The organism is Oceanisphaera sp. W20_SRM_FM3 (assembly GCF_052119705.1).
Classification (GTDB): Bacteria; Pseudomonadota; Gammaproteobacteria; order Enterobacterales; family Aeromonadaceae; genus Oceanimonas.
The window spans coordinates 171,863-265,873 of the sequence record NZ_JBGQOP010000002.1; the positions used below are offsets into that span (position 1 = coordinate 171,863).

Annotated in this window: 82 protein-coding genes and 2 tRNA genes (1 of these 84 running past the window's edge); 56 read left to right on the plus strand and 28 right to left on the minus strand. The window is 50.6% G+C overall.

What is annotated here, in order from left to right:
* Positions 1-53 carry the end of an alanine dehydrogenase gene (ald, locus tag ACEN2G_RS02125; RefSeq protein WP_442019812.1) on the plus strand. 1,069 nt of this gene lie to the left of the window's left edge, so the window shows 53 of its 1,122 coding nt (coding positions 1,070-1,122); its start codon lies off the left edge, out of view; it ends in the stop codon at positions 51-53.
* Between the two features lie 59 nt (positions 54-112).
* Here the strand turns inward: ald and ACEN2G_RS02130 are convergent, their stop codons facing one another.
* The 3 genes from ACEN2G_RS02130 to ACEN2G_RS02140 all read right to left on the minus strand — a co-directional run bounded on the left by ACEN2G_RS02130 (position 113) and on the right by ACEN2G_RS02140 (position 1,524).
* Positions 113-364 (minus strand): hypothetical protein, encoded by a 252-nt coding sequence (locus tag ACEN2G_RS02130; RefSeq protein ID WP_442019813.1) that lies wholly within the window; start codon positions 362-364, stop codon positions 113-115.
* 3 nt (positions 365-367) lie between these two features.
* Positions 368-1,087, minus strand: a complete 720-nt coding sequence (locus ACEN2G_RS02135) for a M15 family metallopeptidase (protein WP_442019814.1) — start codon at positions 1,085-1,087, stop codon at positions 368-370.
* Between the two features lie 71 nt (positions 1,088-1,158).
* A complete protein-coding gene (locus tag ACEN2G_RS02140) occupies positions 1,159-1,524 on the minus strand; it encodes an ArsC family reductase (protein WP_442019815.1) in 366 nt (121 codons plus the stop codon).
* 264 nt (positions 1,525-1,788) lie between these two features.
* Between ACEN2G_RS02140 and ACEN2G_RS02145 the strand changes: the two genes are divergently transcribed.
* From ACEN2G_RS02145 to ACEN2G_RS02235, 19 genes are all read left to right on the plus strand, one after another.
* Positions 1,789-2,919: a GGDEF domain-containing protein gene (locus tag ACEN2G_RS02145; protein WP_442019816.1), complete on the plus strand. Its 1,131-nt coding sequence runs from the start codon at positions 1,789-1,791 to the stop codon at positions 2,917-2,919.
* A 135-nt stretch (positions 2,920-3,054) separates the two neighbouring features.
* Positions 3,055-4,752: an NAD-dependent malic enzyme gene (locus ACEN2G_RS02150; RefSeq protein ID WP_442019817.1), complete on the plus strand. Its 1,698-nt coding sequence runs from the start codon at positions 3,055-3,057 to the stop codon at positions 4,750-4,752.
* A gap of 339 nt (positions 4,753-5,091) precedes the next feature.
* Positions 5,092-6,396 (plus strand): trigger factor, encoded by a 1,305-nt coding sequence (gene tig / locus ACEN2G_RS02155; protein ID WP_442019818.1) that lies wholly within the window; start codon positions 5,092-5,094, stop codon positions 6,394-6,396.
* 87 nt (positions 6,397-6,483) lie between these two features.
* Complete coding sequence (gene clpP / locus ACEN2G_RS02160) at positions 6,484-7,107, plus strand: ATP-dependent Clp endopeptidase proteolytic subunit ClpP (protein ID WP_442019819.1); 624 nt, start codon at positions 6,484-6,486, stop codon at positions 7,105-7,107.
* An 80-nt stretch (positions 7,108-7,187) separates the two neighbouring features.
* Complete coding sequence (clpX, locus tag ACEN2G_RS02165) at positions 7,188-8,468, plus strand: ATP-dependent protease ATP-binding subunit ClpX (protein WP_442019820.1); 1,281 nt, start codon at positions 7,188-7,190, stop codon at positions 8,466-8,468.
* A 262-nt stretch (positions 8,469-8,730) separates the two neighbouring features.
* On the plus strand, positions 8,731-11,082 hold the full coding sequence (gene lon, locus ACEN2G_RS02170; protein WP_442019821.1) for an endopeptidase La: 2,352 nt from the start codon (positions 8,731-8,733) through the stop codon (positions 11,080-11,082).
* 258 nt (positions 11,083-11,340) lie between these two features.
* Positions 11,341-11,616, plus strand: coding sequence for a nucleoid-associated protein HU-beta (hupB, locus tag ACEN2G_RS02175; protein ID WP_442019822.1), 276 nt, complete (start codon positions 11,341-11,343; stop codon positions 11,614-11,616).
* Between the two features lie 115 nt (positions 11,617-11,731).
* Positions 11,732-13,630: a SurA N-terminal domain-containing protein gene (locus ACEN2G_RS02180; protein WP_442019823.1), complete on the plus strand. Its 1,899-nt coding sequence runs from the start codon at positions 11,732-11,734 to the stop codon at positions 13,628-13,630.
* Positions 13,631-13,831: 201 nt separating this feature from the next.
* A complete protein-coding gene (gene uvrY / locus ACEN2G_RS02185; RefSeq protein WP_442019824.1) occupies positions 13,832-14,473 on the plus strand; it encodes a UvrY/SirA/GacA family response regulator transcription factor in 642 nt (213 codons plus the stop codon).
* A gap of 6 nt (positions 14,474-14,479) precedes the next feature.
* On the plus strand, positions 14,480-16,309 hold the full coding sequence (uvrC, locus tag ACEN2G_RS02190) for an excinuclease ABC subunit UvrC (RefSeq protein WP_442019825.1): 1,830 nt from the start codon (positions 14,480-14,482) through the stop codon (positions 16,307-16,309).
* Positions 16,310-16,356: 47 nt separating this feature from the next.
* Positions 16,357-16,905: a CDP-diacylglycerol--glycerol-3-phosphate 3-phosphatidyltransferase gene (gene pgsA, locus ACEN2G_RS02195; protein ID WP_442019826.1), complete on the plus strand. Its 549-nt coding sequence runs from the start codon at positions 16,357-16,359 to the stop codon at positions 16,903-16,905.
* 256 nt (positions 16,906-17,161) lie between these two features.
* Positions 17,162-17,235, plus strand: a tRNA-Cys gene (locus ACEN2G_RS02200).
* Positions 17,236-17,253: 18 nt separating this feature from the next.
* A tRNA-Leu gene (locus ACEN2G_RS02205) sits at positions 17,254-17,340 on the plus strand.
* 722 nt (positions 17,341-18,062) lie between these two features.
* Positions 18,063-18,350, plus strand: coding sequence for a LexA family protein (locus tag ACEN2G_RS02210; RefSeq protein WP_442019897.1), 288 nt, complete (start codon positions 18,063-18,065; stop codon positions 18,348-18,350).
* Between the two features lie 78 nt (positions 18,351-18,428).
* Entirely contained in the window at positions 18,429-19,322 is an 894-nt protein-coding gene (locus ACEN2G_RS02215) for an AbiTii domain-containing protein (RefSeq protein WP_442019827.1), read from the plus strand.
* 116 nt (positions 19,323-19,438) lie between these two features.
* Positions 19,439-20,275, plus strand: a complete 837-nt coding sequence (locus tag ACEN2G_RS02220) for a hypothetical protein (RefSeq protein ID WP_442019828.1) — start codon at positions 19,439-19,441, stop codon at positions 20,273-20,275.
* Positions 20,276-20,336: 61 nt separating this feature from the next.
* Complete coding sequence (locus tag ACEN2G_RS02225) at positions 20,337-20,726, plus strand: hypothetical protein (protein ID WP_442019829.1); 390 nt, start codon at positions 20,337-20,339, stop codon at positions 20,724-20,726.
* 34 nt (positions 20,727-20,760) lie between these two features.
* On the plus strand, positions 20,761-21,615 hold the full coding sequence (locus ACEN2G_RS02230; protein WP_442019830.1) for a hypothetical protein: 855 nt from the start codon (positions 20,761-20,763) through the stop codon (positions 21,613-21,615).
* On the plus strand, positions 21,612-22,268 hold the full coding sequence (locus ACEN2G_RS02235) for a YkgJ family cysteine cluster protein (RefSeq protein ID WP_442019831.1): 657 nt from the start codon (positions 21,612-21,614) through the stop codon (positions 22,266-22,268). Before ACEN2G_RS02230 ends, ACEN2G_RS02235 begins: the two co-directional genes overlap by 4 nt.
* Before the next feature lie 408 nt (positions 22,269-22,676).
* Here the strand turns inward: ACEN2G_RS02235 and ACEN2G_RS02240 are convergent, their stop codons facing one another.
* On the minus strand, positions 22,677-23,264 hold the full coding sequence (locus ACEN2G_RS02240) for a hypothetical protein (protein ID WP_442019832.1): 588 nt from the start codon (positions 23,262-23,264) through the stop codon (positions 22,677-22,679).
* Between the two features lie 170 nt (positions 23,265-23,434).
* Between ACEN2G_RS02240 and ACEN2G_RS02245 the strand changes: the two genes are divergently transcribed.
* Positions 23,435-24,136 (plus strand): L,D-transpeptidase family protein, encoded by a 702-nt coding sequence (locus tag ACEN2G_RS02245; protein WP_442019833.1) that lies wholly within the window; start codon positions 23,435-23,437, stop codon positions 24,134-24,136.
* A 372-nt stretch (positions 24,137-24,508) separates the two neighbouring features.
* On the plus strand, positions 24,509-25,660 hold the full coding sequence (yiaY, locus tag ACEN2G_RS02250) for an L-threonine dehydrogenase (protein WP_442019834.1): 1,152 nt from the start codon (positions 24,509-24,511) through the stop codon (positions 25,658-25,660).
* 164 nt (positions 25,661-25,824) lie between these two features.
* Here the strand turns inward: yiaY and ACEN2G_RS02255 are convergent, their stop codons facing one another.
* From ACEN2G_RS02255 to ACEN2G_RS02280, 6 genes are all read right to left on the minus strand, one after another.
* Positions 25,825-26,475, minus strand: a complete 651-nt coding sequence (locus ACEN2G_RS02255) for an HAD family hydrolase (RefSeq protein WP_442019835.1) — start codon at positions 26,473-26,475, stop codon at positions 25,825-25,827.
* Positions 26,475-27,539 carry an ABC transporter ATP-binding protein gene (locus ACEN2G_RS02260; protein ID WP_442019836.1) on the minus strand — a complete coding sequence of 355 codons (1,065 nt, stop codon included), beginning with the start codon at positions 27,537-27,539 and terminating at the stop codon, positions 26,475-26,477. Before ACEN2G_RS02260 ends, ACEN2G_RS02255 begins: the two co-directional genes overlap by 1 nt.
* Positions 27,539-28,330 (minus strand): ABC transporter permease, encoded by a 792-nt coding sequence (locus tag ACEN2G_RS02265; protein WP_442019837.1) that lies wholly within the window; start codon positions 28,328-28,330, stop codon positions 27,539-27,541. The genes ACEN2G_RS02260 and ACEN2G_RS02265 overlap by 1 nt, the downstream gene beginning before the upstream one ends.
* Positions 28,331-28,392: 62 nt before the next feature.
* Entirely contained in the window at positions 28,393-29,358 is a 966-nt protein-coding gene (locus tag ACEN2G_RS02270) for an ABC transporter permease (RefSeq protein WP_442019838.1), read from the minus strand.
* 179 nt (positions 29,359-29,537) lie between these two features.
* Positions 29,538-30,596, minus strand: a complete 1,059-nt coding sequence (locus ACEN2G_RS02275; protein WP_442019839.1) for an ABC transporter substrate-binding protein — start codon at positions 30,594-30,596, stop codon at positions 29,538-29,540.
* A 108-nt stretch (positions 30,597-30,704) separates the two neighbouring features.
* Entirely contained in the window at positions 30,705-31,652 is a 948-nt protein-coding gene (locus ACEN2G_RS02280; RefSeq protein ID WP_442019840.1) for a hypothetical protein, read from the minus strand.
* A 318-nt stretch (positions 31,653-31,970) separates the two neighbouring features.
* On the opposite strand from ACEN2G_RS02280, the gene rarD reads away from it, so the two are divergent.
* Entirely contained in the window at positions 31,971-32,891 is a 921-nt protein-coding gene (gene rarD, locus ACEN2G_RS02285; RefSeq protein WP_442019841.1) for an EamA family transporter RarD, read from the plus strand.
* Positions 32,892-32,943: 52 nt separating this feature from the next.
* Here the strand turns inward: rarD and ACEN2G_RS02290 are convergent, their stop codons facing one another.
* The 4 genes from ACEN2G_RS02290 to ACEN2G_RS02305 form a co-directional block, all read right to left on the minus strand.
* Positions 32,944-33,825 (minus strand): multidrug transporter, encoded by an 882-nt coding sequence (locus ACEN2G_RS02290; RefSeq protein ID WP_442019842.1) that lies wholly within the window; start codon positions 33,823-33,825, stop codon positions 32,944-32,946.
* A 190-nt stretch (positions 33,826-34,015) separates the two neighbouring features.
* Positions 34,016-34,999 carry an oxygen-dependent tRNA uridine(34) hydroxylase TrhO gene (gene trhO, locus ACEN2G_RS02295; protein ID WP_442019843.1) on the minus strand — a complete coding sequence of 328 codons (984 nt, stop codon included), beginning with the start codon at positions 34,997-34,999 and terminating at the stop codon, positions 34,016-34,018.
* A gap of 223 nt (positions 35,000-35,222) precedes the next feature.
* The gene (locus ACEN2G_RS02300; protein WP_442019844.1) at positions 35,223-36,620 is read right to left on the minus strand and encodes an L-cystine transporter; all 1,398 of its coding nucleotides are present in this window, start codon (positions 36,618-36,620) and stop codon (positions 35,223-35,225) included.
* A 213-nt stretch (positions 36,621-36,833) separates the two neighbouring features.
* Positions 36,834-38,156: a lytic murein transglycosylase gene (locus tag ACEN2G_RS02305; RefSeq protein ID WP_442019845.1), complete on the minus strand. Its 1,323-nt coding sequence runs from the start codon at positions 38,154-38,156 to the stop codon at positions 36,834-36,836.
* Between the two features lie 572 nt (positions 38,157-38,728).
* Here ACEN2G_RS02305 and ACEN2G_RS02310 point away from each other — a divergent pair.
* From ACEN2G_RS02310 to ACEN2G_RS02370, 13 genes are all read left to right on the plus strand, one after another.
* Positions 38,729-39,199 (plus strand): GNAT family N-acetyltransferase, encoded by a 471-nt coding sequence (locus tag ACEN2G_RS02310; protein ID WP_442019846.1) that lies wholly within the window; start codon positions 38,729-38,731, stop codon positions 39,197-39,199.
* Positions 39,200-39,286: 87 nt separating this feature from the next.
* On the plus strand, positions 39,287-40,156 hold the full coding sequence (purU, locus tag ACEN2G_RS02315; protein WP_442019847.1) for a formyltetrahydrofolate deformylase: 870 nt from the start codon (positions 39,287-39,289) through the stop codon (positions 40,154-40,156).
* Between the two features lie 83 nt (positions 40,157-40,239).
* The gene (locus tag ACEN2G_RS02320; RefSeq protein ID WP_442019848.1) at positions 40,240-42,183 is read left to right on the plus strand and encodes a bifunctional metallophosphatase/5'-nucleotidase; all 1,944 of its coding nucleotides are present in this window, start codon (positions 40,240-40,242) and stop codon (positions 42,181-42,183) included.
* 163 nt (positions 42,184-42,346) lie between these two features.
* Complete coding sequence (locus tag ACEN2G_RS02325) at positions 42,347-42,934, plus strand: hypothetical protein (RefSeq protein ID WP_442019849.1); 588 nt, start codon at positions 42,347-42,349, stop codon at positions 42,932-42,934.
* Positions 42,935-44,839: a putative bifunctional diguanylate cyclase/phosphodiesterase gene (locus tag ACEN2G_RS02330; protein ID WP_442019850.1), complete on the plus strand. Its 1,905-nt coding sequence runs from the start codon at positions 42,935-42,937 to the stop codon at positions 44,837-44,839.
* 239 nt (positions 44,840-45,078) lie between these two features.
* Entirely contained in the window at positions 45,079-45,951 is an 873-nt protein-coding gene (locus ACEN2G_RS02335; protein WP_442019851.1) for an urease accessory protein UreD, read from the plus strand.
* Between the two features lie 57 nt (positions 45,952-46,008).
* Positions 46,009-46,311 (plus strand): urease subunit gamma, encoded by a 303-nt coding sequence (ureA, locus tag ACEN2G_RS02340; RefSeq protein WP_442019852.1) that lies wholly within the window; start codon positions 46,009-46,011, stop codon positions 46,309-46,311.
* Between the two features lie 11 nt (positions 46,312-46,322).
* A complete protein-coding gene (locus tag ACEN2G_RS02345) occupies positions 46,323-46,643 on the plus strand; it encodes an urease subunit beta (RefSeq protein ID WP_442019853.1) in 321 nt (106 codons plus the stop codon).
* Positions 46,636-48,342 carry an urease subunit alpha gene (ureC, locus tag ACEN2G_RS02350; RefSeq protein ID WP_442019854.1) on the plus strand — a complete coding sequence of 569 codons (1,707 nt, stop codon included), beginning with the start codon at positions 46,636-46,638 and terminating at the stop codon, positions 48,340-48,342. Before ACEN2G_RS02345 ends, ureC begins: the two co-directional genes overlap by 8 nt.
* A gap of 84 nt (positions 48,343-48,426) precedes the next feature.
* Complete coding sequence (gene ureE / locus ACEN2G_RS02355; protein WP_442019855.1) at positions 48,427-48,993, plus strand: urease accessory protein UreE; 567 nt, start codon at positions 48,427-48,429, stop codon at positions 48,991-48,993.
* The gene (locus ACEN2G_RS02360) at positions 48,968-49,645 is read left to right on the plus strand and encodes an urease accessory protein UreF (protein ID WP_442019856.1); all 678 of its coding nucleotides are present in this window, start codon (positions 48,968-48,970) and stop codon (positions 49,643-49,645) included. The genes ureE and ACEN2G_RS02360 overlap by 26 nt, the downstream gene beginning before the upstream one ends.
* Before the next feature lie 162 nt (positions 49,646-49,807).
* Positions 49,808-50,452: an urease accessory protein UreG gene (ureG, locus tag ACEN2G_RS02365; RefSeq protein WP_442019857.1), complete on the plus strand. Its 645-nt coding sequence runs from the start codon at positions 49,808-49,810 to the stop codon at positions 50,450-50,452.
* 153 nt (positions 50,453-50,605) lie between these two features.
* Complete coding sequence (locus ACEN2G_RS02370) at positions 50,606-51,196, plus strand: HupE/UreJ family protein (RefSeq protein WP_442019858.1); 591 nt, start codon at positions 50,606-50,608, stop codon at positions 51,194-51,196.
* Between the two features lie 198 nt (positions 51,197-51,394).
* Here the strand turns inward: ACEN2G_RS02370 and asnS are convergent, their stop codons facing one another.
* Positions 51,395-52,795, minus strand: a complete 1,401-nt coding sequence (gene asnS, locus ACEN2G_RS02375; RefSeq protein ID WP_442019859.1) for an asparagine--tRNA ligase — start codon at positions 52,793-52,795, stop codon at positions 51,395-51,397.
* 118 nt (positions 52,796-52,913) lie between these two features.
* Here asnS and ACEN2G_RS02380 point away from each other — a divergent pair, with 118 nt between their 5' ends.
* The 5 genes from ACEN2G_RS02380 to hemH all read left to right on the plus strand — a co-directional run bounded on the left by ACEN2G_RS02380 (position 52,914) and on the right by hemH (position 59,744).
* Positions 52,914-53,258, plus strand: coding sequence for a hypothetical protein (locus ACEN2G_RS02380; RefSeq protein ID WP_442019860.1), 345 nt, complete (start codon positions 52,914-52,916; stop codon positions 53,256-53,258).
* Between the two features lie 92 nt (positions 53,259-53,350).
* Positions 53,351-55,372 carry a sensor domain-containing diguanylate cyclase gene (locus ACEN2G_RS02385; protein WP_442019861.1) on the plus strand — a complete coding sequence of 674 codons (2,022 nt, stop codon included), beginning with the start codon at positions 53,351-53,353 and terminating at the stop codon, positions 55,370-55,372.
* A 260-nt stretch (positions 55,373-55,632) separates the two neighbouring features.
* The gene (htpG, locus tag ACEN2G_RS02390) at positions 55,633-57,549 is read left to right on the plus strand and encodes a molecular chaperone HtpG (RefSeq protein WP_442019862.1); all 1,917 of its coding nucleotides are present in this window, start codon (positions 55,633-55,635) and stop codon (positions 57,547-57,549) included.
* A gap of 443 nt (positions 57,550-57,992) precedes the next feature.
* Positions 57,993-58,637 carry an adenylate kinase gene (gene adk, locus ACEN2G_RS02395; protein WP_442019863.1) on the plus strand — a complete coding sequence of 215 codons (645 nt, stop codon included), beginning with the start codon at positions 57,993-57,995 and terminating at the stop codon, positions 58,635-58,637.
* Between the two features lie 138 nt (positions 58,638-58,775).
* Positions 58,776-59,744, plus strand: a complete 969-nt coding sequence (hemH, locus tag ACEN2G_RS02400) for a ferrochelatase (RefSeq protein ID WP_442019864.1) — start codon at positions 58,776-58,778, stop codon at positions 59,742-59,744.
* 290 nt (positions 59,745-60,034) lie between these two features.
* Here the strand turns inward: hemH and ACEN2G_RS02405 are convergent, their stop codons facing one another.
* Positions 60,035-60,478 (minus strand): hypothetical protein, encoded by a 444-nt coding sequence (locus ACEN2G_RS02405; RefSeq protein ID WP_442019865.1) that lies wholly within the window; start codon positions 60,476-60,478, stop codon positions 60,035-60,037.
* Between the two features lie 179 nt (positions 60,479-60,657).
* On the opposite strand from ACEN2G_RS02405, the gene ACEN2G_RS02410 reads away from it, so the two are divergent.
* Together ACEN2G_RS02410 and ACEN2G_RS02415 are read left to right on the plus strand one after the other, a co-directional pair.
* Positions 60,658-60,867 (plus strand): DUF4250 domain-containing protein, encoded by a 210-nt coding sequence (locus ACEN2G_RS02410; protein ID WP_442019866.1) that lies wholly within the window; start codon positions 60,658-60,660, stop codon positions 60,865-60,867.
* 94 nt (positions 60,868-60,961) lie between these two features.
* On the plus strand, positions 60,962-61,639 hold the full coding sequence (locus ACEN2G_RS02415; protein ID WP_442019867.1) for a thiopurine S-methyltransferase: 678 nt from the start codon (positions 60,962-60,964) through the stop codon (positions 61,637-61,639).
* A gap of 112 nt (positions 61,640-61,751) precedes the next feature.
* On the opposite strand, the gene ACEN2G_RS02420 is transcribed toward ACEN2G_RS02415, so the two are convergent.
* Genes ACEN2G_RS02420 through ACEN2G_RS02430 form a run of 3 tightly spaced genes read right to left on the minus strand, consistent with a single transcriptional unit; the run spans position 61,752 to position 64,425 of the window.
* The gene (locus ACEN2G_RS02420; RefSeq protein WP_442019868.1) at positions 61,752-62,519 is read right to left on the minus strand and encodes a heme ABC transporter ATP-binding protein; all 768 of its coding nucleotides are present in this window, start codon (positions 62,517-62,519) and stop codon (positions 61,752-61,754) included.
* A complete protein-coding gene (locus ACEN2G_RS02425; protein ID WP_442019869.1) occupies positions 62,516-63,532 on the minus strand; it encodes a FecCD family ABC transporter permease in 1,017 nt (338 codons plus the stop codon). Before ACEN2G_RS02425 ends, ACEN2G_RS02420 begins: the two co-directional genes overlap by 4 nt.
* Positions 63,529-64,425, minus strand: coding sequence for a heme/hemin ABC transporter substrate-binding protein (locus tag ACEN2G_RS02430; protein ID WP_442019870.1), 897 nt, complete (start codon positions 64,423-64,425; stop codon positions 63,529-63,531). Before ACEN2G_RS02430 ends, ACEN2G_RS02425 begins: the two co-directional genes overlap by 4 nt.
* 252 nt (positions 64,426-64,677) lie before the next feature.
* Between ACEN2G_RS02430 and ACEN2G_RS02435 the strand changes: the two genes are divergently transcribed.
* The 3 genes from ACEN2G_RS02435 to hutZ are packed head-to-tail and all read left to right on the plus strand — an operon-like array spanning position 64,678 to position 67,735.
* Positions 64,678-66,681, plus strand: a complete 2,004-nt coding sequence (locus ACEN2G_RS02435; RefSeq protein ID WP_442019871.1) for a TonB-dependent hemoglobin/transferrin/lactoferrin family receptor — start codon at positions 64,678-64,680, stop codon at positions 66,679-66,681.
* Positions 66,682-66,726: 45 nt separating this feature from the next.
* Complete coding sequence (hutX, locus tag ACEN2G_RS02440; RefSeq protein WP_442019872.1) at positions 66,727-67,230, plus strand: heme utilization cystosolic carrier protein HutX; 504 nt, start codon at positions 66,727-66,729, stop codon at positions 67,228-67,230.
* A complete protein-coding gene (hutZ, locus tag ACEN2G_RS02445) occupies positions 67,223-67,735 on the plus strand; it encodes a heme utilization protein HutZ (RefSeq protein ID WP_442019873.1) in 513 nt (170 codons plus the stop codon). The genes hutX and hutZ overlap by 8 nt, the downstream gene beginning before the upstream one ends.
* A 435-nt stretch (positions 67,736-68,170) precedes the next feature.
* Here hutZ and ACEN2G_RS02450 read toward each other — a convergent pair whose 3' ends face one another.
* The 3 genes from ACEN2G_RS02450 to ttrB are packed head-to-tail and all read right to left on the minus strand — an operon-like array spanning position 68,171 to position 73,060.
* Positions 68,171-71,254, minus strand: a complete 3,084-nt coding sequence (locus ACEN2G_RS02450; protein ID WP_442019874.1) for a molybdopterin dinucleotide binding domain-containing protein — start codon at positions 71,252-71,254, stop codon at positions 68,171-68,173.
* Complete coding sequence (gene nrfD / locus ACEN2G_RS02455; RefSeq protein ID WP_442019875.1) at positions 71,247-72,311, minus strand: NrfD/PsrC family molybdoenzyme membrane anchor subunit; 1,065 nt, start codon at positions 72,309-72,311, stop codon at positions 71,247-71,249. The genes ACEN2G_RS02450 and nrfD overlap by 8 nt, the downstream gene beginning before the upstream one ends.
* A gap of 8 nt (positions 72,312-72,319) precedes the next feature.
* Positions 72,320-73,060 carry a tetrathionate reductase subunit TtrB gene (gene ttrB, locus ACEN2G_RS02460; protein WP_442019876.1) on the minus strand — a complete coding sequence of 247 codons (741 nt, stop codon included), beginning with the start codon at positions 73,058-73,060 and terminating at the stop codon, positions 72,320-72,322.
* Positions 73,061-73,147: 87 nt separating this feature from the next.
* Between ttrB and ACEN2G_RS02465 the strand changes: the two genes are divergently transcribed.
* Positions 73,148-74,881, plus strand: coding sequence for a PhnD/SsuA/transferrin family substrate-binding protein (locus tag ACEN2G_RS02465; protein WP_442019877.1), 1,734 nt, complete (start codon positions 73,148-73,150; stop codon positions 74,879-74,881).
* 321 nt (positions 74,882-75,202) lie between these two features.
* A complete protein-coding gene (locus ACEN2G_RS02470) occupies positions 75,203-75,793 on the plus strand; it encodes a response regulator transcription factor (protein WP_442019878.1) in 591 nt (196 codons plus the stop codon).
* Positions 75,794-75,824: 31 nt separating this feature from the next.
* On the opposite strand, the gene ansA is transcribed toward ACEN2G_RS02470, so the two are convergent.
* Positions 75,825-76,838, minus strand: a complete 1,014-nt coding sequence (gene ansA / locus ACEN2G_RS02475) for an asparaginase (RefSeq protein WP_442019879.1) — start codon at positions 76,836-76,838, stop codon at positions 75,825-75,827.
* A gap of 233 nt (positions 76,839-77,071) precedes the next feature.
* A complete protein-coding gene (gene sppA, locus ACEN2G_RS02480) occupies positions 77,072-78,922 on the minus strand; it encodes a signal peptide peptidase SppA (RefSeq protein ID WP_442019880.1) in 1,851 nt (616 codons plus the stop codon).
* Between the two features lie 304 nt (positions 78,923-79,226).
* Between sppA and ACEN2G_RS02485 the strand changes: the two genes are divergently transcribed.
* The gene (locus tag ACEN2G_RS02485; protein ID WP_442019881.1) at positions 79,227-79,781 is read left to right on the plus strand and encodes an NAD(P)H nitroreductase; all 555 of its coding nucleotides are present in this window, start codon (positions 79,227-79,229) and stop codon (positions 79,779-79,781) included.
* 283 nt (positions 79,782-80,064) lie between these two features.
* Here ACEN2G_RS02485 and ACEN2G_RS02490 read toward each other — a convergent pair whose 3' ends face one another.
* On the minus strand, positions 80,065-80,820 hold the full coding sequence (locus ACEN2G_RS02490) for a phosphatase PAP2 family protein (protein ID WP_442019882.1): 756 nt from the start codon (positions 80,818-80,820) through the stop codon (positions 80,065-80,067).
* A 120-nt stretch (positions 80,821-80,940) separates the two neighbouring features.
* Between ACEN2G_RS02490 and ACEN2G_RS02495 the strand changes: the two genes are divergently transcribed.
* The 6 genes from ACEN2G_RS02495 (at position 80,941) to ACEN2G_RS02520 (ending at position 89,044) form a co-directional block, all read left to right on the plus strand.
* Positions 80,941-82,131, plus strand: coding sequence for a 4-phosphoerythronate dehydrogenase (locus tag ACEN2G_RS02495; RefSeq protein WP_442019883.1), 1,191 nt, complete (start codon positions 80,941-80,943; stop codon positions 82,129-82,131).
* A gap of 204 nt (positions 82,132-82,335) precedes the next feature.
* Positions 82,336-84,678, plus strand: coding sequence for a FimV/HubP family polar landmark protein (locus ACEN2G_RS02500; RefSeq protein WP_442019884.1), 2,343 nt, complete (start codon positions 82,336-82,338; stop codon positions 84,676-84,678).
* 88 nt (positions 84,679-84,766) lie between these two features.
* The gene (gene truA / locus ACEN2G_RS02505; protein WP_442019885.1) at positions 84,767-85,561 is read left to right on the plus strand and encodes a tRNA pseudouridine(38-40) synthase TruA; all 795 of its coding nucleotides are present in this window, start codon (positions 84,767-84,769) and stop codon (positions 85,559-85,561) included.
* Positions 85,562-85,872: 311 nt separating this feature from the next.
* The gene (accD, locus tag ACEN2G_RS02510) at positions 85,873-86,766 is read left to right on the plus strand and encodes an acetyl-CoA carboxylase, carboxyltransferase subunit beta (protein WP_442019886.1); all 894 of its coding nucleotides are present in this window, start codon (positions 85,873-85,875) and stop codon (positions 86,764-86,766) included.
* Entirely contained in the window at positions 86,766-88,025 is a 1,260-nt protein-coding gene (gene folC, locus ACEN2G_RS02515) for a bifunctional tetrahydrofolate synthase/dihydrofolate synthase (RefSeq protein WP_442019887.1), read from the plus strand. The genes accD and folC overlap by 1 nt, the downstream gene beginning before the upstream one ends.
* Before the next feature lie 68 nt (positions 88,026-88,093).
* Positions 88,094-89,044 carry an SPOR domain-containing protein gene (locus tag ACEN2G_RS02520; protein WP_442019888.1) on the plus strand — a complete coding sequence of 317 codons (951 nt, stop codon included), beginning with the start codon at positions 88,094-88,096 and terminating at the stop codon, positions 89,042-89,044.
* 206 nt (positions 89,045-89,250) lie between these two features.
* On the opposite strand, the gene aguA is transcribed toward ACEN2G_RS02520, so the two are convergent.
* From aguA to ACEN2G_RS02535, 3 genes are all read right to left on the minus strand, one after another.
* A complete protein-coding gene (aguA, locus tag ACEN2G_RS02525) occupies positions 89,251-90,327 on the minus strand; it encodes an agmatine deiminase (protein WP_442019889.1) in 1,077 nt (358 codons plus the stop codon).
* A complete protein-coding gene (gene aguB, locus ACEN2G_RS02530; RefSeq protein ID WP_442019890.1) occupies positions 90,327-91,217 on the minus strand; it encodes an N-carbamoylputrescine amidase in 891 nt (296 codons plus the stop codon). Before aguB ends, aguA begins: the two co-directional genes overlap by 1 nt.
* A gap of 358 nt (positions 91,218-91,575) precedes the next feature.
* Positions 91,576-92,898: a Na+/H+ antiporter family protein gene (locus ACEN2G_RS02535; RefSeq protein WP_442019891.1), complete on the minus strand. Its 1,323-nt coding sequence runs from the start codon at positions 92,896-92,898 to the stop codon at positions 91,576-91,578.
* Positions 92,899-93,238: 340 nt separating this feature from the next.
* Here ACEN2G_RS02535 and ACEN2G_RS02540 point away from each other — a divergent pair, with 340 nt between their 5' ends.
* Positions 93,239-93,850, plus strand: a complete 612-nt coding sequence (locus ACEN2G_RS02540) for a peroxiredoxin C (RefSeq protein WP_442019892.1) — start codon at positions 93,239-93,241, stop codon at positions 93,848-93,850.
* Positions 93,851-94,011: the final 161 nt, after the last annotated feature.

Consider the following 94,011-nt stretch of genomic DNA (forward strand, 5'->3'; position numbering starts at 1 on the left):
AAGCACACGGCTTAAGCCATACGCCCTTGCAACAAGTGTTAGCAGCTGGCTAATGTGCTCAATTAAGAGGCTGATGGCGTTCAGCGCCCTCAGCCTCTTACAGCACGCGTTGTTACTTTTCCTGCTTATCGTATTTTTGTTTCTGCTCGTCTTCTGGGTGGTACTCACCGGGTGGGACGGGCGGTACGCCCCAGTTTTCTTCTTTGGCTTTTTCTTTGCGTTCTTCCTGATCCCAATCTTTTAATTGCATTTTGTCGCGGTCTTTTTTCACCTGACGTTCTACGTTTTTGGTGTCTTTGAGGGCACTGACAAACAGGCCCACTACAAATAACAGCGGTAATGCAATCCAAAGCCAAGTACTCATAGGTTACTCCTCAGGCGTTTTGATATTGATAGTGTGCACATTAGCGGCATGAGCCAATAATGAGGGAGCAATAAAACGACTAAATATCGCGTCTAGTTGCTCAAGGATATGTGTTTTTCCACTGATCTGCTGGGTGCTTAACGCGCTGGCCACCAACGCCGGTGTTAACTGGCCGGCACATATTTTCGCCACCGGCATATAGCTTAGATGCCACGGCTCTCTGGCTACGCCGCCGTTTGCCTCGGCAAAAGGCAGGTAAAAACCAAAGCGCGCCATATTGTCGGCCAGCCATAAGCTCAGTGGATAAAAATAGCCGCCGGTGTCGTATTCCCATGGCTCTAGGGCTAACTTAGTATCGCTTGGCAATAAAGTAGGATCATATACGTCTAAGTCGCTGCCCCAATGGTGGCGGCTGGTGCCGGGCAGGGCGCTCCAGTGCAAGATGGCGTTAATACGATCTTTGGGCGGTAAACTTAACGTATCGAGCGGCTGGCTTGTGCTATCTAATACGGGTCTTTGGCCATCATACTTGCCATTCCAAATCGCCAACTGACGGCCAAAATCCCGATAGCTAGAGGCGGGCTGTAGGTTAAACCCCGCTTTTTGGGCCGCCGCTTGCATGCTGATAAAGGCGGCTTTAGCGGCGGGATGTAGACGATGCCCGGCTTCATCTAAATCCACAACGTGACAGTTTTTGAGTCCGAGTAAACAATCTGAATCCATAGCGGTTCCTAAGTTAAGCGAGACTGGCGGACGAGTTAGACAGCCCTGTCGAAAAATCACTTCAAAAACAATTATTTTGAACGCTGATCTTTCAAGAATAAGTCGGTGTACAAGGCGTCATTGAAGCCTAACACTAGCCGGTCTTCTACTTGTAATAGTGGGCGTTTGATCATGGCCGGTTGCGCGAGCAATAACTCAAACGCACTTTCTGCATCCAAGTTATCTTTTTGTTCGGCGGTTAATGCACGATAGGTGGTGCCTCTTTTATTCAGTACCGCCTCCCAGCCGAGTTGTTCTAACCAATTTTTTAGCTGAGTGGCATCTAAGCCATCTGCTCTGTGGTCGATAAATTGATAGGTTATTTCATGCTTGGTGAGCCAATTGCGGGCTTTTTTAATGGTGTCACAATTTTTAATACCATAGAGTTTGATGCTCAAGGTAAACTCCTCCTGCTGGTAACAAGGGCTGAAAATGTTAGCTAAACAGCGTCATATCGTAAGACTTGCCCTAGAGCCAAGTAATAAAACCGCATCTAGCGCAATGATTTTTCGTGGTTGGCATTATACACTGCCGCACATTGTTGGCTGCTGCTAATGTGCGGCATGGCAACATGGTTAGCAAATGGCTCATTCGTGTGTGGGCGTTGAATTAGGCCGTGGATCTTTGGCGTGAACTCTTGCGGGTGAAGGGATGTCACCACAATGGAATTTAAAAAGGGGAAGGAGTTGGAGATAAAAGAATACTGGAGTGATCACGCTCACTCGCGCGATTTTAAGCTTATCCGCATTGGTTTTGTGGCGGTACGTTTTCGCTGGCTGGTGACCTTGTTGATTATCGGCATCGCCGGCTGGATAGCGGTGGATTGGTGGGTGCTGGACGCAGCGCACTTTAAACTATTGTGGAAGGTACGCCTGATCACGGGTGCCATGCTCACCCCGTTATTACCACTCAGCTATTTGTGCAAACTTAATCGGCGTTGGATGGTGCTGTCGCTGTTTGCGCTACTGGTCGTCTTGCTTGCTTTTAACGCCGTGAGCTTATGGAGCTTTCGCGATGTTGCCACCATGCCGGCGGGTTATGTCGCCTTCCCGTATTTCTTATTGGCGTTACTCGCTGTGTTGCCGCTGCCGATACGTTCTGGGCTTAGGGTGGCGATATTAATCATAGCCGCCGTGCTGGGTACCGATTATTGGCTAGACTCTCATACCTTGAGTAATGGCCAACTGGTAGACAGAGTTTGGTTGCTGCTGTGTTTTAGCTTGGCCATGATGTGGGTGCAAAGTGGTCAGCTGCGCATGTTGCTGGATCTTTATCGGGAGTCGACTCGTGACCCGCTAACGCGGTTAATGAACCGCCGCCTATTTATGCAGCAATTGAACGCGGTGCGGCAAGAGTGCACAGCAGGGCAAAACTACACGCTTATCTTATGTGATTTGGATAAGTTTAAGCGCATTAACGACGAGCACGGTCACCTAATGGGTGATGAAGTCTTAGTCAGTGTGTCTACTACCTTGGTCGATCTCTTTGGGGCTGATGCCATGATAGCCCGTTACGGCGGTGAAGAGTTTATTGTGCTGTTACCGAACACCACACTCGAACAGGGGGTTCGCCAAGCGCAAACCTTACGCTTGGCTGTGGAGTCTCAGCCCATCGAAAACCCCTTGGATGAGACAGAGGTGATGGTGACTTTGAGTGCGGGTGTGGTGAGTGGCGATAAGCACAGCGATCTCACTTTGCTTATCAGTGGCGCAGATGAGGCTTTATATGAAGCTAAAAGCCAAGGGCGCAATTGTGTGGTGGCACATCAGCCGTCGATAACGGTAGCTTCATAGCATAAGACGAGAATAAGCCAAGGATAAGCGACGCAAGGTGTGGTTTGCGAAGTGGCCTTGGCTTATACTGGCGTCCAGCCCCCAATAATTCGAATCATAACTCCCCTGCGGACTATAACTTAAGCGAGATGTCTTATGCCCAAAGAGCATCATGAAAAACGTGCCCTCTATGTACCTTTTGCCGGACCTGCCTTATTAGAAACGCCATTGTTGAACAAAGGTGGTGCTTTTTCTAAGGATGAGCGCATTGCGTTCAACCTTGATGGTCTGCTGCCGCATAATATCGAAACCATTGAAGAGCAAGCGGCACGTGCTTACCAGCAGTACACTTCTTTTCAAAGCGATCTCGATAAGCATATTTACCTGCGTAATATTCAAGATACTAACGAAACCTTGTTTTATCGTTTGGTAAGCGACCACTTGAGTCTGATGATGCCCACTATTTACACGCCGACTGTGGGTCAGGCCTGTGAAGAGTTCTCTAACATCTATCGCCGTGCCCGTGGTTTATTTATCTCCTATCCGGATCGCGACCGCATCGACGACATTTTACAAAACGCCACTAAGCGTAATGTAAAAGTGATCGTGGTGACCGATGGCGAGCGTATTTTGGGCTTGGGCGACCAAGGCATAGGCGGCATGGGCATCCCAATTGGTAAGTTGTCTTTGTACACGGCCTGTGGCGGTATTTCTCCTGCTTACACCTTGCCAGTGGTACTGGATGCCGGTACCAATAACCAGCAGCTGCTGAACGATCCTATGTACATGGGGTGGCGTAACCCCCGTGTAACGGGTGAAGAATACGAAGCATTTGTTGATGCCTTTATTAAAGCGGTGAAGCGTCGCTGGCCCAATGTGCTGTTGCAGTTTGAAGACTTCGCACAGAAAAACGCCATGCCACTGCTCAATCGTTATAAAGACGAACTGTGCTGCTTTAACGATGACATTCAAGGCACGGCAGCCGTGACCTTGGGTTCACTGTTGGCCGCGTGTCAGGCCAGTGGTAGCAAGTTGTCTGAGAAAAAAGTGGCCTTCTTGGGGTCAGGCTCAGCGGGTTGTGGTATCGCCGAACAAATCGTTGCACAAATGAAAGCCGAAGGCTTAAGCGACGAGAAAGCGCGCGAGCGCGTGTTCATGGTGGACCGTTTTGGTTTGATCACCGACAACATGCCAAATCTGGTGGACTTTCAGCGCCCATTAGCGCAAACCGTCGCAAGCGTTAGCGATTGGGATACAGCCGGCGAAAACATTTCGCTGTTGGAAGTGATGCATAATGCTAAGCCCGACATCTTAATTGGTGTGTCTGGTCAGCCAGGTTTGTTCACTAAAGAAGTGATCCAGACCATGCACTCCCATTGTGCGCGCCCAATTGTATTCCCGCTGTCTAACCCGACTTCGCGTGTTGAAGCCACCCCAGAAGACATTATCAACTGGACCGACGGCCAAGCACTGGTTGCGACCGGCAGCCCGTTTGCGGCTGTAGAATATAAGGGCAAGTTGTTTGACATAGTACAGTGCAACAACTCCTACATATTCCCTGGTATTGGCTTGGGCGTGTTGGCCTGTGGTGCTAATCGCGTGACTGATGCCATGCTGATGTCGGCTAGCCGCGCTTTAGCCGCATGCTCACCGATGGCAACTGACCCAGACGGCGCCTTATTGCCGCCGTTAAAAGACATCCAGCATGTGAGCCGTCAAATTGCTAAAACGGTGGCGAAAACCGCACAACTGCAAGGTCATGCCTTACAGATGTCGGATGCGGCACTGGATGCGGCCATAGAAGCTAACTTCTGGACCCCTGAATATCGCCAATACCGCCGTGTTTCTTTCTAAGAACACCCAGTGAGTTGTCGAACAGTGAGCGACTTTCGTTAACATAAAGTCGCAAAAAAGGCATGCTTAGGCATGCCTTTTTGTTAATAGTGAAAAATAAGCGTGTAAAAAGTATTTTTTGTTACGGTTAATGGCTTGAAATGCGGCGCTTAGCCCTCATATATCTTAACCTAGCTTAGATACGCTCGACGCTGCCAGTGTGCACCGTTATAATGCCGCGTCTTATTTGCCGTGAAAATGTGGTCTAACCTCGCTTTCATCAAAATTCAAGGAAGCAGCCCAGGCTGTTTTAAATCAATCACAGCGCTGTGACGCGCCGTAAAACATTGAGGTAGAAGAATGCAAGTTTCACTTGAAACGACTCAAGGCCTGGAACGCCGCCTGACCATTACCGTGCCTGCCGCTAAAGTAGATGGCGAAGTAAACGGCCGTCTGCGCCAACTGGCTAAAACTCGTCGCATCGACGGTTTCCGCCCTGGCAAAGCGCCACTGACTGTTATCCAAAAAATGTTTGGCGCCTCAGTGGAAGCCGATGTAGCTGGCGACTTAATGCAGCGTAATTTTTTTGAAGCTGTGATCAGTGAAAAACTGAACCCAGCCGGCATGCCGACCATGGAGCCTGCTCCAATTAAAGCCGGTCAAGATTTTACCTTTACCGCCACTTTTGAAGTGTACCCAGAAGTAGAAGTAAAAGGCTTAGACGCCATCAGCATCGAAAAGCCACAGTCTGCAGTACAAGATGCAGACTTGGATAAGATGGTTGTTACCCTGCAAAAGCAGCACGCCGATTGGGCCGATGTTGAGCGCGCAGCAGCCATTGATGACCGTGTAACCATGAACTTCGTGGGCTCCGTAGACGGTAGCGAATTTGACGGTGGCGCAGCCAACGACTTCGTACTGGTATTGGGCTCAGGCCGCATGATCCCAGGCTTCGAAGATGGTTTGCTGGGCAAGAAAGCCGGTGAAGAATTCACATTAGAAGTGAACTTCCCAGAAGATTACCATGCTGAAAACTTGAAAGGTAAACCGGCTCAGTTCGCGGTTACCGTGACTAAAGTTGAAGCTCAAGAGTTGCCAGAGCTGACTGAAGAGTTTGTTAAGCGTTTTGGCATTGCTGATGGTTCACTGGATGGCTTGAAAGCCGAAGTGCGTAAGAACATGGACCGTGAACTGGCCCAAGCACTGAAAGCCTCTGTTAAAGAGCAAGTGATCAACGGTTTACTGGAGCAAAACCCAGTTGACGTACCTCAGTCTTTGATCGACAACGAAATCGAAACCCTGCGCAAGCAAGCCATGCAGCGTTTTGGTGGTCTGGATCAGAAGAATGCGCCGCAGTTACCGGCAGAGCTGTTCCAAGAGCAAGCTGAGCGTCGCGTACGCGTTGGTTTGTTGTTGGGCGAAGTGATCAAGAAAAACGAGATCAAAGCCGACGACGCTAAAGTACAAGAAATCATCACCGGCATGTCTTCTGCTTATGAAGATCCGTCTGAAGTGGTTGCTTATTACAACGAAAACCCAGAATTGCTGGAAAACGTACGTAATTTAGCCATTGAAGATCAAGCCATTGAGCTGATTCTTAGCCAAGCTAAGGTTTCCGATAAGCAAGTAAGCTTCGACGAACTGATGAATAAGCAAGGCGCTTAAGAACAGTTGACTTAGGCGTTAAACTCTTGCGTATAATGGCCCTAGTGTAAGTGCACTTGGGCCATTTTGTTTTAGGGACTATATCTGATGTCAAATTTCCATGATCCAATGATGAGCCACCCGATGGCGGCGCTCATTCCTATGGTGGTTGAGCAAACTGCCAAAGGTGAGCGTTCTTACGATATCTATTCTCGCTTATTAAAAGAGCGCGTTATTTTTCTGACCGGCCAAGTAGAAGACCACATGGCCAACCTGATCTGTGCCCAATTGCTGTTTTTGGAATCAGAAAATCCAGAAAAAGATATTCATTTGTATATCAACTCACCGGGTGGCTCTGTGACTGCAGGCATGTCAATTTACGACACCATGCAGTTTATTAAGCCAAACGTCAGCACGCTGTGCATGGGGCAAGCGGCCTCTATGGGCGCGTTTTTATTAGCCGGTGGCGAAAAAGGTAAGCGCTTTGTGTTGCCTAACAGCCGAGTGATGATCCACCAGCCGTTAGGCGGTTTTCAGGGCCAGGCGTCGGATATTCAAATTCACGCCAAAGAAATTCTCTATATTAAAGAGAAGCTCAACCGCTTGCTGGCCGAGCACACGGGCCAAGACCTATCTATTATTGAACGCGATACTGACCGCGATAACTTTATGTCTGCGCAAACAGCTAAAGAATACGGCATAGTCGACGAAGTCCTGTTTAAGCGCGATTAAGCAAAGCGGGGAGGGGTGCGATACACTTTATCTAAGAGTGAGCGAGCGCTCCTCAGCCAGTACGCAAATGAGGTGACTGAATGACTGAAAAACGCAAGGGCGAAGGGGATGGCGGCAAACTGCTGTACTGTTCTTTTTGTGGAAAAAGCCAACACGAAGTGCGCAAACTTATAGCCGGCCCTTCCGTCTACATTTGTGACGAATGTGTCGAGCTCTGCGAAGACATCATTCAAGAAGAGATCAAAGACATATCTCCGAAATCTGAGGGTGATGCTCTGCCGACGCCCCACGAAATTCGCGCTAATTTAGATGACTATGTCATTGGTCAAGATCACGCGAAGAAAGTGTTAGCCGTGGCCGTGTATAACCACTACAAGCGACTGCGTAACGCGGGCGTGACTGATGGCGTAGAATTGGGTAAGTCCAATATCTTGCTGATCGGCCCGACCGGTTGCGGTAAAACCTTGCTTGCCGAGACCTTAGCCCGCTTATTGGATGTGCCGTTTACCATGGCCGATGCCACCACCTTAACCGAAGCCGGTTATGTGGGGGAAGACGTGGAAAACATCATCCAAAAGCTGCTGCAAAAATGTGACTACGACGTAGAAAAAGCCCAGCGCGGCATCGTCTATATCGATGAAATTGATAAAATTTCTCGTAAGTCAGACAACCCTTCTATTACCCGTGATGTGTCCGGTGAAGGCGTGCAGCAAGCGCTGTTGAAACTGATTGAAGGCACCATTGCCTCTGTGCCGCCCCAAGGCGGGCGCAAGCATCCTCAGCAAGAGTTTTTGCAGGTTGATACCTCAAAAATTCTGTTTATCTGTGGCGGCGCTTTTGCCGGTCTTGATAAGGTGATAGAGCAGCGTTTAGATAAAGGCACCGGCATTGGTTTTGGCGCCCAAGTGAAGAGCAAAGATAACCGCTCTTCCTTAAGCCAAACCTTTACTCAAGTGGAACCGGAAGATTTGGTGAAATACGGTCTGATCCCTGAGTTCATCGGTCGTTTGCCGGTAGTGGCAACCTTGACTGAACTAGACGAAGCGGCATTGGTGCAGATCTTGTCTGAGCCGAAGAACGCATTGACCAAGCAATATGGTGCGTTATTTGCTCTCGAAAACGTTGAACTGGAGTTTCGTGACGACGCCTTACGCGCCATTGCCCACAAGGCCATGGAGCGCAAGACGGGTGCACGAGGCCTACGCTCTATCGTTGAAGCGGTATTACTCGATACTATGTACGACCTGCCTGCACAAAGTGAGGTCGCCAAGGTAGTAATCGATGAAACCGTGATCAAGGGTGAGTCTACGCCATTACTGATTTATCAGAAAAGTGAGCCCCAAGCGGCATCGGGCGATTAAACTGTGCCTCTGGCGATGAATAAGAAAAACGCGGCTTAGGCCGCGTTTTTTGTTTTAAAAGCCTAATTGCGCGCGCCGGTCGTCGATTAGCTGATTATCTATAAATGACGTTTTAATCATCAATTGCGTCATTTTTAAGCGGTTTAAAGGGTCTTTATGGCCCTTTTTCCGTTTTTGGCTATTCAATGATTGAATCTTCTGATCTAGCCCCCATATACTGCCTCAAGCGCTTATTACATTGCATTCAAGCTGAGAGGACACTATGACCCTAGAGCGTTGTGAACGCATCGACACCCCCGTTTTGCCTCTCCGTGACGTGGTGGTATACCCACATATGGTGATCCCACTGTTTGTGGGCCGGGAAAAGTCCATTCGCTGCCTAGAAGCAGCCATGGAACAAGATAAAAAAGTATTGTTGATCGCCCAAAAAGACGCGGCGACCGATGATCCCAAGGCCGACGAGCTTTACGACGTGGGTACTGTGGCCAATATTCTACAACTGCTCAAGCTGCCAGACGGTACCGTAAAGGTGCTAGTGGAAGGTGGCCAGCGTGCGCGGTTGGAAAATTTACGTGAAGTAGATGGCTTTTATGTGGCCGAAGCGCAGTATTTAGAATCTGCGCCCATGGCCGAGCGTGAGCAAGAAGTGTTAGTACGCTCCGCCATCACCCAATTTGAAAGCTACATCAAGCTCAACAAGAAGATCCCACCTGAGGTATTAACCTCGCTGTCTGCCATCGAAGACGCCGCTCGTTTGGCTGACACCATGGCCGCGCACATGCCGCTTAAGCTTGAAGATAAGCAAAAAGTGCTAGAAATGACGGAAATAGGTGAGCGTCTAGAATATCTGATGGCCATGATGGAATCAGAAATGGACGTGCTGCAAGTGGAGCGTCGCATTCGCGCCCGCGTGAAAAAGCAGATGGAAAAGAGCCAGCGCGAGTATTACCTCAACGAGCAGATGAAGGCGATTCAAAAAGAATTGGGCGAGATGGACGATGTGCCCGACGAATTTGAAGCACTGCAACAGAAGATTGAAGATGCGGGCATGAGCGAAGAAGCCCGCACTAAAACGGACGCCGAGTTTGCCAAGCTGAAGATGATGTCACCTATGTCTGCGGAAGCGACAGTGGTGCGCAGCTACATCGACTGGATGGTGTCCGTGCCTTGGAAGAAAAAATCCAAGGTGAAGAAAGACTTAACTAAAGCCGAAGAGATGCTTAATGCGGATCACTACGGCCTAGAAAAGGTCAAAGAGCGCATTATTGAGTATCTGGCGGTGCAAAGCCGTATGGCTAAGCTAAAAGGCCCCATACTCTGTCTCGTTGGGCCTCCGGGCGTGGGTAAAACCTCACTGGGTCAGTCGATTGCTAAAGCCACGGGCCGTAAATACGTGCGTATGGCGCTGGGTGGTGTGCGTGACGAGGCGGAAATTCGCGGTCACCGTCGTACCTACATCGGCTCATTGCCGGGCAAGCTTATTCAGAAAATGGCCAAAGTCGGCGTGCGCAACCCGCTGTTCTTGCTTGATGAAATCGATAAGATGGCCTCCGATATGCGTGGCGATCCGGCTTCGGCCTTGTTAGAAGTGCTGGATCCTGAGCAAAACAACAGCTTTAACGATCACTATCTAGAAGTGGACTACGACTTATCCGATGTGATGTTTGTCGCCACCTCTAACTCCATGAATATTCCGGGTCCATTATTGGACCGCATGGAAGTGATCCGTTTGTCCGGTTACACGGAAGACGAAAAGCTCAATATTGCCAAAAATCACCTATTGGATAAGCAAATCGAGCGTAACGGCTTGAAGAGCAGTGAAATTACCATTGAAGACTCGGCAATCGTGGGCATTATTCGCTATTACACCCGTGAAGCGGGCGTACGTAGCCTAGAGCGTGAAATTTCTAAGCTGTGCCGCAAGGCGGTGAAAGAAATCATGCTCAATAAAGCCATTAAGCATGTGCAGATCAATCAAGAAAACCTAAAAGATTATCTGGGCGTGCAGCGCTTTGATTACGGCAAAGCCGAAGATCATAATCAAGTAGGCCAAGTGACCGGTTTAGCTTGGACTGAAGTGGGTGGCGAGCTGCTGACCATAGAAGTGGCTAACGTACCCGGCAAGGGCAAGCTCACCTATACGGGCTCCTTGGGCGATGTAATGAAAGAGTCGGTACAAGCCGCCATGACGGTGGTGCGTGCGCGCAGCGACAAGTGGCGCATCAATAGCGATTTCCATGAAAAGCGTGATATTCACGTGCACGTGCCAGAAGGCGCGACACCGAAAGACGGCCCCAGTGCCGGTGCGGCCATGTGTACGGCCTTGGTGTCGAGCTTAACCGGTAATCCGGTGCGCGCCGATGTGGCCATGACAGGTGAAATTACCTTACGTGGTGAAGTGCTGCCGATTGGTGGTTTAAAAGAGAAGCTGTTGGCGGCCCGTCGGGGTGGCATAAAAATGGTACTGATCCCCAAAGAAAACGAGCGTGATTTGGAAGATATTCCCGAAAACGTGAAGCAGGATTTGGAGATACGTCCGGTGCGCTGGATTGAAGAAGTACTGGAATTGGCTCTGGAACAACCACCAGAACGCTTTTCTGTGACCTCAGCATAAGGTTTTTCGCGTGTGGGAGTGGTTTCTGACTTGTCAGCAGCCCTCACACGCAGTAGCCTTGGGGCACTTTATTTAACTGGCGCTGCGTATGGATGGCAGCGTTTAGATGACGGAGACTGCCAGTTGTTAGGCCGTCGCTCAGGTTTGAGTGATGTTATCCGTATCGCAATGACCATCTCACAATAACCATCTTACAATAACAATGTTAACGTAACGTTTGCTCATAACAGCTGCGGATACACGACAAGGGGAATGACCGTGAATAAATCTCAACTGATCGATAAGATTGCCGAAGGCGCCGATATTACTAAAGCTGCGGCTGGCCGTGCTTTGGATGCATTTGTTGACTCTATTACCGAAACACTAAAAGAAGGCGACACCGTCTCTTTAGTAGGTTTTGGTACTTTCTCTGTGCGTGAGCGCGCAGCACGTACCGGTCGTAATCCACAAACCGGTGCCGCTATCGAGATTGCTGCTGCCAAAACCCCAGGTTTTAAAGCCGGTAAAACTCTGAAAGACGCCGTTAATAACTAAGACGGCGTTTAGATGAGACTTAGCCCAAGCTAAGGCATGACGAGAAGGCGCATCACACGGTGCGCTTTTTTTTCGATTATAAGAGACACCCCTTTAGCGGGAGTAACAATAGATTATGTTTTTTGACAAACTCAGAGCGGGCGCCCAGAGCACCGTTTCCAAGGTCATTTTAGGCCTGATTATTTTATCGTTTGCGCTGGCGGGCGTGGGTAGTTATGTGACTCAGCCTAAAGCCGAAGTGGCTGCTGTGGTCAATGGCGAAGATATTAGCGCTCAGGCGCTAGAAAACGCCTACCGCAATGAACGTGCGCGCTTAGAAAGTCAGTTAGGCCCGCAGTTTAGTGCCCTGTTATCTGATCCGCTTTATGTAGAGCAGCTACGTCGTTCTGTATTAGAGCAATTGATTGAACAGCGCTTAGTCGATCAAAAAGTGGCTGAGCTGGGCCTTTACGCCAGCGACAATCAAGTGCGTGATGCGATTCGTGCCTTACCCGAATTTCAAGTAGACGGACAGTTCAGCAATGAACGCTACCAGCAGTTGCTGTCTCGCAGTGGCATCAGCGCCGATCAACTGCGCGATAATATCCGCCAAGACTTGAGCCGTCAGCTGCTATTAACCTCGCTGGTTGACTCCAGCTTTGCCTTAACCGCCGAAACGGACTTATTAGATAAGCTCAGCCGCCAGCAGCGTGATGCCGAATGGGTGCGTATTCCGCTGAGCGATTTCGCCGCACAGGTCACTTTAAGTGAAGAGCAAGTTAAAGCCTATTACGATGCTAACTTGGCGCGTTTCCAGCGCCCCGAGCAAGTGAAGATCAACTATTTGTTGTTGGACACCCACAGCCAAGCCGCCGAGAAAGTGTCTGATCAGGCCATTGAAGAAGAATATCAAGCCAACCTTAAATCTTATCAACAGCCTGCAGAGCGCCAAGTGGCGCACATCATGATCAACAAGGGTAAGGATGGCAAAGCTAAGATAGACGCCATCGCCGCTAAATTGGCCGCCGGTGAGTCATTTGCCGAGTTAGCCAAAACAGAGTCCGATGATGCGTTTTCTGGCGAGCAGGGTGGCGACTTAGGTTGGATTGAGCAAGATACCTTAGACCCCGCTTTTGATCAGGCAGCCTTTGCTTTAACCGCAGTAGGTGAGGTGTCACCTGTGGTTGAAACGAATGATGGCTTTCATTTAATTAGCTTGTTAGCGCAAAAAGACGGTCAGACCAAACCCTTCTCTGAGGTGCGTGACGCCATAGCGACACGCCTCGCGAAAGAGCAAGCGGCCAGCGCCTTTTATGAGCAAGAGCAGCGTTTAGCCGAGCTTGCGTTTGAATTTCCTGACTCCTTAGACATGGCAGCACAAGAGCTGGGATTAAAAGTGATCTCTACTGACTTCTTCTCTGCCGAAGATGCGCCTTTACTGCTGAAAGATCCAAAAGTGATAACTCACGCATTTTCTGCCGAGCTGCGTGAGCAAGGTATGAACTCAGAAGTGATTGAGTTGGGTGATAACAAAGCCGTGGTTATTCATGTGGTTGAGCAGCGCCCAGCGGCACCGCTCGAGTTTGCTGATGTGGAGTCACAAGCCCGTGAACAAGCCACTGCGCTTAAAACTGCAGAACTAGCAGAGCAAGCTGCGGCTGAACTGGTGTCGGTTTGGTCTAAGGGGGAGCAAGGCCCTTGGTTGAGCGCACATCAGCTTTCTATCACTGAGCTATCAACCATTACGCGCGAAAGCGAGCAAGACCCAGCGCTGATTAGTGCCTTGTTTGCTATGCCTGCGCCCAAAGCCGATGCGGCCAGTGTGCAGCAGGTAACGCTGAATGACGGTGGCTTGGCGGTGGTGAAGTTGAATAAAGTGACGACACCGACCGACAGTTCTGAGTTGCAGACACAAATCCAAGCAGGGCAAAGCGCCATTCAAGGCCAAAGAGAATACCAGAGCTTGATCTTGGCATTGAAAAGCTCCGCCAAGATCAAGTATGGTGAAGTAGCGGCTTCGCCAGACGATTTCTAATAAATTCAATTTATTTCAATAATATAAGGCGCTACGGCGCCTTATATTATAATAAATTATTGTTATAAAAATCGATATGTAGCGTTTATTAATAAGCAATCAATGCCGAGCTTAAGCAGCGTTTTCTTTTCTCAGGTAACTTCGTTATGATGCGGTGTAGATATATTTTATATAACCAGTTAACGCAGTCGGGAGCATCTTTTGATTAACGTATTCTTGGTTGATGACCATGAGTTAGTGCGTACAGGGATCCGCCGCATACTTGAAGACGTCAAAGGAATGAAAGTGCTGGGCGAGGCTAAAAGCGGCGAAGAAGCCGTGCTTTGGTGTCGTGAGCAGCAGCCAGACGTGGTGTTGATGGACATGAATATGCCGGGCATTGGCGGTCTGGAAGCGACCCGTAAAATATTGCGAGCCAGTCCAGAAATTAAAATTATCGTGCTCACCATACATACCGAAAATCCTTTCCCCACTAAGGTGATGCAAGCCGGTGCCAGCGGTTACCTGACTAAGGGGGCGGCACCGGATGAAATGATCAACGCCATTCGCTTAGTGCATAGCGGCCAGCGTTATATTTCGCCGGAAATTGCCCAGCGCATGGCCTTGAGTCAATTCTCGAACGATGAAAATCCCTTTAAGCAGTTGTCTGAGCGAGAGCTGCAGATCATGTTAATGATCACCAAAGGGCAGCGGGTGCCCGATATCTCTGAACAGTTAAGTTTAAGCCCTAAAACCGTGAACAGTTACCGTTATCGGCTATTTAGTAAGCTGGATATTAACGGCGATGTGGAGCTCACTCATTTAGCGATTCGCTATGGCATGTTGGATGCGGAAAAAATTTAAGCGCTAATGAGTGCCCCCTTTGATGCGAAAGCCTTTCTTGCCGTTGTAACCGATCAGCCCGGCGTGTATCTGATGTTTGATGATGCCGGGGTGATTATTTATGTGGGCAAAGCCAAAAATCTAAAAAAGCGGCTGTCTTCTTATTTCCGTACTCAGGTGAGCGGCGAGAAGACACGTGCGCTGGTGCGCAATATTCGTGATGTGCAGGTCACGGTGACCCACACCGAGACCGAAGCCTTGATTTTAGAGCACAATCTGATCAAGCAGCATCTGCCGCGTTACAACGTCTTGTTGCGTGATGATAAATCTTATCCTTATATCTTGATCAGCGATCACCTCCATCCTCGCATTGGTCTGCACCGCGGTGCGCGTAAGAAAAAGGGCGAGTATTTTGGCCCTTATCCGAATGGGGCTGCGGTGCGTGAAAGCCTGCATCTGATGCAAAAGCTGTTTCCGGTGCGCCAATGCGAAGACAGCGTCTATGCCAATCGCTCGCGTCCCTGTTTATTGTATCAACTGAAGCGTTGCGCAGGCCCTTGTGTAAAAGGGCTGGTGAGCGAAGAAGAGTACGATCATCAATTGCAGTTGGCGCGCTTGTTCTTACAGGGTAAAAACCAGCAAGTGCTGCAAGATGTAGCCAACAGCATGGAGGTGGCCAGTCACGAGCTGCGTTTTGAAGACGCGGCCAAGTATCGGGATCAATTACAGGCGCTGCGCCGCGTGCAAGAGCAGCAGTTTGTGAGCGGCAATCTGCAAGATGACATGGACGTACTGGGCTTGGCGCTATCACAGCACCAAGCCTGTGTGCAGGTGTTGTTTATTCGCCAAGGCAAGATACTGGGCAGTCGCAGTTATTTCCCTAAGATGCCAGCGGACACCGACGCCGAAGAAATTCTGCAAAGCTTCGTGCTGCAGTTTTACTTGGCCGGCATTGGTGGGCGAGAAGCGCCGACCGAGATCTTACTCGAGCAAACCTTGACCGACGAAGACGTACTCAGTGACACCCTGAGTCAACATTATGGCCGGCGCATTAAGTTACGTAGCCGCACGCGTGCAGAGCGGGCGCGCTTTGTAAAGCTTGCCACCACCAATGCCCAAACCGCCTTGGCCAGTCGCTTGGCGCACAAGAGCACCCAACGCCAACGCTTATTACAACTAGAAGAAGTGCTGGCTTGCCCGCCGATTTTGCGCATGGAATGCTTCGATATCTCACACACCATGGGCGAAAAAACCGTGGCTTCTTGTGTGGTCTTCAATCAAGAAGGCCCACAAAAAAGTGAGTATCGGCGCTTTAATATCACCAATATTACCCCTGGCGACGATTATGCCGCCATGGAGCAAGCCTTGAGCCGACGCTTTCATCAAGCGGACATCGATAAACTACCAGATATCTTATTTATTGATGGCGGCTTAGGGCAGTTGGCCCGCGCCGAGGAAGTGATCGCCCGTGAGCTGGCCGACAGCCCGCGCCAGCCATTATTAATTGGCGTGGCAAAAGGCGTGACCCGCAAGGCGGGGCTAGAAACCTTAGTGATGGGGGGCAGTCATGAAGAGCGCCATTTACCGGCTGATTTACCTGCCTTGCACCTTATTCAACATATACGTGATGAATCTCATCGCTTTGCCATTACCGGCCACCGCGCCCAGCGTGGCAAGGCGAGAACCACCAGTACCTTAGAAACCATACCCGGCGTAGGCGCTAAGCGACGTCAGGCTTTGCTAAAGTATTTAGGTGGCATACAAGAAGTAAAGCGCGCCAGTATTGACGAGCTAGCCAAAGTACCCGGCATTAGTCAAGCTTTGGCAGAAAAAATCCACGATGCATTGCATCACTAAACCGCATCATGCACCATGGACGAGCATGAACTTATGGCGTTAAAACAATGATAAATATACCGAATTGTGTCACCTTTTTTCGATTACTGCTGATCCCTGTGTTCATCATACTGTTTTATATACAGTTTGATGGCGCAAATATGTGGGCGGCGGGTGTGTTTGCGCTGGCTGCCGGCACCGATTGGCTGGATGGCTTCTTAGCCCGCACCCTCAAGCAAACGACGCCCTTTGGTGCCTTTCTCGATCCGGTGGCCGACAAGGTGATGGTGGCGGCGGCGTTGATCATCATAGTGGAAGACTACAATACGGCCCTGGTGACCATACCGGCTCTTGTCATGATCGGGCGTGAAATCATTATATCGGCACTGCGCGAATGGATGGCGGAGATTGGTCAGCGTTCGCAAGTGGCGGTAAGTTGGATTGGTAAGTGGAAAACCACCATACAGATGGTGGCGCTCACCGGCCTGATTTGGCAGTACAACATGTACATGATTTGGGCCAGTTATATCTTGTTATACGTAGCGACCATCTTGACCCTGTATTCTGCGTACGATTATTTAAGAGCCGCTTGGGGTGATTTGACTCGACCCGCTTAAATAACAAGCAGTCAGTTCTAAAGGGGGCGCAGTGTGGCAGATAATCGCCAAGCGACAGAGGGTGTTTTTCATCCTCACTGCCTAGTTTTAGTGAGTCATATTTGTTGTTTAATGATTGAAAAGATTACTAAATATACAAAAAAAGCCATTAGCGTTTAAAAAGTGTGCGAACGAACTTTTAAGTATAAATTAGAGTTGCTTTAGGCGCGGGAATCATTAAAATGCCTAGCAAGTGAGTGAGGCAAGCAACTCAAACGGCGCGTTAGCAAAGCGGTTATGCAGCGGATTGCAAATCCGCGTAGTCCGGTTCGACTCCGGAACGCGCCTCCAGCCTCATGTATCTAGTCTGCCCGGATGGTGAAATCGGTAGACACAAGGGATTTAAAATCCCTCGCTCGAAAGGGCGTGCCGGTTCAATTCCGGCTCCGGGCACCAAAAGCAAAACAAGAGAGCCACTCGCAAGAGTGGCTTTTTTGTGTCTGAAATTTGGCAAAATTAAGCACCAAGCACCAAGCACCAAGCACCAAGCACCAAGCACCAATCCCAACAAAAACCACCTTACCCTGTAGCCGCCACGTTTGTTAATTTGTAGCCGCCAATTTATTCGGCGGGCCAGCGGAGCTGGATAGTTCTAAATTTTACTGGGGCGGGCTGCGAGCCTTTAGCTACTACGCAGTAAGTTGTGAGTACCGAGCAACGAGGCCGCAGGCTTGCCTCCGCCAACGCGCTAAGCTGCATCCATGCGACGCTCGGCAAATGCCGTCCATGGCATTCGACGGTTGGCTACGGCAACTCCTACCGCCTCTCCCTCCTATCACGAGTCATCTGCGGTAATACAGAGATAACTAGAGCCGCCGTTCCAGCAGCGAGACTGTAGATCAGACTGGTTTTAACCCTGAGTATTAAAATGCCATAACTGTTGTTCACGTGACGCCATAGACTTATTCCTGAGGGAGCGGGAAATGCAGGTCGACATATAACTGGCTTAAAAATGGATTTGCAATTGTTGCGGGGCAGGACAATTGATTTTAAACGCTTAAGTTATTTCCCCAAGCTTGGGAATGACATTCTTTAGGTTCCAAGGTAAGCTCTCTTGCATACGAATTATGGGCTCCACTTGGGCTGTATTTATTATGAGTGTTTTTGATCTAAGGCATATGGATGACAGCCGTACCTTTGCGATGTGCATTCAAGGTAGTTCAATGACGCCCGAATTTAATGAAGGCGATTTGATAATTGTTGATCCGGATGTAATGGCGTTAGCCGGTGATTTTGTGGTGGCCAAGAGCGGTGGCGAAGAGTGCACGTTTAAGAAGTACCGCCCACGCGGCCATAAAGCAGACGGCAGCGAGATATTCGAGTTAGTCCCGCTAAACGAAGACTACCCCAGGCTCCGTTCCGAAACCTGTCCGATACAAATCATCGGCACCATGATCGAACACTGAAAGTTTCGCAGAAGAAAAAGATAAAACCGTTCAACGAAGTGATATCAATAACTCAAAATTAGAACGCTAGGAGATAGCATGTCACTGTTGCGGGATATTCAAAGCTCAGCTGTAGATGCCAATGAGCCACTCGGAACCTTACTGAGAAAGTGCAAGATATTGGCAGCTCGCTTAGGTAATGCGGAATTTAAACATTGGGTTGAGAGTGAACTCAATGGTTACGATAACGTTGATTGTTTACCCGAATACAGAATCATTTCTGTAGCGTGTAAAGGACATTTTTCGGGCGCATTTGGTAGTGGGCTGAGATATGCTGATATACCTAGTCATTGTATACCTAAAGAAATTAGGGGGCAGTTATTTACATCAAATCTTACTATCCCAGTGTCATCGATTGAATCATTGATTCGTGAATGTAGTGATGGAGTCATTGCCCAGCCTTGGAATAGTAATTTAACTGTGATTCTTGGGAAAAAAATATATGAAGGTATGCATTGCCTAGAAGCATGGAGGTCTATTCCCGAAAATACGCTAGTTGGCCTGTTAGATAAGGTAAGAAATAAAATATTAGATTTTGTATTAGAAATTGAAGGGGAAAACCCCGCTGCAGGAGAAGCACCAGTGAACTCTAAGCCTGTGCCAGAAGAAAAAGTTTCTCAAATATTTAATACTTATATAACAGGTGACGTTCAGAATCTTGCGACAGCTAGCAATCATGTTACCCAACACGCAGTGAAAAACGACAACAACCAGTTGTTTAATGAGTTATTGCAAGCAATTAGTAAGGTGAATGATGTTCATGGCTCTCAAGAGCAGATAGTGAGTGTTGTTGAGGAAATGAGACATGCTCAAGGCTCAAAGTCATTTCTAGATAAGTACAATAGTTTTGTATCACTCTTAGCTGATCACATGCAGGTTTATGGCACTGCAGTTATGCCTTTTTTGCCTAAGCTTACCGCACTTATTTCTTGATTTTTTAAAATATAGTTATATTCGCATTGATTACTTAGTGGCTTATGTTTGGCTTTTTGGCTGTAGCTTAGCCAGAAATAATACTGAAATATTATTAATGATAAGGTGTATTGGTTATGTATCATGGCTTTCAGCTTAACGCTGATTCATTCAGCGAACTTAAGGTTTATGATCGTATATTTACTGGTAAATATACTGATGTACTTGAATGTGAACAAAAGGCGGTTTTTGAAAGTATTGAGTCGTTTTATGCCAATTCAGGTAATCTAGATGGTAAGAAAATTAAGGAAGCATGGTTTCCTGAACATAAAAAATTCCATGTTTTCATATCACATTCACACTCTGATCGCGACAAAGCTGAACGGTTGGCAAATTGGTTGTTTGAGAACTTTAAAATAGAATCATTCATTGATTCATATGTTTGGAGTTATGCAAATGATTTGTTGAGAAAAATAGACGATAGGCATGCGATGCAGCCTTCAGGCACCTATGATTATAATGTTCGTAATTACACTACAAGCCATGTTCATATGATGTTGAATAATGCTTTAGCAAACATGATCGATTCGTCTGAATGCTTGATTTTTATAAATACTAATAATGCAGTCTTGAAAGCAACTGTTTCAGATTCTTCATCGAAAGATCGTACATTATCACCTTGGATAATGTCAGAGTTGCAGCTTTCTAAATTAATAGAAAAGAAACAGGATCCTTGTGCCCAACGAGAAAGTTGGGCTTTTGAACATGCAGATGTCCATAAGGCTATGGACTCAGTTCCAGGAATGGAAAAACTAAACATAGAGCATCCTATAGACACCGAACATTTGAGTAAGATTAAAATTGATTCTCTAAATGATTGGGTAAAAAATTCTGGTATAGATAAAGGTTACGATGCTTTGACATATCTGTACCGTGTATATGGTGGTAAAAAAAACCTTTGGAATAAAGAATAATCTTCGTAGTTGATTTTTAATAACAAAGTAATATTAATCATGATTTATATAAGGTTTTGTCATGGAATGTAAGATTGCTCATTTAACTTTTATTCAAGGTGTTATTAATCGCATGGGGCAAAACTCCTTCTTTATTAAAGGGTGGAGTGTGACGATAGTAGTGGCGTTATTTGCGTTGGCAGCTCAAAACTCCAACAAGTTATTTGTGCTCGCTGCATTTTTACCTGTAGTTATGTTCTGGTCTCTTGACCGATTTTTTCTTTATCAGGAAAGGCTTTTTCGCAAGCTTTATGAAAAGGTCGCTAATGAAGAAATAGATAGTAATACCTTTACCTTGGATACAAGATTGGTTAGTGAAGACGTTGAACGTTGTGTCGCTTTCTCTAAAACCTTAATGAATTTCCACGGTTCCATTGTTGTAACTCTAATTTTAGTCTTGGTTTTTTTATAGTAGATATCTATTCATCTCCTGTGGTGAGGGCACTATGCGTCAAGGGTTTAATGTTAGTTTGGAAAATTACTGCTCACTTAATAGTGATGGTCAGTACAGTGATGAATTAAATGAGAACAAAAAAAATATTGAAAGCACACTTGATGATTTACTGTTGTCTGACGGTAAGATAGATGCTGAAAAGTTAATTGAGGAATGGTTTCCTCAAGGTGATTACCATGTTTTCATCTCTCACTCCCATAAAGATTTACACTTGGCTGAAATGCTTGCTAACTGGCTACATGAAAATTTTGGAATTAAATCATTTATTGACTCCCATGTGTGGGGGTATGCAGATGATTTATTGGAACGGTTAAATAAAGATTACGCGAAAATTAATGATTATACCTATAACTATGGACCTGTGATGTCTCATGCTGCACATGTGTACATAATGTTATCTACAGCATTAACGGAAGTCATTAATAAATCAGATGGTTTGTTTTTTATAAATACAAAAAATGCACTTTGTGGTGTTAATTTTAGTGATTATGATAACAGTAGAACATCATCACCTTGGATTATGCATGAACTAAAGGTGTCCTCGATTATTGCTGAAAACAGGAGAGCCCAAAGTGTTATTGGAACAGAAGCTTATAAGTCTGAGTCAGCTTCGGCAGAATTTTCTTATAAAGTATCTACTAAACATTTGAAAAGTTTGACTGAGAATGATCTTTTGAAATGGTTGAAGGATTGCGAGATACCTCCCAATAGGAAAACTAAGCCTTGGTTCCGGAAAAATTACGAAAAAGGCTACAGTGCGCTTGAAAAAATTGATGTTCGTAGTACTCGTAGTAATTTATCATCCGGTCAGTTGAAGTCTGCACTAACAGAGGTTGATAATAGATGATTTCTCAAAATCAGTTTAATGAACAGTGTAAAGTCTTTCATAAAAAATATGTAGCATCAAAAAAAGACATCTCTCTAATTGAAATAGTGAGCTCTCACCTAATTAAGCCAATTGAGGCGGTTGTTGCTAAGGTTGGGGTGGTTGCATGCCGGTCAGGTTGCTCTCATTGTTGCCACTTAAGAGTTGTGGCATTTCCACATGAGATTGTAGCTATTTATTTTCATCTCAATAGGACATTAAACAAAGAGCAGCTTGATGAAGTGAAGTCGAAAATAAAATCTCAATTTAACATTGTTGAGGGGTTATCAGAGAGCGAACATTTTACAACTAATGTTGAGTGCCCTTTATTAGTGTCTAATAAATGTTCTGTGTATAAAGTTAGGCCCATTGCATGTGCCGGATACCACTCCGCATCTGAAGCAGCTTGCCGGAAATCTAACGAAAATCCCGAAGTGGTTGGAATAGAAAGCGGTGGAATACCAATGGTCCAAATTATTCATGACGAAAAAGCTATACAGAACACAGTTGCTACACAGGTAATTAATGCAGAGCGCGATGATAATGAACAGTACGAACTAATTAGAGGGTTACATCAACTATTTAACAATCCCAGTCGTATACAAAAATGGAAAAATGGCAGGAAATTATTTTAATCTATAGCTAACAGATGAGTGCTAATTCATCTGTTATGTCTTTATTGGTTGCCAGCATAAACATAGACCTTACCACATCAGTGCTGTATAAAAAAACAGTGTTTGTGTGAGGCAATGTGGCATGGAGCTAATAGGCCTCCCATATTAGTTGGGTGGCTTTTGGTCTGAAATCTACACTCAAATAGTTCACATTTTGACTTTTTGAGGAGGTAGCGATGCCTAAGCCCCGTTTTACTCAAGTCAGCTTGTCAGATACGCCCTTTACCATCGCGTCAGTCGCACGGTAAGAAGGGCGTTTTTGCCACATCGGAAAACCGAATCAGAATTTGCCGGATCTGCGGCTGATAACCTAGACCACTCAGCTCTGCGGTCATCCTAAGGCCTGTTAACGCTAGGCGGTTAAGCCAGTTACTTGCTCTCTACCACACAGGCATCTAGCTTCTTAAACAGGGTTTCGAGGGTTTGGTAGACGCGTTTGCTGTCGCCGCTGTTGGCCAGTATGGGTCGTAAGTCGTGGTTGCTGATCTTGAGCTTATCTTGCTTGGCGAGGCGCAGTTGGCTAAAGCCGTAGTGGGTGCCGTTGTGCTGGCCGAGTAATGCCAGATTAAAATCGATTTGATGACCGCCGTATAAGATGCCTAAGGTACGGTCTTCACCTGAGGTTGAACCGCTGGTGGTGAGGGCGTCTCGGCCTAAGTACTTAATGGGGTTATCCTCTGCTGGTGCCGAAAGGTATGCTTGCACGCAGGTATCGGCGGCTTTAGCTGAAAATAAAGTATTAGTAAAAAAAGTGATGCTTTCTAACATCTCCGGTCGGGTTTGGGTGATGGCAACTCCCCGCTGGCCGTTCGCAGCACTTGTGGTGGCTGAATGAGCCACTGTCGTATTGGTGGTTGTGGCTTGTGCGTTTTTAAAATAGGGCAGCGTTGGTAGAGTACTACAGCCACTAAGCAGTAGGGTGGCCAGCGTCGCACTGGCAACAAAAGTAATCCGCATCTTAGACTCCAAATAGTGTGAGAAAGGCTGTTTCCTTATCCTAATACAAGTGTTGGCCAGTCTGGCGGGCTTTTCGGCGATTAAAAATTTGCTGCGACAGATTACAACCGAGCCATGCTCGCGCTATCATTGAGCAACTAACTTTATATTTATGGGATTTAGCCGTACATATGCGCCTTTTACGAGGATTTACCCTGCCAGCACTTGTTTTGGCCACTTTTGTTACGCCGGCAGCCATTGCCGCTTATTATCCGCACAACAGTGTGGACGCCGTGGTGTCTGAGTATGGCTATTTAGCCGAAGTGCGCATGAAGCCTTATTTTATGGGCGCCAACATCACTTATCCGCCACAGGACATAGTGTTGTTGGCCACCAAAGAAGAAAAATCCCTCGAGCTGTGGGCGCGTAACGATGGCGATTTCACTTTTATCCGCAGTTACCCTATCAGCAAAGCCAGCGGCGGCTCGGGTCCTAAGCTCAGAGAAGGTGATAGACAAGTACCCGAGGGCATTTATCGCATTACGCAGTTAAATCCGAACAGCAATTTTCATCTGTCGATGCGCCTCGATTACCCTAACTCTTACGATTTGATGCGTGCCGCAAAAGAAGGTCGCAGAAATCTCGGCGGTGACATTTATATTCACGGTAAGGCGCAGTCGACCGGTTGCTTAGCCGTAGGTGATATCGCCATTGAAGAGCTGTTTGTGCTGGTAAACAAAGTAGGCACTGCCCGTACTTCTGTGGTGATAGCGCCGCACGATCCGCGCCGCCAGCCGTTAAACGGTTTTGCTGATAACTTACCGCGTTGGGCCGTTGAATTATATGCGGATATTTCTCGTGAATTTACTAAATACCCTAAAGAGGATATTTAAGTCGCCTTGCCACATTACTCACTATATGTCGGCGTTTGATAGCGAACATCAAGTTACTGCGAACCGCTAAATAATCTCTTGCTCGCTCGTTAAAGCCATAACCTTACTCAATGGGGTTATGGCTTTTTTATTACCTGTTTTTCGGTTTTAAAGCGAGAAGACAAGGCTAATAACGGGCGAGCTAAAGGCGCATTGTGCTTAATTTCGCAAACTATGATCTGGGTTAACGCACTGCATTAAAATAAGCGCTAGAGTGCTTTCAGTAATAAAAAATCATAAAAATTAAATTCAGATTAGAAATACGTTTAGCTAGCAAGTCATCACGGATGCTGGCTATTGCTGACTTTTTGCATGGATAAGGACAATAATAATATGAGCACTGCCACTTTTTATATGCCCTCCGTTAATCTCATCGGCGCCGGTGCCGCAGAGCAGGCGGTAAGCAACCTCAGCCAACTGGGTTTTAAACATGCTTTGATTGTTACCGATAAGCCATTGGTGGATCTCGGTTATGCCGGTGACTTACAGCAAAAGTTGGCTAAGCAGGATATTCAGGCCAGTATTTTTTCTGAGGTACAGGCCAACCCCACCACGGGTAACGTGGAAGCGGGCTTGGTGCAGTTGCGCGCCCAGCAGTGTGACTTTGTGATTTCTCTCGGCGGCGGCTCACCCCATGATTGTGCCAAAGGCATAGCGCTGGTGGCCAGCAACGGCGGCGATATTCGTGATTACGAAGGCGTAGATAGATCCGCTAAACCGCAGTTGCCATTAGTGGCCATTAATACCACTGCGGGTACCGCCTCGGAAGTGACCCGTTTTTGTATCATCACCGATGAAAAAACCCACATTAAGATGGCCATCGTCGATAAAAACGTGACGCCGATTATGTCGGTGAACGATCCGTTATTGATGAAGAACATGCCTAAGTCATTAACCGCCGCGACTGGCATGGATGCGCTCACCCATGCGGTTGAAGCCTATGTGTCCACCGCCGCTAACCCCATTACCGATACCTGTGCTCTTAAGGCCGTGACCTTGATAAGCCAGTATTTAGTGCGTGCCGTGAATGATGGCACCGACATGGAAGCGCGAGAGCAAATGGCGTATGCCCAGCTGTTAGCGGGCATGGCATTTAATAATGCCTCGCTCGGCTATGTGCATGCCATGGCACATCAATTAGGCGGTTTTTATGATCTGCCACACGGTGTTTGTAATGCGATTTTATTGCCGCATGTGCAACGCTTTAATAGCAGTGTTGCCAGTGCGCGCCAAACCGATATCGCCGCGGCCATGGGCGTAGAGGTTAAGGATTTGAGTTTTGAGCAGGGCGCCAAGCAGTGCATCGAGGCCATCGTTAAGCTGTCTGAACAGGTCGGCATTCAGGTGGGCTTGGGCAGTTTAGGCGTTAAAGAGGCTGATTTTGCCACCTTGGCCAGTAACGCCATGAAGGATGCCTGCGCGATCACCAACCCCATTCAACCGGACCATCAAGAAGTCGTCGCCATGTTTAAGGCGGCAATGTAAGCGTTATTTAAGCCTGATTTAAATAAGCGCTAAACAAGGAGCCCCGCATTAGGTGGGGCTTTTTATTCATTCGATTGGCTAGTTGCGCCAAATCTAACATTCAACATTCAACATTCAACATTCAACATTCAACATTCAACATTCAACATTCAGCGAAGCGCTAATTAACGCCAAATAAGCAGCTCCCAGCCGCGTTCTACGCCCAGTCGATATAAATTGTTGTCGCCGTTCACTACGGCGGCCTGATCGACGTATTCCAAGAGCGGTAAATCATTGAGTGAGTCACTGTAGCCGTAACTTAGGCTAGGCGTTAAGCCTTGTTGGTGCAGCCATTCTTGTAAGCGGGTGAGCTTACCTTCTTGATAGCTGTATACGCCTCGGGTGAGACCGGTATAGGCGCCGTCACAGTAGTCGAGCAAAATCCCGATGGCGTGCTCCACACCCAGTGCGCGCGCTATGGGTTTAACCAGATGCTCGCCGGTGGCAGAAATAATCACCACCGTATGCCCCTGCGCTAAATGCCAATCTAATCGCGCCTTAGCGTCCGCATACACCAAAGGTAAGACGTTGTGGCGCACAAAGTCTTCTACCAAGGGCGCCAGTAACTCGGCAGGCCAATAACGAATGGGGGCTAAGGTGAGCGCCATGTAGGCATCCATATCCAGCTGGCCTTGGTAGTAGGCGGCCATCAGGCATTTTTCTTGTGCTAAAATATCGGGGCAAATCAGCTTACGATCCACTAAATATTCTAACCACAGGCTCGCCGAGTCACCGGCGATCAGCGTTTCGTCTAAATCAAAAATGGCTAATTTCATCAGGCAACCTCCTGTAGCTCTTTGTAGTCAAATAGCAGTTCTAGATGGCTGCCTACCGATAATACTGCGGTTGCGCCGCGATTTAGTTTATCTACCGTGAGCAGGCAGTTTAGCGCTTGGATTTGATAGCGGATCACATTGCCCAACAGTTGATGCCCCATCACTTTTCCCAGTATAGGCAAAGGCATAGCCGAACCATAGTCTCTACCTAGCTCTTGGCCTAGCTCTCTAGTGAGATCTCTCTTTAATTCACTATCTAACTTTCGAATATAAATGGACTCAGGGCGCACGGCCAGTCTGCCGCGTATCTTTAAGCCTAGCAAGGTGTAGGCTTGTGCGGCGGACAGCAAATTATAGTTGCCAATAAAGCCTGCTACAAAATCGTTGGCGGGCCGGGTGTAGATGGCCTCTGCGGTATCTGCCTGCACGATTTGGCCTTCATTCATCACAAATACGCGGTCTGACAAGGTTAATGCTTCTTCCTGATCATGGGTGACAAACACAGTGGTGAGATCGAGCTGGCGTTGTATGCTGCGGATCTGCTCTCGAAGATGTTTACGAATAGGCGCATCCAGCGCCGACAGGGGTTCATCTAGCAGCAAGATGCGCGGGCGTACCACCAAGGCGCGCGCCAACGCCACGCGCTGGCGCTGACCACCGGAGAGTTGGGCGGGATAATGATGCTCACGTTCGTTTAAACCCACTAACTCCAGTACTTCGCCTACGCGACGAGTAATCTCGGCTTTATTTAGGCGTTGCATGGTCAGACCAAAACCCACATTGCCCGCTACTGTGAGATTGGGAAACAGCGCATAGTGTTGAAAAACCATGCCGATGCCTCTGTGCTGGGCTTTGAGGTAAGTAATGTCTTCACCGGCGACCCGAATTTGCCCACAGTCTGGGGTTACCAATCCCGCTAGGCTGCGTAATAACGTCGACTTACCGCAACCTGAAGGACCCAGCAGGGTAATAAATTCGCCTTTACGGATATCGAAACTAATGCCTTTGAATACAGAGGTATCGGCGAAGGATTTGGCGAGGTTGGCAACTTCAAGATAATGCATCAGCGGCTCCGAGTTTGCAGGCGCAAGGCGAACCAGGTCGCGGCGCCAATAAAAATAAAATAAGACATCACCATGGCGCTGGTGAAGTGACCACTGTTGGTGCGTTGGCTATATAGGTACACCTGCAAGGTTTCAAAGCGGGTGCCAACCAGCATATTGGCGAACACAAACTCGCCGAATAAAAAAGAGAAAGATAAAAACAACGCCGCCAGCAAGCCATTGCGGATATTCGGTAATACCACCCGTAAAAAGGCACCCACAGTGCTGGCGCCCAATAAGTGCGCCGCGTCTATCAGGTCCGAAAGCGCAATGGCGTCCAGATTGTTGGCGAGTGCGCGATACATAAAGGGCAGGCTGATGGTGAAATAACACACAATCAAGATCCAAGGGCCACCCACCAAAGGTAAAGGGCCACCCGCATATAGCTGCAATAGCCCCACAGAGGACACCACGGGTGGCACGGCAAACGGCAGCAAGATCAGCAGGTTCATCAGGCCTTTTAGGCGTGGGAAGTAATAGAACACCACAAACAACGTCGGCAATATCAACAATAAGCTCAGTAGCAAGGCGGCCCCACACACCAAGAGGGAGCGACCAAAGGCCGCCAAGAAACGGCTGTCAGACCAGAGCGCTATATACCAGTCCAGCGTAAAGCCGCGGGGTAAAATATGTGCGCCCCATTGTGCGGATAAGGAATACACCAAGGTGATGATGATGGGGGCGGCCAGCAGCAGTAGCAGCCCGTAGACTATTAACCGAGCCAGTAAGGGGGCTTGGGCTGAGTTACTCATAGTGATTTATTCCTATCGGTTTACTCATAGCTGTTTACTCTTATCGACTTACGCATACCGGCTTACTTATATTGATAACGGCGAATGAGCCATTGATTGACCACAGTCACCAGCATCAGTAGCGCCATCAATAATAACGACAGCGCAGCGGCCAGCTGGGGTTCGAGAAAAATATCGCCGGCTACCAGCGCGGAAATTTGTATGGTGACCAAGTTATAGTTGCTGGTCATCAAAGCGAAGGTACTGGCATAGGCGCCCAGTGCATTGGCCAGCAATATGATAAAGGTGCCCAATAAAGCCGGTGCGAGCACGGGCAACACCACGCGCAGCCAATATTGCCAAGGGCGGGCACCTAACAGGGCGGCGGCGTCTCGCCAGTCGTCTTGCAGGCCATCGAACGCGGGGTAGAGCAATAAGATGGCCAATGGGATCTGAAAGTAGGTATAGAGCATAATGAGGCCATTACGCGAATACAGATTAACACCCTCGAGCACACCGGACTCTTGCAGCAATAAGGTTAAGGCACCGTTCATGCCCAGCAGCACGATAAAGGCAAACGCCAGCGGCACCCCTGAAAAATTGCTGGCCATGGTGGTGAAGGCCACCACAATATTTTGCAACTTACCGGGCACTTGGCGCAGCGCCGCCGTGCCGACCAACGCAATTAGCAAGCCGAGCAGGCTGGACCAGAGTGCTAAGTCGATGCTGTTAGTGAACGACTGCACATAAAAGGGTGAGTCGATAATTTCTTGAAAGTGACTCAAGCCCCACTGGCCATCAACCTGAAAGGCGTTGATCAGTATCCATAACATGGGCGCCAGTTGAAATAAGCCAAACAGCAGGGCAAAAGGCAGCAACCAGAGCAAAGGCAAGCCGCGTAGCCAACTCGCAGGCTGAACAGCCAAGGGCGTGGTAATCGGCGTGGTAATGGTCGTGGTATCAAGCTCGCTGCGGCTATCTTTGGCAGGAGAAAGTGTGCTGGGGGAAAGGTGCGTGTGGGCGCTCGGCAAGGTGAGGGGGTTAGTCATGACGTTTGCTCCTTACTGTTGAACACAGACTTCTGAACACCTACTTTTCAACCTAGCAACAGGCGTGACTGCGAGTGACGCTTTCGACATTAAATAACCAGTAACAGCGGCTTAAGATAGCCCACGACCATATCTTTTGACGGCATGGGCTGGGCTATCTGCTGGGCTATCTGTTTAAGTTATCTTTTTTGATGGATAAGCACGGCCGACTGCCATTGGCGAGATAGCGTACGCGTGCTCTTTTCCCATTCATCATGGTCGCTAATGGGGCGGGCGATGGCATACATATCTTCGGGCAGTAGCTTGGCTTTTACGTCTTCAGGTAAGGTTACCTGACTGCGGATGGGGCGAGCATAACCGCGCGCCAGATTGACCTGACCCGCATCACTTAATATGTATTCTCGGGCTAACTTAGCCGCATTAGGATGCTTGGCGTACTTGTTAATAATGGTGGTGTAGCCGGATATCAGAGATCCATCGCTTGGGATCAGCACGCTAAAGCGCTTAGGGTCTATTTGGTCACGATAATTAAGGGCGTTGAAATCCCATAAAATGGCCATTTCCACTTCCCCTTTCTCCAGATTGGCAATATTAGGGTCAACGGGAGACAGGCGGCCTTGTTTGGCTAGCTTGGCAAATAAATCCAAGGCCGGCTTGATATTGGACTCATCGCCGCCGAGCGCAAAGGCCGCCGCTAATACGGCGCTATTGGCCTGTGCTGCCACGCCGACGTCGCCCACCGTCACTTGGTAGTCACCGTCCAGCAAGTCTTGCCAAGAAGCAGGAGCCTTGTGGATCAGTTCGTTGTTCACGATAAAGGCGATAGTGCCTGTGTAGCCGAGCATCCAGTGGCCGTCTTGGTCTTTTGCCCAATCGGGGATTTGCTCCCAAGTGGTCGGTTTATAGGCTTGGGTGACGCCTTGGCGCAGCGCTATGGGACCAAACGCGGCACCTACGTCGCCGATATCGGCGGTGGCATTGTCTTTTTCGGCGGCAAATTTAGCGATCTCTTGTGCCGAGCTCATGTCGGTATCTTGATGCTTAAGGCCATACTGATTGCCAAGATCTTGCCAGGTATCTTTCCAATTCGCCCAACTGTCAGGCATACCTACGCTGTATAATTTCCCTTCATTGCGCGCCGCTTGTTCCAAGGCTGCGATATCGGCATCGGCGGCAAAGATGGCAGAGCTACTTAAGCTCAGCGTCAGTAAGCTGGAGATTTTTAGTATCTTGTGCATCGATTTCAATCCTCTGAGGTGCAGTGTGATCTCGGTCTGGTTCAAAGCCGATGCTAGGTGAGGCAGATGACAATTTGGCGGCGCTGGTATGGCTGTTTTGTGGCGGCCTTATTCAACGATGTTTATTTCAGGGCGTTTATTCAACAGAGAACATTCTGCTAATAATTTCTGCAATGTGTGGCGTGTGCGAAACAGATGAGTGTTCCAGCCTTCGCGGCTAACATAAATAAAGCCATCGTCTCCCAAACTAATGCCTTCAAACTGCCCTTTTTTATTGAGCATGAATTGGCGGCCTAAGTGTTCGAGTACTTGACCGTCTTGCACCGGATATAGCCAGATCCAAGCGTGGCGATTAAACCAATTTTTACTGTAACCAAGTAGCATTAGGGTATTGGTTTGCTCATCGAAGTCGGCGCCTGTGACCAAGATGTTGGGATTAAGTGTTTGCTGGGCATGCAGCGGCAGGGGCTGAGCGGCCTGCGAGAGCGGTACCTTATAAAGGGTCGTTTTTTGATCTAGCCAGCGCTTGGTAAACAGCCAGAGTTCGCCATTAACCCAAGTGAGCGCCTCAGCATCAAAGTTGTGTTGATAGTGGGCATACTGAAACTGTGTTTGCTCGGCATAGACCACCGACAAGCTTGCTTCTGGTTTGATAGTTTCTGGTTTAATGGCTTCTGGTTTAATGGCTTCGAGAGTGATTGCCGCAGGCCCAAGCGGCAGCACTAAGATATTCAGTCCGCGGCGTCGGCCGCCATTGTTGCCTGTGTCTGCCAGATACAGGGTATTACCGTGAATGCTGATGTCTTCCCAGTCGTGATTTTCTGCCGCTACAGATAAGCGCGAGATAAGTCTGCCCGTCTTATCTAGCACAAATAGCTCGGGCGCATTGCCGCTGTCGTTATGGCTGATAAATCCCTGTTGCCAACCAATGAGGCCTGAGGTTTCCGATAGGCTGCTGTCAAAGCGCGCCAGCGGCAATAACGCCAAGCTTGGGCCTTGAGCTGAGCTGCAACTGGGGAGTAATAAGAGCATCAATAATGAAAATACAAGGCGCATGCCGCAGTCCTATAACAAGTGGGTTCTTGTTATAGCGTGAATCTGCTTAACTGCAATGCATATCTCTCTTGAGCAGACCATTCTCGGCTCTGCGGACAGTGTGGCGCAGGAGCAGGGGGCAAACATTGGCTATGAGTCTTGTGCTCTCTTTCGTAAAAGCGAGCATGCTTGGTGTTATATGCTGTTTTTGAGCGGGCGAGCTAGGAGTGCCGGCTGATTTTATTTGCAAGCTCAGCCTAATATCTTCATGAAACTGTTAAACTGCCAGCAAAATACGTGAGTTACGCGCACGAATTACACATTTAAGAGGAGAGAGCCATGACCCGAGGTATTGGGCTGTCGGTGTTTGCATCTGTGTTATTTGCATTTTTGTATTATTACGCCAGTTTGCTGCACCCGCTGTCTGGGGAAGTGGTGTTTGGTTGGCGCATGCTGCTGACTATGCCGTGTGTCGCCTTATTTCTGCTTTACAGCCGCGATTGGCATTTGGTGACTACATTATTTTCCGAGGCAAAACGCCGGCCTTTATTGTGGGTTGGCTTGCCCATATCCGCAGCACTAATGGGCGTGCAATTGTGGATTTTCATGTGGGCGCCCATTAATGGCCGCGGGCTACCGGTTTCGCTCGGCTATTTTATGATGCCCTTGGTATTAGTGGTGATTGGCCGCTTTGTTTATCAAGAAAGGCCGAGTCGTTTGCAATGGACGGCGGTCGGGTTTGCCGCCATTGGCGTGGCGAATGAAGTCTGGCAGGCGGGCAGTATTTCTTGGGAAACCTTAGTGGTGGCGCTGGGTTATCCCATGTATTTTGTGTGGCGCCGGTATATGGGCACCGACAACCTAGGCGGACTCTGGTGTGATATGTTGTTGATGTTACCCGTGGCAGCTTGGTTTGTGTCATCGGTGGAACAACCGTTTTTTGCCTTCGACGTGCGTCCTTTATTGTGGCCGCTAGTGGTAGGCTTAGGTATGGTTAGCGCCTTAGCCTTGGTCTGCTACATAGTCGCCAGCCGCCTACTGCCCTTTAGCTTATTTGGCCTGCTCGGCTACGTAGAACCTGTTTTGCTGGTGGTGGTGTCATTAATCTTAGGCGAGAGTATTCAAGAGGGTGAATGGCTGACCTATATCGCTATTTGGCTAGCGGTAGGCTTATTAGTGTTAGAAGGCGTAAAGCGCTTACTGACTTTTAGGCGTTATCCGTTTGATGCTGCATCGGAAGCTGTGAGGAGTGATGAATGAGGTGGAATGCCAACCCAACGCCTTACTATTCACTATTCACTATTCACCGTTTTTACGCCCACATCACGCAAATAGCCGCGATAACAATAAGCGCTAATCCCCAATGGTCTTGTCGGGCCAGTTTAGTCTTAAAGTAATAGGCCGAAATTAATAGCGTAAATAACACTTCTACTTGGCCGAGCGTTTTCACCAAGGCCACGCTCTCCAGACTCATGGCGCTAAACCAACCGATGGAGCCCAAACAACTACTGATGCTGATCAGCGCCGTTAATTTAGGTCGCTTCGCCAAGCCCATTAAACTGGGCGGATCGCGAAGCCCCAACCAGCCTACTAACAATAGCGTTTGTAGGCCGATCACCAATAACAATACCCAAGCGGCGGAAAAGGGAAACGACAGCTCGAGTAATAAACTGGCCTCGCGCACCCACAGTGAGGTGAGGGCAAAGGTCAGGCCGCTGGCCACGCCCACTATTAAGGTCTTGGGCGAAACTACCCCAGCAATGCGGCGCAGGCCACTTAACAAGCCCACCGCAATGCCGCCGAGCAAGACGCCCAGCCAGCCTAAGGGCGTGAGTAGAGTACCAAAAAAAGCCACTCCTAAGATCGCCGCCCAAATGGCCTCACTCTTTGCTAGTCCCACACCCACCGCATAATTGCGCAGCTGAAATAGCCGCACCATTAAGGCGGTGGCGATAATTTGGCACAGCGCAGCTCCCACAATGTAGACGAAGAACAGTGCCGAAAACTGCGGCAGTGCCTCCTCGGGCTGCCAGCGATATAAGCCCCATAAATACAGTGCCGCCAACGGGCCCGCCAAGATAAAGCGCGCTAAGGTGACGCTGGTAGCGCCTAAGTCTTGGCTCAGCTGCTTTTGAAAGGCATTGCGCCACGCCTGCATAAAGGCGGCAAACAGCGTAAAGGGGATCCAGAGCATTGAATGACCGCGAAGTGTGAAGAGTGAAGAGTAAAGTGTGAAGATTAAAAGCCAGACCCGCAGGTGTGGTGTCTGAGATTTAACCTCACTCCTCATGATAGTTTTATTTGGCTCTGCCCTTTTTCTGAAAGCGGAGCATCGCGGAAAAAGTAGGTCTAGGTTGTTCTCTTCACTCTTTCCGCTTCACTCTTTACGATGTTTTGCTTTGTTGTTGTTGCTTGCGCGCCAGCTTATCGGCGCGTCTTTGCTCGGCATTGGCCACGGCATCGCTGCCGATGTGAGCCTCACCGCGCGCTTGGGCTAATTGCAGTTGGCGCTCACGCTCGGCGTATCTTTGCTGCTGCTCAGGCGTGTGGCTGTTATAACAGTGCTGGCAGCTCACGCCGTGCTGATAATGAGCATGCTGTAGCTCTTCTGGAGCCAGCGGCGCACGACAGGCTGAGCACAATTGGTATTGGCCGGGCTGCAGTTGATGATCCACCGTCACCCGATTGTCGAACACGAAACACTCACCTTCCCACAAAGATTCGGCGGCAGGCACTTCTTCTAAATATTTTAAGATGCCGCCATGCAGGTGGTAGACCTCATCAAAGCCTTGCTCTTTGAGATACGCAGTGCTTTTTTCACAGCGAATACCGCCGGTGCAAAACATGGCCACTTTCTTGTGCTTATTGGTATCTAAGTTATTTTTGACGTACTCGGGAAACTCGCGAAAGCTCTCGGTATTGGGGTTTAGCGCGCCCTTAAAGGTGCCGATTTCCACTTCGTAATCGTTGCGGGTATCGACCAAGACCACGTCTGGATCTGAGATCAGCGCGTTCCAATCTTTGGCCGCCACATAAGTGCCGACCACCCGCAGCGGATCTATGCCCTCGACCCCCATGGTGACGATTTCTTGCTTGAGTTTGACCTTAGTGCGGTAAAACGGCTGATCGCAGCTGACCGACTCTTTGTAATCGATACCGCTAAAACGCGCATCTTGCTCAAACCAGGTTTTTAACTGTGTGATGGCGTCCCGCGAGCCTGCAACCGTGCCGTTAATGCCTTCACTGGCCAGCAATAAAGTGCCGCGAATTTGCTGGCTTTCCAGCATCGCCTGTAGCGGCGCGCGCAGTGCTTCATGATTATCTAAGGTGACGAACTTATAGAGGGCACAGACCACAAACTGAGACATAACTTTTTTCCTTGAGCGCCCGCGCGGGCACCGTAGTAACAAATATTGATCGCCATGGAAACTGTACTGAACCCTTGTATTAAGGCATGGCGTGATGGGCGCATCATAACAAATTTTGCGCCCGCGCTGCAGTAAAAGCGAAAACGCCTAGCGCGGAAGCTAGGCGTTTTTAGTTAGTGCTATCGACATCGACATCGACATCGAGCCATGGGCCGGTTAAGGCTTACAAGGAATTGGCGGCAGTCTTACCCGTGCCTTGCAACTCTTCGTCTCTTAGAAAGGTCGCCTGATCGGTTTCGCCGAGCAGTTTGCTGGTAATGGTGCCTGCTGTCATGGCGCCGTTGACGTTTAAGGCGGTGCGCGCCATGTCGATTAACGGCTCAATGGAAATAAGCAAGGCGGCCAAGGCAACCGGCATGCCCATAATAGGCAATACGATTAATGCGGCAAAGGTAGCACCGCCGCCCACACCGGCCACACCAAAGGAGGCGAGGGTGATCACACCCACCAGCGTAGCCAGCCACAGCGGGTCTAACACATCAATGCCCATGGTCGGCGCTATCATAACGGCCAGCATGGCCGGATAAATACCGGCACAGCCGTTTTGGCCAATAGTGGCGCCAAAAGAGGCAGAAAAATTGGCGATGCTTTCGGGCACGCCCAGTTTTTGGGTTTGCGCCTGCACGTTCAAGGGAATGGTGGCCGCGCTGGAGCGACTGGTAAAGGCGAACGCCAATACCGGCCACACCTTCTTAAAGAAGCGCTTGGCGTTCACGCCCACCAGCGTGAGCAAGAGACCGTGGATGGCGAACATGATGGCAATCGCTACATAAGAGGCCAGCAAGAAGCCGCCTAGGCTAACCACATCTTGTAAGTTAGAGCCGGCGATCACCTTGGTCATCAACGCCATCACGCCGTAAGGGGTGAGCTTCATCACTAAGCGCACTAAGCGCATCACTAACGCTTGCAGCGCTTCTATGCCGCCCACTACGCGAGCGCCCAGCTCAGGTTCATCTTTTAATAAGGTGAGGGTGGCGAGGCCCAAGAACACGGCAAAGATCACTACGCCAATCACGGCGGTGGGGCTAGCACCCGTCATGTCGGCAAAGGGATTTTGGGGAATAAAGGACACCACTAATTGCGGCAGTGACAGGTTGGCTACGCTGGCGACTTGCGACTCTAATTGCTCGGCACGGGCTAACTCGCGTGCGCCCTGCACTAAGTCGGCGGCATTAAGGCCAAAACTGTGGGTGACAAATACGCCCACTAAGGCGGCAATGGCGGTGGTGCCCAGTAAAATGCTCAACGACAGGGCGCTGATTTTACCAAGAGAAGTGGCGTTATGCAGTCGCGCCACGGCGCCTAAAATAGACACCAGTACCAGCGGTATTACTATCATTTGCAGCAGGCGTACATAGCCGCTACCAATCATGTTCACCCACTCTAGGGTGCGCGCTATGGTATGGGTGTCATAGAGGCTTTGCATGATAAAGCCCAAGGCGACACCGAACAGTAAGCCAGTTAACACTTGGCGAGATAAAGATTGATGGCGGCGGGCCAAACGGCTCAGTAACACCATTAACACGACGAATACCGCCAAGTTGAATAACACCAGTAGCATGGTGACTCCGTAAACAGGGATTTATATTGAATACCTGCCATGTTAGCAGCAGATTCGACTGGGTTATAATTCATTTTGTTATGACGCCGCATCATTTGAGTATAAGCAAAAGCTTAAGCAGCAATCTGTGTTGGCAGCCGCGCAACAACCAATAAAAAACGCCCCACCAAAAGGTGGAGCGTTATCTAGTACGTAGCGTATTAAAAACGCAGTTTAGCGCTTAAGTTGCTCTAACAAGAGCGCGCTTGGGTAGCCGTCTGCCACCTGTTGCTTTGACTGTTGATAGCCGCGAATGGCGTTAATGGTATTGGGGCCAATCACGCCGTCTGAGCCTTGGGTATTAAAGCCCTTGGCGGTTAGCGCCTGTTGCAGAGCCACTTTTTCGGATCGACTCAAGGCGCGCTCATTTCTGGGCCACTTGGCCACAAACTCACTGCCGCCATCCAGTTTATCCGCTAAATGACCCACGGCCATGGCATAGGAGGTGGCGTTGTTATAGCGGCGGATCACGTTAAAGTTCTTAAAGATGGCAAACACAGGGCCGTGAGCGCCTGCGGGCACTAAAATGGCCGCCTCACCAAAATCAGGCAGCGGCTGACCGGTCATGGTTTTTACGCCGCGCTGGCGCCAATAGGCCACGGGCTGGCGGTTATCTTGGGTGGCACTGGCATAATCAAAGCCTGACGGCAGCTTGATTTCCACGCCCCAAGGCGCGCCGTGTTGCCAGCCAAAGCGGGCTAAATAGGCGGCAGTGGAAGCCAGTGCATCTGTGGGGTCTTCTGACCAAATGTCGCGTTTGCCGTCGCCATTAAAGTCTTGGGCGTATTGCAAATAGCTGGTGGGCATAAATTGGGTGTGGCCCATGGCGCCGGCCCAAGAGCCGCGCATGCGCTCGGGCGTCACGTCGCCGGCTTGCAAGATTTTCAGCGCGCCCATTAATTCTGCTTCGGCAAAATCACGGCGGCGGCCTTCGAAGGCTAAGGTGGCCAGGCCCGAGATGGTGCTGATATTGCCACGATAGGAGCCGTAGTTGGTTTCCATGCCCCACACCGACACTACTACTTTGGCATCCACGTTATAGCGCGCTTCGATGGCGCTCAGCGTTTGTTCCATCCCTTTCCATTTCTCGCGACCCGTGGTGACGCGCGTCGCTGAGGTGGCGGTATCCAGATATTCCCAAATTTGACGGGTAAATTCTGCCTGATTGCCATCAAGCTTGATCACTTGGTTATCCAGCTTTACGTCTTTAAAGGCGCTGTCGAACACAGCTGGCTGAATGCCGTTGGCCAGCGCGCGAGCACGAAAACCTTGGCGCCAGGCATTAAAGTCTGCCAGCTCTGTGGCGGTGGGTGGGCGAGTTTGCGGCGCATTGGCCGCAGGCGCAGGAGCTTTGGTCGCAGTGTGAGCGCTGCCCGTGTTAGTGGCGGTTGCATTAGTAGCAGATTCGCCGCTGGCAGCCGCCGTATTGGCATGGCTAGTACAGCCGGTCAGAATCACACCCAGCACTAACGCGCTGATATAAGATGGTTTTAGCATGAAGCCTCTAATCGTTAAGGTTTGTAAACAGGTCAAGGTTTTAAAAAGGCGTAAGCCCAACGTCAGGTTAAGGTACTGACTAGGGTACTTAATCTGGCTAGGGTTCGTAAAAAAGCATGGCAGCAGCATATCTGATGTCTATAAAAAGGAAAGGACTGACGTTATTTGCTTAGTTTTTTTTGAGCTCAGGGTAGGGCAGGGGAAAGCGCAGGCTAAAGTGCATAGCAAAAGTAGCGCATAAAAATGTGTCTCAGGGCAGATAGTGGTGCCAAGCTTTGTTATGATCGGCCTATTCAGTTTTGCAGTAATAGGCCGATAGCGTCACCGTTAAACAAATCTCTGTTTATGCCTATGGTGCATGCTCAATAGGTAAAGACATAGCGCTCGCTTTTAGTTAGCTGCTTAATATTTTTGGGTGCCGAGTCGTTACTCTATTATGCGGCTGCAGTCGGCATCGCTCTTGGTGAGATGCTCAGAGTCGCACTTGGCGGTCACTGCGCGCGTGACTTCTTTATCACCCAATAACTGAGAACACACAGCATGGCTATTTCATCGGATTCATCGGAGCCGTTATGTATCTGATTAGGGATTTTAAGGACACGGACCTCAGCAGTCTGGAGTTGATTTTTCATGATGCCGTGATGGATCAAGGGCGTCGTGGTTACAGCGATGAGCAGGTCGAATTTTGGGCCGCTTTTCCCTACCTGTATGCGGCGGACTTTCGCTCTCTGGTGCTCACCGGTTATACCCGGGTAATGGCCTGTTATCAGATACCGGTGGCTTTTGCTACTTTGCATCCAGACAATCATCTGGCCTTGCTCTATGTGTTAGGCGATCACGCGGGGCGCGGCATTGCCGGGCGACTATGTGCCGATATAGAAGAAGAAGCTAAGCGGCGCGGTGTCACATGTTTGCGCACCGACGCCAGCGTGTTGTCGCGCCCCATCTTTGAGCAAAGAGGCTATCGCTTAGTCAGCCAAGAGCGGATTGAAAGGGAAGATATTGAATTTATCCGCTTTATTATGGAAAAAGACCTGAGCTAGCACTTAGGCGCTGGTATCAATCAAGGCTTTGTCGCAAAATAGCGGCCCCTGAAAAGGGTCAATTACGATTAGGGGAGAAGCACGACTGTGGCCAAGCCGAAAAATACGTACTATCTCACTGCGCATTGCCCAAGCACGCTCGGCACCATGGATGTGCTGACGCGTTATTTGTGTGAGCAACAGTGTAACGTGGTAGAAATGCAAACCTTCGATGACGTCGAAAGTGGGCATTTTTTTGTGCGCTTGGAGTTTCGTCCCCCCTCAGAACTTGCCTTTGATGTGGCGGCCTTTAGTGAGGGGCTGGCACCCAGGGCCGCTCAATTTGCCATGCATTGGCAGCTCACGGCCGCAAGCCTTAGGCCAAACGTGGTGGTGATGGTGTCGCGGTTGGATCATTGCCTAAATGACTTATTGTACCGTTATCGTACTGGCCAATTAGCCATTGAAATTCCGGCCATTATTTCTAATCATCCAGACTTGCAGCGTCTGGCCGATTGGCACCATATTCCGTTTTATCACTTGCCCGTAGACGATAGCAATCGGAGTGAGCAAGAAGCGCAAATACGCCAAATTATTAGCGAATGTCAGGCGGATTTAGTGGTATTGGCGCGCTATATGCAAATGTTGAGCCCTGAGTTGTGTACGGCGCTCACCGGCAAAGCCATTAATATTCACCATTCGTTATTGCCCGGTTTTAAAGGTGAGCACCCTTATCATCAGGCTTATGACAAAGGCGTTAAATTAGTGGGTGCCACGGCGCATTATATTAATAACCAATTGGATGATGGCCCCATTATCAGCCAAGGGGTAGAAGTGGTGGATCATAGTCATTACCCTGAGCAGTTAATTGCCAAGGGCCGTGACATTGAATGCCGAACCTTGGCTCGCGCGGTGCAAGCGCACATTGAAGGCCGCGTATTCTTGCATCAGGGTAAAACCGTGGTGTTTAGCAGTTAATGCTGGGTGCTTATTAGCAAGCTAGCGCATCGTCGCTCGTTTTTTTATCTTATTTTATCTTTCTTTGTGGAGTGTCTTGTTACATGAATAAAACCCTGATGGCGAGCTTGTTAGGCCTAGCGCTAACCGGTTGTGCTAGCTCCCAATTGGACCAGCCTTTTAGTCTGACCGTGGCACACATTAATGATACCCATGCTCACTTTGATGCCAGTGACGTACGACTAACGTTTGCCGATGGTGCTGTTTATGCCAAAGCCGGTGGCAGTGCGCGCACACTTAATTATGCCAATCAATTGCGTGAGCAAGCGAAAGAGCAGGATCAGGCGTTTTTATTCTTACACGCCGGTGATGCGTGGCAGGGCACTGGGTATTTTACCCAACATCAAGGGGCCATGAGCGCCGACATTTTAAGCCGGATGCAGTTTGACGCCATGACCTTGGGCGAGCGTGAATTTGTGCTCGATAACCAGCATTTGGCCGCTTTCGTTAAACAGCTGAGCTTTCCGGTGCTGGCGGCAAACTTAGATGCGCGGCAAGACGCAGATTTAAACGCCGTGGAAAATCTCAAGCCTTATGTTTTATATGTCTTTAAAGGCAATAAGAAAAAACAAGTGGCTACCGTTAAAGAGGCCGGCAAGTATCCGGTGGTGGCAGTGCTCGGCCTAGTGCGTCAAGACATGAAGAGCACGGGCGCCAATGTGGGCCAGTTGAGCTTTGCTGATGAAGTGAGCCGCGCCCAACGCACGGTGAACGAGCTTAAAGCGCAAGGTGTGAGCCACATAGTCGCCTTAACGCACTTAGGGTTAGCTCATGATCAGCAGCTGGCGCAACAGGTAAACGGCATCGATGTGATCGTCGGCGGTCACGCCGAGCAGCTGATGGGTGATTTTAGCAATGTCGGCGGCACTAAAAATGCACCTTATGCCCAGCGTTTTACCAATCCTAATGGCCGTGGTAGCACCTGCGTGGTGCAATCAGGACAGCGTGGCCAAGCCATGGGTAAGGTCACTGTGACCTTTACTTATGATGGCCGCGTCAGCCAGTGCGAAGGCGGTAATACCCTGTTAGTGGGTGCCCAGTTTTATACAGATGTGCATCGCAATGACAACCAACGCGTGAGCGAGCAACAGCAAGCGAGCATAGAGGCCGCCATTGCCAGTGCCGCCAACATTGCCATCGTGGCTGAGGATAAATCGTTACTGCAACACATAGGCCGTGAATATCAGCCGGCGTTATTAACAGCCTACGGTAAGGCGATTGGTGTGGTGCCGCAAACCTTAACGCACCGTCTGTTACCAGTGACCGGTAATGGCTCGCAAGTAGCCCCCCTAGTCGCGGCTAGCCAATTGTATTGGCTGAATACCCAAGGCGTGCAGTCTGTGACCGGACGCCAGGCGGATTTTGCCTTGGTGGCGGCCAGTGCCATTAAGCAAGATATTGAAGTGGGCGTGTTGAAAGCAGGCCAAATAGCCATGGAATTATTACCTGCTAACAATCCCATCAGCTTGGTCTCCTTAAGCGGCCGTCAAGTGACCGGCTTATTGCTCGAAGCCATTAATGGTGCCATTAGCCCAGATGCTAACGGCGGCAACTTCCCATATGTGGCGGGCCTGCGTTATCAGTTTAACGAAACCAGCCGCGGTCGGGGTTATGTAAACAGCATAGAGTATGTGCGCAATGGTCAATGGACACGCATTGAGCCTAATCAACAGTACCAAGTGGCGCTAACGGGTTACCATGCGTCCGGTAACGATGGCTGGCACACCTTGTTTGATGCGCAGCAAGTGACCACAGATCGTATCGATTTAGCCTATGTGAATGGCAAGTTAACCGCCTTCCCGGTGGCTCGTTTGAGCAAAGACATTCAAGGCGCGATTGAGGTGCAGTACATTAATCAACCCCTCAATTGTCAGCAAGCGCAGGTGAGCTGCGATACGCCGGCCTATGCCTTTAGCGATTATGTGCGCGACCAGCGCGCAACCTTAACCGCCTTACCTGAGCCAGGTATCACCTTAAATCGTCTGTAACGTTAAATTAGGCCCGAATTATTCGGGCCTAATTATTTAAACGGCATTTTTTAATTTCCATTCGGATACTTAATTTCACCCTAGATACCGAGTTTCGGATAAAACCTGCTATGTTTTATATACTCTATCGAGTCTATCTCTCGAGTCAGCATGGGAGCAAAGGATGCTAACCAAACCGATAACTAACACCATCGCTACCCCCTTATTGAAACCCTATTATTGGTTGTTGGGGATTATGTTGTGTAGCGGCGCACTGAGTGTGGCGGCGGATCCTGCATCGACGCTTAAGCCCTTGCCGAGGCCCGAAGGGCGGGTGCTGTTGATCATTACCGGTAATATTGGTATCACCAATTCCGGCCCTAACAGCGCCATGGGCCAAGGCGATCAAGCCGAGTTTGATTTGGACCTGCTGGACAGTTTGCCCCAACATGAATTTCGCACCGAAACGCCTTGGACCAATAGCGAACATCAATTTAGCGGTGTGTTATTAAAAGATTTATTACATCGTATTGATGCAAAAGGCTCCCACATTAAAGCCGTGGCTTTTAATGACTATTTTTCTGAATTTGACGCAGACACACCAGAATTAGCCTCTTTATTATTGGCCACCCGTATGGATGGTAAGCCGATGCGTATTCGTGATAAAGGGCCGACTTGGCTGATGCTGCCTTTGTCTGATTTGAAACAATTAGATAATAAACGCTATCACGAACTCTTGATCTGGCAGCTCAGAACCCTGGATGTGCAATAAGTGAATAAAATTAAACTGCTCACCCTGCTGGCTATTGCCTTGTTGTTCGGTGCTAGCTCAGTCTATAGCTACTACCGTGACTTTGAAGTGGTGCGCCATGTGTCTGCCACCATAAAGGCGGTGGGTTGGAGTAGCTCAGAGCTGGAAATGGAAGTGGTTAAATTTGATCGTGCACTCACCGCCTTAGCGGCGGGCATCGAAGATCAGGAGTATGTGCAGCTGCGTTTTGAAGTGCTCTGGAGTCGCGTTAATAGCTTATTAGAGGGTAAAGAAAATCGGCCACTGCGTGAGCAGCCTGGCGTGTTGCCCGTGCTCGATGATTTGTTATTTCAGCTTCAGCTGTGGGAAGACAGCGTATATCAGCTGAGGACACAAGATCGCGTTGAGATTACTAGATTGCGCTCCGAATTGGCGCATTTTCAGCATTTAGTACGAGAAATTAACGTCGAGAATTATTCGGGCGACAATGTGTGGCGCCAATTAGACGTCATTCAAGGCTCACATCGTCACTCCAGTTTGTATTTAGTCGGCCTGTTAATAAGTGGTGGCTTAATGATGTGGCTGTTGGTACGCGAAAATCGACGCAATCGCCAGCTTGCCTATCACGACATGCTGACGGGTCTGCCTAATCGTATGTATTTTTATCAGATGATGAAACAGGCCATGCAGTGGGCGGATCGCCATCACTGCCGTTTGGCTGTGCACATGGTGGATCTAAATAACTTTAAGGCCGTTAACGATAGCTTAGGCCATGAAGTGGGCGATAAATTACTTAAAATAGTGGCCGATCGTTTGCGTGGTACTGTAGGTAAGCAGGGGGATGTAGCTCGGTTAGGCGGTGATGAATTTGTGATCATACAACGCCTATCCCAAGGACAAGATGCCAGCGCCATGGCGACTCAGCTGTGGCGCTCCATTGGCCGTGATGTGGCCTTGCCTGACGGTTGTTTATCGCCACAGGCCTGCATTGGCACCAGTTTATATCCTGCCCAAGGACGGAGTATCGCCGAGCTGCTGTGCCATGCGGATACGGCTATGTATTACGCTAAACATAATCGACAAGTGGCCATACAACTCTATGAAAGTGGTATGGATGAGCGACGTTTACGTCGCCAAAAGCTCGCCATTGCCTTGCAAGCCGCCATCGAACAAGATGCCTTAACGCTGCATTACCAGCCTATCTATCGCTTAAAAACAGGTCAGATTGAGTCGGTAGAAGCCTTGCTGCGTTGGTCGCATTTAGAATATGGCGCCGTGCCGCCACTGGAGATAATCTCGATTGCCGAGCAACACGGTTTGGCCCATCGGCTTAATGAATGGGTGTTGCTTAGTGCCTGCGCGCAGGCGCACCAATGGCAGCAACTCGGTCATCAGCGGCTTAAAGTAAACGTCAATATTAGCCCCAGTATCTTTATGGATGGCGAGCTGGCGAATACGGTGCGCCGCGTATTGCGCCTCACCCAACTTAAGTCGGCATCCTTAGTGTTAGAAATTACCGAAGACACCAGTTTATGGGATACGGCGGGCTCTGAGGATCAGCTTAAGCAGCTGCGGGCGTTGGGCATTGAGATAGCGCTCGATGACTTTGGTACCGGTTATTCTTCTTTTAGCCATTTACGGCAATTGCCACTGAATAAGCTAAAAATCGATAAGTCATTTGTGGCGGACATGGTCACGGATCTGCGCGCTTATCACTTGGTAAAAACGATTATCTCACTGGCGCACAGCCTAGACATGAGTGTGGTGGCCGAGGGCATAGAAGATGCAGAGCAAGCAGATAAATTGCAGCAATTAGGCTGCGAGTTAGGTCAAGGTTATTTGCTGGCTAAGCCAATGCCGGCGGCGGCCATGAGCGAAGCCTTGCAAGCGTCAAGAACAGGTCCGCGCAGCCTAGCTAACGCCTAACGATAGCGCCTATTGAGGCTGTGCTCGGTGGGCTAAGTCGCGCTGAGTGTGCACCATGCTGGTGCGAGCATTCAATAGTTTGCTCTACAATGGTGCGCTATGGGTATTTTTATTGTCTCCACGGACAGAAATAGCTTAGTAAGTAACATAATGTTTTGATTTTATGAGTATTTTATAGTTGGCATTAAATTTGCTATATTCTGCATACTTGTAGAAAAACCCTGATATGGCTGATGACGATGAGCGTAACGCCCAGCCTCACCCCTCTGGGGTATGGCGCAGATCGACTGTGGCTGGCCGAGCTGGACATTAAACTGGTTCCAATAGCCGACAAAACACACCTCAAGCAGTTAGCCTTTACTGGCCCCTTACGTATTCAACGTCCTTTCTATCCCGAAGGCGGTGTTTGTCACCTCTATGTGCTGCACCCGCCCGGCGGTCTTGTATCTGGCGATCAACTCAAAATTCAGGCCTTTTGTGCCGCCAACAGCCAAAGTCTGCTGACCACGCCTTCTGCCGGTAAAATTTACGGCCGCGACAGTGACGGCGTTGCCCAAGGGCAAAGAGTGCGGCTGCAGTTAGCCAATAACGCCGAATGTGAATGGTTACCGCAAGAAACCTTGATTTTTCGTGATGCGAATGCGCTGCTGGACACCCAAATTGAACTGGATACAGAGGCCCGTTTTATCGGCTGGGATCTGGTGTGCTTAGGGCGACCGGCGGCGGGAGAAGTGTTTAACAAAGGCCGGTTAGACCAACGCATTCGCCTATGGCGCAATGGGCGCTTATTGTTTAACGAACGTTTGCAACTCACGGCGGACAGTGAGCTGCAACACAGCCGAGTCGGATTGGCCGACCAATGCGTGTTTGGCACCTTGGTCGCCAGTGGCCCAGAGCTTGACGCTGCACCACAGACTGAGTTGCTCAATGCCTTGCGATCTTGCCTACCCAGCCCCGTTTTTACTGTTACCCAACGGCTAGGTGTGTTGCTGGTACGCTATTTAGGCAATGACATGAACCAATGCCGAGCTGGCATGTGGCAGGCTTGGTCGTTGACCCGACCCGTGCTGTTAGGGCGTCCCGCCTGCATTCCGCGAATTTGGCACACTTGATTTAGTAAACATGAATTTTGGCAAACATATGTTTGGCAACAATAAAGGAACACAAGCATGGAACTGAGCCCAAGAGAAAAAGACAAGTTATTGCTGTTTACCGCCGGACTTCTGGCCGAGCGCCGCTTGGCGCGAGGGTTAAAGCTTAACTATCCCGAGTCTGTGGCCTATTTATCGGCAGCCATCTTGGAAGGTGCTCGCGATGGGCGCACCGTGGCCGAGCTGATGGGCAGTGGTCGCAATTTGCTGACCCGCGAGCAGGTGATGGACGGCGTGGCCGAGCTAATACTAGAAGTGCAAGTCGAGGCTACTTTTCCCGATGGCACTAAGCTTGTCACCTTACACAATCCCATTCAGTAATAGGAAGCGACATGAAACCTGGAGCGCTACAGCTGGCCGCCGGCGACATTGAATTAAATGTCGGTCGCGAACGTCGCACCATTTTGGTGGCCAACACAGGTGATAGACCCATTCAAGTGGGTTCCCATTATCATTTTGCCGAGGTCAACCCAGCGCTGACATTAGACCGAACACAAGCGTTGGGCTTTCGGCTTGATATCGCCGCGGGCACCGCGGTGCGCTTTGAACCTGGGCAAGAGCGTAATGTTACGCTGGTGGCCTTAGGCGGCTTACGTCGAGTGTACGGTTTTAGGGGCGAAGTAATGGGCCCATTAGGAGAGCAAAATGTCTAAGATCAGTCGCACCGCCTACGCAGAAATGTTTGGCCCCACCACAGGTGACCGTATTCGCTTGGCCGATACACAGCTTTGGATCCAAGTTGAGCATGATTACGCCCAGTATGGTGACGAAGTGACCTTTGGTGGCGGCAAGGTGATCCGCGATGGCATGGGCCAAAGCCAACTTGGGGATGCGGATACCGTAGATACCGTGATCACCAATGTGGTGATTTTGGATCACTGGGGCATAGTCAAAGCCGATGTGGGCATTAAAGATGGTTTGATTGTCGCCATCGGCAAGGCCGGTAATCCGGACATTCAAGAGGGCGTGACCATTAATTTGGGTGCCTGCAGCGAAGTGATTGCCGGTGAAGGAAAAATGCTCACCGCCGGTGGCGTAGACAGCCATATTCACTACATTTGTCCGCAACAAATTGAAGAGGCCATTTGCTCTGGCATTACCACCATGATTGGCGGCGGCACGGGGCCGGCCACTGGCAGCAAGGCCACCACCTGCACGCCGGGTGCCTGGCATATTGCACGTATGTTGCAAGCCACGGATCAGTTGCCCATGAATTTTGGTTTTATGGGTAAGGGCAACGTAAGCGTGCCTGGGCCCTTGCGTGAACAGCTTGAAGCCGGCGCCATGGGGTTGAAGTTGCACGAAGACTGGGGCTCTACGCCCGCCGCCATCGATAACTGCTTGTCGGTCGCCGAAGAATTTGATGTGCAAATCGCCATTCATACCGACACCTTGAATGAGTCGGGATTTGTCGATGACACCCTAGGCGCATTTAAAGGGCGCACCATTCACACCTATCACACCGAAGGGGCGGGCGGCGGCCATGCACCGGATATTTTAAAAGCCTGTAGCCTGCCCAATGTGTTGCCCTCGTCCACCAATCCTACGCGCCCCTATACCATAAATACCGTAGACGAGCATCTGGATATGCTGATGGTCTGCCATCATCTTGACCCTAATATTCCGGAAGACGTGGCTTTTGCCGACTCGCGTATTCGCAAAGAAACCATAGCCGCCGAAGATATTTTGCAAGACTTAGGCGTGATTTCGATGATCTCCTCCGACAGTCAGGCCATGGGCCGGGTGGGCGAAGTGGTGTGCCGCACTTGGCAAACGGCTCATAAAATGAAGACGCAGCGCGGCCTGTTACCAGAAGATGAAGCGCTAGGTTGTGATAACTTTCGCGCCAAACGCTATATCGCCAAATACACCATTAATCCGGCCATTGCTCATGGGATCAGCCATATGGTGGGCTCAATCGAAGTCGGTAAGCTGGCAGATCTCGTGTTGTGGGATCCGGCTTTCTTTGGCATTAAACCGGCCTTGATCTTAAAAGGTGGCAGCATTGCTTATGCCCCAATGGGCGACATTAATGGCTCAATTCCTACGCCACAGCCGGTGCACTATCGACCCATGTTTGGCGCCCAAGGGCGCGCCGCCGCCGCCAGCAGTGTGACCTTTGTGAGTAAAGCGGCCTTGCAGCGCGATTTGAAGTCTCGCTTAGGCTTAACGCGGGACTTGGTGGCCTGTTTTAATACCCGCAGCGTGCAAAAACAAGACATGATCCATAACGGTGCCACGCCAGAGCTAGAAGTAGATGCACAAACCTATGAGGTACGTTGCGATGGTGAACTCCTGACCTGTGAGCCCGCCGATGTGCTGCCGCTGGCGCAGTTATATATGTTGTTTTAAAACACATAGCATCCAGCGCCACGCTTAACTGACCGCTTACGGCGTTGAGCTTACCGCTATGTTTTAAATGCCATGGAGATAAAAGTGTTAAAAATTATTCATTATTTAGGCCAAAGTTCAGGTCAAAATTCGGGCCAAAGTTTGGGGCAGAGCCCGCAGCTGGCCGCCGATTCTGTGACGCTCGCCTTTGAACAGCGCCAAAAGGGTCGGTTTAAAACCGTGAGCGACCAAGGGCTTGAGCTTGGCGTATTTTTAGAGCGCGGCCAAGTGCTGGCTCAAGACGACCAATTACAAGCAGAAGACGGGCGTATTTTTACCGTTATTGCCAAGCCTGAAGCTGTGGTGACGGCACACGCCGACGACTGGCCAAGCTTTGCCCGTGCTTGCTATCACTTAGGCAACCGCCATGTGACCTTACAATTGGGCGAGCGCTGGCTGCGCTTTCAGCCGGATCATGTGCTGGAGCATTTAGCCGAGCATTTGGGCTTGCGCCTAGAAATAGGGGAGGCGCCATTTCATCCCGAATCCGGCGCCTACCACGGCGCTCATGCTCATGGTCATGACGATAGCCATGAGCACACAAGCAGCCATGAGCACAAAGAAAGCCACAAGCATGGCCACAGCCATGAGCCAGAACATGGACATAAATAGTCAGCAACTGCTGGCGCTGCTGCACTTGTCCAGCCCAGCCTTACCGATAGGGGCTTTTGCCTATTCCAGTGGTCTTGAATCTGCCATCGAGCTGGGCTGGATAACCAATGAAGCCGAGCTGCAAAGCTGGCTAGATGGCATGCTGCAAGGCATGGCGCATTTGGATATTCCGGTGTTGCTGCGCTTGTGTGATGCGCGTGCGCAACAAGATGCCGAGCAAGGCCAGTACTGGAGTGATTTTTTACGCGCCAGTCGAGAAACCCATGAATTGCTGTTTGAAGACGAGCAGCAAGCGCTAGCACTATTGCGCTTACTCAAGGGCCAGCAGCTTGAGGTGTCGTCTTTGCCCAGTGAGCCTGCCTTTATGGCGGTATACAGCTTAGCCGCCGAGCATTGGGGCTTAAGCGCCTCTTGGGCCGCCTTGGGCTATATGTGGAGTTGGCTGGAAAATCAGCTGACGGTGGCCAGCAAGACCTTGCCGCTGGGGCAAACGGCGGCGCAGCGCTTATTGATTTTGTTAAAGCCGACCTTACAAGCGCACTTTACCCAGGCCGGTGAGCTTGCTGATGACCAGCTGGGTTGGAGCTTGCCGGGGCAAGTGCAGGCCAGTTGTCTGCATGAAACACAGTATTCTCGCTTATTTCGGAGCTAACTGGTGAATAGGGAATAGGGAATAGGGAACGGGGACTAGGGAATAGTCATGATAGGTAAGCGCGAGCTTCTAATCACTAATCACCAGTCCCTAATCCCCTAGCACCGAAGGGCACTATTTTTTAATCTTTCAGCGGTAATGACTAATTTTTTGGAGAAAATGATGACAACTCAATGTTTACGGGTGGGCGTAGGTGGCCCGGTAGGATCAGGCAAAACGGCCTTGTTACGTCAATTGTGCTTAGCCTTGCGTGAGCATTATGATCTGGCCGTGGTTACCAATGATATTTACACCGAAGAAGATGCCCAATTCTTATTGCAGAATGAGGCCTTAAGTGCAGACCGCATTATTGGTGTGGAAACTGGCGGTTGCCCCCATACCGCCATTCGCGAAGATGCGTCCATGAACTTGGCGGCCATCGATACCTTGCAAGCGCGTCATCCAGGTCTTGAGCTGGTGTTAGTGGAAAGCGGTGGCGATAATTTGTCAGCCACCTTTAGCCCTGAGTTGTCGGATCTCACCTTGTATGTGATTGATGTGTGCGCCGGTGATAAAATCCCACGCAAAGGCGGCCCTGGCATTACCAAGTCTGACTTGTTGATCATTAACAAAACCGAGTTAGCGCCCATGGTCAATGCCTCATTAGCCGTAATGGAGCGAGATTCAAAGCTGATGCGCGGCGAGCGGCCCTTTGTGTTTGCTAACTTAGTGCACGGCGATGGGGTGTTAGAAATCATTAAGTTTATTCAACGAGAAGGCATGCTTAAGCCGCTACCTGCGGATTTCTCAGTACCGATTGAGCAGTGAAGCGTGAAGAGGAAAGGGTGAAGCGGACGACATAACATTTAAAACCTAAAGAATGGGTTTGCTTCTAACTCAGGCGGCTTGGGTGTCACTTCCCCCTTTACGCTTCACCCCTTACCGTATTTGTATAACCACACATCAACTTAAGGAATATTTATGAGCTTACATAAAATTAGCCGCAGCTTACTGCTGGCATCATTGGCCTTGGCACCCACTGCGGCCTTTGCGCATCCTGGGCATGATACGTCAGGCATGTTATCTGGCCTGTTGCATCCCTTAATGGGCTGGGATCACTTACTGGCCATGGTGGCCGTGGGCATGTTGGCGGTGATGGGGCGCAGCAAGCCGGCTTGGCAGCTGCCATTAGCTTTTGTCGGCTTTATGCTGGTCGGCGCCATGCTGGGCATTAACGGTGTGGCCATCGCTTTGGTTGAAACCGGTATTTTGCTGTCACTCGTGGTATTGGGTGGTTTATTAGCTGTGGGTCGCGCCGGTTATCTGTCTGTGATGACGCTGTGTTGTGCCTTGTTTGGTATGCTGCACGGTAATGCGCACGGCATTGAATTACCCGCAGGCTCGGCTGCCAGCAGCTACATCAGTGGCTTTATCATGGCCACTATCGTGCTGCACGCAGTTGGCTACTTGCTGGCTAGCAAGTGTGCCGATAAGTGGCAATTTTTGGCATTAAGAGTGAGTGGTGTAGCGATCGCCGGCACCGGCTTAGTGGCCGTATTCAGCGCTGCTTAATTCGGTCGCTTGATACTAAAAATGCCCCGTCATGACGGGGCATTTTTGTTTTAGAAAAATTTTTCTACGCAGAACCGGCGAATACTCTCTGTATAGGCGAATACTCTCTGTATAAAATAAGCGCCGACTACAGCGCGGATTTTAACCCATAAAAAACCCCGCGGTGGCGGGGTTTTAGGCTCTCAAACAACAAACAGCTTAGAAGTCTGCGTGGCGCGGTGTGCGGGGGAAGGGGATCACATCGCGTACGTTGCCCATGCCGGTGACGTAAGCCACCAAACGCTCAAAGCCTAAGCCGAAGCCGGAGTGCGGCACAGTGCCGTAGCGGCGCAGGTCGCGATACCAGCCGTAGTCGGCAGGGTTTAAGCCCATAGACACCATGCGCTCGTCCAGCACTTCCAGCACTTCTTCACGCTGGGAGCCACCGATGATCTCGCCAATGCCTGGTGCTAACACGTCCATGGCGGCCACGGTTTTGCCGTCGGCATTCAACTTCATGTAGAAAGACTTAATGTCTTTCGGGTAGTTTTTAACTACCACTGGTGCCTTAAAGTGCTCTTCGGCCAAGTAACGCTCGTGCTCAGAAGACAGGTCTATGCCCCATTCCACGGCGAACTCAAACTTCTTGCCGCTGGCTTTTAAGATTTCGATGGCGTCGGTGTAATCCACTTGGGCGAAGTCTTTGGCCACGAAGTCTTGCAGGCGAGTGATGGCTTCTTTATCGACACGCTCGGCGAAGAAAGCCATGTCATCCATGCGCTCGCTCAACACCGCATTAAACACGTATTTCAGCATGTCTTCGGCCAAGTTGGCTACGTCATTTAAGTCGGCAAAGGCCACTTCGGGCTCTATCATCCAAAATTCCGCCAAGTGACGGCTGGTGTTGGAGTTTTCGGCTCTAAAGGTCGGGCCAAAGGTATAGACCTTGCTCATGGCACAGGCATAAGCTTCGGCGTTGAGCTGGCCAGATACGGTTAAAAAGGTTTCTTTACCAAAGAAATCTTCATTAAAGTCGACTTTGCCCTGCTCGGTACGCGGCAGGTTTTCCAGATCCAGCGTGGACACACGAAACATTTCACCGGCGCCTTCGCAATCGGAGGCGGTGATAAGCGGCGTGGCCACCCAAGCATAACCGTTTTCGTGGAAGAATCTGTGAATGGCTTGGCCCAAGCAGTTACGCACGCGAGTGACCGCACCCATCATATTGGTGCGTGGGCGCAGGTGCGCGTATTCACGTAAATATTCGATGGAGTGGCGCTTAGCGGCCATAGGGTAGCTATCCGGATCTTCAACCCAGCCGATCACCTTTACGTCTGTGGCTTGCAGTTCAAAGTCTTGGCCTTGGCCCTCAGAGGCAACCACAGTGCCGGTAACGACCACGGAGCAGCCCGTGGTTAGGCGCACCACTTCAGACTGATAATTCGCCACGTTATTAGGTACCACGGCTTGGACTGGATTAAAGCAGCTGCCATCGTGTACGGCCAAAAACGAAATGCCGGCTTTAGAATCGCGGCGGGTGCGGATCCACCCCTTAACGGTGACGGTGGTGCCAACCGGGTATTTACCCGCTAGCACATCAGAAATGGATGCGTGGCTCATGTAAAGGTGCTCTCCAGCGTTAACTTAATCGACAAGTGCCGATAGAATATAGATAAGGCAGCTAATGTTACCCGTGTACACTCAGGACTCAAGCAAAAAATTACCGCAGGAGGCTGACATGGCACCACGGCGTTTTGATTGGTTAAGTAAGCTACTAACCGTGATGACAGTGCTTGGTTGGAGCCTGTATGCACTGCTACTGGTTATTTTTCATTACGGTCGGCCCGAGCAAAATTTTGGTTACCTCAAGCACTATGACGTCACTGTGCGTGCCGAATGGTTAAGCTTACCGCATTTTTGGTTTCATGCCGGTATTTGGGGCGCCTTAGGCTTAGCGGTGACCGCCTTTACCTTAGTCCATTTAAAAGGCAGCCGACATTTACAGATTTTAAAAATTTATCTGGTGCTATTAGGCGCGGCCGCCATCTTCACCTTATTACTGGCGACTTTTTCACCGCGTTAGCGATAGGATAATAATATGCTAGCATGCGTGTTCACGCGTTTGCTGCATATCACAGCGTTACAAATTTGAATTTACTTATTTTCGGATAATTTATGAACGGCTTAATCTTTAAGCGCTTTTTGCTGCTACTTTGTTTGTTCTCAGCAATAGTGGTCGCCATTACTTACCCTTTGTATTTGCAATATCAGCAAGGGGTGAAAGAACGCCTGTTGGCCAATGAAGAAACTTCAGTGGTGGCCGCCAACCAAATGATCCAGCAAGAAATGTACGAGCAGCTGCATGTGTTGGGCCTGCTGCATAATTCGGCGCGGTTAAAAGATTATGTTACCGGTAACACCGAAGAACAGCGCCAGCAGCTGGCATTATATTTTCAACAAGTCTCCTCCGCCTTTCATCGCTTTGATCAGATCCGTTTATTAGATAATGACGGGCAGGAATTAGTACGCGTCGAACTCAAAAACGGCCACGGTGAGATAGTTTCGCAAAGCCAGCTACAGAATAAGTCTGATCGTTATTATTTTACCGAGGCAAAAGACTTAGCTCCAGATGAAGTATTTGTTTCTCGCTTAGATTTAAATATGGAGCGCGGCGAAATTGAGCTGCCTCATAAGCCGATGCTGCGTTTCTCGGTGCCGGTATTCGATAATAATGAAGAGCGTGCCGGTGTCTTGGTATTAAATTATTTGGCTAAAAATATGCTCGGTAATTTTCGCAGCCAAATGCTGAGACGGGCCAATCAACAAGGCATGTTATTGGATGATCAAGGTTATTGGTTGAGCAACCATGAACGCAGTAATGAGTGGGGGGCAGATTTAGGCAAGCCCGATCATACCTTCGCCATTATGTATCCAGAAGAATGGCCCACCATAGCGAGCACCGACTCAGGCATATTAGAAACGAAAGCCGGGATCTTTCGTTTTCAGACCGTGCAGCCCTTTGGATTTGCGACTAACATGCCCACCCACTTTATGGCTCAGCATGATGTGGTAGTGACACCACAGTCGGTAGCGAACACCCACTGGAAGTTGGTGATTTTTGTGCCTTATGATTTTATACAAAAACGTTCATTTTTATATCAAACCATGGGTAAATCGCTGTTGAGCTTATTGGTACTGTTTTTAGTAGGGGCCGCCTTATTGACCGCTATCGTGACCACCCAGCGTGACGCTCGGCGGCGCGAAGCACAGCGCCTGAATGAGGTGCTGCATGATCTTTACGACAATGCGCCTTGTGGTTATCACAGCTTGGACGATCAAGGTTTAGTGATCCGTATTAATCAAACCGAATTGGACTGGCTGGGCTATCAGCGAGCAGAGGTCATCAATCAGCCCTTTAGTCATTTGTTAACCCCGGCCAGTCAAGCAGAGTTTCAGGCGTTTTTTTCACGTTTTACTCAGGGTATTCGTGGCGACAACCCAGTGTTAGAAATGCAGCGTAAAGATGGCAGCACCTTTTATATCTCTAACTCGGCAACCGTCTTAAAAGATAAACAAGGGCATTTTGCCGCAGCGCGCACCAGTGTATTTGATATCAGTGAGCGCATTGAGCTTGAGCAAAAATTAGAATTATTGGCCAACCGAGACGAGTTGACGGGCATCAGCAATAGACGCCACTTCTACGAGCGCGGCGAATTGGAGCTGAAACGCGGTTTGCGCTATCAGCAACCTTTGGCGGTGTTGATGTTGGATGCAGACCACTTTAAGACAGTGAACGACAATTACGGCCATGACGTGGGCGATTTAGTATTAAAATCCTTAGCGAACACCGTAAGCCACAACTTACGTGAAACCGATGTATTTGGCCGCATCGGAGGCGAAGAGTTCGCCATAGTGTTAACGCAAACTGCACAAGCCGTGGCGTTAGACGTAGCCGAGCGACTGCGCCATGAGCTGGAGCAAATTAGGGTGCCCGTGCAAACCCCAGCATTAAGTTCAGATGCGAGCGAACAAGCAAAATCTGAGCCGATGCGCATTACCGTGTCCATCGGCTTAGTCATGCTCAGTAACAGTGATCAACAACTGGACGATTTACTCAAAAAAGCCGACATAGCCCTCTATCAAGCCAAAGCCCAAGGCCGTAATAGAGTGGTGCAATATCAAGCTGTGGTCAGTTAAGCCGTCAGTGAAGTAACGAATAAGCGCCGAGTGACCCTCAGCGCTTTTCTCTTTTATAGCCGCGCTAAGCGAGGAAGTTACCCTTACCAGCCGCTAAGCATTGTTTACGCTATCAATTAGGGCATCAGGCAGCGCGGCATTTTTCATGGTTGCCCTTGAAATCGTCAGCCCCACCCCCATCTTTGAGCTATTAGCTAAGTCTAAGCTGTTAAACCCAGCATTCAACTCTTATGCATTCAACCCAAGCGAGGAACATGTCGATGTCAGAAGCTGTGCAAACCGAAACTCATGGTTTTCAAACCGAAGTTAAACAACTGCTCAACCTGATGGCTCATAGCCTGTATTCCAATAAAGAAGTTTTCTTGCGCGAATTGGTGTCTAACGCCGCCGACGCCGCGGACAAGTTACGCTTTAAGGCTTTGTCTCACGGTGAGCTGTACGAAAATGACGGTGACTTGCGGGTACGATTAATCCTCGACCAAGAACAGAAAACGTTGACCATTTCCGATAATGGCATCGGTATGAACCGCGAAGAAATTATCGATCATCTGGGTACCATAGCTAAGTCCGGCACCAAGGCCTTCTTCGGTCAGTTGTCTGGCGATCAGGCTAAAGACTCACAGTTGATCGGTCAGTTTGGCGTAGGCTTTTATTCTGCCTTTATCGTCGCCGACAAGGTGACGGTAGTAAGCCGTGCCGCGGGCCAGCCTGCGGATCAGGGCGTGCAGTGGGAGTCAGACGGTGATGGTAGCTTCACCGTCGCCGAAGTAAATAAGCCGGGTCGCGGTACCGATGTTATCTTGCATCTACGTGACGCCGAGTTGGAGTTTTTAGACGAATGGCGCTTGCGCAGCATTATCGGCAAATACTCGGATCACATCAGTGTGGCCGTGGAAATGTGGAAAGCCGGTGAGCCTGAGCAAACCGACGAAGACGGCACCGTAACCGCCGCGGCGACGACAGGTGAGTGGGAGCAAGTGAACAAAGCCACCGCACTCTGGACCCGCTCTAAAAATGACGTAAGCGATGAAGAATACCAAGAATTCTACAAGCATATCTCCCACGATTGGCAAGATGCGCTGAGCTGGAGCCATAACAAGGTTGAAGGCAACCAAGAATACACCAGCCTGTTGTACGTACCGGCCAAGGCGCCGTTTGATATGTATAACCGCGAGCAAAGCCATGGCCTGAAACTCTATGTGCAGCGTGTGTTCATTATGGATGACGCCGAACAATTTATGCCAACATACTTACGTTTTGTGAAGGGTGTGCTCGATACCAACGACTTACCGTTGAACGTGTCTCGTGAAATCTTGCAAGACAACAAGATCACCGCGCAATTGCGTAAAGCCTGCAGCAAGCGTGTGTTGTCTATGCTGGAAAAAATGGCCAAAGACGATGCCGAGCAGTACCAAGGTTTTTGGTCAGAATTCGGTAACGTGCTGAAAGAAGGCCCAGCCGAAGACTACGGCAACCGCGAGCAAATCGCCGGTTTGCTGCGCTTTGCCAGCACCCACAATGATTCCGATGCACAAACCGTATCGCTGGCCGACTATATTTCGCGCATGCCTGAGGGCCAAGATAAGATTTATTACATTACCGCCGACAGTTTTGCCGCCGCTAATCACAGCCCGCACTTAGAGATCTTTCGCAAGAAGGGCATAGAAGTGCTGTTAATGTGGGAGCGTGTTGACGAATGGCTGATGAGCCACCTCAATGAGTTTGACGGCAAGCAGTTTGAGTCCGTCACTAAGGGTGAGCTGGACTTAGGCGATCTGGATGACGAAGAAACCAAAAAAGCCCAAGAAGAAGCCAAAGAAGCCTTGGCTCCTTTGTTGGAGCGTGTAAAAGCCGCCCTGGGCGAAGAGATTAAAGAAGTGCGTCTGACGCACCGTTTAACCAACACGCCTTCTTGTGTGGTAGCCGGTGAGCATGACATGAGCACTCAGATGTTGAAGCTGATGCGCTCTGCTGGCCAAGCGGTGCCAGAGCAAAAGTACATTCTGGAGCTCAACCCCGAGCATACTTTAGTGAAGAAATTAGAAACGCTGGAAGCAGGCGAGCAGTTCAATGAATGGTCACAGCTGCTGCTAGAGCAAGCGCAACTGGCCGAGCAGGGCGGTCTTAAAGATCCTGCCGCCTTCGTGGCTCGCGTCAACCGCTTGTTATTAGGCTAAGTTAAGCTAAGCAATCTAGCTTAACTTAGCAGCATTGTTGCATAACCAAACCCGGCCTCGGCCGGGTTTTTTAGATCTAGAACTTAGTGCTAAGAGCAGACCCATTTCTGCCACGGAAGAACACAGAATCCACGGAAAAATTAAGCCACAACCAGATCGACGAAAGATACGATCTTATTAATGGTAAGGGCTGTCTTCGTCCAGACTCGGGTTCTTGGCCCTTACCCATCCATGCTCCCTTTCAGAACTGATCACTATTTTTCCGTGTTCTTCTGTGGATTCAGTGGCGAGAAGTCTCGAAGGTTCTGTTTTAGCTGGGTGCTGGGCGCTGATATCTCATCAATAAGTCTAACTTAAGGATGCTGTTACTTGTCCCGATGGCGGTGTCGTGACACAATCGTGACCCAAATTTTGAAATTTCTAATCGAGAAGAGGACGCTGTTATGCGCATCGTTTTGTTGGGTGCTCCCGGCGCGGGCAAAGGAACGCAGGCTCAGTTCATCATGGAGAAGTTCGGGATTCCACAAATCTCCACCGGTGACATGCTGCGTGCAGCCATTAAAGCTGGCACTCCGCTTGGTTTAAAAGCGAAAGAAGTGATGGATCAAGGCCAATTGGTCTCTGACGATCTCATTATTGGCTTAGTGAAAGAGCGCATCGCGCAAGATGACTGTGCGAAAGGCTTCTTGCTCGATGGTTTTCCACGCACCATTCCTCAGGCAGATGCCATGAAGGAAGCGGGCGTGGTCATCGATAACGTGTTGGAATTTGCCGTGCCAGACGAAGAAATCGTCAAGCGCATGAGCGGCCGTCGTGTACACCCAGGTTCAGGTCGTGTGTACCATTTGGTATACAACCCACCTAAGGTGGAAGGCAAAGACGACGTGACAGGTGAAGACTTGGCTATTCGTGTGGACGATGAAGAGAGCACGGTACGTAAGCGCTTGAGCATCTACCACGAACAAACCGAGCCTTTGGTGGCTTATTATCAAGCTGCCGCCGCGGCGGGTGAAACCCAATACCATGCGATCGACGGTACTCAACCGGTTGATGCTGTGGGCAAAGAGCTGGCCAAGATCCTTTCTTGATTGGCAAAAAAGCCGAGCGTTTGCGCTCGGCTTTTTTATACTGATGTCGCTTTGACACTCATAACTTTAGTTCGGCCACCCTCTGGTCTATCCGCATAAATCCTCTGTCTGATTAATCCTCAAATAATGGGTAACAAAGTGAAAACAGGTGTGTTACTGGTCAATCTGGGTACGCCCACGGCTCCTACAGCAAAAGCGGTGCGCACATTTTTGGCGCAATTTTTACATGACTATCGAGTGGTCGATCTGCCGCGCATGATCTGGTGCCCTATCTTACATGGCATTATTTTACCGTTTCGCTCACCTAAAGTTGCAAAGCTCTATGCGTCGGTGTGGATGGAGGAAGGCTCCCCCTTGATGGTGATCAGCCGTCGCCAACAAGTCGCGCTCAGCCAGATGTTGCAAGATGCCGGCATAGATATGCCAGTGGCGTTAGGCATGAGTTATGGCGAGCCTTCTATTAATACTGCTTGGCAAGAATTAAAAGCAGCAGGTGTCGACCGCGTCATTATTTTGCCTCTTTACCCTCAGTATTCGGTAAGCACCTCGGCGTCGGTATTTGATAGCTGGGCGAAACTGATGAAAAAAGAGCGTCGTTTGCCGGCATTTCGCTTTATTCGCGATTACCACGATAACCACGGCTACATTAAAGCCTTGGCGGAGTCGGTGCGTGCCAGCTGGCAAGAGCACGGCCAAAGCGAGTTATTGTTGTTGTCTTATCACGGTATTCCGAAGCGTTTTGAAGACCAAGGTGACCCGTATGGCCAGCAGTGCCATCGCACCTCTGAGCTGTTGGCCGCCGAGTTAGGCTTGGCTGCGCATCAGTGGCGCACTACCTTTCAGTCGCGTTTTGGTCGTGAAGAATGGCTGCAGCCCTATACCGATGAAACCATGGAGAAGCTGCCCGGCGAGGGCATTAAAAACATCAGCGTTATTTGCCCTGCGTTTTCTGCCGATTGCTTAGAAACATTAGAAGAAATTTCCAGTGAAAACAAAGAGTACTTTTTGGCAGCGGGGGGCGAGCAATATCATTATATTCCTGCCCTAAACGATAATCCGGCGCATATTCGTATGATGATGGATTTGGTGTGTAAGGAAATAGCTTAAAATACAGCCATAAGCCATAAAAAAAAGACAATCTAAACCGAAATACAGTGCCGAGGATCTGGCGCTGTGTTTCGGTTTTTTTTGTAGCCGCCCATTTCTTCGGTGAAGAGACGGCCACCTTGTAACCAATTGAATCTATTGACGTTAAAGTCACTGAAACATGGCTGAACCTATGGGTAATCAGGTAAACCCGAGTATTTAAGCCTGAGTATTTAAACCTACAGTCCTCAAGTCAAATCGACCTCGACTTTCCTTACTCTCATCAGCAGTGCGCATTAACCGCTAGCTTTTTAATGACGCCGACTCTTCTTACATAAACGTAAAGTACTGCAGACCATATGCGATCCTTTCCAACACACGACGGCAGCAATGCTGGGGCTGGTTATGGCTTGCTCGATTAGCTGTGAGGACGCTTGTCTCGCATCAATAACACGGGCAGGATTAATACCGGCGTTAATAAGCAGCTGACGAGATAAAGGAGCAGGGGCGTTGGCGACTAAGATCCACCCTTGATTACCTTGACTGATCAGCGCCAAATTGCTGAGTAAGCCTGCTTGTTGCGTCGGGCTCCAGTGGCTGATATTGACGGTAGAAGTGGGTATCTGGCTTGATGTTAGTGAGTGACTATCTTGAGTCGTCATAGCAAGCGTGCCCCAAGCCAGAGATAAACCGGTTTTAGATGAAGCCGTCATAGATAGACAAGGTGAGGAGTGAGATAGCAGCATAGTGGCCATAAGCAGTTTGCGTTCCTGTGGTTAACTACTGTGTATCCATACAGTAATGATCATTCACAAAGAGATCAAGTAAACACTGGTTAAATTCACAGTATTTAGAGGTGATGATCATTAACCATTAGCTAAGGCCAAGCAGGGCGGGGCTTGTTGATTTTTTATTAACTTAAGGAGCAGTAAATATGGACAAGACACAACTCGAAACCATGGACAGTTTCATGGTGCTGAGTATTTTAAATGAGAAACTGCGCTTAGAATGCGACAGCCTAAGCACGTTAATCTCGCAATTTGAACTGGATACCCAGTGGTTGATTGCCAGCATGAGTCAGATTGGCTACCAATATGATGCCATCAGTAATCAATTTAAGCCGATCCCCTGCCAGTCAGTGTGAGCTTTATGACGTAACTTCTATGGCTTACCTTTTTTAACTAAAAGGCGGCGTGCTAACCTGAATGATTCATTTACCCCGTAAACGAGAGGCAATTATGGACGCAGAATTTTGGCATCAGCGCTGGCAAACGGCGCGCATTGGTTTTCATCGAGAGCAGATTAACGCGCAACTTACTCAAGAGTGGCCAACGCTTGCTCTCGCCAAACCGAGCCAAGTGCTGGTGCCTCTATGCGGTAAAAGCAAAGATATGTTATGGCTCGCCGAACGGGGCCATAAAGTGAGCGGTTTTGAATTATCGCCCTTGGCGGTAGCGGATTTTTTTGCTGAGGCGAATCTAACCCCCACCCAAACTGCCGTTGGCCCTTACCAATGTTGGCAAGCCGAGCAGTTACACATTTATCAGGGTGACTTTTTTCAGATAGATAAGTTTCAGGCGCATCATCTCGGGCAACAATTTGATGCCGGCTACGACAGAGCCGCCTTAATTGCCTTGCCTAAAGAGATGCGAGCGCAATATGTCGAACTGTTAGCTCGTCTACTCAAACCTGGTGCCAGCTTATTGTTAATCACAGTACATTATGCGCCTGAGCAACAGCAAGCTCCGCCATTTTCCATTGATGAACAAGCGGTATTCGCTTTGTTTACCCCTTACTTCACCGTAGCACTGCGCAGCAAAATGAAAGAAGGCCACGCCAACCCGAGAGTGGCCAGCGGTGAACTGAGCTTTTTCGATGAACTGTGTTTCGTGTTGGTTAGAAATAGTGAAGAGTAATTGGTCATTAGTCTTGCGAGAAGTGCCACGACGCGGCGATCCATGTTTTAGCCTAGCGCAGCCTGCAGGGTGGCGTAAAGCTAACATGAAATCTTGATGTTCAACCGCGTATCTACACTAGCACCGGGTGGCCGTGGGGGCTGTGTAAGAGTTGAGCTTGATAGCCAAAATATTGTTCTATATTTGCGGTTGTTAGTACATGCTCGGGGGTGCCTTGGCTAACAATCTGACCGGCATAGAGCAGCACCAGTTGATCGCCATAGCGCGCCGCTAAATTAAGATCGTGCACTATGATAAGTACCGCACAGCCCTCATTGGCCAAACGGCGTGCCTCACTCAATAAGCCATGTTGCTGGCCCAAGTCTAGCGCCGAGGTGGGTTCATCTAATAATAAGAGTCGCTGTGCGGTCGGCCCCACTAACTGCGCCAATACTCGCGCAAAATGCACCCGCTGCTTTTCACCGCCCGACAATCTGGGATAAGGCGCATCGCGTAAGTGCCATACCTGCGCTTGGTGCATGCATTGCTCGATAATAGGCAGGTTTTCGCATTCAGCCGTAACATGGGGAATACGGCCTAAGCTGACCACTTCCCGTGCCAGAAAAGGAAACTGCAAGCTGGATTGCTGGGGCAAGACCGCGAGTTGGCGGGCTAAGGCTTGACGACACCACAGATGACGTGGGCGGCCAAAAAAGCACACTTCGCCGCTGGGCATATATTCGCCAGCCACACATTTAAACAAGCTACTTTTACCGGCACCGTTGGCCCCAATTAAGGCAGTGACCTGGCCGTCATGCAGCTGCAAATTAATGTCGTGTAATAAGGTGCGCTTTTGCAGCGTTAAGCTAAGTTCGGTTATCTCGAGTAAAGGCGTATTCATGCTAAGCCAAGGCCTCGTTTTTGTTTTAACAACAGCCATAAGAAGAAAGGCGCGCCGAGCAAGGCGGTGATAATGCCCACCGGCATTTCAGCCGGAGCGGCAATGGTGCGCGCCAGCATATCCGCCAGTAATAATAACCAGGCCCCCAGTAGCGCAGATAAGGGCAGTAAACGCCGATGATCGGGCCCCGCCACTAAGCGCACCAAGTGCGGCACCACTAAACCCACAAAGCCGATAATGCCTACGGCTGCCACAGTTACCCCCACCGCAATGGCGGCCAATATTACTAGGCGCCGTTTCAGTGCTTGTACCTCTATGCCTAAGTGGCTGGCTTCTGCTTCACCCAAGGCTAAGGCGTTCAGCGCATGGGCGTGACGGCGCAATAATAAGGTTAATACCAAGGCCGTGCTCAGCACCAGTGCCAGCTGATAAGGATCACTTTGGGCCATGGAGCCCATCTGCCACAGGGTGAGGTCGCGCAGTGTTTGGTCGTCGGCCAAATAGTTTAGCAAGCCTAAAATGCCGCCACTTAGAGCACCAATGGCCACCCCTGCGAGCAGCAAGATACTGACCGAGGTTCCTTGAGCGGTACGGGCGAGGCGATACACCACTAAGGTGGTCACTAAGCCCCCCACAAACGCCATAAAAGAGGTGACACTGGCGCCTAACCAAGCCGGCAACAGCGCGCTAAAAGGAGCCAATATCACCATGGATACTGCCGCCCCAAGGGCTGCACCGCCCGACACACCAATGATCCCAGGATCGGCTAAGGGGTTTCGAAACAGGCCCTGCATAATGGCACCACAAATGGCTAAAATGGCACCCACCCCCAAACATAATAAGGTGCGGGGCAGACGAATATGCACCAGCACCAGCTGCTCGGTGGCGGTGAGCCGCCAAGGGTTCACCAAGTTGCTAATATCCAGCGCCATGGGGCCGGTGGCCAGCGAGCTAACGCCGGTGAGTACCACTAAGCCCAGCAGCAGGGTGGGCCAAACCGTAGTGCGGTTCATTCTGGTGTCTGCGCATGTGCGGTTAACGCATCTTGTGTTAACGAATGCAGTGCCAAGTTATCAGGTGCCAGCCAATCCTGCTGCAAGCGCTCGGCCTCACTTAGGGTGCTCAAACCAAAACCGCCAATTAAGGCCTTACCGTTAATCGCCACTATGACCTTATGCTGCGCGGCGGGGGTGTGGCTCAGTAGTGGAAACTGCTGAAAAATTTGCCCTGAGTCCGCCCCTTGGGTGAGATGGCGCCGACTGATCAAAATCACCTCCGGCGCCATGGCCACTAACGCTTCCATGGCCACCGGCTTATAGCCTTCCACTTGTGTGCTGGCCGGATTCATACCCCCAGCCACTTGGATCAAGCTGTCTGCCAACGTGTGCCGCCCGGCAATTTGCACGTTATTGCCTTCACCCAATAATAAAAAAATGGTGCGCTTAGGCGAGTCTATTGGCCGTTCGCGCAGGGCAATGGCTCTTTGTTGAACGGCGTCGTGTAAGGCTTGGGCTTGGGGGGCGCGGTCGAGTAATTCGCCTAAGCGGATAATATTGCGCTGTAACTGGGCAATGGTCATGGCCTCGGGCAGGGCCTCTACTTGCACGCCAGCTTGGCGCACTAGTGACAATGCCGTTTGCGGGCCCATTTCTTTACTGCCAATCACTAAGCTGGGTTGAGTCGAGAGCATACCTTCGGCGCTCAATTGGCGGTGATAGCCTAAGCGGGGTAATTCACTGCCTGCGGGCAATTCACTGGTACTGTCGACGGCCACCAATTGCGGCTCGGCATCCAGCGCCACGACTAATTCGGTGATACTGCTGCCGGCACTCACCAAGCGGGCCGGCTCCGCGCCCATGCTGGGCGTACTGAGCAATATCAGCATTAACCAACCGCGTGTTCTCATGGTTCATCCTTTATTGAAATGGGTGTCACTTTGTGTGTGAGGGCCAAAATTCGCGGTTATCTTTCCAACACATTCGTATTGCATCTAACCAAAATATGCATTCACAAAAAATAAGCCTGCTCACGATTTAGTAGCCTAAGAGTACGGATAATTCATCCAATGTCTATCACTAATCTTAATGATAATGAATTGCATTCAGTTTTTAGTTGTATTAGCCTGCAGCCTGTTAAATTTCAGGAACAAGGATAAATCGTGAGAAATAATAGGCAGTTAAGCGTGGGGATACGGCGCACCGCGTTAGCCATAGCGATAGGGAATGGTGTATTTAACCCTGTGCTGGCAGCCGAGCTGAGTGAGTTGGATGAAGTCTTGGTGCAGTCCAGCCGAGATAGCAGCACGGCGGCGCAAAGCAAGCGCGCCACGGCGGTGATCACCCGCCAACAATTGGATGAGCAGCAGCCAGACTCGGTGGCCGAGGCGCTGAAATACCAACCCAATATTGAGATAGGTGGTGGGCCTCGCGCCAGCAATCAGCAGCCGGTGATCCGCGGCTTAAGTGGTGCTCGGGTCTTGCAGCTATCGGACGGGGCGCGGCAAAATTTTAACGCCGGTCATCGTGGTACTTATCAGATAGATCCTGAGCTGCTTGAACAAATTGACGTGACTAAAGGCCCAGCAGGCAGTCTGTGGGGCAGTGGTGCCATTGGCGGCGTGGTGGCACAAACTAGCCGTGATGCCCGAGATATGCTTAAGCCAGAGCAAACGCTTGGCGGATATGCCAAACAAGGCTTTAGCAGTGCGGCGGAGCAAACTAAAACCAGCGGGGCCGTTTATGGACGGCTCAACGAGCAAGTGGATGTATTAGTTAACGGCTATTACAGTGATCAAAATAATATTCGCCTCGGTAACGGTGATGACCTCATGTACTCCAGCGAACGCGATAGCGGGGGCATGGTAAAGCTGGGTTGGCAGCTGGATGAGAATCAGCGCCTCACCCTGAGCCACAGGCGCAGCGAGAGCAGTGGCGCTGTGCCGGGTAATCCGGCGGCGACTGTGGTGGATAACAGCTCCGTAATCGATCGTGAGTCCACAGATAGCAGCAGCATTTTGGAGTATGTCTACAATCCGTCTTCAGCGCTGGTCGATGTGGACATGAGTCTGTTTCACAATCGGACCCAAATAGATGAATTTCGGATGGTGAAGGGCGAGCAAGACAGCACCGACTACCGCACTGTGGGCGTGAACTTAGTGAATCGCTCGGCACTCGATTGGGGCAAGCTCACCTACGGTGTGGATGGCTTTGAAGATAAAAGCCAAGGTGAGCGCAGTGGGCCTAATCGCCCAATCCCCGCTGATGGTCGCACTCAGGTAATGGGCGGCTTTTTACAAGCGGACTTGCCGTTGGCAGAGGCCTGGACCTTAACGCCCGGGCTGCGTTATGACCACTTTAAAACAGAAGCTAACAATATCAGCGACTCTCAGCGTAGCGACGATGAATGGTCTAAATCCTTGGCGCTTAGCTGGCAAGCCAATGACTGGCTGGATTTGATAGCCCGTTATGATGAAGCCTTTAGGGCACCCACCAGTGAAGAGCTGTACACCACGGGCACCCATTTTATGATCGGGCCTTTCAGTAACAACTTTGTGCCTAACCCTGATCTCAAGCCAGAAAAAGCGCAGAATAAAGAGTTGATAGCCCGCGCCCAGTTTGCCGATCTCTTAGCCAGTAATGACAGTCTTACGCTTAATGCCAGTCTGTTTGAAAATAGGGTGACAGACTTTATTGAAACTCAAGTGATTATGGACTTCGCCAACCGCGTGTTTGAGTCGCGTTACCAAAACGTCCAAAACGCAAAACTACGCGGAGGTGAGCTGGCCGTTAACTATCGGTTACAAGACCTAGATCTTGGTTTGTCTTACGGGCGCACACTGGGCAAAGATGCAGACACAGGGCGCGCGCTAGAAGGCATATCCGCCGACCAATGGGTAGCCAGCATTGGCTATTGGCTGTGGGATCGCCAACTGAAGCTGGGTAGCCAACTAACGTATGCTGACTCAGTCAGTGCTGAAAACCAGCAATACGACGATTACACCTTGCTCGATGTGGGGGCTCGCTGGTATGGCCGAGGCAGCCTAGAAGGCGTTGAGCTGGGTCTTATCGTGGACAACCTTACCGATCAGTACTATCAACGGGCTTATAGCGAATTGTATGAAGCGGGCCGTAACGTGAAAGTGAACGCCTTATATCGTTTTTAAAAAGTCGTTTTAACGTTAAATTTTTAAACCGGGGATTAAAGAGTCATGCCTGAATTAACCCGCCAAGTGTTGGCATTACTGGCAGCCGAGCCTAAGTTGCGCCCAGCGGATATGGCGCGCCGCTTAAGTCTCTCTGAATGGGAGCTGGTGAGTCGTTTGCCCAGTGAGCTGATTTTTACGCTGCCGGGCTCGGTGGCACAACAGGTGCTAGAACGCGTTAGCGAATGGGGGCGAGTAACCACCATTATTGAGGTGGCGGGCTCCATATTTGAAGTTAAAGCGCCCATACCAAGTGGTCGGGCAGGGTACGGTTATTACAACTTACAAGCTGAGTTTGGTGAATTAGACGGACACCTCAAGCTAGATGCAGTGGCGAATATCTCGTTGCAAAGCAAGCCCCATCGCGGCAAGGAAGCCTATGCCATCGTGTTTTACGATGAGCAGGGGCACACCATTTTTAAAATCTACTTGGGCCGGGATGAGCGGGGAGTGTTGTTTCCTGAGCAGGTCACACAATTTAATGCATTAAAGGAGCTAAAACATGTTTGATAAACAGCAACGTTTGCAGGGACGCCTAGAGCCAGAAATTCGCGAATTTCGTGATGCGACTCGTACTCTGGTTTTGGCCACTGTGGATGCCGAAGGCAGGCCTAACGTCAGTTATGCGCCCTTTGCCTTGTTGGAAGATGGCTATTATATCTTGATCAGTGAAATGGCGCGGCACACTAAAAACTTGCTGGAAAACCCCAAAATATCCTTGATGATGGTGGAAGATGAGCAAGACAGCCGCACCTTGTTTGCCAGAAAACGGCTAACCTTTGATGCCACTCCTGAACTAGTACAACGCGACACTCCCGAATGGCAGGCAGGGATTGATGCCTTGCATGCACGTTTTCAGGAAACCGTATTGGGCTTGAGCCAGTTGGCGGATTTTCATCTCTACCGCTTAGTGCCCATTAAAGGTTTATTTGTTAAAGGCTTCGGCCAAGCTTTCGCGGTAAGCGGCGACGACTTAGTTGATGTGTTGCACTTAACCGATGGTCACAGACCCTAGTGTTTTGTAGGGTGCCGTTTTAGCTGGCACTCCCGTCTCAGCGGGATCTCATACTATCCTGCAGCGCAGAATATCGCAGCTAAAGCTGCGGCTAAAAGGCGATTTCAGTCGGAGTTATGGCTCACTGCCGTGGCTTGCCGTGTATTCTGTGGCAGAGCGAGGTCTGTGTTGAGTGTTCCGCCTTCGGCGAAATGCGAGAACTCTTTACCTACGACAAGCGTTCGCCTACAAAATCCAAAGCAGATACAGGTGCAAGTTTTAGTACCGTAAGTCTGCATACAAATGAAAACACCGAGCAGAATTTAAACCACAGAATTTAAACCACAGAATTTAAACCATAGTGCTCGGTGTTTTGTTTTCTGCTGTATTTAAAAGCTAGACGCTTGGTTGATCAGTTTATGTTTGTTCACCACACGCCTCACTTCTCACGCAGAATTATATCGCCTCAATCCGCCCGGGCAGGCCTTGGCGCACGGCGGCGCCGCTGGTCCAGTCTAGCCACACATTTTTTACGTCTGTGCGGGTGGGATCCATTAGCCCCAGCAAGTTTTGGTTTACTCCCGCACCTAAACGCGGATTAGCGGCCATGGGCTGGCCGTCAATCTCGTGAGCGCGCACACCTAGCTCGGTGTGGCCGTAGCCGTGTTCAATGGCGATGGCGCCTTCTACTATGCCATCGCGCACCAGCGCTATGCCTTCCACTTGGCCGCCGGGGGTAATTAAGCGCACCCCTTGGCCGTGAATGATACCGGCACGCTCGGCGTCTTTACGATTGATGCTAATGGGGTTTTCGGGGTGGATCATGCGCAGCCGTTCGGCACCTATGCTCGATGAGCTCATGAGGTGCGACTTATAAGAGGTCACTAATAACGGCCAGTCTTGCTCGGAATAATGGTCACGCATGGCACTGCCATCGGCAAAGCGAGGGCCAAACTCGGTGGCGCAACCGGGCAGCTTTTCACCTGTCATGGAATGAATGGTGCTGCCGATAGTCGGATTCCAAATGCATAAGGTATTGGTGGTGCGATTTTTCATCAGCTCGCCCTCCCAGCCACTGGCAAAGGGCGCAAAGCGACCGCCACGGCTCAGCACAAAGCCCACCTTGCGTTGCTCCTCCACAGCCAAAGTCTCGGCGATCAGCGGCATTAGGCGTGCCGCATTAGTCAGCATTAAGTCGTCGGCACTGGCGTCCGGTACCGGATCATTATTGGCAAACGCCAAGTTAGCGGCGGCGCGCAGATAGAAGTCCGACGCCGTATGCAGGCCGTGCTGGTTGCCTTTATGGTCACGAATGGCGTTATCACCGTAACCGGGCAAGTCCATCTTCTTGGCCACCGCGATAATAAATGACTCTAAACCCACATGATCGCCGTTGGGCAATTGAGGGGTGGCGGGCGTGACCACGGGCCAGCGGGCGGTGGTGGTTTTTTGCGGCACGCCACTCCAGGGCTTAGTGAAACCCCAGCTCTCGTAGGTGAGGGTGTCTGGCACTATGTAATCCGCCAAGGCGGTGGTTTCGTTAATAAAGCCGTCGATGGCGATAAACAGCGGTAATTGCTGAGGATCTTTTAGCTTGTCACCTAAAAAGGTCTGGGCGCCGCCAATGCCGTACAAGGGATTAGTCATGTGACTGATCCAGGTTTTTAAGCGGTACGGATAACCGGCGAAGGCCGCGGCCAAATGCTCGGTCAGCAAGGGCGAAGAAAACGAAAACCAAGGGGCGCGAGCCGGATAGGGCGAGGTACCGGCGGCCACTTTGCGCTTATATTCGCTGCTGTTTTCATAAGGAAAACGGTTACGAGATAAGAACACCCCTTTAGGGCTAATTTTACCGGCAAAGTTTTCTAAGTCGTAGCGGGGCCCGCCATCCACCCCGGCCACGCCACCGGCACCGGGAGCCAGTCCGCCTTTGGCGTTAATGTTGCCCAGCAAAGTATTTAAGGTGAGCACCGCAAACGCGGTATAAAAAGCATTGCCGCTCATCATGCCGCCGTGGGCGTCTACCGACGCCTTGGTGCCGTGGCGCTTTAGCGTTTCGCCCAGTCCCGCAATAATGTGCTCGGGCACGCCGCAATGGGCGCTGTACTCGGCCAGCGTCTGGCGATTAGCCGACTCTTTTAAGCACAGTAATGAGGATTTCACCTGCACCGGCACGCCGTTAACGATCACGGTACGGTTCACCCACAGCTCGGCAGGTCTGGCTTCGGTGTGTGCCATCAGTTCGCCATTAGCTGCATCCACCACCATATTTGTTTCGTTATCACCTATGCCTAGCTTTTTGCCTAAATCTGCCGCGGTTAAAAAGCGGCCGGCTTCGGGGTGCGGAGCTTGCAACACCAAGTGAGTAGCATTGGCATGGCTGGGCTGCTTGGCGGCGGCTTGAGCAGCTGGGCCCGGCTGAGCCAAATAATCGAGATTGATGCCGTCGTTTTCCATTAACCAGCGAATAATACCCATGGCTAATGCGTCATCGGTGGCGGGTTTAATCGGCACCCAGCGTCCGCGCTGTTCATTAAGGCGGCTAATGCTGTTGGGCAAGGTAGGCGCGACCACTACGTAGTCTAACTTTCCCTCACTGCGCGCCTCGGCCAATTGACGACCTTGGCGTTTAAAGGGGTTACCAGCCTGAGCCGGTGAGGTACCGATGCACAGTACAAATTGAGCATGATCCCAGTCCGGTTTACCGTGGCTAAATTTATCTAAGTCATTAAAGACAGCACCGGCACCGGCGCGATAACCAAAGCCGCAATAGCCGCCGTGGTGACCAAAGTTACGGGTGCCGTAGCTGTTAAAAATAAAGCGCTTTAAGAAGCTGTCGCGGCCCTCGTCACCGGCATTGGTGACCATCAGCTGATTAGCCTTGGAGCCAAACTCGGGGTTATTGGCATCCACTGGGGTGTCTAAGTCGCGAATGGCGCGCAAGCCCTCAACTGGGCCTTCACCAAATAAATCACCGCCTTCCACCACCTCACTAATCAATTGCTCAAAGCTGATGGTCTGCCACTTACCTGCACCGCGCTTGCCGCTGCGCTTCATGATCTTGGTTAAGCGATAGGGGCTGTGCAGCTGCTCGCTTAATGCCGCGCCTCTGGCACAGGCGGTAGAGCGATTTTCCAGCCCTGACTCACCGGCCAGCTGTTTAAACACCTCGCGCACCGGTGTTTCTTGGGCGGGCGCATGGGTATTAGATAACGGATGATAAGGATTACCGGCGATGCGCAGTATCTTGTTGGCTTTGGTGTCGACACGGGCGCGCAGACCACATAAGGTCCAGCAGCCAAAACATTGCACTGGGCTCACCACTTGGTTTTCGCCCATGACTAACTCGTTATCTGCGCTCAGCATAAACTCGGGCGCCAGCGCATTTCCGGCAATACGGTGATTGGTGGGCACGCCACTGGTGCCATTGATCAGGCCTTTGACCGCTTTTTTGACCGGTTCTGCATAACCCACGGCAAAGGCACCGGTGCCGCCGGCAATCATGCCAGCTTGTAATAAGGCGCGACGTTTCTTATCCATGACGGACTCCCATGTTATCCAGTAAGGCCCACACCACAGCGGCCATGGCCAGCCATAAACCAATGGTACCGGCGACGATAATGCCGGCGGAGCCCAGTAAATCTGCGCTTAAGTGATACAAGCCGGCGCCGTATTTAGGCACGGTTTGTACGTTCATTAACACCACCCATCTAAATCCCCACGCACACAAGATGGCGAGCAGAGCGGGGAGGGCATCAAAGCGAGTAATCTTGCTATTGCGCCGAGCCCAGCACAGGCCCCAGAGCACAATGCCGCCGGTTAATGACACCAGTAGCAGGTCCCGCCAGAAGCTGAAATTATAAAAAATACGCTTAGCTTCTAACCAAGAGGGCGAGCCTAACATTATGCCAGTCAGCGCCCATAGCAGCATGGCCACCGTGAGTGCGCCCAAGGTGAACAACATGTTGCGACGTAAGGGCAAGATGTGAGCCGAGACACGGGGGAACAAAATATCCAGCAGCAACAAGAGACCAAACAAGGCAAGGAACGCAGTGAGCAAGAAGTTCACCGGCAGCCAAGCCGTATCCCATAGCGCGCGGGAGCGCACTACCATCACTTCCATGCCCGTATAGAGCAAGATGCCGACAGCCGACAAGGCGGTAAGCCAAGCCAGCCCGTGCAGTACCTTGCCTGTGGGCCACAGCGGTAATTCACACCACCACTTTAGCCACGCCTGCTTGGGTGCCAGCAAGGTGATTAACATACTTAATGACACCACTAGGGCTAATGTCACAAATATTGGCAAGATCAGCGCGCCTATCCACATCCAAGAGCTAGGGGTGAGCTGGGTATAAAAGTGCCAAAAACGTAACGGCTGATGTAGATCTGCCAATAACGCCACTGGGCCTGTCACGGCACTGATGCCCATAATAAAGGCCAACCGCCAGCGCCAAGGGCTCAATGACGAGCCCTCTATTAAGGCAAGCGGTAATAACAAGGCGGCGGTGGCCGCCAAGCCAATCAAAAAGAAATATTGCACCGCCCATGGCAGCCAAGGGGCATCCGCATGGGTGGTTAGCAGTTCAATAACAGGCATATAAGCTCCTAACTGTGCTCAGGAAACCAAAGTCCGGGTTGGCCGTCGATGCGATCTACAAACTCATCACCCAGTCCGATGTAATAGACTTGTGGCGCCGTGCCTTGTTCAGGCTTGAGCACTTTAGTGTCTGCGCTGTGCGCGTGCAGTAGTCGGCTAATGGTGCTATTCGGGTCTTTCATATCGCCAATTACTCGCGCGCCACCCACGCAGGACTCCACACAGGCAGGCAATAAGCCTACCTCTAAGCGATGCACACAAAAGGTGCACTTGTCGGCGGTTTGGGTGTCGTGATTAATAAAGCGCGCATCATAGGGGCAGGCTTGCACGCAATAGGCACAGCCCACGCATTGCTCGTTATCCACCACTACGATGCCGTCGGCTCTTTGATAGGTCGCCTGAGTGGGGCACACCGGCACACAAGGGGGATTGGCGCAGTGGTTGCACAACCTTGGCAGCATGACATGACTCACCTGATCGGTCTCGGCCACCTGTACCTCATACTGCTGTACCGTGGTGCGAAATTGGCCGATAGGCGGCAAGTTTTCCATGCTGCAACTCACGGTGCAGGCTTGGCAGCCAATGCATTTTCGCAAGTCGATGATCATGCCATAGCGTTTATTGCTGTCACCATCACGCGCATCTTGTGTGCTAAGCGGTGCCGCGTGCAGCTCGGTTACGGGGATCAAGCTGGCGCCGGCAGTGAGCCCGGTCAAATTTCTAAGAAATTGTCGTTTGCTGATGTCCATACATGGCTCCTCAGGAGTAATGAGTGCTATTGTCTCGAGCCTGCACTCATTAGCTCTATTGTGGTTTACCACATAAGGCACTTTGACTTGATCTGGAACAGGCTTTTATACCGAATATTAGGTATTTCCCCACTATTACTGCTAAGTTTTTCCGGCCTCAGCCAGCCATATCAGGTGGGTTTTTTAGCGGTGCGCGGTGCAACGCACGCCGAAGCCCAGTGGGCGCCTACTTTAGCGCTGCTTAATGCCCAAGTGCCCGACCATGAATTTATTGGCCACTATCTCAGTCAAGATCAGCTAGACGCAGCACTTGCCGAGCAAAGCTTAGATTTTGTGGTGACTAATCCGGCGCACTTTATGTTGAGTCATCAACAACCCCTTAACTGGCTGGCGTCTTATCTAGACTCACACTACGGCCAAGCGCGTGCCAGTGTGGCGGGCACACTTTGGGTGCGTGCCAACAGCCCACTGACCGAGCCCGAACAGTTACGCGGGCAACGGGTGGGCGCGGTACACGAAACAGCCTTTGGCGGCTACTTGTTGGTGGCCGAGCAATTGCGCAAGCGCAACATTTCTCTTCAAGAGTTAGCCCTAACTTTTAGTGGTTATCCGCTGGACGCACTCGCCTATGGGCTGCGCGATGGCACGGTTGCCGCCGCTATCTTGCCCAGTTGTTTGCTTGAAGACATGGCACGTGACGGCTTAGTTGACTTGGGTGATTTTCGCGCCCTTATGGTGCAATCAGACGAGCGCTGCGTGCGCTCCACGCCTTTGTATCCGGGCTGGAGCTTTGCCAGTGTTGGCAGTTTGGATGAGCCTTTACTCAGATCCATTACTCAGGCGTTATTGCAATTTGAGCTGGCCGGCCAGCCCCAATGGGGAGCCGCGGTGCGCCTCGATGAGGTGGCCAGCTTATTAATGGACTGGCAACTGGGGCCTGAGCCCACGCCCCTTGCTCATGGGCGTATGTTGCGCGAATTTATGGTGCAGCATTGGCCTTGGCTGGCGGCTTTTATCACTGTCTTGTTCGGCCATTTGCTCTATCACTGGCGGGTGACAGTGCTGTTACGCAGGCGCAGCAAAGAATGCGCGCGCCTGCATCAAGAAGTGCAACAAAAAGAGCAGACCTTGGCTCAGGCACGGCTGCGCATCTTAATGGGAGAAATGGCCACCGGCTTGGCTCATGAGCTGAATCAACCCTTATCTGCGATTCAGGCCTACGCCCAAGCGGGAGAATTAGTGCAAGATAGCGCGCAACATAAAACGGCGTTTAATCATATAGTGGCGGAAACCGAACGGGGTTCGGCCATTATTCGCCGTTTTCGCCAATGGGCGACGCAGCCATTGCCCAGTGCCGAGCCGGTTGACTTGAGCGAGCTGTGCCAAGAAGCAGTGACGCGTTTAGGCCCGCGAATTGAGGCGTTAGGCGTGCAATTTAAAGTGGCGCTGATGCCCTCTAGCCCTGAGCCGGCTATGTTAGTGTCGGTTAGACCTGCAGTGGAGCAAATTTTAAATAACTTATTGAATAATGCCCTAGAAGCTCAAGCGCGGTGTTTAAGCCAAACGCCAATGCATCAGGCCTGGATCAGCTTAAATGTCACGGGAGAGCAAAACGGTTGGCAGCTGTTGCTTGAAGATAATGCCGGCGGCATAGATGAAGAGATTATTAAAACCTTACAACATAATTTACCGGCCAGTCATTATCATGGCATGGGTATCGGATTATTAGTCAGTCATCGTTTAGTATTGCGCTTGCAAGGGCAATTAAGCTTGCGTAATACCGAGCAGGGCACCCAAGTGCGCTTGTTTTTTAACAGCTAGTTTTTCAAGCTCTCGTTTTTTAATGACGAGCTTTTAACTCTTAATTTTTTAGCTCTTAATTTTTCCTGATTACTTATGAACCTCAGCCAGTATGCTGCCTTATTTAGGTTTTTGTAGCTGCCACTTGTTTATAAACAGAAGGTTTCGGCAGGCCAGCTTTGCTGGCAATTTTTAAATAAAAACATAAAACCGTGGCGAAGTCCTCTTCGCCGAAGAGACGGCCACCTACGTTGTAACCCATTGAATATATTGATGCTGAAGTCACTGAAACATAGCTGAACTTTGTGGGTAATCAGGTAATTTTTTAACTAGGGATCTTGCGTGCAGGTTTATATTCTTGATGACGATAGTCAAGTGTTGGCGGCCAATCAATTTTTATTGCAGGCTCTGGGTTACCCGAGTTTAGGCTGGCAAGATCCCGAGCTATTTTTAGCCGAGGTCGACGCCCAAGTATCGGCCATTTTACTGCTCGACTTAGCCATGCCTAAACTCGACGGCTTGCAGATACAGGCCGAGCTGATGGCGCGTCAAAGTTTAGTCGCTGTGATCCTGCTCACCGGCCACGGCGATGTGCCCCAAGCGGTGGCCGCCATGAAGCAGGGCGCTGTGGATTTTTTAGAAAAGCCGGTGGATGCCAAACGCTTAAGCGCGGCCTTTATACAGGCCAAGGCGAGGGTGGCACAATTACGTCAACACGCAGATATTCGGGCTCACTTTGAACGACTGTCGCTGCGTGAGCGCGAAGTAGTGAGTCTAGTCGCCGAAGGGCTGACGAATAAGGCTATCGCCGAGCAACTGTGTGTGGCGGTGCGAACTGTAGAAGTGCATCGAGCCGCCGCCATGACCAAGTTAGCCGTCACCAGCATGGCGGAGCTGCTCAACCAGTGGCAGTTATTGAATAGCGAATACTGAACACTGAATATTAAATACTGAAAAAGCACGGCTAGGTGTTTGTTAACTCCCCGCGCAAGTTTTTACCCATTTGGCTGCGTATTTCATCTGGGCTGAGATTTTTACTGAGCAAGTAATGCAGCTTAGTGAGGGCGGCTTCTGTGGTCATATCAAAGCCAGACACCACGCCACAGGCGGCCAAGGCGCGGCCGGGGGCGTAGTCGCACATGTTTACGCTGCCGCGCTGGCATTGGGTGAGGTTGACGATAATAACGCCGCGCGCGCTGGCCTCAGTTAATAATTTAAGCATGGCCGGATGTTGTGGGGCATTGCCTACGCCATAAGACAACAGCAATAACGCTTTTACCGGCGGCTGCAATTGGTTGGCCAGCACGTGTGGGCTAATACCCGGATACAAGGTGACCATGGTAATGGGTTGCGGGGTAATGGGGCTGACGGTGAGTGGTGTGCCGCGCGCTTGGCCAAGCTGACCGGCCTGTAGGCTGATGTGAATGCCCGCATTAAGCAGCGGCGGAAAATTAGGCGAGTCGAAAGCTTCAAAGCCGTCTGCGTGCTCTTTGCTGGCGCGATTGCCGCGATACAAGCGGTTATTAAAAAACAGGCTCACTTCGTTAATTGGAAAATGCGCCGCTATATAGAGCGCATTTAATAAGTTAGGGCGCCCGTCAGATCTCAGCTCGGCCAGCGGGATTTGGGATCCGGTTACTATCACGGGTTTATCTAAGTCTTCCAGCATAAAAGACAGCGCAGAGGCGGTGAAGGCCATGGTATCTGTGCCGTGTAACACCACGAAGCCGTCGTAATCTTGATAGTGAGCCTGAATGTCGTCGGCAATGGCTTGCCAGTCGCTGGGGGTTATGTCCGCCGAGTCAATCAGCGGCTGATATTCGTGTAAGTGATAGTGGGGCATTTCTTGGTAATGAAATTCGGGTATGGCCGCTAAGCGCTTAGCCATATAGCCCGCCGCCGGCACATAGCCGTTGGCGGACTTTTGCATACCTATGGTACCGCCGGTATAGGCGATATAAATGCTTTTTTTCGCCATTAACGTTTACCTCAAGACTAAAGGCTTTTCTGCCACGGAAGAACACGGAACCCACGGAAAAATAGAGATTAAGACCAAAACGAACATTGACTTGGTAAGACCTTACAAGATATATGCTCTTGGTTTGTCGCTCTTCGTCCGTGGGTTCTGTGCCTCTCGCAACAAACAAGCGTGGCAAACATAGGTTTAGGGTTTGGAGTTATCTTGTCCTCTTCACCCTTCACGGCTTTGAATCAAAAACTCTGACAGGGTACGCACAATATATATTGGCCATGTACGTCGCTAAACTGGCTTAAATTGCTCGCCGCTTGTTGCACTTGCTCTGCTGCGGGGCGTAACACTGTGGGCAAGGCGGCCATAGCAATCTTGCCTAGCACTGTTGAATCCCCCATAAATTGCGCCAGTAACTTATCTTTTGCCGACATGGGCAACTTAATTTGCTTAACGTCAAACTCGCCTAAGTTGGCCAATAAGGCGGCACCGGCTAGCGCGTCATCTAGGTTACCTAGCTCATCAACAAGCCCCAGCTCTAAGGCCTTTTGGCCGGTCCATACATGGCCTTGGGCAATGCGGTCTACCTCTGCCGCGGGCATATTACGACCTTGAGCAACTATGCTCACAAATTGGCCATAAGTATGCTCAACGCTCATTTGGATCATTTGTTTCACGTGCTCTGGCAAGCCGGTGGTGATGCCGGCACCGACAAAGTCGGTAGTGCCCACGCCATCGGTATTAAGGCCTATTTTTTGCAACGCTTCTTCAAAGGTTAAAAACAAACCAAACACACCAATGGAGCCGGTGAGCGTGGTGGGTGAGGCGTAGATTTTATCGGCGTCTGCCGCTATCCAATAACCGCCTGATGCCGCCGTGCTCCCCATAGATATGATCAGTGGCTTGCCGCTTTCTTTAAAGTTCAGCAGGGCGCTGCGAATTTGCTCTGCGGCAAAGGCGCTGCCACCTGGGCTATCGACGCGCAGCACCAGCGCTTGAATTTGCTCGTCACGGCGCGCTTCATTAATTAACTGGCTTAGGTGCTCGTCATTAATGCTATTGGGCGTGGCGGTATCTGCCGACATGATGGGCCCGCTTGCGGTAATTAAGCCCACCGCAGGGACTGTTTGTGCGCTTAGTTTAGAGATAGCTTGGTTGCGGCTCAGATAGGTAGGCACATCTAAGCTCATGTACTGATTGGTCTGACTATTCCAACCCACTTGCTCTGCCACAGTTTGCAGCATCTCACTGCGCGTCGCCAAGCTATCCACTAAGCCTTGCTGTAGCGCGTATTGAGCCGGATCGCCGTTCACCTTGGCAAAACGACTCAGCATCTGCTCTTTAGTGGGGCTAATGTGGTCCGCCGGAATATTGCGCAGTTTGACAATCTTATCTTGATAATGGGCCCACAGCTGGCCTAACCATAATTGGGTGTCTTCACGGCTCTCTGCAGACATATCATCACGCAGATAAGGCTCTACAAAAGATTTATAGGTGCCCACGCGAAACACATGAGGGGTAATATTAAAACGCTCAAAGGCGGATTTGTAAAAAAGACGATAAACGCCTAAGCCTTGAATAGACACGCTGCCGGCGGGGTTCAGTAGAATGTGATCTGCATGGGCGGCTAAGTAATATTGACCTTGGGAATAATTATCGCCGATGGCATATACGGGTTTGCCTGAGGTTTTAAATGCTTCTATGGCCGCACCCACTTCGTCGAGTTTAGTAATACTCGACTCGCTCATGTTTTGTAATTGCAATACCAATGCGGCGATCCGGTCGTCGGTGCGAGCCAGCTCTAGCGCGTCTTTAATTTGCTTTAAGGTCATGGGCGGCGGCGTGTCGTCGCCAGACAACCATTTTTCTGCCATGCCTTGTGGCGTGGCTTGGGCTTCTTGCTCGAGCACGGGGCCGGATAAGGCCAGGGTCAAGGCAGCTTTATCGGGCAATATTTGATTATTGTCATCTGAGCTAAACAAGATAAAGACAAAGCTTAATATGAGCAGTAGCAGCACAGTTTTCAGGAGTATGCGTATGGCATTCAGCACTTTTACCAGCCCACGGAATAGCCATTTTACTTTTGCCCACATAAATAACGCCCTAACTTAATGAATTGTCGAATTAACCCATTATGGCGGCAGCCGTCGCACAATACCACGTTAAACACCCTGTTAAATCCTTCGCTAATCTAAGTGTAAAGATGAGCTAAGCCCCTAGGTAGCAGGCTTAAGCTATACGTTTGGAATGGCGCGGCTTCAAAAGTCGATATCTATCTTTGGCTGAGCGCTCAGCGCAGTCCTTAGCCTTGTTGTTTGTCGGCACTTGGCGCTTGGCGTTCGGCGCTGTTAGAGTATTACCCTATCGAATTTGCTTCAATTTAAAAAGGTGTAACACATGGATGCTTTGCAACTGCTATTAAATCGCCACTCTAACCCGCGCTTAAACGCGCCGGCGCCGGCAGGTGAGCAGTTAGAGACCCTCTTTAAGGCGGCCTTGCGCGCGCCAGATCACGCAGGCTTAACGCCGTGGGAGTTTATTGTTTCTGAAGGCGAACAACGTGCCTTGCTGGGTGATGTGTTTGCCAAAGCCACAGCGGCAAAAGGCGAAGATGCAGAGGTGGTGGCAAACGCCCGTCAACTGCCATTGCGAGCGCCTATGGTGATTACTGTGGTGGCCAAGGTGAAGGAGCACGACAAGGTGCCGCGCTTGGAGCAAGAGTTGTCGGCAGGCTGTGCGCTCATGGCCATGCAAATGGCGGCACAAGCCTTAGGCTTTAACGGTATTTGGCGCACCGGCTGGTTTGCCTTCGATCGCGGCGTACACATGGATTTAGGTTTAAGTGAGCAAGATCAAATTGTCGGCTTCTTGTATTTGGGCACACCGCAAACAGAAGTACGCAAGGTCGCCGAGCGCGAGACTGCACCCTTCGTGCGTTATTTTGGCCAGTAATCAATTGTGAAGGGTGAAGAGTAAATGGTTAAGGGGTAAACATAACTCAGAGAAGAGATCTTAAAGACCAGAGATTTCTTCGCCACGGAATACACAGCATTCACTGAAAAAACTCGTGAGAGCAATCAGCTTAGCTGATGGTTGAAGGCTTACAAAAGAGGTGATTTTTTCACTCTTATCTTGTCGCTCTACTTTCGTGTATTCCGTGGCAAAAATAGGTTTAGGGTTTGGGGCTCTGTCGTCCTCTTCGCACCTTACCCTTCGCTCTTCACCGGGCATTTTCTTACTTACGGCTTACGGCTATTTTGTCCCGCTTATCCCAATAGATAAAGGCACCGGCGCCCAGCATGCCAAAGGTCACACCGGCCACACTGCTGGCTAAAATATCGATGGGCCAATGCAAGCCCAGTAACAGGCGTGAATAACACACCCCCACCGCCCACAGGCTTAAACCGGCAATCAACCAAGGTGAGCGGCGGCGATAGACGAAGAGCAAACAATAAAAGCCGGCTATGGTCATGGCGGCTATCGAATGGCCAGACGGGAAGGAGTAACTCACCTCATCTTGCCAATGTAACTTTAACCAGTTAGGTATCTTTTCTTCAGGCATGGTTTTTAAGCTGTCAGATAGCCATTGCTCACGCGTTAAGGGGAGCTGAGCATAAAAATTGTTGCTGTCGGTTAAGCGACCTTCTTCGGCTAACCAGATCACGTAAGGGCGCGGCTCTTTAAAATATTGTTTGGCCACCGATTTAGTGACGAAGGCGCTGCCAAGAGCGGCCATTAAACAAAAGAAGAACACCGCATATTGATACGGGCGTCGGCGCCAGCCGCGCAGCACTAAGATACTCAATACCGCCAAAATAACTGCCATGCCAATTTCATCTAAGGATAAGGTCATGGAATAGGCGAGCAGTGCGGGGGCGTTATCTAAATCAAGTAGCGGAAACCAGTGCCAATGCCAGTGATAGCCGATGCTGGCGATAGCCACTGGTAAGATTAAGATGAGAGGCACCAAAAGTAAGTGGCGAGGATTCATAAGGCTCTTGTCGCGATAAGAATTGAAAGGGTGGCAAGATACTAACAAAACAGCGCGCCATTGATAGCTGAAACTTATTTCATTAACGGCTAAAATGCTCGGCCATTCAGGAGGATGTCTATGAAATTGCTCGCCGATGAGAATATGCCCTACGTGCAAGAATTATTTGGTGACTGGGCGGAAATTATCACAAGCCCTGGCCGAGATATGACTCCTGAACAGCTGATCGATGTGGATGTATTGTTAGTACGCTCCATCACGCAGGTGAATCACGCGCTCTTAGCCAAGGCCAATCGGCTGCGCTTTGTGGGCACCGCCACAATAGGCTGCGACCACATAGACACTGAGTTGTTACGTGAGCGAGGCATTGCCTTTGCCAGTGCCCCTGGCTGTAACAAGGTGGCGGTGGGTGATTATGTGCTGGCGGCCTTGTTGAAAGTGGCGGCGCATAAACACTGGCAACTCAAAGATAAAACCTTAGCCGTGGTGGGCGTGGGCAACACCGGCTCACAAGTGGTGCAGCGAGCAAAGGCGCTGGGCATGAGGGTATTGCAATGCGACCCGTTTAAGGCGCTAAGCTGCCCGATGACCAGTGCGATAAACCCTCCGACAGATTTTGTCGACTTGGGCCAAGCACTGACCGCCGATATCGTCAGTTTTCATGTGCCCATTACCCAAGACGGTGCGCATCCTACTTGGCATTTGCTTGGCGCAAGCCAGATTAGCGCGCTAAACGCCGACCAAGTGTTGATTAACGCATGTCGCGGCGAAGTGTGGGATAATGCCGCGCTCTTGGCTCGCCAGCTGAGTAAAGAGCCGTTAACGCTGGTGATGGATGTGTGGGAGCGCGAGCCCAATGTGTTGGCGCCCTTGGTATCCCATGTATTGTTGGCCACGCCGCACATTGCCGGTTACAGCTTAGAAGGCAAGGCGCGCGGCACCTTTGCGCTCTATCAAGCCTTGGCTGAGCACGCACAGTTAGTGCGCGCGCATTCCTTGGAGCAATTGCTGCCGGCGCCTGCTATTACGCGTGTAGAGCTGGCGGCCAGTGTGGCTGTTACCCAGAATGTGTCTGTTGATCAGAGTGTTTATCAGAGTGTGGATCAAGCTTTACTGGCACGGTTAGTGGCCTTGGTTTATGACATTGAGCGTGATGATGCGGCGTTTCGGGTCGCACTCGGCCAGCCGGGTTTCTTTGACCGCTTGCGCAAGCTTTACCCGGAGCGGCGCGAGCTGGCTTCCTTATCTGTGGTGTTGGGCGCCTCGAAGCGTGGCTCAGCACAACTGCAGGCCTTGGGCTTTAGCTGCTAATTCGATAATGGATAGCTCAGTGTTCACGCCGTAAAGGCCTGGCAACAAGTGTCTATCCTTGATCCTATTGCAGTTCCTATTGGCGCTGTTTTTTTCTACACTCTTTATTACATGCTTTCTTACACTTTTCTCATTTACGTAGGCCATGGCGAATTTTACCCTTGAGCCCGCCAGTACAGCGTCAGGACAAAGGACATAATCAACGTGATAAAACGACTTAAACCCTATCTTGGAGTTGGCTTAGCGGCTTGGGTTGCCAGTACTTGTGTGTTGGCTCAAGGCGATTTTTATATTGAGCTGCGCGGCCCTGAATCCACCGATGGGGTGCAAACTCGTGAGCCAGACAGGCCCACCCTTGCTCCTCGCCCCGTGCAACAAAGTCCTGCCCAGCAAACGCGGCCTATTCAGCAAATAGGCGTCGGCAATGCGCCCGCCACTCAAGCCGCTGCCACGGGTCGTTATGGGCCTGTGCGCAGCACGGACACCTTGTGGACTATCGCCGAAAAGTACACTCGCTCCCCCGTCACAGTGCAGCAAACCATGGTGGCCTTGTATTACCTTAATCCGCGGGCCTTCGTGCGCGGCAACATCAATAATCTGCAACGGGGTGCTCAGTTACGCCTGCCGACTGCCAGCCAAATACGCCAGCGCTCCGCTGGCGAAGCACAAGCCGAATTTAGCCGCTTAACGCGCCAAGGTAATCGCCGCGTGGCACAAGCTGCAGCCCCTGCGGTGAGTCGGCCTGTTGTCGCCACGGTCCCCGCGGCTGCTCGGCCGGTGGCACAGCAGCCAGCTACACCGGCTACTCAACCCGCATCAGCTGCGCCGACGCCCGCCCGCCCGCCAGTGGCCCAGCCTGCCGTGGCATCCAATGGCTTAACCGAACCCAAAGCGGCCAGCAATGGCTTAGCGGCGCCTAAGGCCGCCGCCCCAGTTGTTGAGTCGGCATCCGGCACGCCGGCGGCAGCGGAAGAGACGGCACTGACTCGTTTACAGCTGCAGTTAATGGATGAGCTGCGTGAGCAGGTGTCCATGTCGAATGAGCAACTGGCCAGCTTAGCCGATAATAATCATCTCTTGCGCCAGCACTTGGCGCAGCTGAGTGCCGAAGTGGCCGAGCTTAGAGCGAACAAATATGAGACAGAGCCGACGCCTGCGCTAACCGCAGACGTTGAACCCAAACAAGAGGGCTGGCTAGAAGATTTAATGAGCAATCCAGTCAATCTGGCGTTGCTCTTGATCTTACCGGCCTTATTGTTGCTGGCCTTGTTTACGCTGTGGTGGCGTAATCGGGTGCGCCGCGACTTGGCCGCGCAAGAGCAAGCGTTAACCGAAACCAGCATGATGGAGGATGAGCGAGATGAGTTTGACGACTTCTTTAGCCCCTCTGCCGATGACGAGCAGGATGCCTTTGCCAATGACGAGGCACAGGTTGAGCCGATTGCGGCCCAAGATATAGATGAAGATGCCTTTGCCCGATTCTTACAAGAGCAGCAACAATTAGAAGAAGCCGAAGCCGAGCGACAAGTGGCCCCCGAAGTTGAAGCAGAACCTGAACCTGCGCTAGAGCCCGAAATCATCCCAGAGCCAGAACCGACTCCAGAGCCAGAATTAGCACCTGAGATAGATGAAGATCCGTTATTTGAAGACAACTTCGGCGAAGATGACTTACCCGAAGATAAGCTGTTTGAAGACCAACTGTTCGAAGATCAGCTGTTTGAAGATGAACAGCTTGAAGATGCGCCAAGCCTCACAACTGACTCTCTTAGTGACGATGAGCTGGATGACTTATTTAATACGCCGCTTAGTGCCGAAGACCCACAGCTGTCGGCGGATGAAGCCGCACTGTCAATGGAAGAGCCGGTTGCAGAGCCTTCTGTTGCAGAACCCTCTGTTGCAGAATCGTCAGTGACAGAGCCTTCAGTTGTAGAACCATCAGCGGAAGAACTGGCCCAAGAAGAAGCGCCAGTTGACGAGCCTTTGGTCGTAGAAAAGCCAGCCGCCGACACGATGCCGGCAGTCGAGCCCGAGGCTGAAACGCCACGTACCGCAGACGTGGCAGAGCGTGCGCCAAGCCAAGAGGATGCGCCACCGGCCCGTTTGATGGATGATTGGCCTGAGCCGTTAGTTGAGTCAATGGCAGCCCTTGAGGGCGATTCAGCACAGACCTCCGAACTTGACTCTGATCTTCAGTCTGATCTTCAGTCTGAGCCTCAGCCTGAACCTGAACCTGAACCTGAACCTTATGTCTCAGTCGACGAGTTAATGGCCGATGCAGAGCGCGGTGAAGGCCCAGAACCTGATCGCGAGCGTAAGCTGGATCTGGAGCTGGACGACTATGCCAACGTGATTGGCCAAGGGCAGGGCATAGACATAGATATCGATGAAGGCGGCATGAGCGGCCAGCTCGACTTGGCCCGCGCCTATATTGAAATTGATGACATCGATAGCGCCCGTGACCTGCTCAATGAAGCGCTGGAGCGCGGTAATGCCGAACAACAGCGCGATGCCAAGAAGCTGCTGGCGCGACTCGACAAACGCGGTTGAAACTAAGCGGCCCCATTTTGGGGCCGCTTATTCAATTTAGCGGATTAAAGAGTATAATTGCCCCTTTTAACCCCCTTGGAAGTGATTTATGCGCATTGCCCTTGGCATCGAGTATGACGGCAGCCAGTATTGTGGCTGGCAACGGCAACGAGAAGTTAACAGTGTGCAAGCTGAGGTAGAACAAGCCTTATCTAAGATTGCCAACCATCCGGTATTAGTACAATGCGCGGGCCGCACCGACACAGGCGTGCACGGCCTCGGCCAAGTGGTGCATTTCGATACTCATGCAGATCGCCAAATGAGCGCTTGGACACTGGGCATGAATGCCACTTTACCCAAAGACATAGCCGTGCGTTGGGCCAAGCCCATGAGTGATGACTTTCATGCGCGCTTTAGCGCCACCGCGCGCCGCTATCGTTATATTATTTATAACCATAATATGCGCCCGGCCATCTTACACAGTGGTGTTAGCCATTATGTGGGTGAGTTGGATGCAGATAAAATGCACGCCGCAAGCCAATGCTTAGTGGGTGAGCACGACTTTACCTCGTTTCGGGCGTTGCAATGTCAATCGCACAGCCCAACGCGTACCATTTTGCATTTAAACGTACAGCGTTATGGGCATTACGTGGTGTTAGACATTAAGGCCAATGCGTTTGTGCACCACATGGTGCGCAACATTGCCGGTACCTTAATTAAGGTGGGCTTAGGCGAAGCGCCAGAGGCGTGGGTGGCCGAAGTGCTGGCGGTGCGCGATCGGCGCTTAGCCGGACACACAGCCAAGGCTGGCGGCTTATATATGGTGGCGGTGGATTATCCTGATGCCTTTGATCTACCAAAGCCTGCCGCAGGCCCGTTATGGTTGCCAGAAGCCTTACGCTAGCGCCATGTCGAACCCGAATATTCAATAGGCTGCTTGCTCGAACCCAGAGATAAGATCGCGAACTAAAGCATTAAGTAACAAGCAATTAACAGATAATTAAATAAACAGTAAAACAAGTGGTTAATCAAAAATTGTCTGCGAGCCGCATCGCGGCTGGAACTAATTTTTTATCCACCTTTTTATCAACCTAGCGGCTGATATATGGTTTAATGCCCGCCATCAGATGGCGGTGTGTTGGCGGCGAGTGAAAATATCGACCAACAGCAAGCCACAGCCTATAGATTAATGATGCAATTACGCTAAGGATTTCCATGAGCTGGCTAGACAAAATTCTTCCTAAGAATAAAAACATCGGTGTGCGCCGTCAGAATATCCCAGAAGGGGTATGGAGCAAATGCAGTAGCTGTGAGCAGGTTTTATACCGAGCCGAGCTGGATCGTCATTTAGAAGTCTGCCCTAAGTGTGATCATCACATGCGCATTGGTGCACGTTTGCGTCTAGATAAATTTCTGGATACAGATCATCGTGTAGAATTAGGCGCGCAGTTAGAGCCACAAGATGTCTTAAAGTTTAAAGACTCAAAGCGTTACAAAGACCGCATTAGCGCGGCGCAAAAAGCCAGTAATGAAAAAGATGCCTTGGTCGCCATGACCGGCACCTTAAAAGGCATTCCGGTAGCCGTGTGTGCTTTTGAGTTTTCCTTTATGGGCGGCTCTATGGCATCGGTCGTGGGTGCGCGTTTTATTGAAGCGGTGAATGCGTGTATCGCAGAGCGCCGTGCCTTGGTGTGTTTCTCTGCTTCCGGCGGCGCGCGCATGCAAGAAGCCTTGTTCTCCTTGATGCAAATGGCCAAAACCAGTGCCGCGCTGAATCGCTTGTCTGAAGCGGGTTTGCCGTATATTTCCGTATTAACAGACCCGACTATGGGTGGCGTGTCTGCTAGCTTGGCGATGTTAGGCGACATTAATGTTGGTGAGCCAAAAGCCTTGATCGGTTTTGCTGGGCCACGCGTAATTGAACAAACCGTACGTGAAAAATTACCCGAAGGCTTCCAGCGTAGCGAGTTTTTGCTGGAGCACGGCGCCATCGACATGATCATCGACCGCCGCGAAATGCGCGATAAACTGGCCAGCGTTATCGGTAAATTGATGAATCTTGAGCCTACCGAAGGCATGCCTATGGATCACGAGCAGGTTAGCGCCTAATGAGCCGTATAATCGATGCCCAGTCGCGTGATTTAGCGGCTTGGTTGCCGATTTTAGAAGAGCTCAATATGGCACATATTGAGCTCGGCTTAGGTCGCATGACGGTATTGGCTGAGCGCTTAGGGTTGCTCAGCTTACCCAGTCATGTGATAACCGTGGGCGGTACCAATGGCAAAGGCACCACCTGTGCCTTATTGGAGTCTATGCTCTGCGCCGGTGGCTTGAGCGTGGGCGTGTATTCCTCGCCGCACTTGGTCGATTATCGCGAACGGGTACGCATTAACGGAGCCAGCCCTCTAGCTGCGGATTTTTGTGCCGCCTTTGCGGCGGTAGAAGCGGCACGCTTTGATGAGCAGGGCAGTGAAACTGCACTCACTTACTTTGAGTTCACGACGCTGGCGGCACTCTGGTTATTTCGCGCCGCGAGACCGGATGTGGTGTTACTCGAAGTGGGTTTGGGCGGGCGTTTAGATGCCACCAATGTGGTGGCCTCGGATCAAACTGTGGTCACCAGTATCTCTTTGGATCACACCGATTGGCTTGGCGATACTCGCGACAGTGTCGGTTTTGAAAAAGCCGGTATATTTCGACCCGCTAAGCCTGCGGTGTGCGGCGATGCTAATCCTCCTGCGTCTTTGCTGGCCCATGCGGCCAGCATCAATACGCCGCTGTACTGTACGGGCAGGGACTATATCTGGGCAGTGGCAGGCGATAGCTGGTCGTTTCACGGCTTAGGCTTGGCGTTGGATGGCTTACCTACACCGGCATTGCCGGTGATGAATGCCGCTACTGCCTTGGCGGCCTTGGCCTTATCCCCCTTTGTGTTGAGCGAGCAGGCTATACACACAGGTTTGCTGCAGGCTCAGTTAACCGGTCGCTTGCAGCAACTTAGCCCGCAATTATGGGTGGATGTTGCCCATAATCCCGAGTCGGCGGAGTATTTGGCCAGCCAACTGCCCCGCATACGTGGCACGGGGCGCTTATTGGGCGTGGTGGGTATGTTGAAAGACAAGGATATTGAGCACAGCTTGGCGCCATTAGCCGACCAGCTGGATGCTTGGTATTTGGCGACCTTAGGCGGGCCCCGTGGGGCCACTGCCCAAGAGTTATCGCGCTGGCAAAGTGGGGCCTGTTTTGACTCTGTGGCCGAGGCGTTGGCGGCGGCAGAGGCGGATGCCGATGAGCAAGATGTGATTATTGCCTTCGGCTCTTTCTTTACCGTTGCCGACGTCTTAGCAAGTCAAATAACGCGCAAGTAACTAGCTAGCAACTCAATTGTTGGCAAATAAACCATACATTTTGCCCTTAGGGCGTGAAGGAGCGGGCCTTGGCCACACAGTTTCAGCAGCGATTAATCGGTACCGTGATCATAGTGGCCATAGGCGTGATTTTTTTACCTGATTTGTTAAGCGGTAAAAAACAGCTGGAACCTGATGAAGCCGTAACTATCCCGCTGCGCCCGCCGCTTGATCCGGCTCAGCAAGCGATCATGCCACCGCCTCGTCCGGGCACAGAAGCGGCCGGCCGCGCGGCGGAAGCCGCCCAGCAAGTGGCTGCCGCTGCCGATCAATTGGCCGCCCAGCAAGCGGCTCAGCAAGAAGCTGTGTTGGCTAGCCAACCGGCTGCCGAAGTGTGGACCATAGAGCAAGCACAAGAAGCGCCACCGGTCGCACCTAAGCCGTCACCTCAGCCGCAAGCCATGGCTGCACAACCTGTGGCTGTACAACCGGCGGCTCCACAGCCACAAGTGCAGCAAATTGCACCGCAACCTGCACCTCAGCCTGCACCTCAGCCCGTGGCTCAACAAGCGGTACCGCAACCCGCTCCTCAGCCAGTGCAGCAAGTAGCTAAACCCGTGCCACAAGCAGCACCACAACCTGTGGCTCAACCACGATTGGTAGCAGGGCAAATACAGCAAATTGAGCCAAGGCAACTAACACCACAACAAGTTCAGCAAGCTCAACAAGCTCAACAACAAGCGGCGCCGCAGCCGGTGAGCCAAGCTCAGCGTCAACCTCAGCCGATAAGCCAAGCGCCGGTCAGCCAAGGTGGCAGCTTTGTGGTGCAATTGGGGGCGTTTCGTAACGCAGCTAACGTCAATGCGCTGGTACAAAAGCTCAGAGCCGCAGGCTATAACGCCCAAACCACGCCTAGCCCGGCCCGTGAAGGCGAGCTTAACCGCGTTTGGGTGGGCCCAGACAGCAAAGACCGCCTCGACCAGCAGCTGCCCGCATTACAGCGCCTAACTGGCCTTAATGGCAGTGTAAGACCTAAGTAGCAACAGCAACGGGCGCCCAGCGCCAAGCTAAATAAAAACCCGAGTCCGCATAGCAGACTCGGGTTTTTTGTTCTTTACACTAGGCAGGGATGAGCCGACATCTCGTGATCTGTGCTTCGCCCTTCAAGCTTAAAAGCGAGACCCTGACGTGCAACCGGAAGACGGCATAACCGTAAACGGTGTCTGTTTTAGCTGGGCGCAGGGTGCTAGGCGCTTGGCGCTGTGTTTTTAGGTATTTGCTGGGTGATGCAGTGGATATTACCGCCGCCCAGTAAAATTTCCCGCGCCGGTACGCCCACGATTTCCAGCTCAGGGAAGATAGTTTCCAATATCTGTTGGGCCTCAGTATCTGTGTTGGGGTCGAGCAAAGGGTAAATTAAGCGATTGTTGGTGATCAAAAAGTTTACGTATGAGCCCGCCATACGTTCACCGACAAAGCGGGTCGCCGCAGTGTTAACTTGTATGCCAGCGGCTTCTTGCTCGGTAATATACAAGGGGCCGGGCTGGGGCAGTTTCCAGATTTTAAGCGTACGACCTTTGGCGTCTCTTGCTTCACTCAGCACCTTAAAGGCGGCCTGAGAGCGGGCGTATTGCGGGTCTGACTCATCATCGGTCCAGTGCAATACCACCTCGCCGGGGCGGGCGAAGCAGGCCATGTTATCTATGTGGCCGTCGGTCTCATCTAAGTACACGCCTTCGGGCAGCCAAATAAAATGACTTACGCCCAGCTGCCGACTTAACTCTTGCTCAATCTCGGTTTGGCTAAGATGAGGGTTACGGTTTGGGTTGAGTAAACACTCAGCCGTGGTCAGCAGCGTGCCTTCGCCGTCCACGTGGATGGAGCCGCCCTCCAAAATCAACGTCGAGTCACGTTTGGGTATATTGAGCTCAGCCAACATGGCCTCAGCCACCAACTGGTCTTGGTCCCAAGCGTCATACAAACCGCCTTGCTCGCCACCCCAAGCATTAAACACCCAGCTTATTCCTGCACGCTCGCCTTGGTCGTTGACCACCACGGTCGGGCCAGTGTCCCGCGCCCAAGCATCGTCGCTTTCCATCGCCACCAGCGTTACGGCTGCCGGCATAATGGCTTTCGCGTTTAGCATGTCTTGCTTAGGTACGGCCATATAAACGGGCGTGGCGACGGCGATGGCCTCGGCTAACTTGGCAAAGGTAGCCTGTGCGGGAACGGCTTGCTCACGCCAGTTATCAGGCCTGTGGGGCCAAATCATCCATACTGCCTGTTGCGGTGCCCATTCGCCGGGCATAAAAAAATTGCTCATTAACGGCCACCTTCGCGTTTGCCATCTGAGGTTTGCAGGGTGTGATACATGGCGGGGCGACGGTCACGGAACAATCCCCAACTGGCGCGGGTATTAGCTATCTGCGCTAAGTCGAAGCTGTGCACTAATACGCCCTCAGAGGTTTTATCGGCTTGCTGCACCAATTCGCCTAGCTCATCGGTAATAAAGGAGGAGCCATAAAAAGTGGTTTCCAGACCCTCAATAAACTTGCTGTGCTCGGTGCCAATGCGGTTAGAGGCAATTACAGGCACTAGGTTGGCGGCGGCGTGGCCTTGCTGAGTGCGGGTCCAATGGGGTTGGCTGTCGATGCTGGTATCTTGGGGCTCTGTACCGATGGCGGTGGGGAAGAAGATTAACTCTGCACCCAGTAACGCTAAGCTGCGCGCGGTTTCGGGAAACCATTGATCCCAGCAAATGGCCACGCCAATCTTGGCATAACGGGTTTGCCACACTTTAAAGCCGGTATCACCCGGGGTAAAAAACTGCTTTTCTTGATAGCCGGGGCCATTGGGAATATGGGTTTTGCGATACAAGTCCAGCACGCTGCCATCGGCATCTATCACCACCAGTGAGTTATAGAAGGCGGTACCGGCGCGCTCAAAGAAGCTTAAGGGCAATACTACTGCCAGCTCTTTGGCCAAGGCTTGAAAATGGCGGATAAGTGGGCTGTTATCTACCTCTTGGGCTAATGCAAAATGCTCAGGGCTTTGGTCGATACAAAAGTAGGGCGCGGCAAATAGCTCTTGAATGAGGATGATCTGTGCACCTTTCTGGGCTGCATCACGCACCAGTTTTTCGGCACGCTGAATATTCTCATCAAAATTCCAACTACATGCCATCTGGGTGGCGGCAACAGTGACTAAGGCCATGATTAACTCCTCTGAATTGAACCTTTAAACTGAAGTTATAAAACTTCAGTTCTAAAATAAGGACGCGAGTCGTTAAGGCACTTGAAGCGAGTTATCAAACTAGGTATCAAGCGGATCTTGAGCCGCGAGGGATAAACCCAACACAGCCCTTAACAGCCATCCATGACTTAACAACTCAAGCGTTGAGCCCGCAGTGTGCCTTTCTCGGCTAAAAGCCGCAAATAGATAGTGTAATTTTTTGAGCTGAATATAGCTTTTCTTCACACCGTATAGATGAAAAAGCCGTCAACCCAAGGTGGGTGACGGCTATTTTGATGTATAGGCAGCTTACGGTATAAGATTCCCCAAAGGGCTTACATCATAAAATCATGGCCGCTAACCAACCAAAGGCAATTAACGGAATGTTGTAGTGAATAAAAGTCGGCACTACGGAATCCCAAATATGATCGTGTTGACCATCGGCATTGAGGCCAGAGGTGGGGCCGAGCGTAGAATCTGACGCCGGAGAGCCCGCATCGCCCAACGCGCCAGCTGTGCCAATGATCACCAAGGCCGCCAAGGGTGAGAAGCCTAAGGCCAAGCACAGCGGCGCATAAATAGGCGCAATAATGGGGATGGTTGAAAATGACGAGCCAATACCCATAGTGATCAATAAGCCCACGATCAGCATCATAAGGGCGGCTAAGGCTTTATTGTCGCCCATGCTGATTTCTACCGCTTGCACTAGGCTGCCAATGCCACCAGTTTCTTTGATTACGGCGGCAAAGCCGGCGGCGGCAATCATGATAAAACCAATTAACGACATCATCTTCACCCCTTGGGTGAAAGCGTCTTGGCTTTCTTTGTACTTCACCACGCCGCCCAGCGTAAAGATCACGAAGCCGACCATGGCACCTAAGATGATGGAGTTGCTGTATAGCTGCAGACTCAGTGCAGATAAGATAGCAACCACGGCCACGATTAAGTGCGGCACATGAATTTGGATATGCTCAGGCTCCACCGCAACAATTTTGCTTTCATCGTATAAACGCGGCTTGCGGTAGGTAAAGAACAACGCCACTAACAGGCCTAAAAACATGCCAAATACCGGAATGCCCATGGCCATCGGCAACATAGACTTAGTCACTTCTACGCCGTTCTCGAGCATGTTAGCGAGCAACACTGTGTGTAAGAAGATGCCGCCAAAACCCACAGGCAGCATCATATAGGTGGCGGTCAAACCAAAGGTCAGCACACAGGCCACGGCGCGGCGGTCGAGCTTCAGCTTGGCCATCACGTGTAGCAAAGGCGGGATCAAAATCGGAATAAAGGCAATGTGCACTGGCACTAAGTTTTGCGAAGAAACCGCCACCAGTAATATGGTCATTAACAGTAAGGCTTTGATCCATAGCATGCGCCCTGGGCTGGCATCTTGGCCGAGCGCTTTGATAATTTTAAATGCTAATAAATCGGTAATGCCGGAGCGAGAAATGGCCACGGCAAAGGCGCCGAGCATGGCATAACTTAAGGCAATGGTGGCACCACCACCTAGGCCACCGGCGAAAATATTCGCCGCTTCCGTGAGCGATAAGCCACCCACCATGCCACCTACGATGGCACTCAGCGTAATGGCGATCACCACGTTGATGCGCAGCAAGCTGAGCACCAGCATCAGGGCCACGGCGATAACAACAGGATTCATTGTTTATCCTTAGAATTTGGTAATTAACAGGAGGTAGGGGCACTTAGTTTGCGAATTTAGCGCTGAATGTCGAGCTTTTTACGAATTTTATTACACTTTCAACCTATTAGGTTGATACTGCAGCGATCAATTGACTGATAGTTGGGCGTAAATTTTCGCGCATTTCTAGCTTAGTTCAGCGTGCGGCACTGTAATTGCCGATTTTTTGCACAAGTAAGCCTACTTGTCTGCCGACCCCCTTGGGTTTGCCGGTCGGCGCCCATATAATTACTAGTTGAGCGTGGTGGTTGGCGCCAAACTAGGCCACAACCCCATTAGTATCATCACCAAGGAGATAGACATGAGCGTATTGGTAGGCCGTCAGGCCCCTGACTTTACCGCTGCAGCTGTACTGGGCAATGGCGAAATCGTTGAAAACTTCAATCTGAAAGAATTCACCAAAGGCAAAGCCGCGGTATTGTTTTTCTACCCGCTGGACTTCACCTTTGTATGCCCTTCAGAACTGATCGCCTTTGACGATCGTTTCGAAGAGTTTCAAAAGCGTGGCGTTGAAGTGATCGGCGTGTCCATCGACTCTCAGTTCAGCCACAACGCATGGCGTAACACCAGCGTTGAAAACGGCGGTATTGGCCAGGTTAAATACCCACTGGTCGCTGACGTTAAGCATGAAATCTGTAAAGCTTACGACGTTGAGCACCCAGAAGCCGGCGTGGCGTTCCGTGGTTCTTTCTTAATCGACAACAATGGCCAGGTTCGTCACCAAGTGGTGAACGATCTGCCACTGGGTCGTAATATCGACGAAATGCTGCGCATGGTTGACGCGCTGCAGTTCCACGAAGAGCACGGCGAAGTGTGCCCAGCTCAGTGGGAAAAAGGCAAGCAAGGTATGGAAGCATCTACCGAAGGTGTTGCTAAGTACCTGAGCCAGCATTCAGCTGACTTAAAGCGTTAATTAACGCTTAATGAGCAAACTTGCTCATTATAAAAAATAAAAATGCCGGCAATTGATTGCCGGCATTTTTGTATTCGTTATTATTTTCACGCTTCACGCTTCACGCTTCACGCTTCACGCTTCACGCTTCACGCTTCACGCTTCACGCTTCACGCTTCACG

Bases quoted from the DNA above. Each gene is read 5' to 3' on its own strand.
- ACEN2G_RS02130 (WP_442019813.1), bottom strand. From the start codon at position 364: ATGAGTACTTGGCTTTGGATTGCATTACCGCTGTTATTTGTAGTGGGC.
- ACEN2G_RS02135 (WP_442019814.1), bottom strand. From the start codon at position 1,087: ATGGATTCAGATTGTTTACTCGGACTCAAAAACTGTCACGTTGTGGAT.
- ACEN2G_RS02145 (WP_442019816.1), top strand. From the start codon at position 1,789: ATGGAATTTAAAAAGGGGAAGGAGTTGGAGATAAAAGAATACTGGAGT.
- ACEN2G_RS02150 (WP_442019817.1), top strand. From the start codon at position 3,055: ATGCCCAAAGAGCATCATGAAAAACGTGCCCTCTATGTACCTTTTGCC.
- tig (WP_442019818.1), top strand. From the start codon at position 5,092: ATGCAAGTTTCACTTGAAACGACTCAAGGCCTGGAACGCCGCCTGACC.
- clpP (WP_442019819.1), top strand. From the start codon at position 6,484: ATGTCAAATTTCCATGATCCAATGATGAGCCACCCGATGGCGGCGCTC.
- clpX (WP_442019820.1), top strand. From the start codon at position 7,188: ATGACTGAAAAACGCAAGGGCGAAGGGGATGGCGGCAAACTGCTGTAC.
- lon (WP_442019821.1), top strand. From the start codon at position 8,731: ATGACCCTAGAGCGTTGTGAACGCATCGACACCCCCGTTTTGCCTCTC.
- ACEN2G_RS02180 (WP_442019823.1), top strand. From the start codon at position 11,732: ATGTTTTTTGACAAACTCAGAGCGGGCGCCCAGAGCACCGTTTCCAAG.
- uvrC (WP_442019825.1), top strand. From the start codon at position 14,480: ATGAGTGCCCCCTTTGATGCGAAAGCCTTTCTTGCCGTTGTAACCGAT.
- pgsA (WP_442019826.1), top strand. From the start codon at position 16,357: ATGATAAATATACCGAATTGTGTCACCTTTTTTCGATTACTGCTGATC.
- ACEN2G_RS02210 (WP_442019897.1), top strand. From the start codon at position 18,063: ATGGATGACAGCCGTACCTTTGCGATGTGCATTCAAGGTAGTTCAATG.
- ACEN2G_RS02215 (WP_442019827.1), top strand. From the start codon at position 18,429: ATGTCACTGTTGCGGGATATTCAAAGCTCAGCTGTAGATGCCAATGAG.
- ACEN2G_RS02220 (WP_442019828.1), top strand. From the start codon at position 19,439: ATGTATCATGGCTTTCAGCTTAACGCTGATTCATTCAGCGAACTTAAG.
- ACEN2G_RS02225 (WP_442019829.1), top strand. From the start codon at position 20,337: ATGGAATGTAAGATTGCTCATTTAACTTTTATTCAAGGTGTTATTAAT.
- ACEN2G_RS02230 (WP_442019830.1), top strand. From the start codon at position 20,761: ATGCGTCAAGGGTTTAATGTTAGTTTGGAAAATTACTGCTCACTTAAT.
- ACEN2G_RS02235 (WP_442019831.1), top strand. From the start codon at position 21,612: ATGATTTCTCAAAATCAGTTTAATGAACAGTGTAAAGTCTTTCATAAA.
- ACEN2G_RS02240 (WP_442019832.1), bottom strand. From the start codon at position 23,264: ATGCGGATTACTTTTGTTGCCAGTGCGACGCTGGCCACCCTACTGCTT.
- ACEN2G_RS02245 (WP_442019833.1), top strand. From the start codon at position 23,435: ATGCGCCTTTTACGAGGATTTACCCTGCCAGCACTTGTTTTGGCCACT.
- yiaY (WP_442019834.1), top strand. From the start codon at position 24,509: ATGAGCACTGCCACTTTTTATATGCCCTCCGTTAATCTCATCGGCGCC.
- ACEN2G_RS02255 (WP_442019835.1), bottom strand. From the start codon at position 26,475: ATGAAATTAGCCATTTTTGATTTAGACGAAACGCTGATCGCCGGTGAC.
- ACEN2G_RS02260 (WP_442019836.1), bottom strand. From the start codon at position 27,539: ATGCATTATCTTGAAGTTGCCAACCTCGCCAAATCCTTCGCCGATACC.
- ACEN2G_RS02265 (WP_442019837.1), bottom strand. From the start codon at position 28,330: ATGAGTAACTCAGCCCAAGCCCCCTTACTGGCTCGGTTAATAGTCTAC.
- ACEN2G_RS02270 (WP_442019838.1), bottom strand. From the start codon at position 29,358: ATGACTAACCCCCTCACCTTGCCGAGCGCCCACACGCACCTTTCCCCC.
- ACEN2G_RS02275 (WP_442019839.1), bottom strand. From the start codon at position 30,596: ATGCACAAGATACTAAAAATCTCCAGCTTACTGACGCTGAGCTTAAGT.
- ACEN2G_RS02280 (WP_442019840.1), bottom strand. From the start codon at position 31,652: ATGCGCCTTGTATTTTCATTATTGATGCTCTTATTACTCCCCAGTTGC.
- rarD (WP_442019841.1), top strand. From the start codon at position 31,971: ATGACCCGAGGTATTGGGCTGTCGGTGTTTGCATCTGTGTTATTTGCA.
- ACEN2G_RS02290 (WP_442019842.1), bottom strand. From the start codon at position 33,825: ATGCTCTGGATCCCCTTTACGCTGTTTGCCGCCTTTATGCAGGCGTGG.
- trhO (WP_442019843.1), bottom strand. From the start codon at position 34,999: ATGTCTCAGTTTGTGGTCTGTGCCCTCTATAAGTTCGTCACCTTAGAT.
- ACEN2G_RS02300 (WP_442019844.1), bottom strand. From the start codon at position 36,620: ATGCTACTGGTGTTATTCAACTTGGCGGTATTCGTCGTGTTAATGGTG.
- ACEN2G_RS02305 (WP_442019845.1), bottom strand. From the start codon at position 38,156: ATGCTAAAACCATCTTATATCAGCGCGTTAGTGCTGGGTGTGATTCTG.
- ACEN2G_RS02310 (WP_442019846.1), top strand. From the start codon at position 38,729: ATGTATCTGATTAGGGATTTTAAGGACACGGACCTCAGCAGTCTGGAG.
- ACEN2G_RS02320 (WP_442019848.1), top strand. From the start codon at position 40,240: ATGAATAAAACCCTGATGGCGAGCTTGTTAGGCCTAGCGCTAACCGGT.
- ACEN2G_RS02325 (WP_442019849.1), top strand. From the start codon at position 42,347: ATGCTAACCAAACCGATAACTAACACCATCGCTACCCCCTTATTGAAA.
- ACEN2G_RS02335 (WP_442019851.1), top strand. From the start codon at position 45,079: ATGAGCGTAACGCCCAGCCTCACCCCTCTGGGGTATGGCGCAGATCGA.
- ureA (WP_442019852.1), top strand. From the start codon at position 46,009: ATGGAACTGAGCCCAAGAGAAAAAGACAAGTTATTGCTGTTTACCGCC.
- ACEN2G_RS02345 (WP_442019853.1), top strand. From the start codon at position 46,323: ATGAAACCTGGAGCGCTACAGCTGGCCGCCGGCGACATTGAATTAAAT.
- ureC (WP_442019854.1), top strand. From the start codon at position 46,636: ATGTCTAAGATCAGTCGCACCGCCTACGCAGAAATGTTTGGCCCCACC.
- ACEN2G_RS02360 (WP_442019856.1), top strand. From the start codon at position 48,968: ATGAGCCAGAACATGGACATAAATAGTCAGCAACTGCTGGCGCTGCTG.
- ureG (WP_442019857.1), top strand. From the start codon at position 49,808: ATGACAACTCAATGTTTACGGGTGGGCGTAGGTGGCCCGGTAGGATCA.
- ACEN2G_RS02370 (WP_442019858.1), top strand. From the start codon at position 50,606: ATGAGCTTACATAAAATTAGCCGCAGCTTACTGCTGGCATCATTGGCC.
- asnS (WP_442019859.1), bottom strand. From the start codon at position 52,795: ATGAGCCACGCATCCATTTCTGATGTGCTAGCGGGTAAATACCCGGTT.
- ACEN2G_RS02380 (WP_442019860.1), top strand. From the start codon at position 52,914: ATGGCACCACGGCGTTTTGATTGGTTAAGTAAGCTACTAACCGTGATG.
- ACEN2G_RS02385 (WP_442019861.1), top strand. From the start codon at position 53,351: ATGAACGGCTTAATCTTTAAGCGCTTTTTGCTGCTACTTTGTTTGTTC.
- htpG (WP_442019862.1), top strand. From the start codon at position 55,633: ATGTCAGAAGCTGTGCAAACCGAAACTCATGGTTTTCAAACCGAAGTT.
- adk (WP_442019863.1), top strand. From the start codon at position 57,993: ATGCGCATCGTTTTGTTGGGTGCTCCCGGCGCGGGCAAAGGAACGCAG.
- ACEN2G_RS02405 (WP_442019865.1), bottom strand. From the start codon at position 60,478: ATGGCCACTATGCTGCTATCTCACTCCTCACCTTGTCTATCTATGACG.
- ACEN2G_RS02410 (WP_442019866.1), top strand. From the start codon at position 60,658: ATGGACAAGACACAACTCGAAACCATGGACAGTTTCATGGTGCTGAGT.
- ACEN2G_RS02415 (WP_442019867.1), top strand. From the start codon at position 60,962: ATGGACGCAGAATTTTGGCATCAGCGCTGGCAAACGGCGCGCATTGGT.
- ACEN2G_RS02420 (WP_442019868.1), bottom strand. From the start codon at position 62,519: ATGAATACGCCTTTACTCGAGATAACCGAACTTAGCTTAACGCTGCAA.
- ACEN2G_RS02425 (WP_442019869.1), bottom strand. From the start codon at position 63,532: ATGAACCGCACTACGGTTTGGCCCACCCTGCTGCTGGGCTTAGTGGTA.
- ACEN2G_RS02430 (WP_442019870.1), bottom strand. From the start codon at position 64,425: ATGAGAACACGCGGTTGGTTAATGCTGATATTGCTCAGTACGCCCAGC.
- hutX (WP_442019872.1), top strand. From the start codon at position 66,727: ATGCCTGAATTAACCCGCCAAGTGTTGGCATTACTGGCAGCCGAGCCT.
- hutZ (WP_442019873.1), top strand. From the start codon at position 67,223: ATGTTTGATAAACAGCAACGTTTGCAGGGACGCCTAGAGCCAGAAATT.
- ACEN2G_RS02450 (WP_442019874.1), bottom strand. From the start codon at position 71,254: ATGGATAAGAAACGTCGCGCCTTATTACAAGCTGGCATGATTGCCGGC.
- nrfD (WP_442019875.1), bottom strand. From the start codon at position 72,311: ATGCCTGTTATTGAACTGCTAACCACCCATGCGGATGCCCCTTGGCTG.
- ttrB (WP_442019876.1), bottom strand. From the start codon at position 73,060: ATGGACATCAGCAAACGACAATTTCTTAGAAATTTGACCGGGCTCACT.
- ansA (WP_442019879.1), bottom strand. From the start codon at position 76,838: ATGGCGAAAAAAAGCATTTATATCGCCTATACCGGCGGTACCATAGGT.
- sppA (WP_442019880.1), bottom strand. From the start codon at position 78,922: ATGTGGGCAAAAGTAAAATGGCTATTCCGTGGGCTGGTAAAAGTGCTG.
- ACEN2G_RS02485 (WP_442019881.1), top strand. From the start codon at position 79,227: ATGGATGCTTTGCAACTGCTATTAAATCGCCACTCTAACCCGCGCTTA.
- ACEN2G_RS02490 (WP_442019882.1), bottom strand. From the start codon at position 80,820: ATGAATCCTCGCCACTTACTTTTGGTGCCTCTCATCTTAATCTTACCA.
- ACEN2G_RS02495 (WP_442019883.1), top strand. From the start codon at position 80,941: ATGAAATTGCTCGCCGATGAGAATATGCCCTACGTGCAAGAATTATTT.
- truA (WP_442019885.1), top strand. From the start codon at position 84,767: ATGCGCATTGCCCTTGGCATCGAGTATGACGGCAGCCAGTATTGTGGC.
- accD (WP_442019886.1), top strand. From the start codon at position 85,873: ATGAGCTGGCTAGACAAAATTCTTCCTAAGAATAAAAACATCGGTGTG.
- folC (WP_442019887.1), top strand. From the start codon at position 86,766: ATGAGCCGTATAATCGATGCCCAGTCGCGTGATTTAGCGGCTTGGTTG.
- aguA (WP_442019889.1), bottom strand. From the start codon at position 90,327: ATGAGCAATTTTTTTATGCCCGGCGAATGGGCACCGCAACAGGCAGTA.
- aguB (WP_442019890.1), bottom strand. From the start codon at position 91,217: ATGGCCTTAGTCACTGTTGCCGCCACCCAGATGGCATGTAGTTGGAAT.
- ACEN2G_RS02535 (WP_442019891.1), bottom strand. From the start codon at position 92,898: ATGAATCCTGTTGTTATCGCCGTGGCCCTGATGCTGGTGCTCAGCTTG.
- ACEN2G_RS02540 (WP_442019892.1), top strand. From the start codon at position 93,239: ATGAGCGTATTGGTAGGCCGTCAGGCCCCTGACTTTACCGCTGCAGCT.